Here is a 92972-nt window from a genome sequence, read left to right as displayed (position 1 = left end):
AACCAATAACTAATAACCAATAACTAACGGTGTTTTATTCTTAGAAATAATAGATCATTTATATTCATAATAAATTTCAGACTCTAAGTATATCTTAAAGTGATCATGGTTATCTTTTGGGTCTGATTTAAGTACTATGTTTATAGTGTGCTGGCATTTTAAATAGATTTACTCGTTAGGTGAGGTGGTTATACAAGCACAGGTTAGCAATCTGATGACATCCAGAGACGTACAAGGTGATGGCTAGTTAAAATGGATGTCAATTGACCCAACCGCCATATCAACCACCTTTAATTGATGTCACCGGCTTGACTATTGACTTTGAGATAGCCCGTGAGTAATGACAGATTTGACATAATTTAGCCGCTAGATTTAACACAAATCGCTTAGCTGGTCGTAAAAAGGTGCGTTCTGCACCTTTTATGGTAACCACCAGCGACTATTTTAATAACCTGTGGTTATTTTCTTTTGCGGCCAATAAATTTGGCAATACCAAGCAGGAATACTGCGCCGACTAAAATCAGTAATGCATCGACCCAAAATGTCAGTGATGCCAAGTTTTCATCATGAATGTCAGCCAGACCTGCGGCAATAAGAAACACACCAAAGAGAATACCAAAAATTGTTGTTCCCATATTTACCTCCTAGGCTGGTTTTTATTTGAGAATTTATATCATTAATTATAGGGCAATTTCTAATCGGTCAGGTATCTTTTTTAACCTCATTGAGAGTAGGTTTAGATTTATACATTCTATATTTTGACTATTTTATCAACGAACACTATCTTTCAAAATAGACGGCAGTGTTTACCATTGAGCGAAATAGGATCGGCTTTAATCTTTGTAACAATGATTTTAAGAATGTGTGGTGCGCAGAATATTGCTGTAATTTATAATGCGCCGAACCAACCATAATCACTCCCGATAACCTATTTAAGCTGACTAACATGCATGTAAAAATCCGTTTTGCACTATTGAGTTTTTTGCTTTTATCCACCGGTATCAGTGTTGTTCCTTTAGCAACTGCCAGTGGAGGAACGGCAGTTGCCAAAGGGAAAGCGCCTTTGGAACTGGCATCCGGCAGTGCGATGGTGGTTGATTTACAAACTAATAAAGTCATTTATGCCAATAATATTGATGAAGTGGTGCCGATTGCCTCGATAACCAAACTGATGACGGCGATGGTTGTTCTGGATGCCAAATTACCGCTTGATGAGGTTATTTCAGTAGATATTCATCAAACTAAAGAATTAAAAGGTGTATTTTCACGGGTTAGGGTGAACAGTGAAATCAGCCGTAAAGATATGCTGTTATTGGCGTTGATGTCGTCTGAAAACCGTGCCGCGGCCAGCCTGGCACATCACTATCCGGGGGGCTATAACGCATTTATAAAAGCGATGAATGCTAAAGCTAAGTCACTTGGTATGACCCACACACGTTATGTCGAGCCAACTGGTCTGTCGATTAATAATGTTTCGACAGCACGAGACTTAACTAAAATGCTGATGGCGAGCAAACAATACCCACTGATTGGTCAGCTGAGTACGACCACTGAGAAAATGGCGACCTTCCGTGAACCGAATTATACATTGCCATTCCGTAATACTAACCATTTGGTTTACAACGATAAATGGAACATTCAACTCACCAAAACCGGCTTTACCAATCAGGCTGGTCACTGCTTGGCGATGCGAACGGTCATTGGTAATCGCCCCGTTGCCTTAGTGGTGTTGGATGCTTTTGGTAAATATACCCATTTTGCCGATGCTAATCGCTTGCGTAGTTGGATGGAAACAGGCAAAGCAGCCCCTATTCCAGGGGCTGCTAAAAGTTATCGCCAGCAGAAAGATGCTCAGGGGCGTTTAGCTCAAGTATCAGAATAAGAGGATATATAGCTATTAACTTGCGGAATTTGTGCTTGAAATTGCAAATTACGCAGGTTGTAGGTGACCGCTTATCTCTCTTTGATAAGTACTAAAAAATTAATTTAAACACACCGGTTATTGTCAGTAAGCCAACAATAAAAATTATGGCAATAATCCACAGTATAATCCTCATATTGTTCTCCCAGACTCAGTATTGAAATCAACCTACGTAATATGACTATAGTTTGTCTGACACAAATTTGGTGGTTACAGAGCAGAATTCAGATAATACCTAATCCTATTTAGTCCTTATGGTTTTATCACTCTTTGTACTGCCAGTGTTTGAGTTTTGAGGTTTGACCAATGCCCGGATTAAAACTATTAGTTGGATCTATCTGTTGATAAAACATTTTTAGCGCAGGTTTTGCCAGATAGAGATGACCTACATTGTGTTCTGCTGGGTATTCCGCCCCTTTATCATTCAACAGCGCTAACATTTTTTGTTTTAATGCGTGAGTATCGACGCCTTTTTTAACAATATAATCTTGATGAAAAACGTGACACAGAAAATGACCATAATAGAGTTTTGCCACCAGGCAATTATCAATTTCTGTAGGCAGTGTCTCGAACCAATCCTCCTCATTACGTCGTAGCGCAATATCCAGTGCCAGAATGTCTTCTACTTTATCTGCATGTACTGCGTGATAACGCACCGCTGCACCTGCGGCGGCAAAACGATGTAAGAAAGCTTTTTTGCCTTCATCTGTGGTGCAGGTAATAAAATTACCTTCTGCGGTCGCGAAAAAATCGCGCAAAAATTGCTGTGCTTCCGCGATACCCTCCCCGGACATTTTTAGCATCAGGTGATGTTCATATTTATTACGATAAGTCTTAAGACGCTTTGGTAAATGGTTGGGGAGAATCTGACTAAAGCCTTGCATTACTCTGTCTGTCAGATTGTCGACCAGAAAAGGAACTTTACTGAGACGGGCATCAATTTTACCTTTTAAAGTGAAGAAGCGAGGTATGTTATTGGTACCCATACTATTGATCATAATAAACGTATCTTTACCGTACACTTCTGCAATATCAAAAATATCACGATGCATATATTCGCCAGCGACCGGCAAATGCTTGAAGTCACGTAAAATAGTACGGCGTAATTCAGTCAAAACCTGAGTTTGATTCGTCCCGATATAAAATACTTGCTGTCGCTTCTCTCTGGGGAAAGTATCCAGCCGTACAGCGAAAACAGCTAATTTCCCGGCACAGCCCGATGCTTCGAATAAACGCCGGGGATCGGCGTTAAAACGCGATGGTGTTGGGGCATCAATATCCCTCACCCGAGTAGCATATTCATGGTCTGAGGCTTGCTGTGAGTCATGCTCAATATCACTGGCATGATATTTTCCCTGTTCCAGTCGCACCAGGATCTCTTCTGGCGTAATGCCTAAGCTAATGCCTAAATGATTGATGAGTTGCAACTCACCTTGTTCATCAATTTGTGCGTACAGCGCCATTTCGGTGTAAGCCGGGCCGCGCTGTACCAGTGACCCCCCTGAGTTATTACATATTCCCCCAACGACAGATGCACCAATGCAGGAAGAACCAATGACGGAGTGAGGTTCACGATCATAAGGTTTTAATCTTTTTTCCAGTTGATTCAGTGTGCTACCAGGAAAACCTATGACTTGCTTACCATCGTTGAGCAATTGGATTTGATTGAGGCGTAATGTATTCAATATCACAATGGGTCGGTCGTAATCATTTCCGCTAGGTGTAGAACCTTCCGTTAGCCCGGTATTCGCCGCTTGCATAATAACAATGGTATCCGCAGCCACACACGCTTGTAATATCTGCCATTGTTGCAATAACGTTGAAGGAAATACTACGGCGAGTGCAGCACCTGAACCGGACCGAAAACCGGTACGATAACGCTCGGTTTGGCGATCACCGCTCAGTAGGTAGCGCGCTCCAACAATATGCTGCAATTGGGCCAGAAAAGTTTGTGTTTTTTCATCATTGAATGGCTTCATAGGTTTGGCTTCCTGATTATGGTGCTAACCATGTATTTGGGTTTTGCACCCACAATCGTCTTTATAAGAAAGGTAAATATTTTTCCTGCCATGAAGTAAACATGAGGGAGCGAGGGGTTTCCTGAGAAATCGTTTGCTTTGTGAACAGTATCACATTATTAAATCTGCAATCATTCTTAGCAAATCTTTCAGATACATCACTAAGCATTTTGGTCATAAAGCGAGAGGATATAGAGTAAAATCTAATAATGTGACTGATTAATAAGGTATTTAATTTATATGGCTAAATATAAAACAAATGATTATTGAAGGCCGTGATTCAAAGGCACGGCCAGCGTCATTTATTTTTTCATTAAAGACTTCAAATTAGCGAATGGATTGTGGGTAGCAACCCCTTGGTCATCCTGCGCGTCATCACCGGCGATCACTGTCGAACCATATAGATCTGCTTCAGTATATTTGGAGTGTTCATGATCATGACAAAAGAGACATAACATCTCCCAATTGCTGCCATCTTCAGGATTATTGCTGTGATCGTGGTCAATATGGTGAACTGTCAGTTCACGTAGATTTGAATAAACAAACTCCCGCGAACATTTACCACACACCCACGGAAAGATCTTCAGTGCCTTCTCCCGATAACCGCTTTCCAATCGAGAGTAATTCTTCGGTATATATGCCATGTAACCTTCAATATTGCGTAGAGTAATATCTTCATTTTAACGTGAAAGTCTATGGTGGACTACCCACGATTCGAGGAAAATATTTAGGCTACATCCTAAGATTAGTCTCTAATACGGTAGGAACATATTGAATTAGCTATATAAATACACAATATCTGAGCTAAAATTTATTGAGCGAATTTTTGAGACTTTTGCTGATGATTTAAAGGGATAAGACGTTTTACACTGTTCGCATGAGATAACAAGTTTCAATTAATAAGTCTATTTATGCGACAGGCAATAAACGCATTCCGCCTGAAACCCTTTGCCGAAGCAGTTGAGGTGATATGAGAGAATCTGAAGTACTGGCCGAAGTCAGTAACGAAAACCAAACATTGGTAGCCGTAGTACAACAAGATCAGCGTGTTGTGTATTTCTATATCTATCCACAGGAAGCATTTGAAGAACGTTTTCCTGTCCGAGCTTGTTGGGTACGAAATTTGGTCGCAGCACCACAATCAGCGGATAATACAGAAATAGAACGAGGATTAGCACCTCGATTGGTGGCAGAGTTTTGCCGAAATGTTACCGGTGAGGCCGAACTTGATCCGCAACTTATTTCTATCATCTGGACAGAAAGTGATGATGGGGCCGCGTTATGGTATCAGGAGCAATTGCTGGCAATCATTCCCGGTTGGAGTTTATATATTGATCATTCAGTTTACTATTCTGCCAGTTGTATTAAAGATAATCCGCTAACATTACCACTGGGGTCGGCCTCAACCAACAAACAATATGCGCTTGCACAGCAAACGAGGCAATTCTGGCGCACCTGGCAACAAGAGATGGGAAATCCGTGGCCTGCACTACAGCTCGAATATATTCAATATTATGAGCAGCACTTTGGCCCCTCATTGAAGTATTTTGCTATTGATCAGGGGAAGTGGCCCCCTATGGCTATCTCCCAGCATGAAAAAGATGGGATATATTATTTCCTGACATTAGGGGTTAGTATTCGCCCACAGCCTTGGGTTGAAATATTATTTAATGACGATGCAACTCAATATCGGCGCATGGAGATGGCAATAGCCATCGATAGTCAATACGTTAATGAAGACAATGCGATACATATGGCCAGCGCACTGGCGGGCTTTGCGCATGTTCCCTGGAGCAAAATTACCTGGTTGGGTGAAGGCCACACTTTAGCGTCAGAGGTTGCTCCCCAAGGCTATGAGGGCTATATCTTATCGACTATATTATATGCTGATGCAGAGCATCTTATATTGCCTCCGCAACAGGGTGATCCGGTTAATTTATATTGGGCAAGCCCTGTCTTTACTAGCGAGCGGGAGTTTGCACATAGGGAGCCAAATGGGGGGTATGATTTACTGGAGAAACTTAAGTTACATGGTGTTAATCACATTTTCACCCCGCGTCAGGCTGTTATTTAATCCATTTCTGGTCACACTGGTCTGATTTGCAGATTTTGTTATTAGGGTCTTAACTTGATCATGTAGGTGGCAGTTTGAGTGGTGTATTCTTACTGAATAATCAAATCAGCTGCCAAAAAATATTAATTTATGGAGGGAGTTATGGGCATACTATCTTGGATTATTTTTGGTCTTATCGCTGGTGTTCTGGCTAAATGGATTATGCCCGGAGAGGATGGCGGTGGATTTATTATGACCGTAATTCTTGGGGTGGTTGGTGCATTGGTCGGCGGTTATATCAGTACATTCTTTGGTATGGGCAAAGTTGACGGTTTTAATTTCGGTAGCTTTGTCGTAGCAGTGATAGGTTCGTTGGTTGTGTTGTTTGCTTATCGAAAACTGAGAAGTTAACTCTTCAATCTCTTGCAATAACAGTGATCTCAGATCACGCATAATCGCGCATTATGCAAAGAGGGAGGTGGCTATTTTGTCACCTTTTTCTCATAAAACCATCATCAATATGCAATAAAAATAGCTGTTAATGGCTCATGTTCACGGGTTTCTGAGAGACATGATATGGGCCAGGCATTACGTAAATTTACTGCTGCCGACTATCCGGCAGCGGCACTAGAACCGCGTAAAAGGGTACTTGCCGTTAAAGGATTGGTTAAAGCATATAAATCTCAGCATCGAGTTCTGGATGATATTAATTTTGAACTTCATACGGGTGAATTTGTTGCTATTATCGGCCGTTCGGGGGCAGGTAAATCAACATTATTGCATATTTTAAATGGTACTATTCCAAGCAGTTCTGGGGCGGTTATTAATTATCACGACAACGGTGATATCCAAAATATTGCCGAGCTGACGCCCAGAGAAATGCGTAAATGGCGTGCAAAATGCGGTATGATATTTCAAGATTTCTGTTTAGTCCCTCGCCTTGATGTTATTACTAATGTTTTATTAGGTCGCCTAAGTTATACCTCGACACTCAAGTCCTGTTTCAAAATGTTTGCAGACCAAGACCGAGTTCGCGCAATCGAATTATTGCAATGGTTGAATATGTTACCACATGCATTACAACGGGCAGAGAATCTCTCTGGTGGTCAGATGCAGCGGGTAGCTATTTGCCGCGCTATGATGCAAAACCCCAAAATATTGTTAGCAGATGAGCCTGTGGCGTCGCTTGATCCGAAGAATACAATTCGTATTATGAGTACGTTACAGAAAATAAGCGAAAACGATATTGCCGTGATGGTGAACTTACATTCGGTCAATTTAGTGAAAGACTATTGTACTCGGGTTATTGGTATTGCCCATGGGCGAATAGTCTTTGATGGGCCCCCCTCAATGCTGAATGATACAATTATTCAGAATGTTTATAGCGATGAGTCAGCTGAATTTTTGTATTAATATCCACTTATCCCTCTATCATAATAGGTTATTTTAATGAAGAAAGTACTTTGTCTTACCTCATTAGTGGCAAGTATGATGATATTTAATGCTACAGCAGCAGATATGCCAAAAGAAATTAATCTGGGAATTCTTGGTGGGCAGAATGCGACACAGCAAATTGGGGATAATCAGTGTGTCAAAAGTTTTCTGGAAAAAGAGTTGCACGTAAAGACTAATTTACATAATGCCTCTGATTATTCTGGTGTTATTCAAGGAATATTAGGCGGAAAAATTGATCTGGTATTAAGTATGTCTCCTTCCTCTTTTGCATCTATTTATATTAAAGATCCTAAGGCTGTTGATATTGTCGGTATTGCGATTGACGATACTGATCAGTCGCGCGGATATCATTCTGTTGTTGTTGTCAAAGCAGATAGCCCGTATCAAAAAATAGAAGACTTGAAAGGCAAAGCGTTTGGTTTCGCTGATCCTGACTCAACGTCGGGTTTCTTAATTCCTAACCAAATTTTCAAACAAAAATTTGGTGGAACATCAGATAATAAATACAACAATTTCTTCTCCAGCGTGACTTTCTCGGGCGGTCATGAGCAAGATATTCTGGGAGTGATTAATGGCCAATTCGCAGGTGCGGTAACCTGGGCTTCAATGATTGGTGACTATAACACTGGTTATACGAGTGGTGCATTTACCCGCATGATCCGTATGGACCACCCAGATTTAATGAAACAGATCCGCATTATTTGGCAATCCCCATTAATTCCTAATGGCCCGATTTTAGTTCGCAGTGCATTACCTCCTGAATTTAAAGCTCAGTTAGTCGCAGCAGTGAAAAAGTTGGATAAAGAAGAACATGGCTGTTTCATTAAAGCTATGGGAGGCAAACAGCATATCGGTGACACATCACTTAGTGAGTATCAAACGATTATCGATATGAAGCGCGAATTAACCAAAGGCGATCGTTAAATCGATCCACTGGATAAAACAAAATAGCTCTGGTTACCCAGAGCTATTGCTTTTAGGTGGTAACTTATTTTGAATACAGACTTTAACCACTATTACCAGCGCATTCGTAGCAAGCAAAAGCGCGAAACCTTGATTTGGTCGCTGGCTCTGGTAATTATTTATCTTGGTGCAGGAAGTCTTGCCGAGTTTAATCTTCATACTATTTTTATTTCTATCCCACATTTTTTTGATTATCTGGCTGAAACTATTCCAGTGCTTCATTGGCATAGCTTATTTTCTGATGGCCATACTGAAGGCTCTTTGGCTTATTGGGGATATCGGTTGCCAATTCAATTACCTTTAATTTGGGAAACCCTGCAACTGGCGGTAGCATCGACGATTTTATCGGTAATGGTAGCAGTTGTTCTGGCATTTATGGCCGCCAATAATACTTGTAGCCCTCCTTTATTGCGATTATTTATTCGCACTTCTGTCGCTTTTTTGCGCACGATGCCAGAATTAGCTTGGGCGGTGATGTTTGTTATGGCATTTGGTATTGGTGCTATTCCCGGCTTTCTGGCTTTGGCATTACACACTATTGGTAGCTTGACTAAACTATTTTATGAATCATTGGAAACAGCTTCGGATAAACCGGTTCGTGGATTAGCAGCTTGTGGTGCGGGTAAGTTGCAGCGAATGCGTTTTGCACTCTGGCCACAGGTCAAGCCTATATTCCTCTCTTATAGCTTTATGAGATTAGAAATAAACTTTCGCCAGTCAACCATCTTAGGCTTGGTTGGCGCTGGAGGGATAGGGCAGGAATTGATGACATCTATAAAATTGGATCGTTATGATCAAGTTAGTATGACCTTACTGTTGATTATTATTGTGGTTTCACTATTGGATTATACCTCCGGTAAGTTGCGCAAACGAGTTGTGGAAGTAGCATCATAATGTTGGTTAAACACCTAAAAACTGAACAAGTATTATCTATGAAACAACAATATCCGCAACTTTTCTTGCAGCAAAGGCGCTATATCCGTTTAGTAACCGCGGTCACTGTAGGCATTATTTTGTATTATCTTTTTTTCTTCAAGATATTCGGTATACCCTGGCAGACCTTTGCCAATGGCAGCCAACAAATAAGTCGTTATTTTTTGCGCATGTTTGTCTGGCATGATTTTGTTAATTGGCCATTTAAATACTATTTTGGTCAGATTTTTATCACCTTAGCAATTGTTTTTGCTGGGACATTAACCGCCACACTTGTTGCCTTACCGCTGTCATTCATGGCGGCGCGCAATGTTATGTCGACCCCCAGGTTGCGTATTGTTTCATTTATAGTACGCCGTTTCCTCGATATCTTCCGTGGTATTGACATGGCTATCTGGGGCTTGATTTTCGTCCGAGCAGTGGGGATGGGGCCACTGGCGGGGGTATTGGCAATCATCATGCAGGATATGGGATTGCTGGGTAAACTATATGCCGAAGGTCATGAAGCTGTTGATAAATCGCCTAATCGTGGTTTAACCTCTATGGGAGCAAACGCCCTGCAAAAACAACGCTTTGGTATTTTTACACAATCTTTTCCCACATTTTTAGCATTAAGCCTTTATCAAGTAGAGTCTAATACTCGTTCTGCAGCCGTATTAGGCTTTGTTGGCGCTGGTGGGATCGGTTTGGTATATGCCGAGAATATGCGGCTATGGAATTGGGATGTGGTGATGTTTATCACATTGATTATGGTTGCCATTGTTATGGTAATGGACAAGGTATCTGCTATATTGCGCAGAAAGTATATAATTGGCGAAGAGATTACACTGTATCAGCCTATTAATAGTATTAAAGATAATATTTAATGATGCTAATGAATAAGTATTATATCGATTACCTTAATTTGATGTTTCCTTCACTGCTTTACTTGTTATAAGTATTTATTTAGATAAGTTTAGCACTTTAGTCATTTATCAGATTTACATTGAGAAAATCGGCATAAATCTATACAATACTGCCCGCTAGACGTTAAAGAAGCCTTTTTTTCTTGCGACATTCGCATGCGTCTACTCTAAATAATAGGAATAGGGCAGTAATATGATCAACAACGATGTACTCCGCAGTGTTCGCTATATGCTTAACGTTAACGATACCAAAATAGCAGAAATTATTAAGCTGGCCGATTTTGAAGTGGATAATGCGGATGTCATTAATTTTCTTAAAAAAGAAGATGAAGCGGGTTATCAGGATTGCCCCGATTTGGTGATGGCGCATTTCCTTAATGGCCTAATTTTCTTCAGACGTGGTAAAGATGATAAGTTCCCCGCGCCTGCGGTAGAACCTGTCATCACCAACAACATCGTGTTGAAAAAACTGCGTGTAGCATTTGAGCTAAAAGATACTGATATGCACGATGTTTTCAACGCCGTTGAATTCCCAGTATCCAAACCTGAGTTAAATGCGCTGTTCCGCAAAGAGGGGAGTAAAACTTCCGTCCTTGTGGTGATCAAGTACTACGTTATTTCTTGAAAGGTCTGACATTACGCATCCGTGGCCCTAAAAAGTAATATCAATAACATGAGTAATGCGTAACTAATAATAAGACAGGAGTGGCAATGAGCCATTCCTTTTTCGTTAATATAATGTCTGCATTTATATCTATCTTTTACTCCATCAGACACCTATATATAATATATGCAGCTCTTGCTGCATTCTATTTTTCTATTTCATCGCAATTATAGTTATCTGCACTATTGCGGCCCATCCACAGACTGGCAAGAAGTTATATGACCAACACCATGACCTTTCACTGTGAGTCCGATTGAAATTGCATAAGCGGGTATTGAGTGCAAATTTCAAAAACCGACGATATTTGAAACGCTGAGTGTGCTAGAAGGTCTTGAATTGGCTAAAATACCAAAACCGCCTGGGCCTGTTTATGTGTAAAACTAAATAGTGAGTAGCAGGTTCAGATTGATAAAGTATTCCTGATGTTGCGTTTAAGTGATATGAGTTTGTGTCAGGCTGGTTTGATATATCACGGGCAGGCGCTGTTTCTTGACATTGATATGTTACTGGTGCAGGTCCACATCCATATTTGTTGTTACTGGATGAACTTATCGCAGGTATGACAGATGTAAAGACAGCCTATACCGCAGGGCTATTTAACCCCTAGACAGGCAAGCATTCATTCGTGGTCGCGGGGCATGATATGGTGGGTTATCGAAACGATTGCCAATAATGAAATACCCCGTTGTGGCGGAGATATCTTTGCCAGCCAGCAGCAATTGGCTATGCATTTTCTTGCCAGCCTTGGCTGCTAATGCTGGATAAACCAACCGAGGACATTCAATCCTCGGTTATCAAGGAAATTAGTGCTGTTATCAAAAAACTCTTCGCTCAGGGGGATATGGCTATCCTGGTGGGTTGAACAGTTTTATGTGTGTTGTCACAGAACTGGCGGATAGCAGTCTAGTGATGTTCCGCAGAAAAATTGCCCAAAAAGTGCGTGGAAACGATATAGGTCTTGATAATATCCGCAATCTGGTAGTGATTGAGTTCCAAATCACGGGAGCTGTGTGTCCTCTATTGGCAGTGAGCCAGATGCACCCCATTCAGCCCAAGAACCGTCATAGAGCGACACTGATGGCGTATTTAACGCAGCTAAACCTAGTGTAACCACAGCTGCTGTTACCCCAGAACCGCAGCTGGTGATAATAGGTTTAGTTAAATCGACTCCTTGTGCGGCAAAAATATCTGCCAGCGCTTGCGGCGACTTCAGATTACCATTTTCGACCATGCTCCCCCACGGCACATTAATGCTGCCAGGAATTCGTCCCAGCCGTAGGCCGGGGCGAGGTTCAGGCTCCTGAGCCTTGAATCTGGCTGCTGGTCGGGCATCAAGAATCTGCACTTCGTCGTTACCTAATACAGCGAATACTTCATTCACACTTTTGACTGCTGCGGCATTAAATGTAGTTTTGAAAACCTGCGAGGCAGGATTGGTTTGACCACTTTCCAAGGCATAGCCAGCCTGTTGCCAACCGTTTAAACCACCAGCCAGTATATGCACGTTTTTTGCACCGAAAGTACGGAGCATCCACCAAACTCTTGGTGCAGAAAATAGGTTGCCGTCATCATAGATCACTAAAGTTTGCTGCTCGCTGATACCCAATTTTCCCACTTTCTCACTGAATACTTGGGGCGAGGGCAGCATATGTGGAAGCTCGGTGCTGTGGTCAGCTACAGCGTCGATATCAAAATAAGTTGCACCTGGGATATGACCCAGCTCAAATTCAGCTTGAATATTTCGTTTTGGCACCAAGCCCGGAGGCGACATTCTGGCATCCAGAATAACCATGTTGGCATCATTAATATGTGCGGCCAACCATTGTGGCGTAACTAAAAAAGGTGAATTCATGGCAAGTTACCTGTCAAAGTTATAAAGAGGCAGTTCAGCCGATAGCTTCTTCGTGCTACCTACTATATAACGAAATTTTTCTAATGAAACTCGGCTTTGTTATTAATGCGTAGCGTTTCGCATTTGTTGGAATTTATTATCCACTTTATTGCATTTGATAAATGAATGGTTCATTTTTCTGGTGTTTAGATATCTTCATTTGTGAGCCTGCTACAAGGATTTACCTTCTGTTTATGCAATGTTTCATTAATCCAAAGTCTTTCTTAGTAGTATCTCGCAAAAAGAGTTTTTCGTTCTATTTTTATCTTGATGATGAAATTTTAATTTCGTATAACCATGAATAAGTAAAGCCTCTTTTTGGGGCTTGATCTATAAACAGGCGAGGGGAATAGAATGAATAAAGTTCGAATTGGCCTTATCGGTACTGGATATATTGGCCGCTGTCATGCCATTGCTTACGCACAGGTTTCAACTGTTTTTCCGTTAAAAGGGCAACTGGTATTAGAGATGTTGGCAGAGGTTACACCTGAATTAGCGCAGCAGCGTGCAACTGAGTTTGGTTTTGCTCGTTCTACTGCAAATTGGAAGACGCTGGTTGCTGATCCTGATATTGATGTCGTGGATATATGTGCACCTAATTTCCTGCACAAAGAGATGGCGCTGTTAGCGATTAGTCACGGTAAACATGTTTATTCAGAAAAACCGCTGGCTCTTAATGCTGCGGATGCCAAAGAAATGGCTGACGCTGCACGGGCAAAAGGAGTGAAAACACTGGTGGGTTTCAATTATATGAAAAATCCAACCAGTCAATTGGCAAGGGAAATCATCGCTAATGGTGAGATTGGCGAGATTGTCCATTTTTACGGTACTCACAATGAGGACTACCTGGCCGACCCACGGACACCTTTGGATTGGCACTGTACTAAAGCACAAGCGGGCTTGGGGGCTTTGGGGGATTTAGCGGCCCACATTGTTAATATGGCGCATTATCTGGTTGGTGATATCACGAGTGTATCGGGTGATATGCAGACTATCATTAAACAGCGGCCTGACCCTAAGGAGCCTGCCCAGCTCAGAACAGTGGAAAATGAAGACCAAGCCAGTGCCTTGGTGCGTTTTGCCAATGGTGCAATGGGCACAATCGAAACATCACGTATAGCTTGTGGCCGTAAAATGGGGCTGACGTATGTTGTCACTGGTACCAAAGGTACAATTAGCTATTCTCAGGAGCGCATGGCTGAATTACAGCTATATCGTCATGATGACCCACAAGCCAGACAAGGGTTCAAAACCATTCTTACCGGGCCACAGCATCCAGACTATGCCGCATTTTGTATCAGTGCAGGGCACGGCATAGGATTTAACGATCAAAAAACCGTAGAGATTCGTGATCTAATTAACGGAATTGCTGCTGGAGATCGGATGTGGCCGGATTTTGAAGAGGGTTGGAAAGTCTCAAAAGTATTGGATGCAATCGCCGTGTCAGCGCAGGAAAAATGCTGGAGAGCAGTATAAATATATTTAATTGAGCTGCTGATCCTGTTGTAACGTAAAAATACGGGGTCAAAGTGGTCAGTAAGTTTTCTTATAATCGTAATGCTTTTAGTTGGTTAGCCGTAATTCTTATTCAGATCATGCAGATATAAATTATGCCTGGTATGAGCCGAGATATACCGCCCACTAATATTAAAATCGATAACCATCAACGCGGAGTTGCTCATTGTTTCAATGAACAACTCCGCGAGCGGATAAAGCGACTGTTTTTGGCTGATCATGGCCGGGGGGCTACCCCACTTGGGCAGGGGTTGGCATAATCCTCCTTTGACTGCTTTTTATCTGCTAGTCGTTTCGTCTCCAACACTGAGTTTGACAAGACTCAAGCCTTTTTTGAACACCGTACAACAGAACGAGTGCGACATATTCAACTTTGAATGAGGCGGCACAGTACCGGTTTTTGTTATTTTTAAATCTCAATCCTAGCCAAGCCACCATGATTTACTGTTTTGCCCTGTTATGGGTTGCGTTAGATTTATTTTAAAAATTGCTATCAATATTAGTAGGCAGCAAGCAATTTGTGGTGAGCATCTATACTTAATGGTTGTAGACATTTGCATTTTCAATATTAGAAATGGAAGCATATCCCAGTTATCTCAGTGAGAAAAAGTGCCCGAGATAGCTCTCCTGCAGAGTGTAATTGAAAGAAGTAATAGCCGTTTCCCATCGGATTAAAGCGTTCCATAGGCTTAGGTAATGAATGCAGTTATGGAAATTGGGTGATTGTCCCGATATTGCTTTTAGTTTGTTCAATAATTTGTAGTTGGCTGTTGTTATATACAGTATTTTGTGTAATCTTAACTTGGCTACTGTTAGAAAATTTGATCGTAAGTTCTCAGCAACTATACAGTTATTAATTAGGAAGGTGAATTGATCAAACTCATTTCACGTTAATAATACATTTAATATCAGTCAGTTATTTGGTTTGTTTTGAGCCAATTCAACTATAGTTACTGACGTACAAGTTACGCGTTTTACAAATGGTAACGCCTGAACTCTCTTATCCCCTAAGTATATAGAGGTAAAGCATGGTAATGAACCTAATCCGTGGCCGGATTTTTGTGTTGGTGGCAATGATGATTACGCTATCAATTGGTGTATCTCACGCAGCAGATACTGTCCGTGTTGGCTCTAAAATTGATACTGAAGGTTCACTGCTGGGCAATATTATTGTGCAGGTTTTAGAAACTAACGGGATCAAAACCACCAATAAGTCACAACTGGGTACGACTAAAGTTGTTCGTGGCGCGATATCTGCTGGTGAGATAGATATTTACCCTGAATATACAGGCAATGGTGCTTTCTTCTTTTCAGATGAAAAAGATCCTGCCTGGAAAAATGCCAAAGCGGGTTACGAGAAAGTCAAAGCTCTGGATTATGATAAAAACAAATTAGTGTGGCTTGAACCTGCGCCGGCTAATAATACCTGGACAATTGCTGTACGTAAGGATTTGGCTAAGGCAAATAATCTCAAGACATTGGAAGATTTAGGTAAATGGATTAACGCAGGGGGGAAATTCAAATTGGCAGCTTCTGCCGAGTTTATCGAACGTCCGGATGCATTACCCGCTTTCCAGCAAGCCTATGGTTTTCAATTGAATCAGGACCAACTGCTCTCTTTAGCGGGAGGTGACACTGCGGTCACTATCAAAGCGGCTGCGGAGCAAACTTCCGGGGTGAATGCTGCTATGGCTTATGGTACCGATGGCCCGGTTGCGGCTTTGGGCCTGCAAACATTGGATGACCCTAAGGGGGTGCAACCTATCTATGCTCCCGCCCCGGTTATCCGTGAGGCTACACTGAAAGCACACCCAACTATACCTGCGTTGCTTAATCCGGTATTTGCCTCACTTGATGCTCCGACGTTACAAAAACTGAACGCTCGTATCGCTGTTGAAGGACAAGATGCAAAAAAAGTAGCGGCTAATTATCTGAAAGAAAGAGGGTTTACTAAGAAATGATGGTGTCTATCAAGGATGATGCTACAACGCGTTCATTTTATTGTGCCATCCAATTCACGGGTAGCCTAAGTTTTATCAGGCTATTTGGTAAGGAGATGGATTTGTTATGGTTGTGAAAAACCGTGTCTTGCTAACACTGACTATTTTGATGGTTTTAGCGGGTGCATGGCTCTCATTTCTTAGTCATGCACCTAACCGGTTAATCTCTGGTCAAGGGATCCCGTTAGCGTCATTAATAACCGGTTTAGTCTGGTGGCTTCTTGTGCCAATGCTGGTATTGATTGCGTTCGCTTTCGTTAAACAAAATATTCTGAGCTATTGGTTGATTGCACTATCAGCTGGATTCTTGCTGTTCGGCTTGCTGCTATTAGCAGGCACTACTGCAACACAGCTTGCGGGAGGGGAAGACAGTTTAACGCGCATTTCTTTAGGCGGGGGGTTCTGGCTAATGAGTGGGCTGAGTGTATTGATTGCCGTCGATAGTTGGTCTCGCGCAATTGTTAGTCCAGCCTGGCGCAGCTTGGCAAACGTCTTACTGATACTTCCTGTCGCAGTATTGTTGACAACCGGCCAACTAAACAATCTCTCATTGATGAAAGAATACTTTAATCGCGAGGACGTGTTTGATGATGCCCTGTGGCAACACGTGCAAATTCTATTGGCAACATTGGTTCCGGCTATTGTTTTGGGAATTCCTCTTGGCTTACTTTGTTTTCGAGTACCACGTTTTCAACGCGCGATTTTCTCAACATTAAATATCATTCAAACTATTCCATCTATTGCACTATTCGGCTTATTGATTGCTCCTTTAGCCAGCTTAGCTGCTGCTATTCCCTGGTTGGCAGAGCATGGAGTCAGTGGCATAGGGCTGGCACCTGCGATAGTGGCGTTAGTGCTCTATGCCTTGTTACCGTTAGTACGTAATGTGGTCGCTGGGTTAGATGCTGTTCCTGACAGTGTTGTGGAATCTGCGCGGGGAATGGGGATGACTCGCAGTCAGTTATTCTTTCGGGTACAAACTCCAATCGCAATGCCACTTATTTTGTCAGGCATTCGCATTATTTCTGTTCAAACTGTGGGGCTGGCTGTCGTCGCCGCACTGATCGGCGCTGGTGGGCTGGGAGCAATTGTATTTCAAGGATTATTAAGTAGCGCATTGGATTTGGTGCTGCTAGGTGTTATACCCGTGATAGTGATGGCGGTCATTGTTGATTCACTGTTTAAATTTATCGTTACTTTTATGGATACTTCTCGTCGATGATTCATTTCCATCAGGTGAGTAAATATTTTGCCGGTAAACAGGCGGTAGATAACTTATCGTTGCAGATTGCCAAGGGGGAATTTGCCGTGCTTATTGGTACTTCTGGTTCCGGTAAATCAACCACACTGAAAATGATTAACCGTCTGATTGAACACGACGAAGGAGAGATCCACTTTGCCGGTGAAGAAATTCGTAATTACAAACCTGAAGATTTACGGCGACGGATGGGCTATGCCATTCAGTCAATAGGGTTATTTCCTCATTGGACTGTGGAGCGTAATATTGCCACTGTACCTCAGTTGCTAAAATGGCCACAAGAGCGTATTCGGCAACGTGTTCTTGAATTACTTGAACTATTGCATTTGGCTCCAGAACAGTTTCTTCACCGTTATCCCCATCAGCTTTCTGGTGGTCAGCAACAGCGGGTAGGTGTCGCGAGAGCTTTAGCCGCTGATCCTGAAGTGTTATTGATGGATGAGCCATTTGGTGCGTTAGATCCTGTTACTCGTTCAGCTTTGCAGTTAGAAATTACCCGTATTCATCAATTGTCTGGCCGAACCATTGTGCTGGTAACCCATGATATCGATGAGGCGTTAAGTCTGGCTGATCGTATTGTGTTAATGGATGAAGGAAGGGTTATTCAACAAGGTACACCGCTTGAGATGCTGACTCAGCCTGTCAATGATTTTGTCCGCGATTTCTTTGGCCGCAGCGATCTCGGTATCAAGTTGCTATCGCTGGGATGGGCTGAACAAAGAGTTCGGCGCGGTGAAACACTGGTAGGGCAGCCAATTCTAGGCTCGACCAGTCTGCGCGAAGCTCTCTCCCTGTTTGTATCGCGTCAGACTGATAAGTTACCAGTAGCCAATGAGCAGGGGCAGCTATTGGGGGTGCTCTATTTTGCTGATTTGGTGGCAGATAAGGAGGAAGCATGAGGCTACAGAGAGCCAAAGTTAATGATATGAAGATAGTGACTATAGCAAATATATCATCTGGTCTATCCCGTTGGCTAAAAGACCCTCTGTTTTGGGCACTGCTCTTATTATGTGCATTAGTTTTTGGTATGACCTCGTTGCGTGGTTTTTTGCCATATTATTTCCTGACCTTGACCGGCCCATCTATTTGCAGGATACATTCTGGTCACTGGTTGTTGCCCATGTTCTGCTGGTTCTGGCATCCAGCATTATTGCTATTTTCATTGGTGTTTCTGCCGGTATAGCCGTAACACGATCGGCGGGGAAAGAGTACCGATCCGTAGTGGAAACCGTGGTAGCGATGGGGCAGACCTTCCCACCTGTAGCTGTATTAGCGATTGCCGTGCCGGTTATGGGGTTTAGTGAGAAGCCAGCGATTATCGCGTTAGTGCTCTATGGCTTACTGCCTATTTTACAAGGAACCATTGCGGGTGTCGAATCAGTTTCACGCGGTATCCATGAGGTAGCCGAAGGTGTGGGAATGAGTACCCGCCAGATTTTGTTGCAAGTCGAACTCCCTTTGGCAGCGCCAGTTATCGTTGCGGGTATTCGTACTTCAGTAATTATCAATATTGGTACTGCGGCTATAGCATCCACTGTAGGCACCAAAACACTGGGTTCTCCCATTATCATCGGTTTGAGTGGTTTTAATACCGCTTATGTGATTCAAGGGGCAATCATCGTTGCCCTGTTAGCCATTATTACCGATATGATTTTTGAACGGTGGAGTCAGCGTTTATCACGCTGGCGGGGTCTGCAATCTTAAGCGGGAACGAGGACTGACTCTCGCTTGTAGTGATTGTTATCTCTACAGGCACTTATGTTGTTCTCATTGTCCATATATGGTGGGCATTAAGCCGCAAGATGCTCAACGTCATTGGTAAGTCTGATATTGCCATTTTGTCTGCGTACAAGGTGTTTTTTTATTACCTGCTAATTTAGCCTCTACCGGTGGAATAGCCATTTGGGGATGGTTGGTTACTATTATCGGTGCTTTAGCTCTATCAATGGTTTACGCCAAAATGTCATCTTTGGATGATAGCCCTGGAGGGTCTTATACGTATGCTCGCCGGGCCTTTGGGCCATTTTTAGGTTATCAAACTAACGTTCTTTATTGGCTGGCATGTTGGATTGGTAATATTGCTATGGTCGTTATTGGCGTAGGTTACCTCAGCTATTTTTTCCCATATTAAAAGAACCGATACTATTAACACTTACTTGTGTGGTCTTTTTATGGATATTTGTCGGGCTGAATATTATTGGGCAAAAATGATTACTCGGGTTCAGGCGGTAGCCACATCATTGGCGCTGATACCTATTGGACAAGACTAGGTATGCGTATGCCCGTTTTAATCCTCTTTACCGTGACCGTTATACTATGCGTGGTAATCCAGCGGATCACGACTCACGGGGGCCGACCGTTTTTGCCACTCAATCAACGCATAAACTGCTGGCAGCATTGTCACAAGCATCATATATCCCTGTGATAAATGGTAAGAAGCCAATTGAACATTCGCGTTTTAATGAGTCCTATATGTTGCAGTCCACAACGTCCCCATTGTACGCCATTATTGCTGCGATGATGGAGGGGGATCAAGGGGGGGCAGTATCATATTTGGGTATTGAAACCGTAGGTTGGAATCGAACGATGATTACCGCAATGGCTGTGGGAGATATTTTTCTTGAATCTATTGTGCCCCTACCGTTCTTAGGTATTTGAACGGATCTGGGGCTTACTGGCTTTTTGCCGCAATAATTGCGCGACTTAATCGGTAGTTACGGTGCTTCCTGACCATTATTGGATAAACCCGCCGGGCCAATATCAGATAACGGAGAAGATTCAGTCGCATTGGTATCAAGAGGCGTGGTTGAACGGGTATAGATATTCAGCCCAGCCAGGAAAACGCCGCCTAATGAACTCAGTGCCATTATCGCAATCAGGATAATGAGTGCTTTTCTTAGCATAATTTTTTTCACTTTTTATCTAAACAGCAGGAATTATAGTCTGTTCACTAAATGAAACAACCATGTTGAGGTTAATGACAATGTGGCTACAGCGGTGAGAACGGATTGATCGTAAAAACGCCTACTCTCTTTATAAAAATAAGCTCCCTTGTAGAGCCGAGCTGAGGCATCCCTGACGTGGGCACTTTACCGTTCTGGCAGCCCTCGCCAGCAGTAATAGTGTGGTTGGGGTTTGCCAGCAATCTGATGTTGTACTTTTGCCCCCTAAAGGGGTTGGGTGTGGTGTTTAAACTGAGGTTTCGCGGCGTTTAAATAGAAATTTACCCAAGGTAACCAATACTACCGCCGACACTATGATTGCCAATGCGCACCATTCAGTGGTTGATAAACTTTCACCTGCAAAGCTAATACCCAGTAACACCGCCACAATGGGGTTGACATATGCATAGCTGGTAGCGACTGCTGGGCGGACATTTTTTAGCAAAAACATATATGCGCTGATGGCAAGCATTGAGCCAAAAACAATCAAATAGAGTAGCGAGAGTATTCCGCTCATCGAGGGCATTTGACTCAGTTCCTCACCACTTAATGTACTGCCAATCAACAATATCACTCCGGCTACCAGCATTTGTGCCGCGCCAGACATCGGGCCGTTGGGAAGTGATAATTTGGAGCTCCAGACTGAGCCAAACGCCCAACTGGCTGAAGCCAATAAGATCAGCATTGCTCCCATAGGGTTACCTAATAGGTTACTGCCAGTGTTCAGCAATATTATCCCGACTAGCCCAAGAGCTATTCCAGCCCATTCCAATTTGGTGTTACGCATACCCCATAACAGACTGAAACACAAAGTGAAAAGAGGCACCGTTGCCACCATTACTGCGGCAATTCCTGATGGGACATGTTGGTGCTCCGCGATAGTGACCAGCCCGTTACCGATGGCCAGCAATAAAATACCGATAGCACTGGCTCCCATCCATTGCCGTAAAGTAGGCAGTGTGTGGCCTCGGATGGTCAGGAAGCTGAACAGCAAAATTCCGGCAATTAGATAACGCAAACCCGCCATCATTAAAGGAGGCCAGCTTTCTACACCGATGCGAATGACCAGATAGGTTGAACCCCAGACGAAGTACAAGGTGAAAAGTGAACCAACCAGCAACCACATATTACGGCTATTTTGCTTCAACATAGTTATTCAACTAAAAAGGGGCAGTAAACAGATAGGCATCAGTAAACCTGAGAATAGCGATGTTTAGCAAAGGTTTTTATCATTTTTTTACTTTTCAATTTTTCACCTGAATTTTTCTCTAAAACAGCAACTTATTCTTTATTTAATTGGGCAGTTAAAGAGTTTCCCGTGGTAAAAATTACCTACTTAATGAAAGGTAAATAGCCTTCAGACATGATGCTTAAATCTTATTTGTGGTTATCAGACAAGGTAATGATTTATGGCTGCAATTGCTTTAGCAAGAAATTCCGTTCTTAGTACTCGCTATGTTGCTTGTGACCGTGACAGAGGCGGCACAGACAGATTATGCTTTCTTGTCTGCTCACGCTTTGCAGCATAACCAACAAGCTATTGCACAATAAAAAACCGTAAAAGAGAGGTTTCTGGATTATCATCAATTGTTGCAATGGGCGGATAGCGCGTTGAAACAGCCAGACCCCAGTGTGACGGAAAAAAATCACCTCATCCAGCGGTTCCAGACATGATTATCTTAGTATCAGTGGCTATTAGTGGTTGGTTCCACTACGGGTTCAGACCGATAACGGCGTGAGTGAAGAACACTATTGGCAAAGCGCAGAGGGGAGATGATTGAGTCGTTATGCGAGACATGGTTACTGTTGATGCGGCTTAATTAATTTTTTATCCCTGATTTTTTATAAAATAGAGCGTTGTTTATAAATATAGAGAAAATAAGCCGGGAATTATCCCGGCATAATAGACACTACATATATCACTAAATAGATTATGCAAAAATATAAAGGCCATCCACAATGGAGCAATGAGGGTAATGCAACGGGTTAAATACTAGAATTGATAAACTAAACCTACAGCAACCACATTGTCTGTATTGAGCTTCAGTTTGTTATCATCACTTAGTTGGTTTATTTTATAATCGACATAAGTGGACATGTTTTTGTTAAAGTAGTAATAAGCACCGATATCAACATATTTAACCAGATCAGTGTCACCGATTCCTTCAATGTCTTTGCCTTTAGATTGAATGTAGGCTAAAGATGGTTTTAATCCGAAATCGAACATATATTGTGCAACCAATTCTATGTTTTGTGTTTTATTGGCAAAACCACTGACGCTAGTAGACACATTATTGATGGATGCCGTGCCTGAAATTGGCGTCATATTGCGGGTTTCTGCATAAGTTGCTCCCAGATAAACCCCGTTATTGTCATATTTCAGACCGGTTGTCCAGGCATCGGCCTTGTCACCTTTGCCAAAATCGCCGTTTTTCTGTGCGGTGGTGCGATTTGATGAAGCATAGGCTGCACCTACGCTAACGCCGGCACCGATCTCATAGCTGGAAGACAAACCAAAGCCGTCACCATTTTGTTTGCTTGCGTCGGGACGCCCGTTATTGCTGTCTGACGGGCTGCCGTTTTTACCCTGATATTGCAGGGAGAACTTAAGGCCATCAACCAGATCAAAGAAATCGGTATTGCGGTAAGTTGCAACGCCAGTAGTGCGGCCAGTCATAAAGTTATCTGTTCTGGTGTAACTGTCGTTACCGAACTCAGGCAGCATATCGGTCCAGGCGGCGACATCATATAAAACGCCATAATTACGGCCATAGTCGATTGAGCCTAATTTCCCGTAACGCAAACCCGCGAAAGCTAAACGGGTTTTATTGTCTTTAGTTTCCTGACTTTCAGCGTAGTTTGCGGCAACGTTATATTCCCACTGACCATAGCCAGTGAGTTGGTCAGTAATTTGAGTGACGCCTTTAAAACCGAAGCGTACATAAGATTTGTCGCCATCACTCTTATTATTATCAGAAAAGTAATGTAATGCTTTTACTTTTCCGTATAAATCCAGCTTATTACCATCTTTATTATAAATTTCTGCTGCGTGCGATGTGGTGGCAAATAATAGAGCCGGTACCAGGATTGCCAGAATATTACGTTTCATGTTTTTTGCCCTGTTTCTCTTATTAAAAAGACGCGAGTAATGGATTTATTGACCGTATTCAATGTCTGTCTTAATTCATCCAGCGCAGAATTTTTACCGCATCTGTGTGATGTATTTATGACAAAACATAAATAATTGCGACATTAGGTAAATATTTACCTTTTTCACGGGGATAAACTGACTCTTCACCTCAGGCCACCCAGCTTGTCATCGCTCGGTTTTTCAACCGGTGTAGCTTTCGGGCTGACGCGAGCGCCGCTCTATGTGACAATAGGGCAACACTCAGTTTAGATAAGATATGCATGGCGTTGTCCCCAGCAGTAAAAGAGCAAATCAGTCAGTGGTATAAGGCGCTTTCGCAGCAGATCCCAGATTTTATCTCACGCGCGCCACAGCGTCAGATGATTGCCGAGGTGGCGAAAACATTGGCAGGTGATGCTGGCCGCCACTTGGCAATAGAAGCGCCGACCGGTGTCGGCAAGACGTTGTCCTATCTGATCCCCGGCATCGCGGTCAGTCGTGCGGAAAGTAAACCGTTGGTGGTGAGTACCGCGAATGTGGCGCTACAGGATCAGATTTACAGCAAAGATTTGCCATTGTTAAAGAAAATCATTCCTGATCTCAAATTCACCGGTGCTTTCGGGCGCGGGCGGTATGTTTGTCCACGTAATCTGGCGGCAATGTGTACCGATGTCTCCGGGCAGGGGGATTTATCCCTGTTTCTCGGTGATGAGCTGGCCCCGGCTAATGGTGAGGAGCAAGCGACCTGCCTGACATTGTCTAAATTACTGAGCAGCCATGTCTGGGATGGGTTACGGGATCACCATCAGTTGGCACTCAGTGACAGCTTATGGGCCAAACTGAGTACTGATAAGGCCAATTGTCTTGGGCGGAATTGCCATTATTTCCGTGAGTGCCCGTTCTTTATTGCTCGCAAAGAGATTGAAAGTGCTGATGTGGTGGTAGCAAACCATGCACTGGTCATGGCGGCGCTGGAGACTGAATCCGTGCTGCCCAATCCGAAGGAGCTGCTGCTGGTTTTAGATGAAGGGCATCACTTACCGGATGTGGCGCGGGATGCCTTAGAGATTGAAGGTGAGATCACCGCAGTTTTTGCCAATATGCAGTTGGATATGATTGTGCGGCTGGTGGATCAATGCATGGTGCAATATCGGCCCAAAAATCCCCCCGGATTGGCAAACCCGGAACGGTTAAAAGACCATTGTGAGCAGTTACGCGAACTGATGTTGAGTGTTGAGCAGCAAGTTAGCCTACTTTTACCTGAACAAGGGAATCCGGTTGTGTACCGCTTTGAAATGGGCGAGCTGCCGGGCAGTTTGACTGAGGATTGTGCCAAATTATTTAAGCTGACCGACGCCTTGCGTGGGCTGGCTGAGTTTGTGCTTAATGATTTGAGTGAGCAGACTGGTAAGCACGATATCGTTCGTTTACATCGCGCTATCTTGCAGATGAGCCGGACTTTGGGCTACCTGGAAGCCATGAGTAAGCTGTGGCGGCTGGCTGCGATGGAGAAGGCATCGAACGCCCCCATATCCAAATGGGTAACCCGCGATTACCGCGAAAACCAAACCCATCTCTATTTCCATTGTGTGGGGATCCGTGTCAGTGATCAGCTTGATAAAATGTTATGGCGCAAAGTTCCCCATGTGATTGTTACCTCTGCGACCTTACGTTCACTGAATAGCTTTGCACGTTTACAAGAACTGAGTGGCCTAAGTGAGAAAGCCGGTGATCGCTTTGAAGCGCTATCGTCACCGTTTAATCATATTGAGCAGGGGAAGCTGATTATCCCCAAAATGCGTTTTGAGCCGACGATGGCTCATGAAGCGGAACATTTGGCGGAAATGGCCCAATTCTTCCGCGCGCAGCAGGCCAGCGGGCGGCATAAAGGAATGCTGATTCTGTTCAGTAGCCATCGTGCAATGCAGACTTTTCTCAGTCATGTCACCGATCTGCGTTTGATGTTGTTAGTGCAAGGGGATCAACCCCGTTATCGCCTGGTTGAAGAGCACCGCAAGCGGGTGACTAACGGTAGCGCCAGTGTATTGATTGGTCTGCAATCATTTGCCGAAGGGCTGGATTTAAAAGGGGAATTACTCACCCAGGTACATATTCACAAGATTTCATTCCCCCCGATTGACAGCCCGGTTATTCTCACGGAAGGGGAGTGGCTGAAGTCTTTGAAACGTTATCCGTTTGAAGTGCAGAGCCTGCCAAGTGCTTCGTTTAACCTGATCCAGCAAGTTGGGCGGTTAATTCGCAGTAATGAATGCCACGGTGAAATTGTGATTTACGATCGGCGGTTGTTGACCAAGGGCTACGGTTCCCGGCTATTGGCGGCGTTACCGGTCTTCCCGATTGAACAACCTGATATGCCTGAAGGGGCTGAGGCACCGGTTGTCAACGTGGTGGCTAAACCTGTGACAAAAAAGGTAAGGCGCAAGCGCGGATAAGGTGATATCTCTCTTGTTAACGCATTATTAATACAAATTACCGTTTCATATGAAATCTTTCCCGATAGGCATGAATTCAATGACTAAGCTTATATAAATCGCAGGTGAGCTGATCTTAATAGATTCAGCCGCATTACCTCCGGTGAGAATTGCTGGTTATTGGTTAGCGATGGCGCTAACTGTTATCGATATATTTAGCGGGCAAGGGTGAAGCAGAATGAAACAGCTAATGGCAGAGTTTATTGGCACTTTCTGGTTGGTATTAGGCGGGTGTGGTAGCGCGGTGTTGGCTGCAATGTTCCCGGTGGCGGGTATTGGATTTCTTGGTGTTGCACTGGCATTTGGTTTGACCGTCGTCACAATGGCTTATGCCCTTGGGCATATCTCTGGCGCGCACTTTAACCCAGCAGTTTCACTGGGGTTATGGGTCGGTGGGCGTTTTTCAGGTGCGCAATTGGTGCCTTACATCATCGCGCAGGTATTGGGTGGGCTGACAGGTGCAGCAATCTTGTATCTTATCGCCAGCGGCAAAGCGGGCTTCGATGTCAGTGCCGGTTTCGCCAGTAATGGTTTTGGTGTTCGCTCGCCGGGGGGATATAACTTGCAGTCGGTGCTGGTGGCTGAAGTAGTTCTGACGATGGGATTTGTGATGGTTATCATGGGGGCGACAGATAAACGTTCTCCTGCAGTCGCAGCTCCGCTGGCTATTGGGTTGTGCTTAACACTGATCCATTTAGTCTGTATTCCAGTGGATAACACTTCGGTCAACCCCGCGCGCAGTACCGGTGTGGCAATCTTTGCCGGTGGCATTGCACTGCAACAGCTCTGGGTATTCTGGCTGGCTCCGTTGGTGGGCGGTGCTTTAGGCGGGGCAATCTATCGTGTTTTATTCAGCCCTGCGGAAGAGGTTAGAAAACTGTCATAACTGATATTAATTCATGTATTATTACTCTCAATCGGTCACTGCTGTGTTTTTCACTCGGCAGTGACCGATTCTCCTTACCAGTACCAGCCAATTATCTCACTAGTGACATTGTCGCTCATCGCTATAAAGCGGCCCAATATCCTTGAATAAACCGGGTTAGCGTAAACTTATCGGCATAATCATCACTATAAATGATAAAGTTTCGGCAATATTTAACCTGATTTATGTTTAACCGATCCTGGCAGGAGAAATACCAGATCATGGATTACAGCAAGATTATCAAAGAAATTGGACGCGGTAAGAACCACGCGCGTGATCTGGATCAGTCCACTGCCTATGAGCTGTATAAAGCGATGTTAGCAGAACGGGTTCCGGCACTGGAATTGGGCGCTATCCTGATCGCTTTTCGTATTAAAGGTGAGTCCGATCAGGAAATACTGGGTTTCTATCAGGCGATGCAAGAGCAGGTGATGTCATTACGTGCACCACAGGGCCGCCCGTTACCGGTGGTTATCCCCAGTTATAATGGTGCGCGCAAACAAGCTAATCTGACCCCGTTGTTGGCGCTGCTGCTGTCACGTATGGGGTTACCTGTGGTTGTGCACGGTGTGACAGAAGACAGTAGCCGCGTTACCAGTGCTGAGATTTTCCAGCAGTTGAGCATGCCGTGGTCGCTTAATGCACAAGAGGCTCAACAGCGGCTAGATCATGGTTTGCCAGTTTTTGTTCCCGTAGCCGCATTGTCGTCTCAACTTGACCAGCAATTGCAGCAACGCTGGCGTATGGGGGTGAGAAACAGCAGCCATACGCTGGCAAAACTGGCAACACCGTTTATTCACGATAACGCGCTCCGGTTAGCCAGTGTTTCTCATCCCGAATATATGCAGAAAGTGGGTGGTTTTTTCCAGGCTATCAATGCGCCAGCCTTGTTGCAACAAGGTACTGAAGGGGAGGTTTACGCCAACCCATTACGTTGTCCACCAATTCATCGTATCAATGATGGTGAGCAGAGTATCTTGTTGGAGCGTCAAATCGAGCCAAACGAACCTGAACTCCCCCCGTCGAGAGATGCCGCCATCACTGCTCATTGGATAGAATCCTGTTTGGCTGGCAAGCAACTGATCCCTGAGGCTATTTTAAAGCAGGTTGCGTGTTGTCTGGTGGCAGTAGGGCGGGCGGAGAATGTCGGGCAAGGGCTGCAACAGATCGGTTTACTTCATTTTGATGGAAATGCCCATTCACCCGCTTTGCAGTGATTTATGCTATCTTACGCGCCAGAAAATGCTTATCAGAGAGTCAGTACGATGGAAAACAAAAAAATATTCCCAAAAGAAAAAAGCGGATTACATCCACGAAATCGTCATCGTTCGCGCTATGATTTTGATGTACTTTCAGTTAGTTGCCCAGAGTTGGTTTCTTTCCTGGCACCGACCGCCTACGGGGATATTTCTATCGATTTTTCTGATCCTCTGGCAGTGAAAATGCTTAATCGGGCATTGTTGAAGCACTTCTATGGTATCGAGCATTGGGATATTCCTGCTGATTTTCTGTGTCCACCGATCCCTGGTCGTGCCGATTATCTGCATCATCTGGCCGATTTACTGGCGAGCAGTAATGCTGGCGTGATCCCGCAGGGTAAAAATATTGCGCTGCTGGATATTGGTGTCGGCGCTAACTGTATTTACCCGATTATTGGTCAGCGTGAATATGGCTGGCGTTTCACCGGTACTGAGATTGATCCACAAGCTGTCAGCGCGGCAAAAATGGTGGTATCAATGAATCCTACGTTGAGGAATGCGTTACGCCTGCGGCAGCAAAAAGATCCACAAGCCATTTTCGACGGTGTCTGGCTACCTAATGAACGCTATGATGCTACGCTGTGCAACCCGCCGTTCCACGCCTCTGCCGAAGAAGCGGCCGCAACGACCCGCCGTAAACTGCACAAACTGGGTAAAGGCGATGTTGCCGCCAAGCCTGTGCAGAATTTTGGGGGTAAAAACAGTGAGTTATGGTGTGAAGGTGGCGAGGAAGGGTTCGTCAAGCGCATGATTGTGGAGAGTGTTGCTAAGGGGCAGAACTGCTTCTGGTTTACCTCACTGATTTCCAAAAAAAACCACCTTGCCAGCGATTTATCATGCACTACGTTACGCGAACGCTGTTGAGGTGCGCACCATTGATATGGCGCAGGGGCAAAAGGTCAGCCGTTTCGTTGCCTGGACATTCCTGACGCCGGAGCAGCAAGCCGCCTGGGCCGCAGAGCGTTGGTAATATTATGGCGCTGATAGCGATTTTTTGCTCAGATTAAGGATCAGCAAACAGTGATATAAGCAGTGTCAGTTACCGCAAATTGCATAAAAAAGGCGGGTGTCATTGAAGATACCCGCCTTTTTTCACGTAATGCCAAATGGCTTATCAGGAAACGTGTTGCAAGAATTCCCGTAAACGATCACTTGGTGGATGGGTGATGAGAGTATCCGGATCACCGTCCTGCGCCACCCGGCCTTTATCAATAAAAATCAGGCGTGATGCCACTTTTTGCGCGAAACCCACTTCGTGGGTCACGATAACCATTGTCATGCCTTCTTCCGCCAAATCTTTCATTACGGTCAAGACTTCATGACGCAACTCAGGGTCCAGCGCCGAGGTTGGCTCATCAAACAGCATTAGCTTGGGTTTAACCGCCAGTGCGCGGGCGATAGCCACACGCTGCTGCTGGCCACCAGACAACTCTGACGGATAATGGTGGGCGCGATTTTCCAAACCGACCTTAGCCAACAACGCGAGAGCCTGCTTATTAGCGGCTTCTTTGGATGCGCCGCGAACCCGTATTGGGCCGAAGGCGACATTTTCCAGTGCGGTAAGATGCGGGAACAGGTAAAACTGCTGGAACACCATGCCCGCTTCCTGACGAATCAGGCGTTCATCCACTTTGGGGTCATTGACATCCAGGCCATCGACAATCAACTGACCGCTGGTAATGACTTCCAGTTTATTGATACAACGCAGCAGGGTAGATTTCCCCGAGCCGGATGGACCAATAATCACCACCACTTCTCCCTTAGTGATATTCAGATTGATGTCGTGGAGCACCTGGGTTTTACCAAAGTGTTTGGAGACGTTTTTGAATTCAATCATATTATTTTCAGCTTTCTTTCTAACCGACGCAGAACGAAGCTCAGCGCCAGCGTGATAATCAGGTAAATAACCGCCACCGCACTCCATATTTCCATCGCGCGGAAGTTCCCGGCAATAATTTCCTGCCCCTGACGAGTCAGTTCAGCGACGCCGATGACGATAAACAATGAAGTATCTTTGATGCTGACGATCCATTGGTTACCTAACGGTGGCAGCATACGGCGTAGTGCCAGCGGTGCAATCACATAACGTAAGGTGTCGCGTTTGGACAAACCCAGCGCCAGACCCGCTTCACGGAACCCATTATGGATTGACAGCACCGCACCACGGGTAATTTCCGCAATGTAGGCACCGGAGTTAATCATGATGGTGACGATCGCTGCGGTTAAGGGATCGATGCGCATTGGCATCATCATTGGCAGCGCAAAGTAGATAAACATCACCTGGACCACAATTGGCGTGCCACGGATCAATTCGATAAAAACTAATGCGATATTTCTACTCAGCCAACCGCCGTAAGCGCGGGCAAAACCTGCTACAACCCCAATAATCAGGCCGCCAAGCAACCCCAGGACCGAAATCCACAGGGTTAACTTGGCACCTTCAAGCAGGATTGGGATGGCGGGCCAAATAGCGCTCCATTCAAACTGCATGGATATTCTCCTGGTCTATACTCGTCAGACTTCGAACTGCATGTGTTGGCCGCTTTCATAGACCCGAATCATTGACAGGTGTCAACTCATCGGGGCTTATTCGCTTGCCGCCTTCCTGCAACTCGAATTAGTTAGAGTATAAAAATTTTAAAAAAAGAATTACTTAGGTTCTACACCGAACCATTTTTTATAAATTACAGCGTAAGTGCCGTCTTCTTTCAGGGATTTCAGCGCGGCGTTAACTTTTTCACGCAGGTCACTGCCTTGTGGGAATGCGACACCATACTGCTGAGCTTTAATGGGTTCACCCACCGCTTTGAACTGGCCATTACCGGCAGTTTTAATGAAGTAAAGGATGTTTGGTGTGTCATGTAGCACCGCATCAGCGTTGCCCGTACCTAACTCAAGATAGGCGTTATCGATATTCGGGAATTGGCGCAGATCCTTGGTTTTGATGTTGGCTTTCGCGTAATCGACCGAACCGGTGCCGCTTTTCACTGCCAGCACTTTGCCTTTCAAGTCAGCTTCGCTTTTGATGTCGTTATTATTCGCTTTGACCATCACCAGCAGGCCGCTGTTGTAATAGCCATCAGAGAAGTCGACAGCTTTTTTACGCTCGTCGGTGATAGTGATCCCAGCCAATGCCAGGTCAACATTTTTGGTTTGTAGCGCAGGAATGATACCGCTGAAGTCCATTGGTTTCAGGGTATATTTCAGATCGAGTTTTTTCGCGATGGCATCCCACAAATCGATATCAAAACCGACATATTTATCCCCCTGTTTGAATTCAAAAGGAACGAAAGCGGTATCTGTAGCGACGATCAGTTCTTTTTCTGCGGCGTAGGTGTTAACGGCAAAGGCCAGCGTAAGTGCGGCCAATGAAACTTTGACAAGTGACTTCATAAGTGGGAGTTCCTTTATGCTTTTGTGGATTACCCTTGGTACATGGTGTCGCAGCAGTGCTGGCGGTTCCTGTTACTCGGCCCGAAAACAGGCCTCACTTTCAGGAGGCCGCTGCAAGCAGCGTGAAAATTTGCTTCAGACAGATTTGACACCCTATTTTCTGAACTAAATCAGTCTATTGGGATTTTCTGGTCGGTCTGGCTACAACGCCAATTACTTTGAGCATGGAGATCCGTTTTTTATATTTCAGAGTGCAATATGAAAAGATCGTGCCAGAAATGCAAGTTATTTAAAAATAACGATATTTTACTAAGTGATTAGCGTGCAATTACTTAGCTGACACCATTTGCACCAATATGACTCACCAAAACGGTGCGTTAATATCATTTTGGTGCAACTAATCCATTATTTGTTTATTATTAACTAGGAAGTAAATAATATGCAATCAATAGCTAACATTTATATAACAATATTGTTAACTATCTCTTATTTTGTTTGAAAAGGGGGTGATAAGGGTTTAGACGCTGGGGGTTATCTGAGTTGGCTATCTTTACTACCACGGCGGTTATATCCGGCATGGTTAGCCTGATGTTTATCTAATTCATTTTGGCAGGTCAGGCAATACTTAACTCCGGCGAGGGCTTTGCGCCGCGCTGCGGGAATAGCTTGTCCACACTCAAGGCAATACATTTCACTGTCACCTTTACCGAGTGCCTGGCGAGCGCGTTGCACGGCATCATCAAGGGTGGAGTCAATTTGATCCTGCACTGCGCCGTCACCTGCCCATCCGCTTGCCATATGGCCTCCGTAAACAGGGCCGGAATACCGGCCCTGTTGCGTAATAATAATGCATCTAATGCGCGTGATTACTCAATATTTGCTTCAAGGAACCACAGGAATTTATCCAGATCACGCGATGCGGCAGTGAACATGTCTGCGCTATCCTCATCCTTGACTTCTGTTATGGCCTTACGCACACAGTTCGCCACCACACCATATCTGTCTGCCAACTCTTTTAGGTGATCTTGCACCTTTTGAATGTGAGTTGGATAGCTCTTCAGTGGTGTTTTATCTGTAACGAGTTGTGCAGTACCCAGTGCCACGCCACCTAATTGCACTGCGCGTTCTGCAAAGGTATCCAGATGATCGGTGAGGGCAGTGCGGAAGCCATCCAGCATTTCGTGAACCGCGATGAAGTTAGCACCACGCATGTTCCAGTGAGCCTGCTTAGTGATAAGCGACAGATCGATAAACTGGATAACCATCTGGTTTAATAGCTTAATCGTAAGCTCTTTAGTATGTTCATCAACATTATTACGCGTATAGAGGAGTTCGGAGGATTTAGCTTTCACCAGTTTTGCTGTACTCATAATAGGTATCCCTTTATTGAGTTGATTACCAATTTCTTCACCGCAATAAGTATAACAAAGATATTCTATTTTGCAGGTTAGATTCGGCCTATCAATTAAATCGTCGACAACGACAGTTATTTTTAAATGTAATTTAATGTTTCGCTTTGAGAATAACGCGGATTTTATCCCAAGGTCTAATCGATAAAGGCTATCACTGTGATTTTTATGTTTCTTATTATTTAAATAGGGGGGTGAGCTGTTACATAACGCTGATTTATATGTAGCGATGGGGGAAGTCATTATTAATTAATGACTTGTCACCGTACTGGTGGAATGACATAGAAAGTAAGTAATATATTAAATAGAGAGTTTATTAGGTGGGCTGTTTGGCGAGCATATTATTTATAGGAATGAGCTGGAGAATGAATCTCACCAGCACTGCCGACGCGGTTATTATCGGGCCTGGGCGACAATAAATAAACGTGGCAACCCCAGTAAGCGGCGGACATCGGCTTGTTGCGGGCTGCTGTATCAATGCGAGCCAGATAATCTTGCAGGAAATCCTGCTGTGAGGTGTCGGGAGTGGCGCGCAGACAGTCGGCAATCGCCGCTGATAAGAACATTCGGTGGTAATAGATGGTGCGCCAAGTATCTATCTGATTAACATGGGAGGACAGCAAATCGGCATCAATGCCCACCAACTGGGCATCAGGAAAGTGTAAATGCAATATCAACGCTAACGTTGCTCCAGTGAACGGTGCATCACGTAAGCATCAACGTAGCCCAACTGACTATGATTAAAGGCTTTTGGCAAAGTGGCGATAATGTCGAAACCGAGTTTTTGCCACAATGTGACCGCCAAGGTATTGGTGCTGACAACAAAATTAAATTGAATAGCCCGATAACCGAGTGCTGTTGCCTGCTCAATACAATGTATCCCGAGAGCCTTGCCAATACCCAAACCGCGTACTTTGCTATCCACCATAAATGATGCATTCGCAACGTGACTACCGAGTCCGCGCTGATTATCGATCAATTTATAAATGCCAACCACTTGCCCCTCATGCAATGCAACCCAGCAACGAACCCCTGCACCAAACCCCTGCACCAAACCAGTAATCGTAGGCATCCTGTTTGGGTGTGTCTGGGGTAAAAACATAGGTATCACCATGACCAATTACGGCCTGAAATAGTGGACATATTGCGGCAAAGTCTGCTGATGTGGCGGTTCTGACGTCCATGACAATTCCCCTTTTATCAGGTGATTTGCTCTAACTGTGGCTTGGGTTTGATGGTCAGGGTGGCACCGATGGATGCGCAGATAATTGATGCCAGCGCCAACCATTGCACCATCGTCAGATGCTCATTTAAGAAAACCAGCCCTGAAACAGCCGCTAAAGCAGGCTCCAAACTCATTAATGTGCCAAATGTGCGGGCAGGAAGGCGGGTCAGAGCGACCATCTCCAGCGAGTAGGGGAGGGCTGTAGACAATATTGCTACCGCCAGCGCAATAGGCAATATTGCCGGATCGAACAGCGCCATGCCGTTATAGACGACACCAATCGGGCAGAAAATAAGTGCGGCAATCAACGAACCGATCGCAACAGTTCCAGGGCCGTGATCGCCACCGGCCTTTTGCCCTGAAACAATATAGATTGCCCAGCAGGCACCGGCTCCTAATGCACAAGCTGCACCAAACAAGTCAATAGTATCGACGCTATGTCCCAGAGGCAGCAGGAACCATAACCCCAGAATCGCCAGCCCTACCCAGATAAAATCCACCGCGCGACGGGAGGAGAACATAGCGACCGCCAACGGGCCGGTAAACTCCAATGCAACAGCAATACCCAGTGGCACGGTTTTCAATGACAGATAAAACAGAAAATTCATGCCACCTAACGCAACCCCATAGACGAGCAGGGGCAAACGACTCCCCGCAGCAAATCGCATTCGCCAGGGTTTGAAGATAATAAACAGAATAAGAGTGCCAATCCCCAGGCGCAACGAGGTAATTCCTTGCGCGCCAACCAGTGGGAATAGGCTTTTTGCCAGTGATGCTCCACTTTGTATTGAGATCATGGCGATCACCAGCAACAAAATAGGGAGCAATGGGAGTGTATTTTTGGATGAAGGAGACAAAGACATCCTTTTGAGCCTCAAAGAAAAGTAGACGAACCCGTTTTTGCTAGTGTAAATGAAATGTCAGCGGAGTGTTTAAAAATCATCAATGCGGAAAAAAAAGAAAAAAAGAGCGTAAAAATTTATTATTGTTGTTTTTTTATTCTGTGATTGGTGTTTATTTATACTGTTAAATTAAGAATTATCTGGAATGACTCTTAGTGATGTATGTCACAATAAGATGTATAATGTACCAAAATATCTGAAGTATTAGTAACATAGAAGATGCTTGAAACTGTTTGTTACACCAAATAAATGATTAGACAACCATTAGCGGGCAGAGTTTCCCGCTGTTTATTGTTATAATTACATGGTGTTTTTGTTTCACTCTAAAATTTGCGTTTTTCGAGGTGGTTATGAAAAAAATTACATGTCTTTCAGCAGTGGCAGCTTGTGTATTAGCAGTGTCCGCAGGTTCAGCTTTTGCCGGTCAAAGCACCGTTTCTGGTGGTTATGCCCAGAGCGACTACCAAGGTGTTGCTAACAAATCTTCTGGTTTCAACCTGAAGTACCGTTACGAGTGGAGTGATTCTCAACTGGGTTACATCACTTCTTTCACTCACACTGAAAAAAGCAGCTTCGGCGATAGTTCAACTGTTTACAACAAAGCACAGTACAACTCTATCACCGCAGGTCCAGCTTACCGTATCAACGACTGGGCTAGCATTTATGGCCTGGTAGGTGTAGGTCACGGTCGTTTCAGCCAGAACTACCCAACTTATGCTAGCGACAAAAACAGCACCAGCGACTATGGTTTCACCTACGGCGCCGGTTTACAGTTCAACCCAATGCAAAATGTTGCACTGGACGTCTCTTACGAACAGAGCCGTATCCGCAGTGTTGATATTGGTACTTGGGTTGCTGGCGTAGGTTATACTTTCTAAGTATAGCTTGTGCTCATCAGCATTCATCCTCAACAGTGATATGCTGTGTCTGATAAAAATCCGCCTTCGTGCGGATTTTTTTCGTCTGTCGTTTGCTGCATAAGCAGGCAGTTGCAGAGTTTTGTGCTATTTCATTGTTGATAATGATAATTGATTTCATTATTATTGCTCACCTGATTTAATTAATAACAGGGAGTAATTAATGAGGTACGGCACAATAGGGTTGCTGGCATTACTGCTAACCGGATGCGGTGGCACATGGTTTCCTGAGCAAGGCAACTCAGAACCTCGCAAAGCAAAATTCAGTGTTTATGGCGATCAGCGAACCAGCGCACAGCGGGCATTATCATGCCATCGCAGCCGCCATTGCACTAATGATGATTGGATGAACCCTGATCCAGACTATGTCGGGTTTGGTGTGAGTTACTGATGATATGATTGCGCGGGTATATTGCTTTGCCCGCGTTCGTCACAATTATACGCATCATCCGACCATTTTTATCGCATCGTCAATCAGTGCGAGTACCTGCTGCGGGTGGGAGACTAAGGCAAGGTGACTCGAAGGCAATTCAACAACTTTTTGTGCCTGAGTTCGTTCTGCTAATTCGCGTTGTGTCTCGACCGGCAACATTCTGTCTTCTGTCGATATCTGATACCAACAAGGTTTAATCCGCCAAGCCGGTTGAGCAGATTTATCTGTAAACACACGGGCGGCGAGCGGTTTTTGTGTCAACGCCATGACCAATGCTTCGTTTTTATCGATGTCATGACACATATTTTCATGGTACTTGTCAGTATCAATCCACAGAAAACCATTATCATCAGGGCGAATAGAAGCTGCGCCAATGGGCGGTTTACGTAATGCGAAAGTACTGGACAAACTTTCACCGGCATCGGGGGCAAAGGCCGAAAGATAAACCATGCCGACGACGTTCTGTAGGTGGCCGACCTGTGTAATCACCATGCCACCATAGGAGTGACCGACTAAAAGTGTAGGGCCATATAACGCAGCAGTAATCTTTATGGCACGTTCTACATCGTATGCCAGCGATGTTAAGGGATTTTGGATCGCAATAACCCGGTGGCCCTGGGCATGTAATTCAGGAATGATATGACGCCATTGCGAGCCATCAGCCCAAGCGCCATGTACCAGCAAAATATTGAATTTCTTCGCCATATCATCCTCAGCATACTTGCAGTTACGGATACTATCTTGATGTAAAAATAGCGTTATATAAAGATAACCTTATGCAGAAATAACGTTTTTACGAATAGTACTTTCCCGTAGTTTAGCCATTGGCTAATGGTTTATACGGAGATGCTTAAATAACGCTATTACTAAAATTAAGTATAAGGAACTTTCAGGAAATAGCCTTAAGATAAAGACGAAAATGACAGGCTAAATTAATACACTAAAGTGTAGTAGGCGATATAATATCATTGATGACAAAAACATCATATTTTAAATAAGTGAAAACAATAGATTAACACAGGATATGGCTAAGGACTTATTGTGCTATTTATTTGTAAAACTAGAATAATATGACAAACTATTATCAGCTCTGATTTATCTTCACTGTTCTAATTGCGATTCACTTGCCAAGGTGGATTATAATTAAAAACAATGGGTTGTAATAAAAATAGGTGTAATCATGACGATACTCAGTGAGTCGGTTCCACCCATGCTGCATGACACCAAGCTTGAGCAGAAAATCCTAAAGCGTTCAATTTTTTGTACGCTATTTATTGCATCAATGGGGATAGTCTTCGGTATCGTATGTGGCTCAATGTCGATTATTTTCGATGGAATGTTCTCTGCACTGGATGCTGGAATGTGCAGTTTATCTCTGCTGGTTTCACGATTACTCGGGCAGCCTCACAGCCGGCGTTTTCAATATGGTTTCTGGCATGTTGAGCCGTTAGTATTGGCTTTCAACGGCAGTTTGCTGGCCTTTCTCTGCCTTTACGCATTTGTTAATGCGATCAAAGGTATTTTTGAGGGGGGGCGCGAACTGGAGTTGGGCTGGGCTATTGTGTATGCATTAGTGGTCAGTATTTTCTGTTTCACTCTCTTTTTAAAGCAACGTCGTTTAAATAAGCGGGTTAAATCTGAGTTGATTGCACTGGATACCAAAAGCTGGTTGATGTCAGCCTGCATCAGCGCAGCCTTATTGGTGGCATTTCTGATCTCCTGGAGTTTGGAGGGCACCCGGTATGAACACCTGATTGTTTATACCGATCCTAGTGTTCTGGCGTTATTAACACTGATATTAATACCTGTTCCGATTAAAACGGTGATTGCAGCTGTGCGCGAAGTGTTACAGATGACGCCGGATAGACTGGATAATGCCATTGAAACGCTAATGGAGCGGTTAATGGCAAAATATAAATTTATCGATTATTCCCACTATGCCACCCGTATGGGGCGAGGATTATTTATAGAGATTCATGTGGTTATTTCACCGGAAATGGAGACCCGTGGCGTGAGTTATTTCGACAAGATACGTGATGAAATCGCTAAAGAAATTGGTGAGTCTGGGCCTCATCGCTGGCTAACAATCTCTTTTACCCGTGATGCCAAGTGGCTTTAAACTGATTAACCAGGGAAATAATTATTATGGAAAAGATGATAGCTAAACGCCGTGTAACACTGAACTCGGTTGTGGCACCAATGGGTTTTAATACTGCTTGCTGTGTTCCACTGAGTGATAAAACCATCTCTTTTCGCAAAGAAAAAATAATCAATAATATGCTCCGTGACGATATCGATTACCTATTGGTTTATGCCGATAAAGAGCATGGTGGTAATTTTGAGTATCTAACTGGATTTATCCCCCGATTCGAAGAGGCCGTAATGGTGCTGCATGTTTCAGGGGCCGTCTATTTATTGTTGGGTAATGAAAATTTAAAATTGTCTCAACATGCAAGGATCAATAATACTGCGATTCATGTGCCCTATTTTTCCCTGCCTAACCAACCGATGGAAAATAGCAAAACCTTGCCAGAATTATTAGCAGAAACAGGTATTGGGCAAGCTAATAAAGTGGGTGTGGCAGGTTGGAAACTATTTACCAGTAAGTTAGAGGATAACGATCAACTATTTGATATCCCTAATTTTATTTTGGATGCTGTCAAGCAGGCCGTTTTACCCACAACAGCGGTTATTAATGCGACAAACGTATTTATTGGTTGCGACAACGCTGCCAGAATGACCAATAATGCCAATGAACTGGCACATTATGAATACGGAGCCAATTTAGCCTCCAATTGTATCCTCAATGCCTTGGCCGCAGTAGATATTGGCAAAACAGAAAAACAGCTTGGCAGTTATTTGGCGGGAGAAGGACAACCCAATAGTGTTGTCATGATTGCGGCCACCGGTAATCGTTTTGAGCAGGCTAATTTGTATCCTGGCGATAAGGTTGTGCAACAGGGCGATAAAATATCACTGACGACTGGGTTTAAAGGTGGTTTAAGCAGTAGAACCGGCTATGCAGTCCATCAGGCAGAGGAGCTGCCAGCAGCGGAAAAGGATTACCTCGATAAAGTCGCGATACCTTATTACACTGCCGTCGTGGCCTGGCTGGAAAATATCCGAATCGGTATGTCTGGCAAAGAGATGTATGCGTTGGTTGAGTCTGTATTCCCAAAATCGCAATACCATTGGTCGTTAAATCCAGGCCATTTGGTGGCGGATGAAGAGTGGCTATGTTCGCCTATCTACAGTGGCTCCGAAGAGAAGATTAACAGCGGGATGATATTCCAAATCGATATTATTCCCTCGGTGAAAGGTTATGCGGGGGTGAGTGCCGAGGATGGTATTGCATTAGCTGATCAACAGCTTCGCCACCAACTGGCCACTGAGTACCCCGAAGTATGGCAACGGATTCAACAGCGGCGCGACTATATCCGTAACGTATTAAATATTTGTCTCAGTGAAGAGGTATTACCGATGTCGAATACCGTGGGTTATCTGCGGCCTTTCCTATTGGATAAATGCAGCGCACTGCACTGTATTGCGCAGTGATAACACAGATAACGTTATCAACTTGAGGGGCTATATCGCCCCTTTTATCGGTATCTGGCATTACCTTAATAGCCACTAGCCCCGGTATTTACCCGCTTGGTGAGATTTCGTGCAAAACTGAGGGCGATACTCTCGCCATCTTGTGGCATAATGCGCGCCGAATCACATTTTCTAATATTCTTGAATATCCCTATTCAGTAATCCAATCGAGAGCGAGCGCTGTGCTAAGTACTAACAATATCACCATGCAATTCGGCAGCAAGCCGCTGTTTGAAAACATTTCAGTAAAATTCGGTGGCGGTAATCGCTATGGCCTGATCGGCGCTAATGGTTGTGGTAAATCCACCTTCATGAAAATCCTTGGTGGTGACCTGGTGCCAAGCGGCGGTAACGTATTCCTCGATCCGAATGAGCGTCTGGGTAAGTTACGTCAGGACCAATTCGCCTTTGAAAACAACACAGTGCTGGATACCGTTATTATGGGTCACGGCGAACTGTGGGAAGTGAAAGAAGAGCGCGACCGCATCTACGCGATGGCTGAAATGAGCGAAGCCGACGGCTATAAAGTGGCTGATCTGGAAGTTGCCTACGGTGAAATGGATGGGTACAGCGCAGAAGCCCGTGCTGGTGAATTGCTGCTCGGTGTCGGTATTCCGGTTGAACAACACTATGGTTTGATGAGCGAAATCGCTCCTGGCTTTAAATTGCGTGTATTGTTGGCGCAGGCCCTGTTCTCAGACCCGGAAATTTTATTACTCGACGAACCAACCAACAACCTGGATATCGATACTATCCGCTGGTTGGAGCAAGTGCTGAATGAACGTAACAGCACCATGATCATTATTTCCCATGACCGTCACTTCCTCAATATGGTGTGTACGCATATGGCGGATCTGGATTATGGCGAATTGCGTGTTTATCCGGGTAACTATGACGAATACATGACGGCAGCGACTCAAGCGCGTGATCGTCTGCTGTCTGATAACGCGAAGAAAAAAGCCCAGATCTCAGAATTGCAATCTTTCGTCAGCCGCTTTAGTGCTAACGCCTCTAAATCCAAGCAGGCGACTTCACGCGCCCGTCAGATTGATAAAATTCAGCTTGATGAAGTGAAAGCGTCCAGCCGTCAGAACCCGTTTATCCGTTTTGATCAGGATAAAAAACTATTCCGTAATGCGCTGGAAGTTGAACTATTGACCAAAGGTTTTGATAGCGGCCCGCTGTTTAAAAAACTGGATCTGCGCCTGGAAGTGGGTGAGAAAGTGGCTATCCTCGGGCCAAATGGTATCGGTAAATCGACTTTGCTGAAAACTCTGGTAGGGGATTACGAGCCGGATTCTGGCACCGTGAAATGGTCTGAAAACAGTAAGATCGGTTACTACGCGCAGGATCACGCCAGCGATTTTGAAATTGACCTGACAGTATTTGACTGGATGAGCCAGTGGAAACAGGAAAAAGACGACGAGCAGGCTGTGCGCAGTGTGCTGGGCCGTTTGCTGTTTAGCCAGGATGATATCAAGAAGAAAGTTAAAGTACTTTCTGGTGGTGAGAAAGGCCGGATGTTGTTTGGTAAGCTGATGATGCAGCGCCCTAACATTATGGTAATGGATGAGCCAACCAACCATTTGGATATGGAATCGATTGAAGCTCTTAACATGGCATTGGAAATGTACGAAGGCACGTTGATCTTCGTTTCCCATGACCGTGAGTTTGTCAGTTCCTTGGCAACCCGAGTGATTGAAATGACACCAAACAAGTTAGTCGACTTTACCGGTAATTATGAAGATTACCTGCGTAGCCAGGGTATTCAGTCGTAATAAACGGATGAGTTGTTGATTGAATTGATTTTTAATAAAAAGCTGATGCATCGATAGCATCAGCTCAGTTTTTTAAAGGCAGGGTTTCCCCCTGCCTTTATCTGTTATGTCTTCTCAGCCTTACTTAGCAGGCTCCTTTATCCTCCCAGACCTTATTCCAGCCGGTGCCGTTGCCTGTGGTGTCGGTTACTGCGTTATCACCGGGTATAGTCTCAGCAGAGACCCACCACTTGTTGATATAAACTCGCCCATCTTTACTGACTGTCGTCGGGCCGCTATAGACTTTCTGCTGCCAGGATGGCGCGCTACACTGTTGCGCAGCGACAGGTTTTGACTGGATTTTCAGCTCATCTTCAAGCGTGGTATCGCATATTCCATCGTCTTTCCAAACCTTACTCCCATCGGTGCCGTTACTGGTGGTGTCAGTTACTGCGGCATCACCTGGTACGGTTGCGGCGGATACCCACCACTTGTTGGTGTAAACACGCCCGTCTTTACTGATAGTAGTTGGTCCGTTATAAACTTTCTGCTGCCAGGATGGTACACTGCACTGCACTGGTTTTTCTACCGTTTCTGGCGTGGCTTCCTCAATAATTTCACCGCTTAGATATTGAGTGCCATCGTAACTTTCCAAGTATTCCCAATATGAATTGCTGGTTTGATTACTAGGGAAATACCAATATGATTTTGTTTTTAAACGGAAATAATCTCGAGTACCAGTGTAGTGATTATCGTATAGATAGAATGTACCTGTGATACCTTGACGGGATGCTTCACTCCAGTGATTAAAATCGCCCCCTACTTGGTAGCGCTGTTTGATCAGTTCATTGTAGGCTTCGCGGGGCGAACTATTTTCACCATTGGTTTTCAATTGCGTCGAACTGGCCAGTCTCATAGCCATATTATTGCTATCCGTTACAGTAACCGGAATGGACAGCATGGCATTTTGTAATACGTTACGTGGTGCTCGCAGGGTAATTTCTTTGCCATTATCCGCAATAACGTCAATGCCCTTTGGAATATCCCATTGGTAGGTCAAGGCTGATACATTGCGATTCGTCACCTCTACAGATACGCTGAATATATCCCCCGCATTGACTGTGTCAGGCACTCGTACATCGCCGGTAATATTTTGCTGGGTTAACGGGTAACTATGGACAACATTACTGTCTCTATTTTCCCAAATAGGTGTCCTTAAATCAGATAAATTCATTGCCTTTAATTGGGCGCTGGTTTCTTTTGTCGGTTTTATTCCCCATTTATGGAAAAAGGCTTTCAGATTAATACCAGAAACTCGGCTGGTTTCGAGCAGGAAACGCTGTTTTTTCTCATCGTTATTCTTTGGCCATTCTGCTGGCGGAAGTGTGCGATAACGATCACCAAGGCGTTGGTAGAAGTCCTTGCCGAATGCTAAATCCAGTTGCCAAAACATACCCAAACGGACAAATCCGTCGCCATCCTCATAGCTTTTGCTTCTTTCATTTAAAAAGGCGGTGATAGCATCCCAGCGTGATTCAGCTTCAAGACGTGAGGTCTCTCCCAGCGCTCGCTGAACATACAAAGAGGTCAGGTTTACCGTGGTTTCAGTATCATTATCAAAAGTCCATGCTGGCATTTGATAATGGTGGCCCAATTCATGCCACGGTCCCCAGCCATCACTTTGTAATTTTTGGGGATTAATGACTTCTGCAATACCGCCAGTGTTGGAACCCAGCCAGTAATTGGATGCTGACATATAGCCGCCCGTACTATCTGGCTTGCTGACAAACTGGTATTGGAAAGGCGTTGCACTATGGGGGAAAGCCCTCTCGTTACTGAGGCCGAACTGTTTTTCTGCGAGGTCGACAATACGATCCCACAACACTAATACACCTTTAGGATCGCTCGCTTTATCACGCATATCTTCGAGCGGCATGGTGAGAATCATGCGTTTGCCCACCAGTTCGGCAAAAGGAGCATCACCAAATTGTGCCAACTGTTGCCGCCAGTCTTCAACAGTATTTTCATCCAGAATAAAGCGAGGCATTGGCTTGCCGCCCTCTAGCAGATTAACTGTAATCTCACTGCTACCGGGTTGATTCGTTGCTGTAAAATAAATGGGGCCAGTATTCTGAACCTCAATCTCATTGATGCCTTGCTGTAGTTTAACGACCTGACGATCAAAGTCCTTTTGCTGACCTTTATTAACCGGCACAATCCACAGCTCAGGCAACGTATCAATATCTTCCCCCTGATGTTGGTACTCAATCCGCAGGTTGTCACCTTTACTTGCCCAAAAACCGCTGGATTGCGTTGGATGTGTAAGGAATTGACGCTTTTGTTGTGTATTAAAGTAATACGGAGAACCCTTTTGAGTCAGATGAATTTGTCTCGATGCTTCAGATGTACTATTGCTATTTGCAATTTCAGTTTGCTGAATTGACATGTTGGTCGGAATATCTGCAACGGCGGCGGATAATGTGGAAGAGAAGCCCAGTGCCAATAATAGGCTCAAAGCAATAGGTGTAGTACGTAAAACAGGGGGCAACATAAAGCTAACTCCGGATAGCATTCAACTCCACCATGAATAAATGAAGATTGAATTAAGTTAAGAAAATAATTTACGAGGAAAACATATTAGTACATCAATTATTAACTCACTATTTGACTAAGACGGAACAAAGAAAAGTCGAAAAAGGTAATGGTAATTAATGGAAAATAAGGATTGTTGGTATGACTTACGCCCTTATTCCTTAAGAAAGAGAAGTAATAGATAAGCCTTAAAATGTCGGAATCCAAAAAATAAGGGAGGCTATTAGCCTCCCGCAGAGCGATAACAACGTTGATGAGCCGAGAATATACCGAGTGGGCCGTGGTGATGCCAGCTGCCAGAACGCGGCCCGGCCCAGTTGTCTCGGTGCTATAAAATAGGTATGTCCGCAACCTTACTGTTGCTGCAAACTTCACACTGGGGATCTTTTGCCAGCTTCAGGCTACGAAATTCAGCGGTCATGGCGTCATACATCAACAAGCCGCCAGCGATTACCTGACCATAGTTCGCCAGCAGTTTTATCGCTTCCATCGCTTGTAAATTACCAATAATCCCAACCAGTGGGGCCATAACACCAGCTTCAACACAGGTTAAGGCATTGCTGCCAAATAACCGGCTCAGGCAGCGATAACAGGGCTGATTTTCCTGATAAGTAAACACACTCACTTGCCCCTCCATGCGGATTGCTGCACCGGAAACCAGTGGCTTTTGCTGTGCATAGCAAAGGCGGTTGAGTTGCTCGCGGCTGATAACATTGTCGGTACAATCCAACACGGCCTGGTGTTCTGCGATAACGGCGGAGAGTTTCTCGTCATCTAACTGAGAATCAAGGGTATTGAGTGTCAGGTGGGGATTGATTTCTGCTAGTGCTAGTGCCGCTGAAGCGACTTTTGGCAGCCCGATACGGTCATCGTGATGCAGAATTTGCCGTTGTAAGTTAGAAAGAGAAACGGTATCAAAATCCAGTAGCGTAAGGTGGCCCACGCCTGCGGCAGCCAGATATTGCGCTGCCGCACAGCCAAGGCCGCCTAAGCCTACGATCAATACTCTGGCTGCTTTGAGTTTTTCTTGCCCGTCAAAATCGAAACCGCGCAGGACAATTTGCCGATTGTAACGCAGGGTTTCAGCATCGGAAAGTTCAGGCAACATATCTGTCTCCCAGCAATTTATTAACTCAATAAGCCATTAAACAGTTCTATTTCAACCGGTTCGCCAACAGCGACTGAACCGCGTTCACGTTCAAGGACGATAAAACAATTTCCCTGACTAAATGAGCTAAATACGTGAGAACCCTGATGGCCGGTGGTGCGTACTTCCAATTCACCTTGTGGGGTGGTAGAGAAAATTCCGCGCTGAAAATCTAAACGTCCCGGCGATTTCTTCAAGGCGGTGGTGGTTTTGGCTTTCAGGCGCAACGGTGGCTGCCATTGTGAGTGACCTGAGAGTTTTGCCACCAGAGGTTGCACCAATTGATAGAACGTCAGCGCGGCAGACACCGGATTACCCGGTAAGCCACAGAACCAGGCATTATCCAGTTTGCCAAAAGCAAAGGGTTTACCGGGTTTGATGGCTAATTTCCAAAAAGCGATATCGCCTAGCTCTTCCAACATCTGTTTGGTGTAATCCGCTTCACCGACTGACACACCACCGCTACTGATGACCAGGTCTGCTGTGGCATCTGCTTGCTGAAAAGCGTGGCGCAGTGCGTCTTGATCATCATGGATAACACCTAAATCAATAATTTGGCAGCCTAACTGTTGCAGCATCAATCTGACAGCAAAACGATTAGTGTCGTAAATCTGCCCCTCAGCTAGCGGTTGACCGACCGGCTGTAACTCATCACCGGTTGAGAAAATGGCTACTTTTAGAGCGCGGAATACGCTGACTTCAGCAATCCCCAATGATGCTAACAGCGGGAGTTGCGCGGCACCTAATTTAACGCCTGCGGGGAAAACGGCTGCATTTTGTTCGATATCCTCACCTGCCAGCCGGATATTTTGCCCGATACGCGCATTACCATTAAAGGTAACACCCTGCTCACTAATAACGGCTTGCTCTTGCATGATAACGGCATCGGCCCCAGGAGGAATTGGAGCACCGGTCATTATTCGAATACAGCTATTGGCTGGCCATGCATCTTTAAACGGCGCACCGGCAAAGGCTTTTCCCGCCACCGGTAATGGCATTCCACTGCTAAGCTCATTACAGCGAATAGCATAGCCATCCATCGCGGAGTTAGCAAAAGGAGGCACGGCAATCGGGGAGGTAATTGCGCAGGCGGTGATACGGCTCGCAGCTTGCGTTAATGCGACCACTTCGGTTGCTTGTAATGGTGTGACCTGTGACAGCATTTTGCTCAGTGCTTGTTCCAGAGAGAGTAAATCCGAGGTATTACAGTGATCCATGCTGGACTCCGAGGTCTGGGGCACCGCAGTAAAAGGTGTCGTGGGTGCGGGGCTGTCATTCAAATAAGTATGGCATTATGGCAGAGATTACCTGGTGGGTGAATGGATGGGCGTGCCAAACCAGCCACAGACTGATGTTATCTTGATAAGTGTTATCCTTTTGCATTGGTATTAACATTATTCAGACAAAATAGGGGGCTGACATGGATTATCAAACAATTCTGAAGTTCTGGTTTAGTGAGATGGACTCTACGTTGTGGTTCAAAAAAGATGAGGATTTTGACACCCTTCTGCGCCAGCGTTTTGGCCCGGTTTGGCAGGCTGCATCGAAAGGGGAGTTAGCCAGTTGGCGGCAAAATATTGAAGGGCGCCTGGCAGAGATATTGATTCTGGATCAATTCAGCCGTAATTTATTCCGCGATTTACCGGCTTCTTTTTCCTGTGACGGGATGGCACTGGTATTAGCGCAGGAAGCCATCAGCCGTGGGCAGGCGGGGCAATTATCGGATACTCAGCGCGGTTTTCTTTACCTACCTTTTATGCACTCAGAATCGGCATTAATTCATCAACAGGCGTTAGAACTCTATACTGAATTAGGTAATGATATTCAGTTGGATTATGAATTACGCCATAAAGCGATTATTGATCGCTTTGGCCGTTATCCACACCGAAATCTTATTCTCGGGCGAGTCTCTAGCGCGGAAGAGCAGGCTTTCCTGTTGCAACCTGGCTCTGCTTTTTAGTCTATAATGCGTACAGCGATAAGTTGCCAGTGGCATAGTTACGCAGGTCACCTATCGTTGTCTTATTTATTAATTATCAATTTTGCTATTGCTCTCACAAAAATATTCTCACTGAACAGTTAGGGCGACATATTTATCTGTTATGCCTCACAGGTTCATTTGAGGTTATTCCTAAACTACTGCCCAGTCTATAACTCCCATTGAAACGATATTGCCACCAATATATAACAATCTAGCAATAGGCAATATGTAAATGAGAGTTCGGTGTCTGCGATGTCTTGGCTCTGAGCTCATATCAGCATGGAAGTTTAATAATATGGCAGACGCATCAATATGACTGAAACAACATCATTAGATACTACTGCGGCAAAGGGTAAGGCGACATCAGTACGTCTGACGGAGAGTGCGGATACCCGGCAACGGATACGAGCTATAGTAGGGGCTTCTTCTGGTAATTTAGTTGAATGGTTCGATTTCTATATTTACTCTTTCTGCGCGCTCTATTTTGCTCCGTTATTCTTCCCAAGCGATAATCCGACGACTCAATTAGTGCAAACCGCGGGGGTTTTTGCTGCCGGCTTTCTGATGCGGCCTATTGGTGGGTGGCTGTTTGGTTATATTGCGGATAAGCATGGTCGCAAGTTATCCATGTTAATTTCAGTCTATATGATGTGTGCCGGGTCACTGATGATTGCTTGCCTGCCAACCTATGCTTCAATAGGCAGCCTGGCACCGGTTTTGCTACTGGTTGCCCGCTTATTCCAAGGATTATCTGTTGGTGGTGAGTACGGTACCAGCGCGACTTATATGAGTGAAGTGGCAGTGAAAGGGCGCAAAGGGTTTTATGCCTCTTTTCAGTATGTCACCTTGATTGGCGGCCAGTTGCTGGCGTTACTGGTATTAGTTTTGCTTCAGCAAACCCTGTCATCTGAAGTGCTTCACAGTTGGGGCTGGCGAATTCCCTTTGTTCTCGGCGCATTACTGGCAGTAGTTGCACTCTATTTACGCCGTTCACTGAATGAAACGTCAGATGAAAAAACACGCAATAAGAAAGATGCGGGCAGCCTGAAAGGGCTATGGAAGAATCGTCGTGCATTTATTATGGTGCTAGGTTTTACTGCTGGCGGTTCACTCTCTTTTTATACTTATACCACTTATATGCAAAAATATCTGGTCAATACGGCGGGAATGGATGTGAAAACAGCCAGCCTGGTAATGACTGCGGCGCTGTTTATTTTCATGCTGATTCAGCCATTATTTGGTGCGCTCTCAGATCGTATAAGCCGGCGAACGTCTATGCTGACTTTCGGTTTGTTGTCTATGTTACTGACAGTGCCGATTCTCCATGCGTTGAAAGGGGTAACCAGTCCTTATATCGCTTTTATGCTGATTGTTACCGCTCTGATTATTCTCAGCTTCTATACTTCTATTGGTGGGTTACTGAAAGCGGAAATGTTCCCACCGGAAGTCAGGGCATTAGGGGTTGGTCTGTCTTATGCGGTAGCAAATGCCATGTTTGGCGGTAGCGCTGAATATGTTGCACTGTCTCTCAAATCTTTTGATATGGAAAACAGCTTCTTTTGGTACGTTTCCGCAATGTGCTTCGTCACCTTCCTGGTTTCATTGCGCTTGCACCGCAAAGGGCAAGAGGTTGATTTATAACGCGAAAGCTACATTAATTGCTAAAGCCATATACCAATGTGGCTTTAGCCGGTGGTTGCTAAATACTCCTCAATGGTAGCTAATAATTTCCCGGTACCACAGCATGTATCATTATATTCCTTGGTATGTCTGCGATTAATAACCCGATCATGGGGGCAACCGCCATGACAGATAGAAAACCACTTACAGTAGTGCATTTTTTTAGTTGCCTCTATTTCTTCGCTTACCGCCTGCTGATTATGTGATGAGTTAGCAAGCAGGTCGGCTAAATCAATATTCAGTATAGAACCATAAATACTATTGGCGTCACCTCTATATTTGTCACAGGGAGAGATATCACCATTAGGTTCTAATGTGATGATTTCTTGTGAGCAATTGCCGGACCAATAACAGGCAGAGAGTTTTTCATTAGGATATTTTAATGCCTTGATGAAATCTTCGAAAATAGTAATATGTATTTTTCTACGATAATCTTTGAACCAAATAATAAATAAATCTGATAGGAATTTGATGAACTCAGCATAACTGATAAAATTATTTCCAATATATTCACCCGCAGCTAGACGATTATCTGGAACAATATTAAGAAATTCAATGCCAGTTAAATCTATTGAAATAAAGTAATTCAACATCTCTCTCATATCTGTTTGATATACTTCCCGATCGACAACGATAAGTGCACCGTATAGTATATTGTAATGCTGTAGTTTTTTATTCCCATGGCTACCCGTTCAGATGTTCCTTTTCCCCGGTAGTCCACTCGCCGCTTATCATTAACCGCAGGTACGCCATCAAGACTGATCCCAACGTTCATTCCTATGCCCTTGATAAAGGTTAACCACTCCTCAGAAAGATTCACTATATTTGGCTGCATGGTATTGGTGATATATTTCTCAGGGCGTTTAAATTGCTGCTGTAACCAGATAAGTTTTTTGAAAAACAGTGGCTTAAGCAATGTCACTTCTCCACCATGCCATACAAACTCGAATCTATTTACATTCGGAATGGAGAGGATTTTATGTACCGCACGTATTAGTATATCGAATGAAATGCTTTGGTTAGGGCCTTCGGCCCAAGAGTGACAATAGGTACAACGAAGGTTGCATAACCGTGTGGCCTTCAGGACAATCACGAGTTTATCTGCATTTATTGCTTTTACCTCCATTGGATGAGTTAACTCTTTATTGAATAGAGTTAACTCATCGCCATCCAATAATTGGCTGGCAGGAATCTTCCCGATGAGATAGGCCGATAATGTTTTATATTCACACGAGGTTAATTCCTCCAGTTTTCTAATATTTATGTCTCTAATATTAACGCTATCTATGTTTACGATGGGTATTATATCACGCATGTTAGGCTCCTATTTTTAAATTAATTTTCCATCTCTCATGGTTATTACTCTATTACCATATGTGGCGGCCTCATCTGAGTGTGTAACCATTATTATGGTGGTTCCGGTCTGATTTATTCTGCTTAATTGTTCAAGTACATTTCGGGTGTTTTTACTGTCCAAATTACCGGTTGGTTCATCAGCTAGCAATAATGTTGGATTGGATACCATGGCACGGGCAATAGCGACTCGTTGTTGCTGACCACCCGATAATTGCATTGGTTTATGATCTCTACGATTCTCGATAGCAAAAAGGTTTAAAATCCGATTAACGAGTTCAATACGTTCTTTTTTTGCAACATGACGATACTTCAGTGGTAACTCAATATTATCGAATATTGATAAATGTGGAATAAGATTAAAGGACTGAAAAATATAACCTATCAACTTACGCCTTACTATAATTCGTTGTGAGTAACTTAAGGGTACGACATCCTTTCCTGCTAAGGTAAGTGAGCCACTATCAAGTGAGTCAAACATGCCTATAATGTTGAGCAGAGTCGATTTACCCGATCCTGATGGCCCCATAATAGATACAAATTCACCTTGCTCCACAGCGAGGTTCAGGTGATTAAATACCTGTGTTTTAATCGTTTTTGTTATGAATGATTTTTCTGCATTTTGTATGTTTAGCATATTATTTAAACTCAATTATATTATATTCGTTACTGTTTGAATATGAAGGAATGATAATGCGCTGACCTGAATGTAGCCCTGCTGTTATTTCTGTTTTTTCCGCGTTGCGGCGTTTAATTTCAACTTTAGTTTTAATTGCATGATTATGTTTTTGTTGGTAGACATAGAGGTAGTTACCCCCATCTTTATCTGAAATAATACTTTCATTGGGTACTAATAATATCTTCTCTTTCTCATCTTGTAATGAGATTTCTATTTCAATAGATTGACCTCTTTTTAGCGGGACTTTATTTAATTGAATCGGTGTCAGCTTTGCCTTAAACTTGCCATTATCAATAACGGTGGAGACCGATTCAATAAGCAGTACAATATTCTGGCCATTTATTTTTGCAATAACACGAGTTTGTGGTTTTATCTTGTCCAAATAATATTCACTCAAATAGACATTGAAATAATATGAATTAAAATTATCTACGACTGCTATTTTTTCACCCGGTTTTATTTGCTGGCCTAACTCAATGTCCAAAACAGATAAAGAACCGTCAATAGGTACAGTTATTACTAATTGATCGATGCCGGTTTCAATCATTTTCATCATTCTTTCAAGTAATAAAATAGAGTCATTAATATTATTTAATTGCTTAGGGAGTGATTTTTGGTTTTTGTTATTATGTTCTAGTAGTATCTCACTTTTAGTTTTCCAATTTTTTAGTATATCTTTTTGGTTTTCTAACTCTGATTTTGCAATCATCGATTTTGTATCGAGGACTTGATGCCTGGCAAGGTTTTTGCTAACTACCTCGATCTGGTATTGAGCTTCTTGTAGGCTGAGTTTGGTATCCCTATTATCTTGTTCCAATTGCATTTTCATATTACGCAGATTATTTATTTGTTCGGTGATATCTGCCATTCTGGAGGTTGTTTCTAACATGAAATCATAATTGGATAAACGAACGATAACATCACCTTTGTTAACCGTTTCAAAGGCTTTTTTGGCAATTTCAATGACTTTCCCCCCACGTTCACTTGATATAATCGTGCTTTCCTTCGGTACCGTAATGGCACGTGTAATTAATACGTCCTGAAATTCCTCAGGCTTAACCGTAATGAAAATAGTGTTTTCCCGCGCAACTAATAACGTATTTTGGCTTGTGAATAAAGAGTAAATGTAAAAACAACAAGCAATCAGTATAACGGATACACCTATAATAATTAATTTTATGCGTAAGTTTGTATGCGCATTTTTTTCAATTTTTATATCCATGTGTTTATTATTTCTTTTTGGTATTTATGTTGTCTTTATTAAAGATCAACGTAATAGTCATAATGACAACTATGCTAATTATGAAAATAAAAAGTATAGCAGTGGCATTGACGTATGAAAGATTATCCACAGCATGGTATTGAACCAACCATCGATGCAATAAAAAGAAACCAATAGAGAATGAGGCTATAGCAGCAATAATAATCGGGGAAATGTTTTTTTGTATAAAGAAAATAATGTGAGTATAAATAGATCCGCCAATGGATTCCATTATTTTTAATGTCTTACCTATTCGTTTTGTTTCGGATACGCTGATGATCATTGTGCTTGTTAATATTAATGAGATTGAAAGTAAGGTAACTAAATTAACTGTTTTTTGCATAAGCCTATGGGTGTTGAAATATTCTTTATGTAAATGGTTAACGGTTTGTATCTGCATAGGATTAACACGGTATCGTTCAAGTATTTTTTTAACCTCCTCAAAATCTTGTCTATGTTGTAATTTTATCGCGGCATATCGTTGATGCTTATTTTCAATAAATATTAATAGCGGCGTGGTGTTTTTATTTATATTCGAAAGATAAAAATCATTGATAACTCTAAGGACTTTTACTTTACGTTCAGATCCATTATCCTGAATATAGAATATGCTATTCAGTGTTTCATCATAGGATGATTGTCCCATTAAAGTCATAAAGGATTGTGTCGCTACCGCGTGGACAAGGTTACTATCATCACTGGGCATCAGCATATTCTCATGTCCTGCTAATACGTTAACTCCCCAAATGTCAGGGAAGTGTTTATTGGCGTTGAGCGTGTTTACTGTTACTAACTTATCTTTCTCTTGTTGATTAAGATGAGATATTGAAGTATTTGTCCTCGACATGTCAAAGGGTTGCCAGCTACTGAGTGCGATGGACTCTATATTTGCAGTGTTTTTTAATTCATTTTGTAAACTATTCATCGATGCCAGATTAGTTAATTCAGAACTTAACGTAAATGTCACTATATTGTCTTTTTCATAACCAAAATTATGATGTTGCATGAAATTATTTTGTGTCAATATTCCTGCCCACAAATAAACCATTATTCCTGTTGTTGTTATTTGTATGCATAATACTCCTTGATGTAGGTAGCGTGACACTGGCTGTTGATTATATATATTATAATGGCAGGATTGATTGGGAAAGACGGTAACACTCAAGTATATTAAATGAGAAAGTAGTATTGCTGTATAAAATGAAGTTAACGTGAAAAAGAAAGAGATTAATAATGTTTTAGTATCTTGAATGAGAATTAACTCTTTAACGTCTATAGATAGCTGTATTAAAATAATCAGAAAGAGGATTGTTAATAGGAGCACAAAAAGAGTTTGTAACATTGCGATGGAAAGTGATTCAGTCAATAGCTGATAACGAGAGGCTCCGAGCGATTTTTTTATCTGGAAACTATTTTTTTTATTGGTATTTATTACATTGTTAACATTAAAAAAGTTCATAGTGGTTGTTAGAAATATAAAAATGCCGGCTGCATATAAGCTGTATAAATAGGATTTTGCAATAACTGTGCTGATCTCATCAGGTAACCCATTATCGTAATGGATATCGGTAATATTACGTGCAGACAATTGAATGAATTCTTCGGGGCTAAATGGTGCTCCAGGGAGTTGGGGAGCGTAACGGGTAACGAGTGTATCCAATTGTTCAGAATTGGGTTTTATTCCTGCTTCCATTGTAATAAAGGCATAAGCGTGCATATCGTACCAATCATGCCTTTTATCATGATAGCCATCTATGAGTTCGGGAGAAAATGCAATCACGGCGTTGGTTTTAAAACGGCTATCCTTATGCAAACTAACCATATCTTTAATGACGAATTGGCCTTTGTTCCCTAAGGTGATAACGTGCCCGACCGGATTATCCAGATGAAGATATTGACGATTAAATTCTGGCGTAATAATAATTTCATTCTGAGTCAGATGGGGGCGATATTGAGAAATATTTGGTTCATATAGATTAGGTTGATCATTGCTCAGTTTATAGGGATTAATGATACTGAAGAAATTCGGACTAACGGCATAAATCTCTACTTTGCTATGAGTTTGGTCATTCACTTGTAAATCTGTAAATAGACGTAGTGCATAGATAACCTCTTTAATGTTCTTTGCATTCTGCAATGCTGGGATCAATGGAAAAGGTACTTGTGCTGATTTTACATCGTCACCGTTTGGTAAGTTAAACTGAGTTTCTATGCGATATATCTGTGTGTGGTCATTGTGGTAACTTTCAATACTTCTATCCGTTAAATAAAGCAGTAATACTAAAAATGATGAGAGCATCCCTAAAGCCGTTATTATTATCGCTAATATACTTGCCATCGGGCTAAGCTTTACATCATTAATGAATTCACTTGTAAACATACAAGAATATCTCACTTTATTTATGCCCATGATTTCAAACATGTAAGTGTGTTGGATGCGTTTGTTTCTGCCTTCCTACATATTGAAACATATCAGGTGTGTTGAATTGCTTTCACTGTTACTGCTATGTGTAACAAGGTTAGGCCATTAATTATTCATGGCCTAACCAATATTTTCTGAATGGTTCATTTTTCTATTCTTCAGCAAAACTTCTTGACCAGTTCCATGCTGTTATTTTACTTCGCAGAGTATTACTTTTTATTTTTTCTATTTCGTTATCACTTATATGTAATGTATTATTTTTAAATGATTCATCTAACGACTCTAATTTAGCCTTTAATGCCATTAAATGAGCGTTATTTATTCTTTCATTTGATTGATTCGAAGTAAACATATAAATCTCCTTTTAAGTTTATTCCTTTTTTGTGTTGCTCAGTCTCGGTGAGTATTGAGCCATTTATTTGTAATTCTTTTCTCCGATTTTATCAATGTTTTTTTCATCATGCTTTTTATAATAATTTATTAATTATGTTTTTAAACTAAAGGATTATTAGTTATTATCGTAACGATAATAATCTCTATATTTACTATAAAATAAAAAGCCCCCGAAGGGGCTTTAAGGTTTCTATTATTGTTGATCGGCTGAGTTATATCCGTTAGCGATGTAAGTATTCCGCATGGAAACGCAGATGATCTTCAATAAATGTGGCTATGGTAAAATAGCTATGGTCATAACCCGGCTGAATACGAAGTGTCAGTGGCCAATCGCGTTGCCGTGCCAATTCAGCTAATTTTGCCGGTTGTAACTGGTCTGCCAGAAACTGATCACTATCACCTTGATCTACCAGCATCGGCAGTTGGGTGTGGGCATGTATAAGTAAGTGGCAGCTATCATATTGCAACCACTGGCTCTCATCGGTACCCAAATACGCAGTAAAGGCTTTGCGGCCCCAAGGCACCTGACACGGATTGACTATCGGCGCAAAGGCAGAGGCCGACTGATATTGCTGCGGGTTACGCAGTGCTAACATCAATGCCCCGTGGCCGCCCATTGAATGGCCACAAATAGATTGACGATCACTGACACTAAAATGCTGGCGAATCAATGCGGGCAATTCCTGACTGATATAGTCGTACATATGAAAATGCTCAGACCAGGGCGCTTGGGTTGCATTGAGGTAAAATCCTGCCCCTTGACCTAAATCGTAGCCCTCGTCATTTGGCACCTCATCGCCACGTGGGCTGGTATCTGGCATTACCAGAACCAGACCCAACTCTGCCGCGATCCGCTGCGCGCCAGCTTTTAGCGTGAAATTTTCATCATTACAGGTTAGCCCCGACAGCCAGTAAAGCACCGGTGGCGGGTTGTCATCCCGTAGGGGGGGCAGATAGATGCTGAAGGTCATATTGCAATTCAGGCTGCTGGCGGCATGGCGATAGCGTTGCTGCCACCCGCCAAACATCCGGTGCTCTTCGAGAAGTTCAAGTGACGTGTTCATGCGTTGTCTGCCTTCCTGCTCTATTTGTTTTGTAAAGAATGGTTTTGTGACGATTGATCAAAATGGATCACGGTACGGATAGATTTACCTTCATGCATTAAATCAAAGGCTTCATTGATCTGATCCAGCCCCATGGTGTGAGTAATGAAGTCGTTTAAGGCAAACTTTCCATCCAGATATTGCTGCACAATACCGGGTAATTCTGAGCGGCCTTTGACTCCGCCAAAAGCAGAACCACGCCAGATTCGGCCCGTTACCAGTTGGAATGGGCGAGTTGAAATTTCCTCACCTGCGCCAGCGACACCGATAATGACTGATTCGCCCCAACCTTTATGGCAGCACTCTAAAGCTGAACGCATAACATTGACGTTACCTATGCATTCAAATGAAAAATCGACACCGCCATCGGTCAGCTCGATAATCACATCCTGAATAGGTTTATCATAATCTTTCGGGTTAATCAGGTCAGTCGCCCCCAGTTTGCGGGCCAGCTCGAATTTACTGGTATTAAGATCGATACCGATAATCCGGCTGGCACCGGCCATTTGTGCGCCAATAACCGCAGATAAACCAATGCCACCCAAGCCGAAGATAGCCACTGTATCGCCCGGTTTTACTTTGGCCGTGTTGATAACCGCCCCCATGCCAGTGGTGACGCCACAACCCAGCAAGCAAACTTCTTCTAATGGCGCTTCTTTATTGATTTTTGCCAGTGATATTTCTGGCACTACAGTCAATTCTGAGAAGGTTGAGGTGCCCATGTAATGAAAAATAGGCTGACCATTTTTAGAGAAGCGAGTGGTGCCATCGGGCATCAAACCTTTACCTTGGGTACTGCGGATTGCCTGACACAGGTTGGTCTTACCGGAACGGCAGAATTTACATTCACCGCATTCAGGTGTGTACAGTGGAATGACGTGATCACCCACCGCAACACTGGTCACCCCTTCGCCGATGGCTTCCACAATCCCACCCCCTTCATGGCCGAGGATGACTGGGAATATCCCTTCGGGATCTTTGCCCGATAAGGTGTAGGCGTCGGTGTGGCAAACTCCGCTGGCGACAATTCGCACCAACACTTCGCCTTTTTGTGGTGGCATCAAGTCAACTTCTTCAACGGATAGCGGCTGGTTTGGCCCCCAGGCGACAGCGGCGCGAGTTTTAATCATCTGCATGATGTTTCTCCTAATAGCTATGTGTGATTGGTGTTATATAAATATGTTTTTATGTATCATATTTGTTGCGTATATCTGTTTGTGATGTCAGCAACAGTACCGGTATAAATTATGGTCGAGAAGATGCTGTCCGTCAGGTAAGTCACTGAGTTTCAATTTGTTCGATAATCAGCTCTTTTAACGCGCGGACATTAGGGCTAAAGGCATCCTTGCGCCAAATGAGCCAGGTTGCTGTCTCGGCAATATTGGGTGGCAGGTGATGCACTTTTACCCGCTCATGGCCGGGGAGCAGCGCCAATACCGAATGCGGGATCAGTGCCAACCCCGCGCCACTTGCCACACAAGCGAGCATAGCGTGGTAAGACTGGATTTCCATGATATGCCCAGGTATACAGCCTGCCTGTCGGAACCAGCTTTCCAGTCGCAATCGGTATGAACAACTGGGGCGGAAGGCAAACAGAGTTTCATCCACGGCATCACGAGCTTGATTAATCGGTAGATGATCCAGACAGGAAATGATAACTAATCGCTCTTCGAAAGAGCGGCAGCCGTGCAGTTCATCATGCTGTACCGGGCCATCAACCAATGCTGTCGCCAGTGTTCCGGCTCGGACTTGTTCGATGATTTCACCGGAGGTTCCTGTGGTTAGCGACAAAGAGACTTTGGGATAGCGCTGATGATATGCCGCGAGCAGGTTGGGCAGGCGAGTGGCTGCGGTGCTTTCCATTGAGCCTAACGGGAAATTACCCGCCGGTTCACCGGCATGGGTAATGCGCATTGCCTCTTCGCTCAGGGCCAGAATACGGTTGGCGTAGCAGAGAAAGTTATGCCCCATCGGTGACAGGCGCAGACGCTGCTTTTCACGAATGAATAGATCTGCACCCAGCTCAATTTCAAGCTGGCGCAGGCGTGTCGTCAGGTTTGACGGGACGCGGTGCATCTGCTCCGCTGCTCGGGCAACGGAACCGGTTTCTGCCACGCAGCAAAACATGCGCAGCTGGGTCAGATCCATAACTGTTCTCTTTTTGTGATGAACTTGGTTAGTATTATTCATTTTTTGTGATTCTAATGCTCAGGCATGATATTGGCAACTTTCTTTTCACCGGCTGGCAGTGCAATGAGCTGACAGCAACCAATGGGCAGGGCAGATGGCATTAAGAATCGCATTAAGTGGTTTTTTGGCATTGGTAGTAGCAATGGGTATTGGCCGTTTTGCGTTTACACCACAAGTACCGTTGATGATTGCAGAGCATCAATTCACTCTGACTGGCGCGGGGCTGGTCGCGGCGTTTAATTATCTGGGATATCTGTTTGGTGCTTTTGATGCCATGCGGGCCAGCCGCCATGTCGAGCGCCGTTTATGGCTAGGCTTGTGGGGGGCGGTAACATTAACATTGCTATCTGCGCTGGTAGATGGGCTGTGGTGGCATGGTGTGGTGCGTTTTGCTATCGGCTGGGCCAGTGGTTGGTCGATGGTATTGATCGCGGCCTGGACCAATGAACGATTGGCGCATTTTGGTCGCCCGGCACTCAGCGCCGCAGTTTTCGCGGGGCCGGGGGCTGGAATATTCATTAGCGGTATGTTGGCTGTGACGATTCATAACTATGGCCTATCAGCAGCCCAAGCATGGGGCGTTTATGGCGTATTGGCGCTGATTATTATTGCGGCCATTAGCATCAATCTGCCGCGTAGTGGTGAGTTACATCGACCGTATATTGCCGCCATCCCACTGACGTTGACACCCGCGCTGAAACGGTTGGTGTGGAGCTACAGTCTGGCGGGCTTTGGCTATATCTTACCGGCAACCTTTTTATCGCAGATGGCAAGCGCTCGTTTCCCGGATAGCCTATTTGCCCAGTTTGTCTGGCCAGTGTTTGGTGGGGCGGCGGTGATTGGTATTATGCTCGGTATTGCAACCCGCCATCGGCTGACATCACAGACACGTCTGGCATTGACGCTGTGGGTTCAGGCATTGGGTGTGTTGTGTGCTGAATGGGTGCCTGGGGTGAACGGGCTGGTTCTGGGCGCGTTGCTGACTGGTGGCGGCTTCCTCAGTGTGGTGCAACTTTCATTACAGCATGGCCGTGAGCTGGCACCCGATCACACCCGTTATATGGCGGGTTTGCTAACCACAGGTTATGCCATCGGGCAGTTAGTCGGCCCGCTGTTATCTGCCACATCGACAGCATTGACTCATCGGCTGGAGCCTGCATTGTATGTCGCAGTGGTAGCGCTGATCATCGCCGGTGGCCTGGTGATTAAAACGCCAGCCCGCACCTGTGAAGCCGCTATCGGCTGATTGAGAGGGGGAGCGGTGCCGCAGATGCAGTTATTTCATCTTATTATGAGAAAAAAGCACTTTGAATATCTGCCTGCGATGGAGAACAATCACTGGATAATCATTTTGCTCTCCACTACAGTGGGGAGCAAAATCCGAACGTGATCTACATCATGTTTATCTGTTCGGACGCGTACGCCTGTTGGAGAAAAGAATGTCATCGCTAAGTAAAGAAGCCGAGTTGGTTCATGAAGCACTGCTGGCCCGTGGCCTTGAAACCCCATTGCGCAAACAAGAATTAGATGCACAAACGCGCAAGACCCGGATTCAGGAACATATGACGCAAGTCATGCAATTGTTGAATCTTGATTTATCTGACGATAGCCTGGCCGATACACCAAGACGTATTGCCAAGATGTATGTTGATGAGATTTTCTCTGGACTGGATTACGAAAATTTCCCTAAAATCACACTGATCCAGAATAAAATGAAGGTTGATGAGATGGTGACGGTGCGAGATATCACGTTGACCAGCACTTGTGAGCATCATTTTGTCACCATCGACGGTAAAGCTACTGTGGCCTATATTCCGAAAGACAGTGTGATTGGCTTATCTAAAATCAACCGTATCGTGCAGTTTTTCGCCCAGCGCCCACAAGTCCAAGAGCGGCTGACACAGCAAATCCTGTTGGCGTTGCAGACCTTGTTAGGGACAAATAATGTCGCTGTTTCCATTGATGCGGTACATTATTGTGTCAAAGCACGCGGCATCCGCGATGCAACCAGTGCGACCACAACAACATCGTTAGGCGGGTTGTTTAAATCCAGCCAGAATACTCGCCAGGAGTTCCTGCGCGCTGTTCGTCATAATAGCTAACACTACAACGGCTAATTAGCCTTTTGCCAGAGCGGGCACCAATGGGTGCCCCTAATACAGGATGTCGGGTATGCGTCAACGCATCGCAACGTTAGACAGTGCGCGAGGGCTGGCCATCCTTGGCATTTTGCTGCTCAATATCAGTGCCTTTGGCTTACCAAAAGCCGCTTATCTTAATCCCGCTTACCTTGGTCTGCCTTCTGTGTCTGATAGCTGGACGTGGGCCATTCTTGATATCGTCGCGCAAGCCAAGTTTCTGTCTATTTTTGCTATCTTATTTGGTGCCGGTCTGGAGCTGCTGCTTAAACGTGGTAAAGGCTGGATTAGGGCGCGGCTTTCTATCTTGTTGTTGCTGGGATTAATCCACGGCATCTTCTTTTGGGATGGAGACATACTGTTCGCTTATGGGTTAATTGGCCTGGTATGTTGGCGAATGATTCGTGATGCCAAAGATGCAGCCAGCTTATTACGCACCGGGGCGGTGCTTTATTTACTCGGGGTGGCGGTATTATTGCTGCTGGGGTTTGTCACCAGCGGGGAGCCGGGCCGTTTCTGGCAACCGGGGCCGGCTGATTTGCAATATGAGCAATTCTGGAAATTACAAGGTGGGGTTGAAGCCTGGAAAAACCGGCTCGATCTATTGTCATCCAATTTGATTGCTATCGGCGCACAATATGGCTGGGAACTGGCGGGTTCAATGCTATTGGGGGCCGGGCTGATGCGTTGTGGTTGGTTACGTGGCGAATTCAGTCTGCGTCATTACCGTTTGTTGGCCGCCTGTTTGATACCGCTTTCATTAGTTATCCAAATACCGGGTGTGGCGCTGCAATGGATGGTCGGATGGGATTTCCGCTGGGCCGGTTTTTTGCTACAAGTACCGCGTGAGCTTGGCGCACCCTTGCAGGCGGTAGGCTATCTGGCCTTACTTTATGGCTTCTGGCCAACATTATCGCGCTGGTGCGTCAGCCATTGGCTGGCACAGGTTGGCCGCATGGCATTGAGCAATTATTTATTGCAGACATTGCTATGTACGCTGATCTTCTATCACTTCGGCTTATATCAGCAGCTGGATCGTTTACAACTGTTAGCGGTTGTTCCGCTGGTCTGGCTGTGCAACGTGATTTTTTCACTGCTTTGGCTGCGCTATTTTACTCAGGGCCCAGTGGAGTGGCTGTGGCGTAAACTGACCGCCTATGCCTGCGGTCAATCGTTACAACCTCGTAACACTAAGCTATGAATAACACTGTAAAGTGAAAGTGGTCTGGCGGGTTGCAAATTTGTATGTAAACGTTTTCTTTCTTGTGACGTATTTCACGTGGAAATCTCAACAAACTGGGTAGGATAGGCCACCTGCCATGACAGGTTGTGCTCAACATATGCATGGCGACTTATTGACAAAATAAGACACAGGATAAGGTCATGGCCGCTTTGTATTCAGCTGGAAACAGTATAACTATTCGCGATGTGGCCTCACGGGCGGGCGTTTCGCTGGCCACAGTATCAAGAGTGCTTAATAACAGCGCCTCTATCCGACCAGAAACTCGAGCTGCGGTGCTGAAGGCGGTGTCAGAGCTGGACTACCGCCCTAATGCTAATGCACAGGCATTGGCCACTCAAAGTAGCGATACGATCGGTGTGGTGGTGATGGATGTGTCTGATCCCTTTTTTGGTGCATTGGTGAAAGCGGTAGACACTGTGGCACAGCGGCATCAAAAATATCTGTTAATCGGTAATAGCTATCACCAGGCAGACAAAGAACGCCATGCTATCGAGGTGTTGCTGCGTCAACGCTGCAATGCCCTGGTAGTTCACGCTAAGGCTTTGAGTAACCGCGAGTTAATTGCCTTTTTAGAGCAAGTTCCCGGTATGGTTCTGATTAATCGAATTATTCCCGGATTTGAGCACCGTTGTGTCGGATTAGACAATGTTAGCGGTGCGCAAATGGCGTGTCGTCTGCTGCTCAAAAAAGGCCATCAGCGTATTGGTTTCCTCGGTTCCAATCACCCTATCGATGATGTCATTCAACGTCAGTGCGGTTACCTGAATGCTCTTAAAGAGGCAGGCATCACTGCGCCAGAGAGTTGGCGTGCATGGGGTACGCCTGATTTGGTTGGGGGCGAGCGTGCCATGATTGACCTACTGGGGCGCAATTTACAGCTCAGTGCGGTGTTTGCCTATAACGACTCAATGGCTGCTGGCGCCTTGGCAGTGCTGAAGGAAAACGGTATTAGCGTTCCGGAGCAGTTCTCGCTGGTGGGGTTCGATGACATCCCCATTGCTCACTATACCAGCCCCAATCTGACTACAGTGCGTTATCCCATTGTTTCTATGGCGACTTTAGCTACCGAACTGGCTCTGGATGGGGCAAGTCGTGAATCTGATCCACATGCTGCTTATTGTTTTCAACCCACATTAGTGCCGCGTCATTCTGTCGCAAATTGTGGTATCGCTCACTAGTTCGGAATTTATTCTTGTGTAACCGTTTTCAATCTGTGAGAAAATTCACAGATTCTTAACAACGCCACGTCTATGCTCTAGTGGTTTTCTACCTTAATGTATCAATATGTCATCAGTTGCCGGATAAAAACATCACCCTGTACAACCCTACATAAACCCGGAGATACAAATGAATAAGAAGGTTTTCACATTAGCAACCCTGGCTGCCAGCATGATGTTTGGCGCGGTTGCTCAAGCTGATACCCGTATTGGTGTCACTATTTATAAGTATGATGACAACTTTATGTCCGTGGTACGTAAAGCTATTGAGAAAGATGCTAAAGCATCCCCTGACGTTACCCTGCTGATGAACGACTCCCAGAATGACCAATCCAAGCAAAACGATCAAATTGACGTGTTGCTGGCTAAAGGCGTAAAAGCGCTGGCAATCAACCTGGTTGACCCGGCAGCAGCGCCAGTGGTTATTGATAAAGCCCGCGCAAACGATGTCCCAATCGTGTTCTATAACAAAGAACCTTCACGCAAGGCGCTTGATAGCTACGACAAAGCTTATTATGTCGGTACTGACTCCAAAGAATCTGGCGTTATTCAGGGGGAGTTGATCGCCAAACATTGGCAGGCCAATCCAAATTGGGATCTGAACAAAGATGGCAAAATTCAATTTGTGCTGTTGAAAGGTGAGCCGGGCCACCCAGATGCTGAAGCTCGTACTACTTATGTCATCAAGACCCTTAACGAGAAAGGTATTCCAACGCAGCAGTTGCAGCTAGATACTGCAATGTGGGATACCGCACAAGCCAAAGATAAGATGGATGCCTGGTTGTCTGGCCCGAATGCAAACAAAATCGAAGTGGTTATTGCCAATAACGATGCTATGGCAATGGGCGCAGTTGAAGCGTTGAAAGCGCATAACAAAGCCAGCATTCCAGTGTTTGGTGTGGATGCCTTACCAGAAGCTCTGGCTCTGGTGAAATCAGGTAAAATGGCCGGTACTGTTCTAAATGATGCCAACAATCAGGCGAAAGCGACCTTTGATCTGGCTAAAAACCTGGCGGCCGGCAAACCTGCTGCTGAAGGCACCACCTGGAAAATCGACAACAAAATTGTACGTATTCCATACGTTGGTGTTGATAAAGATAACCTGGCTGAATTTACTAAATAGCGGTCGATATTTGCTAGATGCCCAAGAACAATGGGTAGGAAATAAATATTAACCTTCAGGTCCCGATACTTAAGCGGGCTGTCCAGTGTCGGGGCTGAAGGTTTTCTGTTGCATTGATCCTTATTTTAGAGCGCGCGCTGGCAGGCGGGAATTTTATACCCAGCAATTCAGTAGCGATTCTTAGCCAGGTACAACTATGGCCGATATTAATACAGCACAACCTCGCGAGTGGTTGCTGGAAATGAGTAATATTAATAAATCATTTCCGGGCGTAAAGGCGTTAGATAACGTAAATCTTAAAGTGCGGCCAAATTCTATCCATGCCTTAATGGGCGAAAATGGTGCAGGTAAGTCAACGCTATTAAAATGTCTGTTTGGTATCTATAAAAAAGACTCCGGGAGTATTCTCTTCCAGGGGCAAGAAATAGAATTTAAAAGTTCTAAAGAAGCATTAGAGCATGGTGTGTCGATGGTACATCAGGAGTTAAACCTGGTATTACAACGCACCGTAATGGATAACATGTGGCTGGGGCGTTACCCAACCAAAGGTTTCTTTGTCGATCAGGATAAAATGTACAAAGATACCAAAGCTATTTTCGATGAATTGGATATTGATATTGATCCACGCGATAAAGTTGCCACTTTATCGGTATCCCAAATGCAAATGATCGAGATTGCTAAAGCTTTCTCCTACAATGCAAAAATTGTCATTATGGATGAGCCGACTTCCTCGTTAACCGAGAAAGAAGTTAATCATCTATTTACTATTATCCGTAAATTGAAAGAACGCGGCTGCGGAATTGTTTATATCTCCCATAAGATGGAAGAGATATTCCAACTGTGTGATGAAATCACTATTTTGCGTGATGGTCAGTGGATTGCTACTCAGCCGCTGGAAGGGCTGAGCATGGATCAAATAATCTCGATGATGGTCGGGCGCTCATTGAGTCAGCGTTTTCCAGACCGCCTCAACAAGCCCGGTGAGATCATTCTGGAAGTGAAGAATCTGACCTCACTGCGTCAGCCTTCAATCCGTGATGTGTCCTTTGATCTGCATAAAGGTGAGATTCTGGGGATTGCCGGATTGGTGGGTGCTAAGCGCACCGACATTGTTGAAACATTATTTGGTATCCGCGAGAAAGTGGCTGGTACGATTAAATTGCATGGTAAGAGTATTAATAACCACAGCGCCAATGAAGCCATTAATCACGGTTTTGCATTAGTGACGGAAGAGCGTCGCTCCACCGGGATTTATGCTTATCTCGATGTGGGTTTTAATTCCCTGATTTCTAATATTCGTAATTATAAAAATAAATTCGGGCTGCTGGATAATACTCGCATGAAGAGCGATACCCAATGGGTTATCGATGCTATGCGAGTAAAAACCCCAGGCCATCGCACCAGTATTGGTTCTTTATCGGGTGGAAACCAGCAGAAAGTTATTATTGGCCGCTGGCTATTAACTCAACCAGAAATATTAATGTTGGATGAACCGACTAGGGGGATCGATGTCGGTGCTAAGTTTGAAATCTATCAGTTAATGACTGAACTAGCGAAGAAAGGCAAAGGAATTATTATTATTTCCTCTGAAATGCCGGAGCTATTAGGGATCACTGACAGAATTTTGGTAATGAGTAATGGTCAAGTTGCGGGGATTGTTGAAACCAAACAAACCACGCAAAATGAAATATTACGTCTTGCATCCTTGCATCTCTAATCTAGTCGAAGGTTCTTATTATGAATGCGTTAAATAAGAAAAGTATGCTCACTTACCTTAAAGAGAGCGGGATTTACGTCGTATTATTCGTATTACTGGCAGTCATTATTGTCAAGGATCCGACATTTTTAAGTCTTATGAACTTAAGTAATATTCTGACCCAATCTTCCGTGCGTATTATTATCGCGCTCGGTGTTGCAGGGCTGATTGTGACTCAAGGTACCGACCTGTCAGCCGGTCGTCAGGTGGGGTTAGCGGCGGTGGTTGCAGCAACCATGCTGCAAGCCATGGATAACGTTAATAAAGTTTTCCCAGATTTGCAGACTGTACCTATCCCAATCGTTATTTTAACCGTGTGTTTGATTGGCGCGATTATCGGTTTGGTCAACGGTATTATCATTGCTTATCTGAATGTGACACCATTTATTACCACATTGGGCACCATGATTATTGTTTACGGGATTAACTCCTTGTATTACGACTTCGTGGGTGCATCACCGATTGCCGGTTTTGACCCTGCATTCTCAACCTTTGCACAAGGGTTCTTGCGATTTGGTGATTTCAAACTCTCTTACATTACCTTCTATGCATTGATTGCTATCGGGTTTGTTTGGGTGTTATGGAATAAAACGCGCTTTGGTAAAAATATTTTCGCCATCGGTGGTAACCCAGAAGCAGCAAAAGTTTCTGGTGTGAATGTGCCACTAAACTTAATCATGATTTATGCGCTGTCTGGGGTGTTCTATGCCTTCGGCGGGATGTTGGAAGCTGGCCGAATCGGTAGTGCGACCAATAACTTGGGCTTTATGTATGAGTTAGATGCGATAGCTGCTTGTGTGGTGGGCGGGGTATCCTTCAGTGGTGGTGTCGGTACCGTTATCGGTGTTGTGACCGGGGTTATCATCTTTACCGTGATTAACTACGGATTAACCTATATCGGTGTGAACCCGTACTGGCAGTACATTATTAAAGGCGCGATCATTATCTTTGCGGTCGCTCTGGACTCACTGAAATACGCCAAGAAGAAATAATCGGTCATTGGCTGTGAAAAATAGAGTAATAATGAAAGCCAGTTTGGAGTTAATCAGACTGGCTTTTTATATTTATGTCAGAGTTCGGTATTGGGGCATTATAAATTGCTATAAATAATGGCAATATGCATTTTATTATATAGCGGTGGCGACGTGTTCTGTAAATGAGACGTGATTGCAATAGGGCTGTGCCCTGCAATTTTGCTGAAATAGTTTGTTAATCCAGATCAAGCTTATCGCGATTTAATATATATTTGTTTATTTCAATACTTTAAGGTAGTTATCAACCATTTTTTGGGCTTAATTACTTTGGGTATATATGGATAGCGCAAAAAAATTACCCCGCCCCACATTGGCTCAAGTCTGGCAAGACACATTGTTCACGGTATCGAAAAAGTTATTATTGCTGCGGGATATAACCGATTTAGTTAACGAACTCAGGAAACTCTCTTTTTCTGTCGTTCGTTTCCAGCGGGTCAATTTATTACTGCTTAACCCCCTGTATAACCAAATGACGCTCTATACCCACGATGATGTGTCTGACACCGTTGTGGCGTCGCAAAATATTTTATTTGCCGAAGGCCCCGGTGGGCTGGCCTGGCAGCAACAGACGCCTTTGCAAACTGATAGTCGCCGTATGCAAAGGGAGTTTTCTGCTGTTGGTGATTTAGCACCGTATCAGGAATTACATTCTGGTTGCCATTTCCCTTTGGGCCATGATAACCATTGGTCGGGCTGTGTTGAGTTTATTAAAACCGATAGCAGTCAGTTTGATGAGCAAGCTATTACCTTTCTGGGGTTATTGGCAGAAGTGGTGGCTATTGCTGTCGATAATATTACTGAGATAAACCGGGCATTCTCCGAGCGCGAACGGTTGCGCTTTGAACGGGATCATTTTCGGATATTAGTGGATGTCACCAATACGGTTATTTCTAAACTGGAGTTGGATGTATTAGCGGCGGAGGTCTCAAAAGAGATACACCGCTTTTTCAATATTGATTACATCAGTTTGGCAATATGTGGTACGCACAATGACAAAAGTAAACTGAATGTTTTTTCTACCCGTTACCAGTCGGGTAAAGCGGTACAGCATCAACAAGCCTGGGTTGATATGACGGGTACACTCGCCGGGCAGGTTTTACACCGCCGGGAATTATTGCTCGTTAACCTGGCTGATATTGCTCTTTTGGCTCCGGATGATAAACAACTGGCAAACATGCTGGATGCTGGCTTACAGGTAGTTTGCCTGTTACCACTATTTTTCGGCCATAAGATGCTAGGCATATTAAAATTAGCACAATGTCAGAGTGATATTTTCACCGACAGTAACCTTAAACTGTTACGACAAATAGCCGCGCGCATTGCTATCGCTGTCGATAACGCCTTGGCTTACCATGAAATTACCCGCCTGAAAGATTCATTGGTCAATGAAAATCTCTATTTGACTGACCAGATTATTCATAATGAAGAGTTTGGTGAAATTATTGGTCACAGCACAGCTATTCGAGCGGTGTTGGAACAGGTTGAAATGGTGGCATCCAGTGACTGTACGGTATTAATTCTGGGTGAAACCGGCACCGGTAAAGAGTTAATTGCCCGGGCTATCCATAATTTAAGTACCCGTAAGAATAAACGCATGGTGAAAATGAACTGTGCGGCGATTCCCTCCGGTTTAATGGAGAGTGATCTGTTTGGTCATGAAAAGGGGGCTTATACCGGTGCCGCGTCACAGCGCATTGGTCGCTTTGAAATGGCGGATGGCGGTACGTTATTTCTTGATGAGGTCGGGGATATTCCTCTTGAATTGCAACCGAAGCTCCTGCGGGTGCTCCAAGAGAGAGAAATAGAGCGATTAGGGGGCAGTAAAATTATTCCGGTTGATGTTCGGCTAATTGCCGCAACCAACCGCGATTTAAAATCGATGATGGTGAATCGGGAATACCGCAGTGACCTCTATTATCGACTGAATGTCTTCCCAATTGTGATTCCACCTTTGCGTGAACGCCCGGAAGATATTCCTTTACTGGTGAAATTCTTTACTCAGAAAATAGCTAAACGGATGAACCGCACTATTGATACCATTCCGGGTGAGACATTGCGTTTACTCAGCCGCCTACCTTGGCCGGGTAATATTCGCGAACTGGAAAATGTGATTGAGCGCGCAGTGATCCTCAGCCGTGGCACCACGTTAAATTTGCAGTTACAAGAACTGGAATATCATTTATCGCCATTAGAAGTGGCGAAACCTGTATTGGAGCGAGTGGTTCACAAACCATTATTACCTGAGAGTGAAGAGCCAGAGTTTTCAGAATCTGAACGTGCGCGAATTATTCGGGTATTACGAGAAACCAATGGCGTGGTTGCCGGGCCGAAAGGTGCCGCAATTAAGTTAGGGTTGAAACGCACTACTTTGTTATCACGGATGCAGCGGTTAGGAATATCAGTAAAAAGTATCGAAGACGAAGATGGAATGGAGTAACTCATATCATTGTTTTCTTTGTTCTGATTTATATTCTATTTTCGTAAGCAGCAGAGTTGAACCAAGGGGAAACACGCCGTTGGGGTCGTCAGCGGCGTAAGCCGCCGAAGTGCCCCCTGGCGTGGTCAACCCTTGGCCCACTAGCACTTTATTCGTAGAGCATTAGCTGTCGAATCAGTACATGACGGTGGCGAGCACTGCGTAAACCCAGAATGGCAAAGCGCAGTAGCCGTTAACAGATTAAAATACTTCGGCTTCCCTACGTAACCGCGCCTTCAACTGACTATACTCTTGCTGCACGTAATTTTCCGCCCAAGTTTGATCGGCAATGGCCTCCAATTTCACCGCACAATACTTATATTCCGGCGTTTTGGAAATAGGGTCCAGATGGTCCAGTGTCAGCTCATTACACGCGCCGATCCACCACTGATAAGTCATATATACCGCGCCGACATTAATACGTTCACTGACTGACACCCGAGTAATAACCTTACCGCGCCGCGATGCAACCCATACCAATTGTTGGTCCTGCAAGCGCATTTTATCTGCATCCTGCGGGCTGATTTGCACGTAACCCGGTTCATCGGCGAGTGTTTGTAATGCTGAGCAGTTGCCGGTCATGGAGCGGCAGGAATAGTGGCCGACTTCACGCACGGTACACAGCACCAGCGGGTATTCTTCATCCACCTGTTCCATTGGCGCACGCCATTCGCTGGCAAACAACAGCCCTTTGCCGCCGGGGCGGTCAAACTTATTACCCGCATATAACCACGGTGTGCCGGGGCTGTCTTCAGTAGTACAAGGCCACGGAACATAGCCCAAACCGGCCATTTTTTCGTAAGTTGCACCGTAATACAGCGGGCATAGCTCGCGTAGTTCGTCCCAAATCTCTTTAGTATTGTGGTATTTCATCGGATAGCCGAGGGCTGTCGCCATTAGGCTGATAATTTCCCAATCCGGTTTGACGTCACCTTGGGGTTCTACTGCTTTCTCAAACCGTTGGAAACCCCGGTCGGCGGCAGAATAAACGCCTTCATGTTCGCCCCACGACGTTGCTGGGAAAATAACGTCGGCTTCGGCGGCAGTTTTGGTCATAAAGATGTCTTGTACAATCAGCAAGTCCAATTCGCTGAATGCCTCGCGCATCATCGAAAGGTCTGGTTCGGTTTGCAGCGGGTCTTCGCCCATCACATAGTTGGCTTTGATTTTTCCTTCTTTAATCTTGTGCGGAACATCAGTCAGCGAGTAGCCAATTTCGTCCGAAAGAGAAGGAACCCCCCAGGCTTTGGCAAACTTCTCCAATGTTGCAGGGGCAGTTACGGCTTGATAACCGGGGTACATATTAGGTAATGCCCCCATGTCGCAGGCACCTTGCACGTTATTTTGCCCGCGCACTGGGCCAACGCCGACATTTGGGCGGCCTAAATTGCCTGTTAGCAGCGCTAATCCTGACAACCCTTTAACCACATCCACGCCCTGGCCCCACTGGGTAACACCCATACCCCATAAAATGGTGGCAGAAGGTGCGGCAGCATAGATGCGCATCGCTTCACGAATGGTTTGTGCTGACAGGCCGGTGATGCTTTCGACATATTCCGGTGTGTATTTGGCGACTATTTCACGATATTCGTCAAAACCTTCGGTATAACGCGAAACATAGTCTTTATCGTAGAGTTCTTCGGTAATAAGCACGTTGGCGAATGCATTCACCAGCGCCATATTGGAGCCATTTTTCAATGGTAGCCACAGATCGGCGATACGCGCAGTTTCGATATGGCGTGGATCGCAAACAATAACTTTAGCGCCTTTCTCTTTGGCTTTGAGAATGCGGCGAGCCACGATTGGGTGTGAATCAGCGGCGTTATAGCCAAACACTAAAATACATTTGGTATCTTCAATCTCGCAGATGGAATTACTCATCGCGCCGTTACCCAGAGTCACCTGCAAACCCGCGACTGATGGGCCGTGACACACGCGAGCACAGCAGTCAATGTTGTTACTGCCAGTGACTGCGCGGGCAAATTTTTGCATCACATAGTTGGTTTCATTGCCCGGCCCACGGGACGAACCGGTGTGCATAATAGCTTGTGGGCCATATTTTTCTTTAATTGCGCGTAATTTACCGCTGGCGAACTCGATAGCTTCGTCCCAGGAAACCGCTTCCAGCTTGCCGCCTTTTTGACGACGGATCATCGGCTGTTTTAAGCGCGGCGTCAGCAGCTTGGTATCATTGAGAAAATCCCAGCCATAATAGCCTTTCAGACAAAGTTCACCCTGATTGGTGACGCCATTTGCCCCTTCAGCGCCAACAACTTTGCCGTTTTCGACCAGTAAATTGATTTTGCAGCCGGAGCCGCAGTAAGGACAGACAGTGAGTGCCTTGTGCATATTAATTATCCTTTGTTCAAAAGTTCATCTCGTTGGCTTCGTCCAGTGCGGCGCGCAGCTGTTTCTTGCGTAGCATGGCTTGCAGGGTGTCACGACCAATCAGGTGTAGTGCCTGAGTGGGGCAAACTGAGATGCAGGCCGGCCCGGCGGCACGCCCTTCACATAAATCACACTTTTGCGCTTCAGCTTTCAGGCAAAAGCCCTGCGAGAGGCCGTTGAACATCACTTCAACCTGTTTGGTCACCACGTTCATGGCACCGTAGGGGCAGGCAACGACGCAGGTTTTGCAGCCAATGCATTTTTCCTGCAACACCTGAATACTGTCTGCCGCCCGTACAATCGCGCCGTTCGGGCAAACATTGGCACAAGGCGCATCCTCACAGTGACGGCACATAATGGTGGTACTGACATTCATTCCTTTAACCACTTTCAAGCGCGGGGCGAAATTGGCTTTGGTCATGGTATCCAGCTTGCCGCCGTTGTGTGCCAGCACGCAGGCAACCTCACAGGTGCGGCAGCCAATACAGTTTTTTGGGTCTGCGATTATGAACCGGTTCATTGTTTCCTCTCCTTACCCTTCATCTTTCAAAGTTCAGGTGTGTTGGCTGCGTTCAATTACCCGAATCACTGACTTGAGTCAGCTCATCGGGATTCACTCCCTTGCCGCCTTCCTGCACATTGAAAGCTATTGGGTATCTATGCCGTCATCTTTCAAAGTTCAGATGTGTTGGCTACGCTCAATCACCCGAATCACTGACTTGAGTCAGCACATCGGGATTCACTCCCTTGCCGCCTTCCTGCAACTTGAAAGCTATTGGGCATAAATTGAGTGGTTCTGGCAGATTCACGTTTTGATCAGTCAATCTGGCTCATTACCTTACATACTGCATGGTTTATGCCAATTTGAAGAGGTTCGATAGAAGTTAATAAATCTAATTGTTTTAAAAGGATTTATGGTTTTTATCGAGGAGGCGTAACTGAAGGGAAACTGTCGGCAGGTGTGACGTCGGCAAATTTGACGACGCCACACCGTCACTCAATTAGAGGTGGCTAAACCCACCGTCACCGTGCCAGTGCGGTAATTGCTGATACAGTGTTTCGACGGCCTGTTTGACAACATCGGTCATCGGGAAGTAGAACGCTACCAGGGTAGGTTGGATGCCAACGAAGATAACTTCGCTGATATCTTCCTTTAACTGATCAATCAGAAAATTGAGCGGTAAATTATGCGTGCTCATGATGAACATCTCGGCAATTTTCTCCGGATCAATAATACGAATCTCTCCTGGAGACAGTTCCATATCGGCGGCATCAACAATAATCAGGCGGGTGGGCTGCAAAGCACGAATGCGATGCACCACATTTTCCGGTGCCGAGCCGCCGTCGATAACTTGCCAGCCAGCTAAGGGTTGCTCTGTCATACGCTCAGCCAGTAACGGGCCAGCGCCATCATCGCCCATCATGCTATTGCCGACGGTTAACACGACATTTGTGACTGGATATTGATGTTTCATGGGCGGCGCTTCACCATTAAATAAATTGCCGGTTCCTGCTCAATATCGTACAGGGTTTGCAGCAGTTGTTGGCTCCAGGGCTGATGCAATGAATCTGCATTCTGTGCCAGTGGCGCAAAGGCTTGGGCCAGCAATTGGGTATGGGTGCTGTCGATGGTGATTTCGCCAAATTTCAGCAAACCCGCCATTTTGCGGCGAGCTTCACCTTCGGGTAATTGACTGAACCACTGCTCATACTCAGCCAGTGGACATGCCATAATGGCTTTTAAGCAATCAATGACGCCGACATGGTGGCCGATAGCCAGTGAGTAATACATCACTTGCTGCGCCTGCTCGGGCATGTCTTCATCACTGTCGAGGAACTTCTGGTTCAGCGCATAAAAAATGACTTTAGCGGTCATCAATACGCCCTCCCGCCAGTTGCATCAGGGTTATCTGTTGCAGGTTGACAAATATCTCATTTAAACGCGGATCATCTTGTTGCTGGAGGTAGCTCTGGCAGCGCTGTTCCAGCCCTTGCAACGGTTGATTGACCAGTAATGACAAAAAGCGGTCAGTGATTTCACGCCCGTGACGATACCCAGCCATACGGCGGGCCTCACGTTCTAATAATACCCGCAGCGTTAGCGGGGCATCAGGGTGAATAAGCGCCACGCGTTCATCGGCGGCTTGCTGGTGATCCTCACCTTTTAGCTTTTGTTCCAACAAGCCCAAAGCGACCGCAAAGCCATAAATGGTCGCTGCCGGAGTGGGAGGGCAACCGGGGATATAAACATCAATCGGCACAATGGTATCGCTGCCGCCCCAGACACAATACAGGTCGTGGAAGATGCCGCCGCCGCAACCACAAGCGCCATAAGAGACACAAATTTTGGGATCAGGAGCGGATTCATAAGCACGTAAGGCCGGTGTGCGCATGGCGCGAGTGACGGCACCGGTGAACAGTAAAATATCCGCATGGCGTGGTGAGGCAACCACTTTGATACCAAAGCGCTCGGTGTCGAATACCGGCGTAATCGAGGAAAAAATCTCGATTTCACAGCCATTACAGCCGCCGCAGTCCACTCGATACACGTAAGCCGAGCGTTTGATATCTTTCAGTAATTTGCCTTTTAACTGGGCGATAGAAGAGTCAAGTGCCGCAGGTTGGCTAACGTGATGGCCCCAAGTTGGTTTCGATGAATGTGGTTGGCTCATGAGTTGCTCCCCTCATTGCGGTGCTGATTGAGCATCACATTGTGATGACTAACAATATTCTGTTTGCGCTTACAGTCAGGACAGGTTTCAAAATGAGACCGTTGTTGTTCGACATCTTCAGCGCTCATCCCGGAATGAATCAACAGTGCCATGACGTAATCCACCTCTTTTTTCGGCGCAAAAGGCTGCCGGCACTGCTGGCAATGGGCGAGAGTAAAGGTGGCGCGCTGATATAAATCGGCTTTATTGAATACCGCCAATTCAAACTCTTGTGACAATACAATGGCGCGGGTCGGGCAGACTTCTTCACAGCGGCCACAAAAAATGCAACGTCCCAGGAACAGCTGCCACTGGCGAGTGCCCTTAGCAAGATCGGTTTCCATCGTCAGCGCATTGGCGGGGCAGGCCATCGTGCAGGCACCGCAGGCAATGCATTGCCCGGCATCATATTGTGGTTTGCCACGGAATCCGTGACTGACCTCAAGTGGCTTAAACGGATATTTCACCGTGGTATCGCCGACTTTCAGGAGGGTTTTAAACAGTTTTAACATTCTTCATCCCTCTATTTGAGCGGCGAATGGGTGCGCTCAATGCCATAGCGTTCGATCTCTTTGTACGGCACGGTGACGGATTTCTGCTTGCGTACATCCACCAATGTCACCCGGTCGGTGCAGGAATAGCAGGGATCGAGGCTGCCGATAATCAATGGCGCATCAGAAACCGTATTGCCGCGCAGCATATAGCGCAGCACCGGCCAATTGGCGTAAGTGGCGGCACGGCAGCGCCAGCGGAACAGCTTCTGATTGTCGCCGGTCATGCTCCAGTGGACATCTTCGCCACGCGGTGCTTCCGAGAAGCCAAGGGCAAACTTATACGGCTGATAGTGGACTTTCTCCTCCAGCAACGGCCCGCCCGGCATATGGTTTAGCCCGTACTCAATCATTACCAGCGAGTCGAAGAACTCACGCACCCGCACCAACAGGCGCGAATGCACGTCACAGCCATCAAGGCTAAACAGCTCTTTCGGGATATTGGCGTAGTTGGCGTAAGGGTGGTCGTGGCGCATATCGCGTGCATAGCCACTGGCGCGGATCATCGGGCCAACGGGGCTGAAATCACGAGCGATTTTGCGATCCAGCATGCCAACGCCCACGGTGCGCTGCTCGATATTGGCGGTACTCATCAGCATATCCACCAGCTCGCTGATATCAGCGCGCATCTCTGAGACTAATTGCAGCGTTTTAATACGGTCGGCTTTCAGAATATCGCGCCGCACCCCACCAATGAGATTCAGGCCGTAGGTTTTTCGCGCGCCGGTGAGCATCTCGGCGATAGTCATGGCTTTTTCGCGCACTCGGAAGAATTGCATAAAACCGGTATCAAATCCGACAAAGTGGCAGGACAAACCGATATTGAGTAGATGGCTGTGTAGCCGTTCCACTTCCAGCAAAATGGTGCGGATCATCTGCGCTCGCGGTGGCACAATAATGCCGAGCGCATTCTCAATTGACGAGGTGTAAGCCACGCTGTGGGTGAAGCCGCAAATGCCACAGATGCGATCTGAGAGGAAAGTGACGTCGTTGTAGCCCATGCGGGTTTCAGCCAGTTTTTCCATGCCGCGATGGACATAAAACAGGCGGTAATCGGCGTCGATAATGTCTTCGCCGTCGACGAACAGCCGAAAGTGACCTGGCTCATCAGAAGTAATATGCATCGGGCCGATGGGCACCACCCGGCTGCTACTGCCCGCTTCGTTTTCAAACTGATAGGTTTCAGTGTTGCTGGTGGGAGTCGGGCGCTGGCGGTAATCCAGGGTGTCTTTGCGCAGCGGATAGAGGTCGTCTGGCCAATCATCGGGCAATACTAAACGGCGCTCATCAGGCAAGCCAACAGGTTGCAGACCATACATATCGCGCACTTCGCGCTCACCCCAGACGGCTGCCGGAACTCGTGGTGTCACGGAAGGGAACTCGGGCCGTTCGGGGCTAATCAGCGCTTTGACAATCACCCAGCACTTATCGCCATACTTTTTACCCGTATCAATGCCGTATTGTTCGCGGCCTTCCATTGACAGCACATAGTAGATGGCAAAATAGCCATTCAAACTGCGTTCGTCATTACCAAATAGCACTGATAACCAACCGCCTTGCTGATAATAAAGGTGTTCAACCACATCCGGCAGACTGTTCAGTTTGATGGTTATCGTCAGTTGATCAGGGGTTTGCCACTCTTCATCAAGAATTGCTGTTGGAAATTGTTCCCGCAGCCGGGCCACATAGGCGGCTCCCAGTTTTTCACCGCTGTGTGGCTGCCCTGAAACCAAATGAGCTGAAAAAGGCGTTTCGTGAGTCACGTTACATCTCCTGACGAGTCGGGGTGAATGGCAGAGCGGCGTGCGTATCTGCGATGGATGGGGTCAATAGGGCCGGAGAAATCTCTTTTATTGGGCAGGGCAATGGCCACGGCAACATAAAGGGTTGTTGGATAGGGTCGCGGCTGTCGTTATTGAGGACAATTTGCGCCGCATCAGTCAGCAAGCGGGTCACTGGCGTGGGAATATGCACTCCGAGCAATAGCATCAGCAGTAATAGAATCGCCATCGGCGCGGTAGTCAGAATACCCAGTTCACCTTTGCTCACTGCTGCCGGTGGGGTACCCAGCACCGTGCTGGCTATCATGCGTACCAACCCCGCCAGTACCAAAGTGAGCAGCAATAGCAACACAATAACTAAGGTAATATGGCCGGCTTTAATCGCTGCGGCGACCACCATAAATTCACTGATAAACACGTTAAATGGCGGCATTCCCGCCAGCGCCAATGCGCCACCAGCCAGCATCACCGCAGTGAGCGGAGCCACACGGATAATGCCTCTGATGGCCCCCATATCCCGCGTGCCATATTTCAGCAGCACATTGCCAGAACCGCAGAACAGTAAGGTTTTTGCCAGGCTGTGATTCATGGTGTGAAACAGTGCGGCTAATACCCCCAGTGGGCCACCAATGCCTAAGGCCACGGCGATTAACCCCATGTTCTCTACACTGGAGTAAGCCAACAAACGTTTCATATCGCGCTGTGCCAGAATGAAGAATGCAGAGACGGCAACCGACATCATGCCGAAGACCAACAGCAACATTTGTGGGAAATGTGGCCCGATGGCGGCACTGATAATAATGTAATAGCGAATGATCACTAGCAGGGCGCAGTTGAGTAAGACCGCGGATAACAAGGCGCTGGTAGGGCTGGGGGCTTCGCTGTGAGCATCCGGCAGCCAGGAGTGCATGGGGAACAGGCCGGTTTTGGTACCAAAGCCAATCAGGATAAAGACAAATGCCAGATGCATCAGGCTAGGATCCAGCTCTTTGGCATGCTCGGCGACCACCGTCCAGAAGATAGCGCAGCCGGGGTCGGCCAACACATTGGCAGCATTGGCATACACCAACACCGTGCCATACAGCCCGAACGCCACACCAACGGTACAGATGATAATGTACTTCCACGCCGCCTCCAGTGAGGAGCGCTGGCCGTATAATCCCACCAAAAAGGCCGAACTGAGGGTGGTGGCTTCAATGCCAACCCACATCAGAATCAGGTTATTACTGGTCACCACCAACAGCATGGTGAATAGGAATAGATGGAAAAAGCCGTAGTAATTACACAAGGTGCTGACAGTAATTTCACCGTTATTCACTTCATGGCGCATATAGCCAAGGGAGTAAAGGCCAGTGATAAAGCCGATAACGCCTAAAATAGCGAGGAACAGCGCACTGAGGCTGTCGATATGCAGCCAATGGTGAACCGCCAGAATTTCCCCGCCCACTGCCACCCGGCACACTACCGTCAATGCCACTATCAGCAGTAAACTGATGCCTGCAAAATGTACCCAAGTGGTTGCCATGCGGGCGGCACTCCCCAGGGCACGGCAAGCAAATGCCAGCAGCGAGGCTATCAGAGGTATCGCCAGCAGTAACAGCAGCAGGTCAGTATTGCTCATTTTATTACCCCTTTAGCGCTGTCAGTTGTTTAACATCCAGCGTATGCAACGTGCGGTAAATTTTGCGCGCCATTAGCGTCATCACAATCACGGCGAAGATGGCATCAGTGGCAATACCTACCTCGACCAACTCCGGCGCGCGGAAAGCCAACAATGCCAACATCAGGTGCGCGCCGTTTTCCATCAGGCAGTAACCGAAGATGTTTTTCAGGATATTGCGTTGGGTGACGATACACAGCAGACCAATCAGGAAGTGCCCAAGTGACACCGCCAGCGCTGGTTTCAGCGCACTGACCATCGGTAATTGCACCGGCTCGACCACGAAGTAGCTCAATAAAATGATGATGGCGGCGATAAATATCAGGCCAGCGGTACCTACCACGCCGCCGTTGGCTTTAGGGTCTTCCATCTGGCGAAATGCGCGATACATAATCCACGGCACCAATATCACCTTGGTGATAAAGGCGGTCAGCGACCACATATACAACTCGTGGGCGTGCAAGGTTTCGGCTAATACCAGGAAAATCAGCACCAATACCAGTGACTGCAAAGCATAAAATAGCGCTGATGTGGCGGGTTTTTTCACGATAATCACCAGCAGCGAGGTAATGATCAGCAGCCCTGCCAGATTGTTGACGACCAAATTGTTGATAAGAAGTGTTCCGGTCATTTTTTACTCCCTTATCCGAGCCAGGTGACGGCAATAAAACTTGAACACACTGACATCACCACCAGCACGACCAGCACACCTTGCATGGCTAATGGCAGTGGCTTGGCACTGGCGACGTCTTCTGATGGCTTGCCGGGTACAGTTTGTCCGAACCAGTAGAGGAACCAGCCAAAGCTGGCAACCGATTCAATCAACGCCAGTACCAGCAGCGGTATCAGCAGCCAATGTTCATGAGAAAGTGAGAAACCAGCAGCGAAAATGGGGAATTTACTGAAGAAACCGTTAAATGGCGGTACCCCGGTAATGGCCAGTGCAGCCACACAGAATCCGACGCCCAGCAGTGGCATTTTGCCCATGATGCCTTTAAGTTTGGGCAACATACGGGTGCCGCAGCTGTAACTCAGCGCCCCGGCGACCAGGAAGAACAGGCTCTTGGCGAACGCGTGGTTGAAGATGTAGGCAATGCCGCCATCAAAGGCCAGTTTCGAGCCGTAGATAGCCAAAGACAGTGCGAAGAAAATATAAGACAGCTGGGTGATGGTGGAGTAGGCCAGTAGCCGCTTCATATCTTTTTGCGGCAGATACATAAAGAAGCCGTAAATCAAGGTAATAACCGCCATCACCATACCGACAGTACCGATAATCTGCGGCACATCACCGGCGGAGTAGATGGCGCGAGCGAAGATATAGACGCCGACTTTGACCATCGACGCGGCGTGCAGATAGGAACTGACTGGGGTCGGGGCCTCCATCGCATCCGGCAACCAAATATGCAGTGGTAACTGGGCCGATTTCCCCCAGGCGGCAAACAGGATGCCTCCGAATACAATGACTTTAGTGGTGTGGTCCAGTTGCGCCAGTGCCGTTAAAGCAAAGGTACCGGTATTGACCAGTAGCACTGCTGCCGCCAAATACAGGCCGATAGCCGCCACATGGGTGACCAGCAAGGCTTTTAGCGCCGAGCGCAGTGACTTCTGGCTCTGGTAGTAACCAATCAAACCCCACGAGCAGCCGCCGGTAATTTCAAAGAAGAACAGCTGTCCCAGCAGAGTGGATGATAAGACCAGCCCTGCCATAGCGCCAATGAATACCAATAGCAGCGCATAGTAGCGGTTGGTGCCTTCGTGCGGGTGCTCGCGATTACCTAATGTCAGATAGCCGGTGGAATAGATACTGACCAGCAAGCCGAGGAATACCACAGCGAAAGCAATCAAGGTGCTGATGCGGTCGATGGTCAGACCGAACAGTGCCATATCACCGTAATGAATTAGATCAAAAGTGACATCCACCTTGCCGCCACTCAGATAGACATAAGCCAGCAGCACGGTGCCGAGGGTGGCCAGCAGTGAGAAGAAGGTACAAGACCATTTCGCCCATTGCTGTGGCAAACAGGCAGTGAGAATGGCACCGGCAAACGGGGCCAGAATGGTCGCAAGGGCGATGTTTATAAGGACTGAATCTATAAGAGCCAGGTTATCCATGATGGGGTTATTAGCTCCTTAAAGGCCGGTGAGATAGAAAACCAGAGACAAGGCAGCGACGCCAAACCCCAGCCAGGTAACACGGGAGGTCAACAGGAAGCGCCCACGGGCAATACTGTTTTCCACGATGGAGGCCAGTACAAACACCACCACCAATTTGATAACGCAGGCCACCAGCGCCCACAGCAAGCCCGGCCCACTCAGTACCGCCAGCTTGCCAAAGGGGATAAACACGCCGAGGAAAAGCTGCGCTACCACCACCTGTTTCAGACTTATACCCCATTTGACCAAGCCCAGTGACGCACCGGAGTATTCGGTCAGTGGCCCTTCCTGTAGCTCTTGTTCCGCTTCAGCGACATCAAACGGAATTTTGCCCATTTCGATAAACACCGCAAAACCGCAGGCCAACAGCGCCAGAGCCGTTGCGGTGGGTGACTGCCAGTGCCCTTGCGACAAAGCGATACTGATGGTGCCGATATTGGTTGAGCCAGCAATCAGCCCAACCACCAGCAGCGAAAGGATTAATGTCGGTTCAACCAACACCCCCAGCGTCAACTCGCGGCTGGCACCGATACCGGCGAAGATACTGCCGCTATCCAGACCGGCCAGTGAGAAGAAAAAGCGAAATAGCGCGAACAGATACAGCAGCGCTATCAGGTCGCCTGCCACGCCAAAGGGAGAGGCCTGCGTGAAAATGGGTAACGTCATGGCAATCAATAACATGCTGCCCAGCAGTACATAGGGCATCAACCGGAAAATAATCCCAGCATTGGCCGGTGCCACATCCTGACGTTTCAGTAGCTTGGCTAAATCTCGATACTCTTGCAGGATGCCCGGGCCACGGCGCGAGTGCATGCGGGCTTTCACCATGCGCGAAATCCCCGCCATCAGCGGCGCCAGCGCCAGCATCACCAGCGCCTGCCCGATGGCGAAAGCAATCATAGAGAGCGCAGGCATATCAGTAGTTGGCATTGCTCGTCTCCTTAAATAGCCGCAATAATCAGCAGGGTTACCAGCGCGGCGACCACATACAGACAGTAGAGGCGGAAATCACCCTGTTGCAGCCATTGAATGCGTTGGCTGAGCCATTGGATAGAACGGATAAGCGGAGCCACTATTTTGTCATCCCAGACAGGTTCCACCCGGCCCGCACCACTGACGCAATATTCCAGCGCACGCTGCATCATCGGGGCGGGATCGAGTGTTTTACGCAATCGATAGAGCGGGGCAAACATGGCGCGCAGGGGTTGAGTAAAGCCACCAGCCGAGACAGTCATGGCCTGCTCCCAGGCATAACCGCAAGCCCACGGGTCGCCACCATGACGAAATGCCAGACGGCTGCCTCTGTAGAAACTGGCGACCAGTAAAATCACCAGCGGCAAAATCAATAAACCAAAGAAGATAGATAGGGTGGACAGCATGGCCTGAGAGCGGTGTTGTGGGAATAACACCGCGCCTTGCGCTACCTGAAAAGAAGGCACCGGAGGAGCCGTTATCAAGCTGGAGGCAATGCGGCCAATCACCGGAGCGATATGGGTGGCACCTATTCCCAAAGCCAGGCAGAGCAGCGCCAACAACAGCATGGCGCTGGTCATCGGCCAGGGGACTTCGCGCGCCAGGGCGGCTTTTTCTGTACGCGGCAGGCCGCAGAAACTGATGCCATAAACTTTCACAAAACACATTGCCGCTAATGCGCCCGTGATTGCCAGCATCACGATGGCGATTGGCCCGGCGAGGCGAATAATAAAACCGCCGTCTTTAGTCATGGTAAACAGTGATTGGTAGGTGAACCATTCACTGACAAAACCATTGAATGGCGGCAGGGCTGAAATCGCCATACATCCCACCAGAAAGGCCAGTGCGGTGTAAGGCATCATTCGGGCCAGCCCGCCCATCTTTTCCATGTCTTTGGTGTGTAAGCGATAAATGACCGCACCGGCCCCGAGGAACAGCAGCCCTTTGAAAACGGCGTGGTTAAGCAGATGGTAGAGCGCACCCAGTAAACCCAGCGCGGCGAGTACCGGCTGATGGCTGGCAATACCAATCATACCGACACCGACCCCCATCAGGATGATGCCGATATTCTCAACCGTGTGATACGCCAGTAGCCGTTTGATGTCGTGCTCGGCTAATGCGTACAGCACTCCCAGCACGGAGGACACTGCACCAAAGCCCACCACCACCACGCCCCACCACAGTTGGCTGGCACCGAGCAAATCAATGCCGACTTTGATGATGCCGAAGATGCCTATTTTCACCATCACGCCGGACATTAGGGCAGAAGCATGGGAAGGGGCTGCAGGGTGCGCACGCGGTAACCAGCCATGCAGTGGCAGCATCCCGGCTTTGGCTCCAAAACCGAAGAAAGCCAATAAGAAGATAACCGAGGCCATAATGGGTTGCGGATTAGCCTGCCGGAAGGCGGCAAACTCCAGGCTGCCGCTCAGGCGGTACAGCAGGAAGAACGCAATCATAATCAGCACGGAACCGGCGTGGGCAATCAGAAAATAGAGTAAGCCCGCGCTGATGGCATCGTCATCTTGATCGGAAATCACCAGGAAGTAAGACGCCAGCGACATCATTTCGAAGAAAATAATAAAGTAGAAAGCATTATCCACCACCACCAACGCCACCATTGAGGCGATGAACAGGTTCATAAACACCCCCATTCCCCACGCCCCGCGCCCTTTGTATTCCTGCACATAGGCCAGTGAATAGAGCGCGGTTATCACGACCAATAGTGAGATGACCAGCAGCATAAATGCGGCTAATGGATCAAGACGCAAGCTCAATGCCGCGAACGGGAATGGGCCGGCGGTGGTGAAGGTGATAAGCCCGCCGCCCAGCAGAGTGGGGGCCGCAGCAAACAGGCCAGCAACGCCCCCCAACAATGACGCCAATCCAGAGGCATAAATCGCCCATGTTTCACGCCGTGCCAGCAGCAGAGAAAGCAGTGCGCCAGCCAGATACAGCAGTAAGGAGAGCCACAGTAGCTCAAGCGAATTCATCATCTTTTCTGCTCCTCGTGAGAGATAGCTGACGAGGTGTCCACGGCCATAAAGGGCAGCTCGTTGGCAAACCCACTGGCGGCGGCCAGGCGCTTGGCGTGATTTGCCTGTTCAATGCTGTGCTCATCCACCAGCATTAAGGCGTTAGTCGGGCAGACCCGCACACATTCCGGCCCTTGAGATTGGAAGCTGCATAAGTCGCATTTCACGGCAACAGTGCGTACTCCGGCATTCCAGGCAAGGAACGGATTCATGTTGGCTGGGCTGAATGGCACATCAGATAGCAGGGTCAGCGGAATGTATTCAGGGAAATTTTCTGGCACTGCCAAGGGCTTACTACCAGCCGGTGTGATTGCGCCAAACGGGCAGGCGATACCACAGAGCTTGCAGCCGATACAGGTGGTTTCATCCAATTCGACCGCGTTATTGGTCAGGGTAATGGCATTGACCGGGCAAACCCGCGCGCACCATGCATCTTCACAGTGACGACAGAGAATCGGTGCCGTAACCGTGGCGTTACGCATAACAGTCAATCTGGGATGCTGTTGTAAACCCTTGGCTTTATGCACCTGGCTGCAAGCAGCCATACAGGTATTGCATCCAATACAAAGCCTCGGTTCCGCAATCACAAAGCGGTTCATGGCCATACCCTCCGGGACAAGACTCTGGTGACAGTCAGGCTGATAGCAATCATTTCTCAGCTCCAAAGCATATTCTGTGCCAGCACGGTGACCGCCAATGCAAAAGAGTGGTGAAGCCGCGCCAGCAGGGCATTAAGCTGATTGCAGACAAAGGGCAGGAATTTAAAAGGCAGTAAAAACAGAGGGATTTCCGCAGTGAAGTGTCGTCAATAGTGACGAAACCCTCTCTGTCGGATGACACTTCGACAGTGATTATTCATATCGTGAATTTATATCGAAGTGATTCTGATAAATGGTTATATTTATCAGGGTGTTATTTTGAATCTCGATTCCATGATATGGCCGGTATTACTGGCATCGTCTTTGCATTGATTTTGCCAGAGAAATCCATACTGGGAGAACAGTCATGCATGAGATTACCTTATGCCAAAATGCTATTGCCATGATGGAACAGCAGGCACGGTTACACGGCGCACAGAGAATTACCGGCGTGTGGCTGGAAACCGGTGCCTTTTCCTGTGTCGAACCACAAGCATTGGAGTTCTGTTTTGAGTTAGTGTGTCGTGGCACTTTGGCGGAAGGCTGTGTTTTGCATCTTAGCCAGCAGCAATCACAAGTGTGGTGTCATGACTGCCAGCAAGCGGTTAATTTGCTCAGCAGCAAAGTGACCCGTTGCCCGTTGTGTGCGGGCAGCCACTTACGTATTGGGGCGGCTGATGACGGCGTGATAATTAAGCGGTTGGAGGTGGAATGAATTTACTTTTTTTATGCCGTGACACTGCGGGAGTCGGATTATGTGTATAGGGATCCCTGGGCAAATTGTCGCATTAGATGACACTCAACCAGGCACGGCATGGGTGGATGTCTGTGGCGTGCGCCGCTCGGTCAATATTATGCTGGTGGCAGCGGATGAGCAGGCCAGTACAACATTAATCGGTCATTGGGTTTTGGTGCATGTAGGGTTTGCTATGAGCCGGCTTGATGAGGGTGAAGCGCTGGAAACCTTGAAGTTATTGCAAGAGATGGGGGAGGTTGAAAGTGATGTCGCGGCGTTTTTAGGGCAAAGAGGATAATGGTAAGCGCTTTTGATCGTTATTGACGTCAAAACAAAAGCGCATTCAAAATCATGGTGCAGGTGCAGGTGCAGGTGCAGGTGCAGGTGCAGGTTTTTTCGCTTTTTCTTCTGCCAGTCGGTGTTCCAGTTCAACCAGTTGCTCAGGGGATACGGCGGGGTAACCTTGGGCATCATCCGGTATCACGTGTACTGCCGGAATAGGGATTAATGGCCCAAGGAAACGTGGTTCGCGTTTCATAATATAGAGATCTGACAGCGCGCTAAGGCGGGCAAAGATCTCACGTACCCGAACATTGAGCATATTTTTGGGGGACGGCACTGCAAAACACTGCGCTTGAATCCCCATATGCATTGCGATAAACAACGCCCGTTCGCAATGGAAACGCTGGGTAATGATAATAAAATCATTGGTATCAAATACTTTTCGAGTACGTACAATAGAATCTAATGTGCGAAAACCAGCATAGTCCAGCACGATATCAGAAGGCGCGACACCCGCTGCAATCAAGTCACGGCGCATGGTCATCGGTTCGTTATAACTTTGCAGGGCGTTATCACCGCTAAGTAGCAAGTAGCTTACTTTACCGCTGTTGTAGGCGTTTAACGCGCCTTGAATTCGGTATTGATAAAACTGATTAATACCACCGGTTCGATAATACTTAGCCGTACCTAATACCACACCAACCTGCCGGTGCGGTAAGTCTTGCAGCTCATCGTAGATAAAAGGGGCTGTTTTCCAGCTAATCCAGCGATCGAGTGCAATAGCTGTCACCATCAGCAACCCTGCGATGATAATTAAGCTAATAATCAGGCGTTTCCACATTCTCTGGCCTTCGATACATTCAATTCACTGGTGATATTGCAAGGCTACTGTACCCGCCTGTGTTGCGCAATATATATCCCCTTCGTTCTTGAAGCTACCGTGTTGTTAGCTTGCCGTCTGGCTGTAACTTCAAGGACTTTGGGGTGAAAGCAAGCAGTACAGGCCGGATAATAACTAGAACGAGGTTCGTTTGTAGCTACGATATTGCGGTTGCCAATAGTTGTGCTCAATGGCTTTGGCTAATGCTTCTTCAGACGTGACAATAGCGACCCCTTGCAACTGTGCGGCTTTCCCTACTTGCATAGCGATGATTTTTGATACTGCCTGAATATCGTCGATATTGGGCAGTAGCGCCCCTTCACCACTTTCCGCCAGCGGTGAACACTGTGCCAATGCACGGCTGGCTGCCATCAGCATACCGTCGGTGACACGCTTGGCACCGGATGCCAGCACCCCCAAACCAATACCTGGGAAGATATAAGAGTTATTGCATTGTGCAATCGGATACAGTTTCTCTTTATAACTGACTGGCGAGAAGGGGCTGCCTGTTGCGACCAATGCTGCGCCATCGGTCCAGTTAATAATGTCTTCAGGCCGTGCTTCTACCCGTGATGTTGGGTTCGACAATGGCATCACTATCGGGCGTGGACAGTGCTTGTGCATCTCGCGGATCAGCTCTTCGGTAAACAACCCCGGCTGGCCAGAAACGCCAATCAGCACCGTGGGTTTGGCATTACGCACCACATCCTGCAACGAGATTGAGTCGCTGGCCAGATTCCAGCTTTGCAACGCATCGCTTTTTTGCACCAGTTTACTTTGGAAATCCAACAGATTAGGCAGTTTATCCGTTAACAGGCCAAAACGGTCGACCATAAAGACACGCGCCCGAGCCTGTTCTTCACTCAGACCTTCCGAAATCATCTGCGCAATGATTTGTTCAGCAATACCACAACCGGCTGAACCTGCGCCGAGGAAGGTGACGGTTTGGTCACGCAACTGGCTGCCAGCGGCATTACTTGCCGCAATCAAACTGCCCAGAGTGACCGCTGCTGTGCCCTGAATATCATCATTGAAGCAGCATAACTCATCGCGATAGCGGTTGAGCAGTGGCGTGGCATTGTTCTGCGCAAAATCTTCAAACTGCAACAACACATTTGGCCAGCGGCGTTTGACTGCCTGAATGAATTCATCAACAAAGGCATAATATTCGTCGCCGGAAATACGCGGGTGACGCCAGCCCATATACAGCGGGTCGTTCAGACGTTGCGGGTTGTTGGTGCCCACATCCAGTACCACTGGCAAAGTATACGCCGGACTAATACCACCGCACGCGGTATACAGAGACAGTTTACCAATGGGAATACCCATACCACCGATACCTTGGTCACCAAGGCCGAGAATGCGTTCGCCGTCAGTGACCACGATAACTTTCACATTTTGCTTGGTGGCGTTTTGCAGCATGTCATCAATGTGTTCGCGGTTTGGATAAGAGATAAATAACCCACGCGCGCGGCGATAGATATCCGAGAAGTGTTCGCAAGCCTCACCCACGGTCGGGGTATAAATAATAGGCATCATCTCGCTGAGATGGGCTTCCAGCAGGCGGTAGAATAGCGTCTCATTGGTATCTTGAATATTACGCAGATAAATATGCTTATCGTCGTCGTTTTTGAAATCCTGATATTGGCGGTAAGCACGCTCCGCCTGTTCTTCAATGGTTTCAACCGCTTCCGGCAATAAGCCGTGTAAATTGAAGTGGTCGCGCTCATCATTGGTGAACGCGCTACCCTTGTTCAATAAAGGGAATTCTAATAGGATCGGGCCAGCGTAGGGGATGTACAGGGGGCGTTTACTTTCGTATTCAAGTTCCATGAGTTTTTACTCTTATGACTGTGGGGCTGGACAGTAATTGTTACCCCCGATCCTAAAAGATAAGAAGAATATGTACAGCTTTTGTTAGTTAAATATGTCGGTTGCCCGTAAAAGTGCGAGTTAACTTGCATATTTGGTCATTGATAGTGAGAAAATGTTGTTTTTTTGCCAAGGGGTTAACGATGTAACCCCATGTTCGGTTCTATCTGTTTAAAATGTCACGCGTTCTATATCCGAACAACCCAGTGCTGCCAGTGTTGCGCGGGTGGCATCCCACTGAGTTAGTATCGGTTTATTGCCTTCAACCAGCACCGCTCGGTGGATAGAATTACAATTCTTATCGGACATATTCGCCATGATTAACGCCGCTTGCAGCGGTGGCAGGCTTGGGTTAAAAGCGGCATTTTCAGCATAGCGGCCGGTATAAATAGCGCCGTCGGCGGTTTCCAATGCCACACCACTGTGGGCGTTGCTGTATGGCGCATGGCTGTGGTTTGCACCAGCAAGTGCTGCCTGAGTCAGTTCATCAGTTTCAGCAATTTTATAACCGTGATCAACAGGGTCCATCAGCAGGGTGGTGATATCCAAATCTTTCGGGCCGAAAGAGTCTGGCAAATACTGCTCCAGTGTTGATGCAGGGCGGCCCGGTAGATGGATATGCAGGCCGCTTCCGCTGTTCAGCTCATTCATAAACTGGCGGCAATGACCACACGGCGTATAGTTGACCGTAATGGAGACCAAACTGGCCTCATTACGCAGCCATGCATGGGTGACGGCACATTGTTCGGCGTGGATGGTTTGTTGCAGTGGCGTACCACTGAACTCCATATTGGCACCGAAATAGAGATTGCCGCTGATACCGCGAGCAATAGCCCCGACATTAAAATCAGATACGGGTGTCAATGCACAAGCCGCTGCCAGTGGTAACAATGCAAACGCCAGCTCATCATCATCCAACCCACTGTTGCTTTTCACCGTTTTCACTTGCTCTGCTGTCAGCATGGCAGGGAAATCGTTTGCGTTCATGATAGGTTTAAGTGCTGATTGCAGTGAGGTGGACAACGTTGCCCAAGCGCCATGAAAACGTGTTTGCATAGGGTTCTCTCCAATAGTTACGAGGAACTATTTTAGGCAGCTTAGGGGTTTCTTGGTGTGATCTGTATCTCGTTATATATGAAATCTATGCAAGTAAAATCTCAAATGAGAGATGTATCTCAAATTTATACCCTAATCCTTACTATTCCTAACTAGATTTCCAGATGCAGGAATGCGGCTTGCAGCGGCCTCGCTGAGCGAGGCTCATGGACGGGCCGAGTAAAGAACGCAGCCAACACATCCGCAGTTTGAAAGGTGATGACGGTATTATCCAAATAAATGTAGCAGCACCGGAAACAAGAAAGGGGCTAGCAGTGAGGTGATAATCCCACAGATAACCAGCGCGAGTGAGCTGAATGCACCTTCCTGAAAATCCAGCTCGGCACAACGGGCGGTACCCAGGGCGTGCGATGCAGTCCCCATTGCCAGCCCGCGTGAGGCTTTAGTGGTGATTTTCAATATATTCAGCAAGCTGTGACCAAACACCGCACCCAAAATCCCAACAAATATAACGCACACTGCGCTGATGGCGGGCAGGCCATGAATAGATTCGGCCACCGCCATCGCAATCGGTGTGGTGACGGACTTAGGCAACACTGAGGCGGCAATTTCAGGGGTTGCACCCATCCACAGGGCCACAGCAGTACCGCTAACCATCGCGGTGATACTGCCGATAAAACAGATGCTAATGATTGATTTCCAGCGCGCACGAATCTGATGCAACTGCTCATACAGCGGGAAAGCCAACGCCACCACGGCCGGTTGCAGCAGGTCATTAAGCATTTTGCTGCCCACAAAATAGTTGGCATAAGGCATATGCGTCACTAATAGCAATGGAATGATGACAACCATTGATATAAGTAATGGATTGAGCAACGGCATTTTCAGCCAGCGGGCTAAACGACGCGCACTGAAGAACACAATTAACGTGAGTGGCAGTGACCACCATAAGTTGCTGATCATTGTTCCTCCTCCTTACGGGTCGGAGAACCCATCACCTTGCGCTCACGATGGACATAATGCGAGCTGTAACCTACCACCAACATGACTATCAGGGTACTGACAAAGCAGGAAACCACGATCGGGCCAAATTGTGTGGTCAGTTGATCATAATATTGCATCACACCCACACCTATTGGCACAAACAGCAACGCCATATAGCGGATCAATATATGACAGCCCGGTTTTACCCACTTGGATGGCAAGATTTGTGAGGCAAGCAGAGCAAACAGAATCAACATTCCAAGGATGCTACCGGGGATAGTGATAGGCAGCAGTAGAGCCAGCGCTTTACCGGCCCATAAGCACAGATAAATGATGGCGAAAGCCCGTAGGTACTGCCAGCAAAGTGAAGGCACATTGCGCATAGAATGGGGTCCTGAGTTACGGAATGTATTCATCATACAATTAAGTTTGAATCTGTGCTACTGATCACGCCATGAATAATATCAATGGAGACATTCTGATCGCGACTACTTATTTAGGCGATAAATCATGAGGCGTTAGATCCGGCTTTCCTGCGCTTTGGCCAGTCGATAACCACGATAGAAGAATGCCAGCCCTAAAATAGCCGCGATAATTAGCATGTAGAACATCATCTGAGGGGCGGCATAAGCTAACAGGAGGCCGCAGAGCACCGGATTCAGCGCACCGCCCAACTGACCGAGGTTCTGTACCCCATAGTAACTGCCTTTGAGATTCGCCGGAGCAATAAAATCGATAAACATATACTCGACTGGGATAACAATAATTTCACCCAATGAGAAAATTGCCATTGCTAACATCCATAACGGAATTGAATCCTGAGCTGCCATAAACCCTATCAGACCAATAATAAAGAACAGTGTCCCCATCATCAGCCAGCGCATTAAGTTCTGTTGATTCATTCGGCGGCTCAATAGATATTGCAGGGTAATGACAATCACTGCATTCACCGTCATTACCGCGCCGATAACCTGATAGGCAAATTTAGCATCAGAAACTGTAATCAGATATTGTGATAAATAGCCAGAAAACTGGCCAAACACGATGGCACTGAGCATACTGCCGAGAGTGAAGTAAATCAGCCGTTTATCCTGACGCAGGATAGTCAATGTCTGGCGGAAATCAGGAGCTGATTCAGTTTCTGAACGTTCCGTTACCGACATATCAATGTGGCTTATTCTGAATTTCAGCACGACGGCAACCAGTAACGCTAATATACCTGAAATGATAAACGGCATTTGTGGGCCAAAACCAACCACCAGTACCCCCAGCGCTGGGCCAACCGCCCAGCCAACATTGACCAGTGTGTAGTTGGCCGAGAAGGCTTTGATGCGCTCATTGACCGGCAACCAGTCGGCAAAACAGGCTTTAATAGCGATGCTATAAACTGAGTATGCCGAATGCAGCAATGCCAAAATCAGGATAATCCACGCCGGATGTTCAATCCACGGCAAGGTAAAAAAGGTGGCAGAGAACAGGGTAATCGCCAGCAAAATCAAGCGCTTTTTATTGAATTTATCCACCAGATAACCGCCATACAGACTGGTGAAAATCCCCAAGGTCAAACTCGCCCCCAACACCAGTCCAACCTTGTCTGGCGCTAGTTGAAAGTGTTCGGCCAAATAGATAGTAATAAACGGCAGCGTTATCGCTCGGCCAATGGTTAACACCAGCGAGGCAATCAGCAGGTTAGTGACACGCGATGGAAATCCTTTCATGGTATTTTCTTATTTTTAATTATGGGTAATAAGTTGTTTCTATGCGGATTATTGCCAATAAAAGGAATGACACGCACAGCATTTCGACGCGGCTCAGCCAATTACAGTAGACTATTGCAGGAGCGAAAGAGAGAGGGGGAGGAAGTTTTTTGCAAATAGCAGATCGACCTGAATCGACCTGCCATTTATAGACTATTAACCTAAATATTCGATGATAGATAGCCCGCCATTATAATCAGTGCTGTAGATAATCCCTTGAGTATCAACAAACACATCACATGACTGAATAACTTGTGGGCGACCTGGTCGTTTATCCATCATTTTTTCCGGTGCCGCAGGCACCAGAGCGCCCGTTTCCTTCGGCTGATACGGGTTGCTGATATCATAGGCCCGAACCCCCGCATTCTGATAAGTGGCAAAAATCAGCGATGAACTGATAAAACTGCCAGGGCGGTTTTCATGCAGATTATGTGGGCCAAAATGTGCGCCTTTTTTTACATAATCTCGCTCATCAGGCACGGGGAAGGTTGAGATACTTAGCGGATTGCTCGGCTCACGAATATCGAATAGCCAAATATGTTTCTCGCCATCCTCTTGGTTATCCAGTACTGCTTCATCCAGCACCACCAGTAAGTCGCGATCTGGCAGGGGAAGCGCAGTATGAGTCCCGCCACCAAAAGGGGGGCTCCAGTTACGATGACTGACCAGTTTTGGCTCAGTGCGGTCGCTGACATCTAATAGTGTCAGGCCACCATCACGCCAACTGCCGTAAGCTGTATCACCGCTGACAATAGCATGGTGCAATGCATAG

Annotated in this window: 78 protein-coding genes and 8 pseudogenes (1 of these 86 only partly in view); 38 read left to right on the top strand and 48 right to left on the bottom strand. The window is 46.1% G+C overall.

From position 1 onward, the window contains the following. Positions 1 to 458: 458 nt before the first annotated feature. Entirely contained in the window at positions 459 to 635 is a 177-nt protein-coding gene (locus YALDO0001_RS20610; protein ID WP_004699499.1) for a hypothetical protein, read from the bottom strand. A 311-nt stretch (positions 636 to 946) separates the two neighbouring features. Here YALDO0001_RS20610 and pbpG point away from each other — a divergent pair, with 311 nt between their 5' ends. After that, the gene (gene pbpG / locus YALDO0001_RS02155; RefSeq protein WP_004699498.1) at positions 947 to 1882 is read left to right on the top strand and encodes a D-alanyl-D-alanine endopeptidase; all 936 of its coding nucleotides are present in this window, start codon (positions 947 to 949) and stop codon (positions 1880 to 1882) included. Between the two features lie 91 nt (positions 1883 to 1973). On the opposite strand, the gene YALDO0001_RS22625 is transcribed toward pbpG, so the two are convergent. The 3 genes from YALDO0001_RS22625 to yajD form a co-directional block, all read right to left on the bottom strand. Next, entirely contained in the window at positions 1974 to 2057 is an 84-nt protein-coding gene (locus YALDO0001_RS22625; protein ID WP_086016797.1) for a small membrane protein YohP, read from the bottom strand. Between the two features lie 127 nt (positions 2058 to 2184). After that, entirely contained in the window at positions 2185 to 3900 is a 1716-nt protein-coding gene (gene dld / locus YALDO0001_RS02150; protein ID WP_004699497.1) for a D-lactate dehydrogenase, read from the bottom strand. 341 nt (positions 3901 to 4241) lie between these two features. Further along, the gene (yajD, locus tag YALDO0001_RS02145) at positions 4242 to 4583 is read right to left on the bottom strand and encodes an HNH nuclease YajD (protein WP_042548261.1); all 342 of its coding nucleotides are present in this window, start codon (positions 4581 to 4583) and stop codon (positions 4242 to 4244) included. Positions 4584 to 4909: 326 nt separating this feature from the next. On the opposite strand from yajD, the gene YALDO0001_RS02140 reads away from it, so the two are divergent. From YALDO0001_RS02140 to YALDO0001_RS21685, 8 genes and pseudogenes are all read left to right on the top strand, one after another. Next, entirely contained in the window at positions 4910 to 6013 is a 1104-nt protein-coding gene (locus YALDO0001_RS02140) for a suppressor of fused domain protein (RefSeq protein ID WP_004699495.1), read from the top strand. Positions 6014 to 6154: 141 nt separating this feature from the next. Beyond that, positions 6155 to 6403, top strand: a complete 249-nt coding sequence (locus tag YALDO0001_RS02135; protein ID WP_004699494.1) for a GlsB/YeaQ/YmgE family stress response membrane protein — start codon at positions 6155 to 6157, stop codon at positions 6401 to 6403. Between the two features lie 165 nt (positions 6404 to 6568). Beyond that, positions 6569 to 7405: a phosphonate ABC transporter ATP-binding protein gene (phnC, locus tag YALDO0001_RS02130; protein ID WP_004699493.1), complete on the top strand. Its 837-nt coding sequence runs from the start codon at positions 6569 to 6571 to the stop codon at positions 7403 to 7405. A gap of 36 nt (positions 7406 to 7441) precedes the next feature. Further along, complete coding sequence (gene phnD, locus YALDO0001_RS02125; protein WP_042839277.1) at positions 7442 to 8371, top strand: phosphonate ABC transporter substrate-binding protein; 930 nt, start codon at positions 7442 to 7444, stop codon at positions 8369 to 8371. Positions 8372 to 8440: 69 nt separating this feature from the next. Beyond that, complete coding sequence (phnE, locus tag YALDO0001_RS02120) at positions 8441 to 9304, top strand: phosphonate ABC transporter, permease protein PhnE (protein WP_042839276.1); 864 nt, start codon at positions 8441 to 8443, stop codon at positions 9302 to 9304. Further along, positions 9304 to 10209, top strand: a complete 906-nt coding sequence (gene phnE / locus YALDO0001_RS02115; RefSeq protein WP_004699491.1) for a phosphonate ABC transporter, permease protein PhnE — start codon at positions 9304 to 9306, stop codon at positions 10207 to 10209. Before phnE (YALDO0001_RS02120) ends, phnE (YALDO0001_RS02115) begins: the two co-directional genes overlap by 1 nt. 232 nt (positions 10210 to 10441) lie before the next feature. After that, a pseudogene (locus tag YALDO0001_RS02110) lies at positions 10442 to 10911 on the top strand (YehS family protein). A gap of 200 nt (positions 10912 to 11111) precedes the next feature. Then, positions 11112 to 11516 (top strand): annotated as a pseudogene (locus YALDO0001_RS21685) (P-loop NTPase family protein); the annotation flags it as partial. A 393-nt stretch (positions 11517 to 11909) separates the two neighbouring features. On the opposite strand, the gene sseA reads toward YALDO0001_RS21685, so the two are convergent. After that, positions 11910 to 12764: a 3-mercaptopyruvate sulfurtransferase gene (gene sseA, locus YALDO0001_RS02100; RefSeq protein ID WP_004699487.1), complete on the bottom strand. Its 855-nt coding sequence runs from the start codon at positions 12762 to 12764 to the stop codon at positions 11910 to 11912. 393 nt (positions 12765 to 13157) lie between these two features. Here sseA and YALDO0001_RS02095 point away from each other — a divergent pair, with 393 nt between their 5' ends. From YALDO0001_RS02095 to YALDO0001_RS02065, 7 genes and pseudogenes are all read left to right on the top strand, one after another. Further along, complete coding sequence (locus tag YALDO0001_RS02095; RefSeq protein ID WP_004699486.1) at positions 13158 to 14279, top strand: Gfo/Idh/MocA family protein; 1122 nt, start codon at positions 13158 to 13160, stop codon at positions 14277 to 14279. 1067 nt (positions 14280 to 15346) lie between these two features. Further along, positions 15347 to 16279, top strand: coding sequence for a glycine betaine ABC transporter substrate-binding protein OsmF (gene osmF / locus YALDO0001_RS02090; RefSeq protein WP_004699484.1), 933 nt, complete (start codon positions 15347 to 15349; stop codon positions 16277 to 16279). A gap of 106 nt (positions 16280 to 16385) precedes the next feature. Continuing rightward, on the top strand, positions 16386 to 17540 hold the full coding sequence (locus tag YALDO0001_RS02085) for an ABC transporter permease (protein ID WP_004699483.1): 1155 nt from the start codon (positions 16386 to 16388) through the stop codon (positions 17538 to 17540). Further along, positions 17537 to 18475 carry an ABC transporter ATP-binding protein gene (locus YALDO0001_RS02080; protein WP_042839274.1) on the top strand — a complete coding sequence of 313 codons (939 nt, stop codon included), beginning with the start codon at positions 17537 to 17539 and terminating at the stop codon, positions 18473 to 18475. The genes YALDO0001_RS02085 and YALDO0001_RS02080 overlap by 4 nt, the downstream gene beginning before the upstream one ends. Positions 18476 to 18603: 128 nt before the next feature. Then, a pseudogene (locus YALDO0001_RS02075) lies at positions 18604 to 19280 on the top strand (ABC transporter permease). 190 nt (positions 19281 to 19470) lie between these two features. Then, positions 19471 to 19834 (top strand): annotated as a pseudogene (locus YALDO0001_RS19850) (amino acid permease); the annotation flags it as partial. A gap of 1 nt (position 19835) precedes the next feature. Beyond that, positions 19836 to 20126, top strand: a pseudogene (locus YALDO0001_RS02065) (arginine decarboxylase); the annotation flags it as partial. A 164-nt stretch (positions 20127 to 20290) separates the two neighbouring features. Here YALDO0001_RS02065 and YALDO0001_RS02060 read toward each other — a convergent pair. From YALDO0001_RS02060 to ompF2, 3 genes are all read right to left on the bottom strand, one after another. Continuing rightward, the gene (locus tag YALDO0001_RS02060) at positions 20291 to 20479 is read right to left on the bottom strand and encodes a hypothetical protein (RefSeq protein WP_042548275.1); all 189 of its coding nucleotides are present in this window, start codon (positions 20477 to 20479) and stop codon (positions 20291 to 20293) included. A 286-nt stretch (positions 20480 to 20765) separates the two neighbouring features. Further along, entirely contained in the window at positions 20766 to 21668 is a 903-nt protein-coding gene (yedA, locus tag YALDO0001_RS02055) for a drug/metabolite exporter YedA (RefSeq protein ID WP_004699475.1), read from the bottom strand. Between the two features lie 843 nt (positions 21669 to 22511). Further along, a complete protein-coding gene (ompF2, locus tag YALDO0001_RS02050) occupies positions 22512 to 23627 on the bottom strand; it encodes a porin OmpF2 (protein ID WP_004699474.1) in 1116 nt (371 codons plus the stop codon). 302 nt (positions 23628 to 23929) lie between these two features. On the opposite strand from ompF2, the gene dinG reads away from it, so the two are divergent. From dinG to rlmF, 4 genes and pseudogenes are all read left to right on the top strand, one after another. Continuing rightward, positions 23930 to 26101: an ATP-dependent DNA helicase DinG gene (dinG, locus tag YALDO0001_RS02045; protein WP_004699473.1), complete on the top strand. Its 2172-nt coding sequence runs from the start codon at positions 23930 to 23932 to the stop codon at positions 26099 to 26101. Positions 26102 to 26318: 217 nt separating this feature from the next. Further along, entirely contained in the window at positions 26319 to 27026 is a 708-nt protein-coding gene (gene aqpZ, locus YALDO0001_RS02040; protein ID WP_004699472.1) for an aquaporin Z, read from the top strand. A 260-nt stretch (positions 27027 to 27286) separates the two neighbouring features. Continuing rightward, the gene (gene ybiB / locus YALDO0001_RS02035) at positions 27287 to 28282 is read left to right on the top strand and encodes a DNA-binding protein YbiB (protein WP_049596039.1); all 996 of its coding nucleotides are present in this window, start codon (positions 27287 to 27289) and stop codon (positions 28280 to 28282) included. 48 nt (positions 28283 to 28330) lie between these two features. Continuing rightward, positions 28331 to 29294 (top strand): annotated as a pseudogene (rlmF, locus tag YALDO0001_RS02030) (23S rRNA (adenine(1618)-N(6))-methyltransferase RlmF). 144 nt (positions 29295 to 29438) lie between these two features. Here rlmF and glnQ read toward each other — a convergent pair. The 8 genes and pseudogenes from glnQ to rhtA all read right to left on the bottom strand — a co-directional run bounded on the left by glnQ (position 29439) and on the right by rhtA (position 35214). Then, on the bottom strand, positions 29439 to 30161 hold the full coding sequence (gene glnQ / locus YALDO0001_RS02025) for a glutamine ABC transporter ATP-binding protein GlnQ (RefSeq protein ID WP_042839273.1): 723 nt from the start codon (positions 30159 to 30161) through the stop codon (positions 29439 to 29441). Beyond that, the gene (gene glnP, locus YALDO0001_RS02020; RefSeq protein WP_004699468.1) at positions 30158 to 30814 is read right to left on the bottom strand and encodes a glutamine ABC transporter permease GlnP; all 657 of its coding nucleotides are present in this window, start codon (positions 30812 to 30814) and stop codon (positions 30158 to 30160) included. The genes glnQ and glnP overlap by 4 nt, the downstream gene beginning before the upstream one ends. A gap of 159 nt (positions 30815 to 30973) precedes the next feature. Continuing rightward, complete coding sequence (gene glnH / locus YALDO0001_RS02015; RefSeq protein WP_042548282.1) at positions 30974 to 31717, bottom strand: glutamine ABC transporter substrate-binding protein GlnH; 744 nt, start codon at positions 31715 to 31717, stop codon at positions 30974 to 30976. Between the two features lie 531 nt (positions 31718 to 32248). Further along, positions 32249 to 32515 carry a DksA/TraR family C4-type zinc finger protein gene (locus YALDO0001_RS02010; protein ID WP_004699466.1) on the bottom strand — a complete coding sequence of 89 codons (267 nt, stop codon included), beginning with the start codon at positions 32513 to 32515 and terminating at the stop codon, positions 32249 to 32251. Between the two features lie 68 nt (positions 32516 to 32583). Then, positions 32584 to 33087, bottom strand: a complete 504-nt coding sequence (dps, locus tag YALDO0001_RS02005) for a DNA starvation/stationary phase protection protein Dps (protein ID WP_042548283.1) — start codon at positions 33085 to 33087, stop codon at positions 32584 to 32586. Positions 33088 to 33467: 380 nt separating this feature from the next. Further along, a complete protein-coding gene (locus tag YALDO0001_RS02000) occupies positions 33468 to 33803 on the bottom strand; it encodes a hypothetical protein (RefSeq protein WP_042839272.1) in 336 nt (111 codons plus the stop codon). 2 nt (positions 33804 to 33805) lie between these two features. After that, positions 33806 to 34310: pseudogene (locus YALDO0001_RS01995) on the bottom strand (GNAT family N-acetyltransferase). Positions 34311 to 34326: 16 nt separating this feature from the next. Beyond that, positions 34327 to 35214 (bottom strand): threonine/homoserine exporter RhtA, encoded by an 888-nt coding sequence (gene rhtA / locus YALDO0001_RS01990; protein WP_042839270.1) that lies wholly within the window; start codon positions 35212 to 35214, stop codon positions 34327 to 34329. A gap of 389 nt (positions 35215 to 35603) precedes the next feature. Here rhtA and ompX point away from each other — a divergent pair, with 389 nt between their 5' ends. Together ompX and YALDO0001_RS01980 are read left to right on the top strand one after the other, a co-directional pair. Then, the gene (ompX, locus tag YALDO0001_RS01985; protein WP_004699461.1) at positions 35604 to 36131 is read left to right on the top strand and encodes an outer membrane protein OmpX; all 528 of its coding nucleotides are present in this window, start codon (positions 35604 to 35606) and stop codon (positions 36129 to 36131) included. 202 nt (positions 36132 to 36333) lie between these two features. After that, entirely contained in the window at positions 36334 to 36561 is a 228-nt protein-coding gene (locus YALDO0001_RS01980) for a hypothetical protein (protein WP_042839269.1), read from the top strand. Positions 36562 to 36615: 54 nt separating this feature from the next. On the opposite strand, the gene YALDO0001_RS01975 is transcribed toward YALDO0001_RS01980, so the two are convergent. After that, positions 36616 to 37308 (bottom strand): alpha/beta hydrolase, encoded by a 693-nt coding sequence (locus YALDO0001_RS01975; RefSeq protein WP_004699458.1) that lies wholly within the window; start codon positions 37306 to 37308, stop codon positions 36616 to 36618. Between the two features lie 475 nt (positions 37309 to 37783). On the opposite strand from YALDO0001_RS01975, the gene YALDO0001_RS01970 reads away from it, so the two are divergent. From YALDO0001_RS01970 to YALDO0001_RS01960, 3 genes are all read left to right on the top strand, one after another. Further along, complete coding sequence (locus YALDO0001_RS01970) at positions 37784 to 38722, top strand: cation diffusion facilitator family transporter (protein WP_004699457.1); 939 nt, start codon at positions 37784 to 37786, stop codon at positions 38720 to 38722. Positions 38723 to 38802: 80 nt separating this feature from the next. Continuing rightward, on the top strand, positions 38803 to 40158 hold the full coding sequence (locus tag YALDO0001_RS01965) for a M24 family metallopeptidase (RefSeq protein ID WP_231585773.1): 1356 nt from the start codon (positions 38803 to 38805) through the stop codon (positions 40156 to 40158). A 221-nt stretch (positions 40159 to 40379) separates the two neighbouring features. Beyond that, positions 40380 to 41975 carry an ABC-F family ATPase gene (locus tag YALDO0001_RS01960; protein ID WP_071986367.1) on the top strand — a complete coding sequence of 532 codons (1596 nt, stop codon included), beginning with the start codon at positions 40380 to 40382 and terminating at the stop codon, positions 41973 to 41975. A gap of 124 nt (positions 41976 to 42099) precedes the next feature. Here YALDO0001_RS01960 and YALDO0001_RS01955 read toward each other — a convergent pair whose 3' ends face one another. From YALDO0001_RS01955 to moeA, 3 genes are all read right to left on the bottom strand, one after another. Further along, positions 42100 to 44505: a M60 family metallopeptidase gene (locus YALDO0001_RS01955; RefSeq protein ID WP_004699454.1), complete on the bottom strand. Its 2406-nt coding sequence runs from the start codon at positions 44503 to 44505 to the stop codon at positions 42100 to 42102. 369 nt (positions 44506 to 44874) lie between these two features. Further along, positions 44875 to 45654 carry a molybdopterin-synthase adenylyltransferase MoeB gene (gene moeB / locus YALDO0001_RS01950; protein ID WP_004699453.1) on the bottom strand — a complete coding sequence of 260 codons (780 nt, stop codon included), beginning with the start codon at positions 45652 to 45654 and terminating at the stop codon, positions 44875 to 44877. A 20-nt stretch (positions 45655 to 45674) separates the two neighbouring features. Beyond that, entirely contained in the window at positions 45675 to 46910 is a 1236-nt protein-coding gene (gene moeA / locus YALDO0001_RS01945) for a molybdopterin molybdotransferase MoeA (RefSeq protein ID WP_004699452.1), read from the bottom strand. Between the two features lie 203 nt (positions 46911 to 47113). Here moeA and YALDO0001_RS01940 point away from each other — a divergent pair, with 203 nt between their 5' ends. Together YALDO0001_RS01940 and YALDO0001_RS01935 are read left to right on the top strand one after the other, a co-directional pair. Beyond that, entirely contained in the window at positions 47114 to 47653 is a 540-nt protein-coding gene (locus YALDO0001_RS01940; protein ID WP_004699450.1) for a DUF924 family protein, read from the top strand. Positions 47654 to 47986: 333 nt separating this feature from the next. Continuing rightward, positions 47987 to 49315 (top strand): MFS family transporter, encoded by a 1329-nt coding sequence (locus YALDO0001_RS01935; protein ID WP_004699449.1) that lies wholly within the window; start codon positions 47987 to 47989, stop codon positions 49313 to 49315. Between the two features lie 44 nt (positions 49316 to 49359). Here the strand turns inward: YALDO0001_RS01935 and darE are convergent. The 8 genes and pseudogenes from darE to ptrR all read right to left on the bottom strand — a co-directional run bounded on the left by darE (position 49360) and on the right by ptrR (position 58713). Continuing rightward, positions 49360 to 50669 (bottom strand): annotated as a pseudogene (gene darE, locus YALDO0001_RS21030) (darobactin maturation radical SAM/SPASM protein DarE). 15 nt (positions 50670 to 50684) lie between these two features. Beyond that, positions 50685 to 51344 carry a darobactin export ABC transporter ATP-binding protein gene (gene darD / locus YALDO0001_RS01925; RefSeq protein WP_004699446.1) on the bottom strand — a complete coding sequence of 220 codons (660 nt, stop codon included), beginning with the start codon at positions 51342 to 51344 and terminating at the stop codon, positions 50685 to 50687. Between the two features lies 1 nt (position 51345). After that, on the bottom strand, positions 51346 to 52608 hold the full coding sequence (gene darC, locus YALDO0001_RS01920; protein ID WP_004699445.1) for a darobactin export ABC transporter periplasmic adaptor subunit: 1263 nt from the start codon (positions 52606 to 52608) through the stop codon (positions 51346 to 51348). Between the two features lie 7 nt (positions 52609 to 52615). Next, a complete protein-coding gene (darB, locus tag YALDO0001_RS01915) occupies positions 52616 to 55027 on the bottom strand; it encodes a darobactin export ABC transporter permease subunit (protein ID WP_042839283.1) in 2412 nt (803 codons plus the stop codon). 193 nt (positions 55028 to 55220) lie between these two features. Beyond that, on the bottom strand, positions 55221 to 55421 hold the full coding sequence (gene darA / locus YALDO0001_RS01910) for a darobactin family peptide antibiotic (RefSeq protein ID WP_004699443.1): 201 nt from the start codon (positions 55419 to 55421) through the stop codon (positions 55221 to 55223). 262 nt (positions 55422 to 55683) lie between these two features. Beyond that, positions 55684 to 56526 (bottom strand): S-formylglutathione hydrolase, encoded by an 843-nt coding sequence (fghA, locus tag YALDO0001_RS01905; protein WP_042839268.1) that lies wholly within the window; start codon positions 56524 to 56526, stop codon positions 55684 to 55686. A 20-nt stretch (positions 56527 to 56546) separates the two neighbouring features. Beyond that, a complete protein-coding gene (locus YALDO0001_RS01900; RefSeq protein ID WP_004699441.1) occupies positions 56547 to 57701 on the bottom strand; it encodes an S-(hydroxymethyl)glutathione dehydrogenase/class III alcohol dehydrogenase in 1155 nt (384 codons plus the stop codon). A gap of 142 nt (positions 57702 to 57843) precedes the next feature. Continuing rightward, positions 57844 to 58713, bottom strand: coding sequence for a putrescine utilization regulator PtrR (gene ptrR, locus YALDO0001_RS01895; protein WP_004699440.1), 870 nt, complete (start codon positions 58711 to 58713; stop codon positions 57844 to 57846). 136 nt (positions 58714 to 58849) lie between these two features. Here ptrR and YALDO0001_RS01890 point away from each other — a divergent pair, with 136 nt between their 5' ends. The 8 genes from YALDO0001_RS01890 to flhA all read left to right on the top strand — a co-directional run bounded on the left by YALDO0001_RS01890 (position 58850) and on the right by flhA (position 69703). After that, on the top strand, positions 58850 to 60001 hold the full coding sequence (locus YALDO0001_RS01890; RefSeq protein WP_004699439.1) for a YbfB/YjiJ family MFS transporter: 1152 nt from the start codon (positions 58850 to 58852) through the stop codon (positions 59999 to 60001). 193 nt (positions 60002 to 60194) lie between these two features. Next, positions 60195 to 60857, top strand: coding sequence for a GTP cyclohydrolase I FolE (gene folE, locus YALDO0001_RS01885; protein ID WP_004699438.1), 663 nt, complete (start codon positions 60195 to 60197; stop codon positions 60855 to 60857). A gap of 70 nt (positions 60858 to 60927) precedes the next feature. Further along, positions 60928 to 62094: a DUF418 domain-containing protein YeiB gene (gene yeiB, locus YALDO0001_RS01880; RefSeq protein ID WP_004699437.1), complete on the top strand. Its 1167-nt coding sequence runs from the start codon at positions 60928 to 60930 to the stop codon at positions 62092 to 62094. 182 nt (positions 62095 to 62276) lie between these two features. Continuing rightward, positions 62277 to 63314, top strand: coding sequence for an HTH-type transcriptional regulator GalS (gene galS / locus YALDO0001_RS01875; protein ID WP_004699436.1), 1038 nt, complete (start codon positions 62277 to 62279; stop codon positions 63312 to 63314). A 169-nt stretch (positions 63315 to 63483) separates the two neighbouring features. Then, positions 63484 to 64476 carry a galactose/glucose ABC transporter substrate-binding protein MglB gene (gene mglB / locus YALDO0001_RS01870; protein WP_004699435.1) on the top strand — a complete coding sequence of 331 codons (993 nt, stop codon included), beginning with the start codon at positions 63484 to 63486 and terminating at the stop codon, positions 64474 to 64476. A gap of 196 nt (positions 64477 to 64672) precedes the next feature. Further along, positions 64673 to 66193, top strand: a complete 1521-nt coding sequence (gene mglA / locus YALDO0001_RS01865) for a galactose/methyl galactoside ABC transporter ATP-binding protein MglA (RefSeq protein ID WP_004699434.1) — start codon at positions 64673 to 64675, stop codon at positions 66191 to 66193. Positions 66194 to 66213: 20 nt separating this feature from the next. After that, complete coding sequence (mglC, locus tag YALDO0001_RS01860; protein WP_004699433.1) at positions 66214 to 67224, top strand: galactose/methyl galactoside ABC transporter permease MglC; 1011 nt, start codon at positions 66214 to 66216, stop codon at positions 67222 to 67224. A 319-nt stretch (positions 67225 to 67543) separates the two neighbouring features. Further along, a complete protein-coding gene (gene flhA, locus YALDO0001_RS01855) occupies positions 67544 to 69703 on the top strand; it encodes a formate hydrogenlyase transcriptional activator FlhA (RefSeq protein ID WP_004699432.1) in 2160 nt (719 codons plus the stop codon). 240 nt (positions 69704 to 69943) lie between these two features. On the opposite strand, the gene fdhF is transcribed toward flhA, so the two are convergent. Both fdhF and YALDO0001_RS01845 read right to left on the bottom strand, forming a co-directional pair. After that, complete coding sequence (gene fdhF / locus YALDO0001_RS01850; RefSeq protein ID WP_004699431.1) at positions 69944 to 72091, bottom strand: formate dehydrogenase subunit alpha; 2148 nt, start codon at positions 72089 to 72091, stop codon at positions 69944 to 69946. 16 nt (positions 72092 to 72107) lie between these two features. Then, on the bottom strand, positions 72108 to 72650 hold the full coding sequence (locus tag YALDO0001_RS01845; RefSeq protein WP_042839267.1) for a 4Fe-4S dicluster domain-containing protein: 543 nt from the start codon (positions 72648 to 72650) through the stop codon (positions 72108 to 72110). Between YALDO0001_RS01845 and YALDO0001_RS19845 the strand changes: the two genes are divergently transcribed. Beyond that, the gene (locus YALDO0001_RS19845; RefSeq protein ID WP_071986366.1) at positions 72637 to 72915 is read left to right on the top strand and encodes a hypothetical protein; all 279 of its coding nucleotides are present in this window, start codon (positions 72637 to 72639) and stop codon (positions 72913 to 72915) included. The two genes, YALDO0001_RS01845 and YALDO0001_RS19845, sit on opposite strands and share 14 nt — an antisense overlap. A gap of 216 nt (positions 72916 to 73131) precedes the next feature. Here YALDO0001_RS19845 and hycI read toward each other — a convergent pair whose 3' ends face one another. From hycI to YALDO0001_RS01790, 11 genes are read right to left on the bottom strand one after another with little or no spacing between them, the layout of a single operon-like run. Continuing rightward, complete coding sequence (hycI, locus tag YALDO0001_RS01840; RefSeq protein WP_019082748.1) at positions 73132 to 73605, bottom strand: hydrogenase maturation peptidase HycI; 474 nt, start codon at positions 73603 to 73605, stop codon at positions 73132 to 73134. Beyond that, complete coding sequence (locus YALDO0001_RS01835; protein WP_042839266.1) at positions 73602 to 74006, bottom strand: formate hydrogenlyase maturation HycH family protein; 405 nt, start codon at positions 74004 to 74006, stop codon at positions 73602 to 73604. The genes hycI and YALDO0001_RS01835 overlap by 4 nt, the downstream gene beginning before the upstream one ends. Then, on the bottom strand, positions 73996 to 74802 hold the full coding sequence (locus tag YALDO0001_RS01830) for an NADH-quinone oxidoreductase subunit B family protein (protein WP_042839265.1): 807 nt from the start codon (positions 74800 to 74802) through the stop codon (positions 73996 to 73998). Before YALDO0001_RS01830 ends, YALDO0001_RS01835 begins: the two co-directional genes overlap by 11 nt. Next, the gene (gene hyfH, locus YALDO0001_RS01825; protein WP_004699425.1) at positions 74799 to 75353 is read right to left on the bottom strand and encodes a hydrogenase 4 subunit H; all 555 of its coding nucleotides are present in this window, start codon (positions 75351 to 75353) and stop codon (positions 74799 to 74801) included. The genes YALDO0001_RS01830 and hyfH overlap by 4 nt, the downstream gene beginning before the upstream one ends. 11 nt (positions 75354 to 75364) lie before the next feature. Then, positions 75365 to 77155: a hydrogenase large subunit gene (locus YALDO0001_RS01820; RefSeq protein ID WP_004699424.1), complete on the bottom strand. Its 1791-nt coding sequence runs from the start codon at positions 77153 to 77155 to the stop codon at positions 75365 to 75367. A 1-nt stretch (position 77156) separates the two neighbouring features. Continuing rightward, positions 77157 to 78794: a hydrogenase 4 subunit F gene (locus YALDO0001_RS01815; RefSeq protein ID WP_004699423.1), complete on the bottom strand. Its 1638-nt coding sequence runs from the start codon at positions 78792 to 78794 to the stop codon at positions 77157 to 77159. A 4-nt stretch (positions 78795 to 78798) separates the two neighbouring features. Further along, a complete protein-coding gene (hyfE, locus tag YALDO0001_RS01810; RefSeq protein WP_004699422.1) occupies positions 78799 to 79464 on the bottom strand; it encodes a hydrogenase 4 membrane subunit in 666 nt (221 codons plus the stop codon). A gap of 11 nt (positions 79465 to 79475) precedes the next feature. Next, positions 79476 to 80945: a hydrogenase 4 subunit D gene (locus YALDO0001_RS01805; protein WP_004699421.1), complete on the bottom strand. Its 1470-nt coding sequence runs from the start codon at positions 80943 to 80945 to the stop codon at positions 79476 to 79478. 18 nt (positions 80946 to 80963) lie between these two features. Next, positions 80964 to 81917, bottom strand: coding sequence for a respiratory chain complex I subunit 1 family protein (locus YALDO0001_RS01800; RefSeq protein WP_004699420.1), 954 nt, complete (start codon positions 81915 to 81917; stop codon positions 80964 to 80966). A gap of 11 nt (positions 81918 to 81928) precedes the next feature. Continuing rightward, a complete protein-coding gene (gene hyfB, locus YALDO0001_RS01795; protein WP_042839264.1) occupies positions 81929 to 83956 on the bottom strand; it encodes a hydrogenase 4 subunit B in 2028 nt (675 codons plus the stop codon). Beyond that, on the bottom strand, positions 83953 to 84594 hold the full coding sequence (locus tag YALDO0001_RS01790; protein ID WP_042839263.1) for a 4Fe-4S dicluster domain-containing protein: 642 nt from the start codon (positions 84592 to 84594) through the stop codon (positions 83953 to 83955). The genes hyfB and YALDO0001_RS01790 overlap by 4 nt, the downstream gene beginning before the upstream one ends. Before the next feature lie 406 nt (positions 84595 to 85000). On the opposite strand from YALDO0001_RS01790, the gene hypA reads away from it, so the two are divergent. Both hypA and YALDO0001_RS01780 read left to right on the top strand, forming a co-directional pair. Then, positions 85001 to 85348, top strand: coding sequence for a hydrogenase maturation nickel metallochaperone HypA (gene hypA / locus YALDO0001_RS01785; RefSeq protein WP_004699418.1), 348 nt, complete (start codon positions 85001 to 85003; stop codon positions 85346 to 85348). A gap of 40 nt (positions 85349 to 85388) precedes the next feature. Continuing rightward, positions 85389 to 85667 (top strand): HypC/HybG/HupF family hydrogenase formation chaperone, encoded by a 279-nt coding sequence (locus YALDO0001_RS01780; RefSeq protein WP_042839262.1) that lies wholly within the window; start codon positions 85389 to 85391, stop codon positions 85665 to 85667. Positions 85668 to 85718: 51 nt separating this feature from the next. Here YALDO0001_RS01780 and sanA read toward each other — a convergent pair whose 3' ends face one another. The 7 genes from sanA to YALDO0001_RS01745 form a co-directional block, all read right to left on the bottom strand. Beyond that, complete coding sequence (sanA, locus tag YALDO0001_RS01775) at positions 85719 to 86492, bottom strand: outer membrane permeability protein SanA (protein WP_004699416.1); 774 nt, start codon at positions 86490 to 86492, stop codon at positions 85719 to 85721. A 174-nt stretch (positions 86493 to 86666) separates the two neighbouring features. Then, the gene (locus YALDO0001_RS01770) at positions 86667 to 88364 is read right to left on the bottom strand and encodes an NAD-dependent malic enzyme (protein ID WP_004699415.1); all 1698 of its coding nucleotides are present in this window, start codon (positions 88362 to 88364) and stop codon (positions 86667 to 86669) included. Positions 88365 to 88574: 210 nt separating this feature from the next. Next, complete coding sequence (cdd, locus tag YALDO0001_RS01765) at positions 88575 to 89459, bottom strand: cytidine deaminase (protein WP_004699414.1); 885 nt, start codon at positions 89457 to 89459, stop codon at positions 88575 to 88577. A 267-nt stretch (positions 89460 to 89726) separates the two neighbouring features. Beyond that, positions 89727 to 90422 (bottom strand): CidB/LrgB family autolysis modulator, encoded by a 696-nt coding sequence (locus tag YALDO0001_RS01760; RefSeq protein WP_042839260.1) that lies wholly within the window; start codon positions 90420 to 90422, stop codon positions 89727 to 89729. Further along, positions 90419 to 90826 carry a CidA/LrgA family protein gene (locus YALDO0001_RS01755; RefSeq protein ID WP_004699412.1) on the bottom strand — a complete coding sequence of 136 codons (408 nt, stop codon included), beginning with the start codon at positions 90824 to 90826 and terminating at the stop codon, positions 90419 to 90421. Before YALDO0001_RS01755 ends, YALDO0001_RS01760 begins: the two co-directional genes overlap by 4 nt. A gap of 135 nt (positions 90827 to 90961) precedes the next feature. Then, positions 90962 to 92161: an MFS transporter gene (locus tag YALDO0001_RS01750; RefSeq protein ID WP_004699411.1), complete on the bottom strand. Its 1200-nt coding sequence runs from the start codon at positions 92159 to 92161 to the stop codon at positions 90962 to 90964. Between the two features lie 195 nt (positions 92162 to 92356). Next, a protein-coding gene (locus YALDO0001_RS01745; protein ID WP_042839259.1) for an LVIVD repeat-containing protein crosses the window boundary here: on the bottom strand, positions 92357 to 92972 show its final stretch. It continues 638 nt past the right edge of the window; only the last 616 of its 1254 coding nucleotides appear in the window; its start codon lies beyond the right edge, outside the window; its stop codon occupies positions 92357 to 92359.

The sequence above is a fragment of the Yersinia aldovae ATCC 35236 genome, from assembly GCF_000173735.1.
In the GTDB taxonomy this organism is placed as follows: Bacteria; Pseudomonadota; Gammaproteobacteria; order Enterobacterales; family Enterobacteriaceae; genus Yersinia; species Yersinia aldovae.
Note: the sequence above shows the minus strand (reverse complement) of the source record. Positions and strands in the feature narration are given on the sequence as shown.

Excerpts from the sequence above, each read along its gene's own strand:
- YALDO0001_RS20610 (WP_004699499.1), bottom strand. The coding sequence starts at position 635 with ATGGGAACAACAATTTTTGGTATTCTCTTTGGTGTGTTTCTTATTGCC.
- pbpG (WP_004699498.1), top strand. The coding sequence starts at position 947 with ATGCATGTAAAAATCCGTTTTGCACTATTGAGTTTTTTGCTTTTATCC.
- YALDO0001_RS22625 (WP_086016797.1), bottom strand. The coding sequence starts at position 2,057 with ATGAGGATTATACTGTGGATTATTGCCATAATTTTTATTGTTGGCTTA.
- dld (WP_004699497.1), bottom strand. The coding sequence starts at position 3,900 with ATGAAGCCATTCAATGATGAAAAAACACAAACTTTTCTGGCCCAATTG.
- yajD (WP_042548261.1), bottom strand. The coding sequence starts at position 4,583 with ATGGCATATATACCGAAGAATTACTCTCGATTGGAAAGCGGTTATCGG.
- YALDO0001_RS02140 (WP_004699495.1), top strand. The coding sequence starts at position 4,910 with ATGAGAGAATCTGAAGTACTGGCCGAAGTCAGTAACGAAAACCAAACA.
- YALDO0001_RS02135 (WP_004699494.1), top strand. The coding sequence starts at position 6,155 with ATGGGCATACTATCTTGGATTATTTTTGGTCTTATCGCTGGTGTTCTG.
- phnC (WP_004699493.1), top strand. The coding sequence starts at position 6,569 with ATGGGCCAGGCATTACGTAAATTTACTGCTGCCGACTATCCGGCAGCG.
- phnD (WP_042839277.1), top strand. The coding sequence starts at position 7,442 with ATGAAGAAAGTACTTTGTCTTACCTCATTAGTGGCAAGTATGATGATA.
- phnE (WP_004699491.1), top strand. The coding sequence starts at position 9,304 with ATGTTGGTTAAACACCTAAAAACTGAACAAGTATTATCTATGAAACAA.
- sseA (WP_004699487.1), bottom strand. The coding sequence starts at position 12,764 with ATGAATTCACCTTTTTTAGTTACGCCACAATGGTTGGCCGCACATATT.
- YALDO0001_RS02095 (WP_004699486.1), top strand. The coding sequence starts at position 13,158 with ATGAATAAAGTTCGAATTGGCCTTATCGGTACTGGATATATTGGCCGC.
- osmF (WP_004699484.1), top strand. The coding sequence starts at position 15,347 with ATGGTAATGAACCTAATCCGTGGCCGGATTTTTGTGTTGGTGGCAATG.
- YALDO0001_RS02085 (WP_004699483.1), top strand. The coding sequence starts at position 16,386 with ATGGTTGTGAAAAACCGTGTCTTGCTAACACTGACTATTTTGATGGTT.
- YALDO0001_RS02080 (WP_042839274.1), top strand. The coding sequence starts at position 17,537 with ATGATTCATTTCCATCAGGTGAGTAAATATTTTGCCGGTAAACAGGCG.
- YALDO0001_RS02060 (WP_042548275.1), bottom strand. The coding sequence starts at position 20,479 with ATGCTAAGAAAAGCACTCATTATCCTGATTGCGATAATGGCACTGAGT.
- yedA (WP_004699475.1), bottom strand. The coding sequence starts at position 21,668 with ATGTTGAAGCAAAATAGCCGTAATATGTGGTTGCTGGTTGGTTCACTT.
- ompF2 (WP_004699474.1), bottom strand. The coding sequence starts at position 23,627 with ATGAAACGTAATATTCTGGCAATCCTGGTACCGGCTCTATTATTTGCC.
- dinG (WP_004699473.1), top strand. The coding sequence starts at position 23,930 with ATGGCGTTGTCCCCAGCAGTAAAAGAGCAAATCAGTCAGTGGTATAAG.
- aqpZ (WP_004699472.1), top strand. The coding sequence starts at position 26,319 with ATGAAACAGCTAATGGCAGAGTTTATTGGCACTTTCTGGTTGGTATTA.
- ybiB (WP_049596039.1), top strand. The coding sequence starts at position 27,287 with ATGGATTACAGCAAGATTATCAAAGAAATTGGACGCGGTAAGAACCAC.
- glnQ (WP_042839273.1), bottom strand. The coding sequence starts at position 30,161 with ATGATTGAATTCAAAAACGTCTCCAAACACTTTGGTAAAACCCAGGTG.
- glnP (WP_004699468.1), bottom strand. The coding sequence starts at position 30,814 with ATGCAGTTTGAATGGAGCGCTATTTGGCCCGCCATCCCAATCCTGCTT.
- glnH (WP_042548282.1), bottom strand. The coding sequence starts at position 31,717 with ATGAAGTCACTTGTCAAAGTTTCATTGGCCGCACTTACGCTGGCCTTT.
- YALDO0001_RS02010 (WP_004699466.1), bottom strand. The coding sequence starts at position 32,515 with ATGGCAAGCGGATGGGCAGGTGACGGCGCAGTGCAGGATCAAATTGAC.
- dps (WP_042548283.1), bottom strand. The coding sequence starts at position 33,087 with ATGAGTACAGCAAAACTGGTGAAAGCTAAATCCTCCGAACTCCTCTAT.
- rhtA (WP_042839270.1), bottom strand. The coding sequence starts at position 35,214 with ATGTCTTTGTCTCCTTCATCCAAAAATACACTCCCATTGCTCCCTATT.
- ompX (WP_004699461.1), top strand. The coding sequence starts at position 35,604 with ATGAAAAAAATTACATGTCTTTCAGCAGTGGCAGCTTGTGTATTAGCA.
- YALDO0001_RS01980 (WP_042839269.1), top strand. The coding sequence starts at position 36,334 with ATGAGGTACGGCACAATAGGGTTGCTGGCATTACTGCTAACCGGATGC.
- YALDO0001_RS01975 (WP_004699458.1), bottom strand. The coding sequence starts at position 37,308 with ATGGCGAAGAAATTCAATATTTTGCTGGTACATGGCGCTTGGGCTGAT.
- YALDO0001_RS01970 (WP_004699457.1), top strand. The coding sequence starts at position 37,784 with ATGACGATACTCAGTGAGTCGGTTCCACCCATGCTGCATGACACCAAG.
- YALDO0001_RS01965 (WP_231585773.1), top strand. The coding sequence starts at position 38,803 with ATGGGTTTTAATACTGCTTGCTGTGTTCCACTGAGTGATAAAACCATC.
- YALDO0001_RS01955 (WP_004699454.1), bottom strand. The coding sequence starts at position 44,505 with ATGTTGCCCCCTGTTTTACGTACTACACCTATTGCTTTGAGCCTATTA.
- moeB (WP_004699453.1), bottom strand. The coding sequence starts at position 45,654 with ATGTTGCCTGAACTTTCCGATGCTGAAACCCTGCGTTACAATCGGCAA.
- moeA (WP_004699452.1), bottom strand. The coding sequence starts at position 46,910 with ATGGATCACTGTAATACCTCGGATTTACTCTCTCTGGAACAAGCACTG.
- YALDO0001_RS01940 (WP_004699450.1), top strand. The coding sequence starts at position 47,114 with ATGGATTATCAAACAATTCTGAAGTTCTGGTTTAGTGAGATGGACTCT.
- YALDO0001_RS01935 (WP_004699449.1), top strand. The coding sequence starts at position 47,987 with ATGACTGAAACAACATCATTAGATACTACTGCGGCAAAGGGTAAGGCG.
- darD (WP_004699446.1), bottom strand. The coding sequence starts at position 51,344 with ATGCTAAACATACAAAATGCAGAAAAATCATTCATAACAAAAACGATT.
- darC (WP_004699445.1), bottom strand. The coding sequence starts at position 52,608 with ATGGATATAAAAATTGAAAAAAATGCGCATACAAACTTACGCATAAAA.
- darB (WP_042839283.1), bottom strand. The coding sequence starts at position 55,027 with ATGTTTACAAGTGAATTCATTAATGATGTAAAGCTTAGCCCGATGGCA.
- darA (WP_004699443.1), bottom strand. The coding sequence starts at position 55,421 with ATGTTTACTTCGAATCAATCAAATGAAAGAATAAATAACGCTCATTTA.
- fghA (WP_042839268.1), bottom strand. The coding sequence starts at position 56,526 with ATGAACACGTCACTTGAACTTCTCGAAGAGCACCGGATGTTTGGCGGG.
- YALDO0001_RS01900 (WP_004699441.1), bottom strand. The coding sequence starts at position 57,701 with ATGCAGATGATTAAAACTCGCGCCGCTGTCGCCTGGGGGCCAAACCAG.
- ptrR (WP_004699440.1), bottom strand. The coding sequence starts at position 58,713 with ATGGATCTGACCCAGCTGCGCATGTTTTGCTGCGTGGCAGAAACCGGT.
- YALDO0001_RS01890 (WP_004699439.1), top strand. The coding sequence starts at position 58,850 with ATGGCATTAAGAATCGCATTAAGTGGTTTTTTGGCATTGGTAGTAGCA.
- folE (WP_004699438.1), top strand. The coding sequence starts at position 60,195 with ATGTCATCGCTAAGTAAAGAAGCCGAGTTGGTTCATGAAGCACTGCTG.
- yeiB (WP_004699437.1), top strand. The coding sequence starts at position 60,928 with ATGCGTCAACGCATCGCAACGTTAGACAGTGCGCGAGGGCTGGCCATC.
- galS (WP_004699436.1), top strand. The coding sequence starts at position 62,277 with ATGGCCGCTTTGTATTCAGCTGGAAACAGTATAACTATTCGCGATGTG.
- mglB (WP_004699435.1), top strand. The coding sequence starts at position 63,484 with ATGAATAAGAAGGTTTTCACATTAGCAACCCTGGCTGCCAGCATGATG.
- mglA (WP_004699434.1), top strand. The coding sequence starts at position 64,673 with ATGGCCGATATTAATACAGCACAACCTCGCGAGTGGTTGCTGGAAATG.
- mglC (WP_004699433.1), top strand. The coding sequence starts at position 66,214 with ATGAATGCGTTAAATAAGAAAAGTATGCTCACTTACCTTAAAGAGAGC.
- flhA (WP_004699432.1), top strand. The coding sequence starts at position 67,544 with ATGGATAGCGCAAAAAAATTACCCCGCCCCACATTGGCTCAAGTCTGG.
- fdhF (WP_004699431.1), bottom strand. The coding sequence starts at position 72,091 with ATGCACAAGGCACTCACTGTCTGTCCTTACTGCGGCTCCGGCTGCAAA.
- YALDO0001_RS19845 (WP_071986366.1), top strand. The coding sequence starts at position 72,637 with ATGAACCGGTTCATTGTTTCCTCTCCTTACCCTTCATCTTTCAAAGTT.
- YALDO0001_RS01845 (WP_042839267.1), bottom strand. The coding sequence starts at position 72,650 with ATGAACCGGTTCATAATCGCAGACCCAAAAAACTGTATTGGCTGCCGC.
- hycI (WP_019082748.1), bottom strand. The coding sequence starts at position 73,605 with ATGAAACATCAATATCCAGTCACAAATGTCGTGTTAACCGTCGGCAAT.
- YALDO0001_RS01835 (WP_042839266.1), bottom strand. The coding sequence starts at position 74,006 with ATGACCGCTAAAGTCATTTTTTATGCGCTGAACCAGAAGTTCCTCGAC.
- YALDO0001_RS01830 (WP_042839265.1), bottom strand. The coding sequence starts at position 74,802 with ATGAGCCAACCACATTCATCGAAACCAACTTGGGGCCATCACGTTAGC.
- hyfH (WP_004699425.1), bottom strand. The coding sequence starts at position 75,353 with ATGTTAAAACTGTTTAAAACCCTCCTGAAAGTCGGCGATACCACGGTG.
- YALDO0001_RS01815 (WP_004699423.1), bottom strand. The coding sequence starts at position 78,794 with ATGAGCAATACTGACCTGCTGCTGTTACTGCTGGCGATACCTCTGATA.
- hyfE (WP_004699422.1), bottom strand. The coding sequence starts at position 79,464 with ATGACCGGAACACTTCTTATCAACAATTTGGTCGTCAACAATCTGGCA.
- YALDO0001_RS01805 (WP_004699421.1), bottom strand. The coding sequence starts at position 80,945 with ATGGATAACCTGGCTCTTATAGATTCAGTCCTTATAAACATCGCCCTT.
- YALDO0001_RS01800 (WP_004699420.1), bottom strand. The coding sequence starts at position 81,917 with ATGCCAACTACTGATATGCCTGCGCTCTCTATGATTGCTTTCGCCATC.
- hyfB (WP_042839264.1), bottom strand. The coding sequence starts at position 83,956 with ATGATGAATTCGCTTGAGCTACTGTGGCTCTCCTTACTGCTGTATCTG.
- YALDO0001_RS01790 (WP_042839263.1), bottom strand. The coding sequence starts at position 84,594 with ATGAACCGCTTTGTGATTGCGGAACCGAGGCTTTGTATTGGATGCAAT.
- hypA (WP_004699418.1), top strand. The coding sequence starts at position 85,001 with ATGCATGAGATTACCTTATGCCAAAATGCTATTGCCATGATGGAACAG.
- YALDO0001_RS01780 (WP_042839262.1), top strand. The coding sequence starts at position 85,389 with ATGTGTATAGGGATCCCTGGGCAAATTGTCGCATTAGATGACACTCAA.
- sanA (WP_004699416.1), bottom strand. The coding sequence starts at position 86,492 with ATGTGGAAACGCCTGATTATTAGCTTAATTATCATCGCAGGGTTGCTG.
- YALDO0001_RS01770 (WP_004699415.1), bottom strand. The coding sequence starts at position 88,364 with ATGGAACTTGAATACGAAAGTAAACGCCCCCTGTACATCCCCTACGCT.
- cdd (WP_004699414.1), bottom strand. The coding sequence starts at position 89,459 with ATGCAAACACGTTTTCATGGCGCTTGGGCAACGTTGTCCACCTCACTG.
- YALDO0001_RS01760 (WP_042839260.1), bottom strand. The coding sequence starts at position 90,422 with ATGATCAGCAACTTATGGTGGTCACTGCCACTCACGTTAATTGTGTTC.
- YALDO0001_RS01755 (WP_004699412.1), bottom strand. The coding sequence starts at position 90,826 with ATGCGCAATGTGCCTTCACTTTGCTGGCAGTACCTACGGGCTTTCGCC.
- YALDO0001_RS01750 (WP_004699411.1), bottom strand. The coding sequence starts at position 92,161 with ATGAAAGGATTTCCATCGCGTGTCACTAACCTGCTGATTGCCTCGCTG.